This window comes from Dielma fastidiosa, assembly GCF_003475485.1.
Classification (GTDB): domain Bacteria; phylum Bacillota_I; class Bacilli_A; order Erysipelotrichales; family Erysipelotrichaceae; genus Dielma; species Dielma fastidiosa.
This window is the reverse complement of record NZ_QRQL01000001.1, coordinates 745213-831343: the sequence shown is the minus strand read 5'-3', so window position 1 is coordinate 831343 and position 86131 is coordinate 745213. Positions and strand designations below refer to the sequence as shown.

General features: G+C 39.5%; 74 protein-coding genes, 3 tRNA genes, 3 pseudogenes and 1 riboswitch (1 of these 81 cut by a window edge). Of the genes and pseudogenes, 60 read left to right on the top strand and 20 right to left on the bottom strand.

From position 1 onward, the window contains the following. Nucleotides 1-66: 66 nt before the first annotated feature. From DWZ33_RS04245 to DWZ33_RS04235, 3 genes are all read right to left on the bottom strand, one after another. Nucleotides 67-140 (bottom strand) — tRNA-Gly (locus DWZ33_RS04245). A gap of 6 nt (nt 141-146) precedes the next feature. Beyond that, nucleotides 147-222, bottom strand: a tRNA-Asp gene (locus DWZ33_RS04240). A 19-nt stretch (nt 223-241) separates the two neighbouring features. Next, nucleotides 242-332 (bottom strand) — tRNA-Ser (locus DWZ33_RS04235). 465 nt (nt 333-797) lie between these two features. Here DWZ33_RS04235 and DWZ33_RS04230 point away from each other — a divergent pair. From DWZ33_RS04230 to DWZ33_RS04205, 6 genes are all read left to right on the top strand, one after another. Then, nucleotides 798-2702 carry a beta-glucoside-specific PTS transporter subunit IIABC gene (locus tag DWZ33_RS04230; RefSeq protein ID WP_118453914.1) on the top strand — a complete coding sequence of 635 codons (1905 nt, stop codon included), beginning with the start codon at nt 798-800 and terminating at the stop codon, nt 2700-2702. A gap of 10 nt (nt 2703-2712) precedes the next feature. After that, a complete protein-coding gene (locus DWZ33_RS04225; protein ID WP_118453913.1) occupies nt 2713-4125 on the top strand; it encodes a glycoside hydrolase family 1 protein in 1413 nt (470 codons plus the stop codon). Between the two features lie 29 nt (nt 4126-4154). Next, the gene (locus DWZ33_RS04220) at nt 4155-5021 is read left to right on the top strand and encodes a PRD domain-containing protein (protein WP_118453912.1); all 867 of its coding nucleotides are present in this window, start codon (nt 4155-4157) and stop codon (nt 5019-5021) included. Further along, nucleotides 5002-6450: an FGGY-family carbohydrate kinase gene (locus DWZ33_RS04215; protein WP_118453911.1), complete on the top strand. Its 1449-nt coding sequence runs from the start codon at nt 5002-5004 to the stop codon at nt 6448-6450. Before DWZ33_RS04220 ends, DWZ33_RS04215 begins: the two co-directional genes overlap by 20 nt. A 232-nt stretch (nt 6451-6682) precedes the next feature. Then, nucleotides 6683-8605: an FAD-binding protein gene (locus tag DWZ33_RS04210; RefSeq protein ID WP_182425510.1), complete on the top strand. Its 1923-nt coding sequence runs from the start codon at nt 6683-6685 to the stop codon at nt 8603-8605. 105 nt (nt 8606-8710) lie between these two features. Continuing rightward, nucleotides 8711-9196, top strand: coding sequence for a MarR family winged helix-turn-helix transcriptional regulator (locus tag DWZ33_RS04205; RefSeq protein WP_022936664.1), 486 nt, complete (start codon nt 8711-8713; stop codon nt 9194-9196). A gap of 59 nt (nt 9197-9255) precedes the next feature. Here DWZ33_RS04205 and DWZ33_RS04200 read toward each other — a convergent pair whose 3' ends face one another. Further along, entirely contained in the window at nt 9256-10575 is a 1320-nt protein-coding gene (locus tag DWZ33_RS04200; protein WP_118453909.1) for a class II D-tagatose-bisphosphate aldolase, non-catalytic subunit, read from the bottom strand. A gap of 244 nt (nt 10576-10819) precedes the next feature. On the opposite strand from DWZ33_RS04200, the gene DWZ33_RS04195 reads away from it, so the two are divergent. The 3 genes from DWZ33_RS04195 (at nt 10820) to DWZ33_RS04185 (ending at nt 13543) form a co-directional block, all read left to right on the top strand. After that, complete coding sequence (locus DWZ33_RS04195; protein WP_022936666.1) at nt 10820-11299, top strand: methylated-DNA--[protein]-cysteine S-methyltransferase; 480 nt, start codon at nt 10820-10822, stop codon at nt 11297-11299. 68 nt (nt 11300-11367) lie between these two features. Then, nucleotides 11368-12162 (top strand): MerR family transcriptional regulator, encoded by a 795-nt coding sequence (locus DWZ33_RS04190; protein WP_118453908.1) that lies wholly within the window; start codon nt 11368-11370, stop codon nt 12160-12162. Nucleotides 12163-12223: 61 nt separating this feature from the next. Then, nucleotides 12224-13543: an MATE family efflux transporter gene (locus DWZ33_RS04185; RefSeq protein WP_118453907.1), complete on the top strand. Its 1320-nt coding sequence runs from the start codon at nt 12224-12226 to the stop codon at nt 13541-13543. Between the two features lie 25 nt (nt 13544-13568). Here the strand turns inward: DWZ33_RS04185 and DWZ33_RS04180 are convergent, their stop codons facing one another. Both DWZ33_RS04180 and DWZ33_RS04175 read right to left on the bottom strand, forming a co-directional pair. Next, nucleotides 13569-14813: a 2-hydroxyacyl-CoA dehydratase gene (locus tag DWZ33_RS04180; RefSeq protein WP_118453906.1), complete on the bottom strand. Its 1245-nt coding sequence runs from the start codon at nt 14811-14813 to the stop codon at nt 13569-13571. Beyond that, complete coding sequence (locus DWZ33_RS04175) at nt 14810-17746, bottom strand: acyl-CoA dehydratase activase (protein ID WP_118453905.1); 2937 nt, start codon at nt 17744-17746, stop codon at nt 14810-14812. The genes DWZ33_RS04180 and DWZ33_RS04175 overlap by 4 nt, the downstream gene beginning before the upstream one ends. Before the next feature lie 368 nt (nt 17747-18114). Between DWZ33_RS04175 and DWZ33_RS04170 the strand changes: the two genes are divergently transcribed. From DWZ33_RS04170 to DWZ33_RS04130, 10 genes and pseudogenes are all read left to right on the top strand, one after another. Further along, nucleotides 18115-19743 (top strand): ATP-binding cassette domain-containing protein, encoded by a 1629-nt coding sequence (locus tag DWZ33_RS04170; RefSeq protein ID WP_182425508.1) that lies wholly within the window; start codon nt 18115-18117, stop codon nt 19741-19743. Beyond that, nucleotides 19733-21391, top strand: a complete 1659-nt coding sequence (locus DWZ33_RS04165) for an ABC transporter ATP-binding protein (protein WP_118453903.1) — start codon at nt 19733-19735, stop codon at nt 21389-21391. The genes DWZ33_RS04170 and DWZ33_RS04165 overlap by 11 nt, the downstream gene beginning before the upstream one ends. Before the next feature lie 102 nt (nt 21392-21493). Then, nucleotides 21494-22123, top strand: a complete 630-nt coding sequence (locus DWZ33_RS04160; RefSeq protein ID WP_118453902.1) for a CatB-related O-acetyltransferase — start codon at nt 21494-21496, stop codon at nt 22121-22123. 14 nt (nt 22124-22137) lie between these two features. Beyond that, nucleotides 22138-22506 (top strand): annotated as a pseudogene (locus DWZ33_RS18505) (lacto-N-biose phosphorylase central domain-containing protein). Further along, nucleotides 22476-22631, top strand: a pseudogene (locus DWZ33_RS18110) (1,3-beta-galactosyl-N-acetylhexosamine phosphorylase C-terminal domain-containing protein); the annotation flags it as partial. The pseudogenes DWZ33_RS18505 and DWZ33_RS18110, both read left to right, overlap by 31 nt. A 176-nt stretch (nt 22632-22807) precedes the next feature. Next, entirely contained in the window at nt 22808-24724 is a 1917-nt protein-coding gene (locus DWZ33_RS04150) for a helix-turn-helix domain-containing protein (RefSeq protein WP_118453901.1), read from the top strand. Nucleotides 24725-24874: 150 nt separating this feature from the next. Next, the gene (locus tag DWZ33_RS04145; protein ID WP_022936677.1) at nt 24875-25363 is read left to right on the top strand and encodes a PTS sugar transporter subunit IIB; all 489 of its coding nucleotides are present in this window, start codon (nt 24875-24877) and stop codon (nt 25361-25363) included. A gap of 13 nt (nt 25364-25376) precedes the next feature. Next, on the top strand, nt 25377-26159 hold the full coding sequence (locus DWZ33_RS04140) for a PTS mannose/fructose/sorbose/N-acetylgalactosamine transporter subunit IIC (protein WP_022936678.1): 783 nt from the start codon (nt 25377-25379) through the stop codon (nt 26157-26159). Beyond that, a complete protein-coding gene (locus DWZ33_RS04135) occupies nt 26152-26973 on the top strand; it encodes a PTS system mannose/fructose/sorbose family transporter subunit IID (protein ID WP_182425506.1) in 822 nt (273 codons plus the stop codon). The genes DWZ33_RS04140 and DWZ33_RS04135 overlap by 8 nt, the downstream gene beginning before the upstream one ends. Nucleotides 26974-26983: 10 nt before the next feature. After that, nucleotides 26984-27763, top strand: coding sequence for a ChbG/HpnK family deacetylase (locus tag DWZ33_RS04130; RefSeq protein WP_022936680.1), 780 nt, complete (start codon nt 26984-26986; stop codon nt 27761-27763). Nucleotides 27764-28034: 271 nt separating this feature from the next. Here DWZ33_RS04130 and DWZ33_RS04125 read toward each other — a convergent pair whose 3' ends face one another. Continuing rightward, entirely contained in the window at nt 28035-29483 is a 1449-nt protein-coding gene (locus DWZ33_RS04125; protein ID WP_118453899.1) for a glycoside hydrolase family 1 protein, read from the bottom strand. A 175-nt stretch (nt 29484-29658) separates the two neighbouring features. Here DWZ33_RS04125 and DWZ33_RS04120 point away from each other — a divergent pair, with 175 nt between their 5' ends. From DWZ33_RS04120 to DWZ33_RS04090, 7 genes are all read left to right on the top strand, one after another. Further along, on the top strand, nt 29659-30036 hold the full coding sequence (locus DWZ33_RS04120) for a RidA family protein (protein WP_118453898.1): 378 nt from the start codon (nt 29659-29661) through the stop codon (nt 30034-30036). 11 nt (nt 30037-30047) lie between these two features. After that, nucleotides 30048-31421 (top strand): PTS transporter subunit EIIC, encoded by a 1374-nt coding sequence (locus DWZ33_RS04115; protein ID WP_022936683.1) that lies wholly within the window; start codon nt 30048-30050, stop codon nt 31419-31421. 54 nt (nt 31422-31475) lie between these two features. Then, nucleotides 31476-32678, top strand: a complete 1203-nt coding sequence (locus DWZ33_RS04110) for a pyridoxal phosphate-dependent aminotransferase (RefSeq protein WP_118453897.1) — start codon at nt 31476-31478, stop codon at nt 32676-32678. Between the two features lie 122 nt (nt 32679-32800). Then, complete coding sequence (locus tag DWZ33_RS04105; RefSeq protein ID WP_022936685.1) at nt 32801-33463, top strand: helix-turn-helix transcriptional regulator; 663 nt, start codon at nt 32801-32803, stop codon at nt 33461-33463. Nucleotides 33464-33674: 211 nt separating this feature from the next. Beyond that, a complete protein-coding gene (locus tag DWZ33_RS04100; protein WP_022936686.1) occupies nt 33675-33986 on the top strand; it encodes a PadR family transcriptional regulator in 312 nt (103 codons plus the stop codon). 16 nt (nt 33987-34002) lie between these two features. Next, nucleotides 34003-35277, top strand: coding sequence for a DUF2812 domain-containing protein (locus DWZ33_RS04095; RefSeq protein ID WP_118453896.1), 1275 nt, complete (start codon nt 34003-34005; stop codon nt 35275-35277). Between the two features lie 13 nt (nt 35278-35290). Then, nucleotides 35291-36565, top strand: a complete 1275-nt coding sequence (locus DWZ33_RS04090) for a DUF2812 domain-containing protein (protein WP_118453895.1) — start codon at nt 35291-35293, stop codon at nt 36563-36565. 74 nt (nt 36566-36639) lie between these two features. Here DWZ33_RS04090 and DWZ33_RS04085 read toward each other — a convergent pair whose 3' ends face one another. Together DWZ33_RS04085 and DWZ33_RS04080 are read right to left on the bottom strand one after the other, a co-directional pair. Continuing rightward, nucleotides 36640-37122, bottom strand: a complete 483-nt coding sequence (locus DWZ33_RS04085) for a hypothetical protein (protein WP_118453894.1) — start codon at nt 37120-37122, stop codon at nt 36640-36642. Between the two features lie 794 nt (nt 37123-37916). Then, entirely contained in the window at nt 37917-38405 is a 489-nt protein-coding gene (locus DWZ33_RS04080) for a hypothetical protein (RefSeq protein ID WP_118453893.1), read from the bottom strand. Between the two features lie 852 nt (nt 38406-39257). Between DWZ33_RS04080 and DWZ33_RS04075 the strand changes: the two genes are divergently transcribed. From DWZ33_RS04075 to DWZ33_RS04020, 11 genes and pseudogenes are all read left to right on the top strand, one after another. Further along, nucleotides 39258-40199 (top strand): hypothetical protein, encoded by a 942-nt coding sequence (locus DWZ33_RS04075; protein ID WP_118453892.1) that lies wholly within the window; start codon nt 39258-39260, stop codon nt 40197-40199. Between the two features lie 79 nt (nt 40200-40278). Continuing rightward, nucleotides 40279-40357, top strand: a riboswitch (ZMP/ZTP riboswitch). 100 nt (nt 40358-40457) lie between these two features. Further along, on the top strand, nt 40458-41192 hold the full coding sequence (gene pflA / locus DWZ33_RS04070; RefSeq protein ID WP_118453891.1) for a pyruvate formate-lyase-activating protein: 735 nt from the start codon (nt 40458-40460) through the stop codon (nt 41190-41192). Beyond that, nucleotides 41179-41478, top strand: coding sequence for a YbbN family protein (locus DWZ33_RS04065; RefSeq protein WP_118453890.1), 300 nt, complete (start codon nt 41179-41181; stop codon nt 41476-41478). Before pflA ends, DWZ33_RS04065 begins: the two co-directional genes overlap by 14 nt. Continuing rightward, a pseudogene (gene pflB / locus DWZ33_RS04060) lies at nt 41478-43722 on the top strand (formate C-acetyltransferase). Before DWZ33_RS04065 ends, pflB begins: the two are co-directional and overlap by 1 nt. Before the next feature lie 84 nt (nt 43723-43806). Then, nucleotides 43807-44979: a metal-dependent hydrolase family protein gene (locus DWZ33_RS04050; protein ID WP_022936697.1), complete on the top strand. Its 1173-nt coding sequence runs from the start codon at nt 43807-43809 to the stop codon at nt 44977-44979. Nucleotides 44980-45195: 216 nt separating this feature from the next. Then, a complete protein-coding gene (locus DWZ33_RS04045) occupies nt 45196-46137 on the top strand; it encodes a helix-turn-helix domain-containing protein (RefSeq protein WP_118453888.1) in 942 nt (313 codons plus the stop codon). A gap of 113 nt (nt 46138-46250) precedes the next feature. Beyond that, nucleotides 46251-46976, top strand: coding sequence for a DUF2238 domain-containing protein (locus DWZ33_RS04040; protein ID WP_022936700.1), 726 nt, complete (start codon nt 46251-46253; stop codon nt 46974-46976). Between the two features lie 5 nt (nt 46977-46981). Further along, nucleotides 46982-47542 carry a TetR/AcrR family transcriptional regulator gene (locus DWZ33_RS04035; protein ID WP_118453887.1) on the top strand — a complete coding sequence of 187 codons (561 nt, stop codon included), beginning with the start codon at nt 46982-46984 and terminating at the stop codon, nt 47540-47542. Nucleotides 47543-47625: 83 nt separating this feature from the next. Further along, complete coding sequence (locus tag DWZ33_RS04030; protein ID WP_244925843.1) at nt 47626-49491, top strand: oleate hydratase; 1866 nt, start codon at nt 47626-47628, stop codon at nt 49489-49491. Nucleotides 49492-49807: 316 nt separating this feature from the next. After that, entirely contained in the window at nt 49808-50158 is a 351-nt protein-coding gene (locus tag DWZ33_RS04025; protein WP_220452385.1) for a GNAT family N-acetyltransferase, read from the top strand. Nucleotides 50159-50271: 113 nt separating this feature from the next. Further along, nucleotides 50272-50568, top strand: coding sequence for an MGMT family protein (locus tag DWZ33_RS04020; RefSeq protein ID WP_118453885.1), 297 nt, complete (start codon nt 50272-50274; stop codon nt 50566-50568). A gap of 130 nt (nt 50569-50698) precedes the next feature. Here the strand turns inward: DWZ33_RS04020 and DWZ33_RS04015 are convergent, their stop codons facing one another. After that, complete coding sequence (locus DWZ33_RS04015) at nt 50699-51289, bottom strand: cytidylate kinase-like family protein (RefSeq protein ID WP_022936705.1); 591 nt, start codon at nt 51287-51289, stop codon at nt 50699-50701. Further along, nucleotides 51286-52701 (bottom strand): MATE family efflux transporter, encoded by a 1416-nt coding sequence (locus tag DWZ33_RS04010; RefSeq protein ID WP_022936706.1) that lies wholly within the window; start codon nt 52699-52701, stop codon nt 51286-51288. The genes DWZ33_RS04015 and DWZ33_RS04010 overlap by 4 nt, the downstream gene beginning before the upstream one ends. Before the next feature lie 382 nt (nt 52702-53083). Here DWZ33_RS04010 and DWZ33_RS04005 point away from each other — a divergent pair, with 382 nt between their 5' ends. From DWZ33_RS04005 to DWZ33_RS03985, 5 genes are all read left to right on the top strand, one after another. Continuing rightward, nucleotides 53084-54124: an ABC transporter permease gene (locus tag DWZ33_RS04005; RefSeq protein WP_220452397.1), complete on the top strand. Its 1041-nt coding sequence runs from the start codon at nt 53084-53086 to the stop codon at nt 54122-54124. Next, nucleotides 54121-55089: an iron chelate uptake ABC transporter family permease subunit gene (locus tag DWZ33_RS04000; RefSeq protein WP_022936708.1), complete on the top strand. Its 969-nt coding sequence runs from the start codon at nt 54121-54123 to the stop codon at nt 55087-55089. Before DWZ33_RS04005 ends, DWZ33_RS04000 begins: the two co-directional genes overlap by 4 nt. Beyond that, nucleotides 55086-55838, top strand: a complete 753-nt coding sequence (locus tag DWZ33_RS03995; protein WP_118453883.1) for an iron ABC transporter ATP-binding protein — start codon at nt 55086-55088, stop codon at nt 55836-55838. The genes DWZ33_RS04000 and DWZ33_RS03995 overlap by 4 nt, the downstream gene beginning before the upstream one ends. A gap of 15 nt (nt 55839-55853) precedes the next feature. Further along, nucleotides 55854-56816 carry a siderophore ABC transporter substrate-binding protein gene (locus tag DWZ33_RS03990; protein ID WP_118453882.1) on the top strand — a complete coding sequence of 321 codons (963 nt, stop codon included), beginning with the start codon at nt 55854-55856 and terminating at the stop codon, nt 56814-56816. Nucleotides 56817-56962: 146 nt separating this feature from the next. After that, nucleotides 56963-58600: a Na/Pi cotransporter family protein gene (locus DWZ33_RS03985; RefSeq protein ID WP_118453881.1), complete on the top strand. Its 1638-nt coding sequence runs from the start codon at nt 56963-56965 to the stop codon at nt 58598-58600. Nucleotides 58601-58623: 23 nt separating this feature from the next. Here the strand turns inward: DWZ33_RS03985 and DWZ33_RS03980 are convergent, their stop codons facing one another. Then, nucleotides 58624-59418 carry a putative ABC transporter permease gene (locus DWZ33_RS03980; protein WP_118453880.1) on the bottom strand — a complete coding sequence of 265 codons (795 nt, stop codon included), beginning with the start codon at nt 59416-59418 and terminating at the stop codon, nt 58624-58626. 150 nt (nt 59419-59568) lie between these two features. Between DWZ33_RS03980 and DWZ33_RS03975 the strand changes: the two genes are divergently transcribed. Both DWZ33_RS03975 and DWZ33_RS03970 read left to right on the top strand, forming a co-directional pair. Next, nucleotides 59569-60927: an aldehyde dehydrogenase gene (locus DWZ33_RS03975; protein ID WP_118453879.1), complete on the top strand. Its 1359-nt coding sequence runs from the start codon at nt 59569-59571 to the stop codon at nt 60925-60927. 168 nt (nt 60928-61095) lie between these two features. Next, a complete protein-coding gene (locus DWZ33_RS03970) occupies nt 61096-62073 on the top strand; it encodes an ArsR/SmtB family transcription factor (RefSeq protein WP_118453878.1) in 978 nt (325 codons plus the stop codon). Here the strand turns inward: DWZ33_RS03970 and DWZ33_RS03965 are convergent. Then, nucleotides 62065-62919 carry an SPL family radical SAM protein gene (locus DWZ33_RS03965; protein ID WP_118453877.1) on the bottom strand — a complete coding sequence of 285 codons (855 nt, stop codon included), beginning with the start codon at nt 62917-62919 and terminating at the stop codon, nt 62065-62067. The two genes, DWZ33_RS03970 and DWZ33_RS03965, sit on opposite strands and share 9 nt — an antisense overlap. 559 nt (nt 62920-63478) lie before the next feature. Here DWZ33_RS03965 and DWZ33_RS03960 point away from each other — a divergent pair. From DWZ33_RS03960 to DWZ33_RS03940, 5 genes are all read left to right on the top strand, one after another. Next, a complete protein-coding gene (locus DWZ33_RS03960; protein ID WP_118453876.1) occupies nt 63479-63919 on the top strand; it encodes a hypothetical protein in 441 nt (146 codons plus the stop codon). A gap of 272 nt (nt 63920-64191) precedes the next feature. After that, nucleotides 64192-64536, top strand: coding sequence for a hypothetical protein (locus tag DWZ33_RS03955; RefSeq protein ID WP_022936717.1), 345 nt, complete (start codon nt 64192-64194; stop codon nt 64534-64536). Nucleotides 64537-64553: 17 nt separating this feature from the next. Next, nucleotides 64554-65501 (top strand): helix-turn-helix transcriptional regulator, encoded by a 948-nt coding sequence (locus tag DWZ33_RS03950; RefSeq protein ID WP_022936718.1) that lies wholly within the window; start codon nt 64554-64556, stop codon nt 65499-65501. 951 nt (nt 65502-66452) lie between these two features. Next, entirely contained in the window at nt 66453-67919 is a 1467-nt protein-coding gene (locus DWZ33_RS03945; protein ID WP_118453875.1) for a DUF2779 domain-containing protein, read from the top strand. Between the two features lie 109 nt (nt 67920-68028). Further along, complete coding sequence (locus DWZ33_RS03940) at nt 68029-70020, top strand: FtsX-like permease family protein (RefSeq protein WP_118453874.1); 1992 nt, start codon at nt 68029-68031, stop codon at nt 70018-70020. A 34-nt stretch (nt 70021-70054) separates the two neighbouring features. Here the strand turns inward: DWZ33_RS03940 and DWZ33_RS03935 are convergent, their stop codons facing one another. Next, the gene (locus DWZ33_RS03935) at nt 70055-72163 is read right to left on the bottom strand and encodes a peptidoglycan-binding domain-containing protein (protein ID WP_118453873.1); all 2109 of its coding nucleotides are present in this window, start codon (nt 72161-72163) and stop codon (nt 70055-70057) included. A gap of 119 nt (nt 72164-72282) precedes the next feature. On the opposite strand from DWZ33_RS03935, the gene DWZ33_RS03930 reads away from it, so the two are divergent. After that, complete coding sequence (locus tag DWZ33_RS03930; RefSeq protein ID WP_026880768.1) at nt 72283-73242, top strand: zinc dependent phospholipase C family protein; 960 nt, start codon at nt 72283-72285, stop codon at nt 73240-73242. Beyond that, the gene (locus DWZ33_RS03925; RefSeq protein ID WP_118453872.1) at nt 73239-74171 is read left to right on the top strand and encodes a dipeptidase; all 933 of its coding nucleotides are present in this window, start codon (nt 73239-73241) and stop codon (nt 74169-74171) included. The genes DWZ33_RS03930 and DWZ33_RS03925 overlap by 4 nt, the downstream gene beginning before the upstream one ends. Nucleotides 74172-74200: 29 nt before the next feature. Here the strand turns inward: DWZ33_RS03925 and DWZ33_RS03920 are convergent, their stop codons facing one another. Next, nucleotides 74201-74821, bottom strand: coding sequence for a GNAT family N-acetyltransferase (locus DWZ33_RS03920; protein WP_118453871.1), 621 nt, complete (start codon nt 74819-74821; stop codon nt 74201-74203). Nucleotides 74822-74903: 82 nt separating this feature from the next. On the opposite strand from DWZ33_RS03920, the gene DWZ33_RS03915 reads away from it, so the two are divergent. Next, a complete protein-coding gene (locus tag DWZ33_RS03915; protein WP_118453870.1) occupies nt 74904-75719 on the top strand; it encodes a MerR family transcriptional regulator in 816 nt (271 codons plus the stop codon). Nucleotides 75720-75796: 77 nt separating this feature from the next. Here DWZ33_RS03915 and add read toward each other — a convergent pair whose 3' ends face one another. Then, the gene (gene add / locus DWZ33_RS03910) at nt 75797-76729 is read right to left on the bottom strand and encodes an adenosine deaminase (RefSeq protein ID WP_118453869.1); all 933 of its coding nucleotides are present in this window, start codon (nt 76727-76729) and stop codon (nt 75797-75799) included. 367 nt (nt 76730-77096) lie between these two features. On the opposite strand from add, the gene hpf reads away from it, so the two are divergent. The 7 genes from hpf to DWZ33_RS03875 all read left to right on the top strand — a co-directional run bounded on the left by hpf (nt 77097) and on the right by DWZ33_RS03875 (nt 82527). Beyond that, entirely contained in the window at nt 77097-77621 is a 525-nt protein-coding gene (hpf, locus tag DWZ33_RS03905; RefSeq protein ID WP_022936727.1) for a ribosome hibernation-promoting factor, HPF/YfiA family, read from the top strand. Between the two features lie 276 nt (nt 77622-77897). Next, nucleotides 77898-78590: a ribose-5-phosphate isomerase RpiA gene (gene rpiA, locus DWZ33_RS03900; RefSeq protein WP_118453868.1), complete on the top strand. Its 693-nt coding sequence runs from the start codon at nt 77898-77900 to the stop codon at nt 78588-78590. 104 nt (nt 78591-78694) lie between these two features. Beyond that, complete coding sequence (locus DWZ33_RS03895) at nt 78695-79354, top strand: response regulator transcription factor (protein ID WP_118453867.1); 660 nt, start codon at nt 78695-78697, stop codon at nt 79352-79354. Nucleotides 79355-79441: 87 nt separating this feature from the next. Further along, on the top strand, nt 79442-80362 hold the full coding sequence (locus DWZ33_RS03890; protein WP_118453866.1) for an ABC transporter ATP-binding protein: 921 nt from the start codon (nt 79442-79444) through the stop codon (nt 80360-80362). Continuing rightward, nucleotides 80352-81050 carry a hypothetical protein gene (locus DWZ33_RS03885; RefSeq protein WP_118453865.1) on the top strand — a complete coding sequence of 233 codons (699 nt, stop codon included), beginning with the start codon at nt 80352-80354 and terminating at the stop codon, nt 81048-81050. The genes DWZ33_RS03890 and DWZ33_RS03885 overlap by 11 nt, the downstream gene beginning before the upstream one ends. A gap of 20 nt (nt 81051-81070) precedes the next feature. Then, nucleotides 81071-81973, top strand: a complete 903-nt coding sequence (locus tag DWZ33_RS03880; RefSeq protein WP_118453864.1) for a sensor histidine kinase — start codon at nt 81071-81073, stop codon at nt 81971-81973. Nucleotides 81974-81999: 26 nt separating this feature from the next. Further along, nucleotides 82000-82527, top strand: coding sequence for a hypothetical protein (locus DWZ33_RS03875; protein WP_118453863.1), 528 nt, complete (start codon nt 82000-82002; stop codon nt 82525-82527). A 158-nt stretch (nt 82528-82685) separates the two neighbouring features. On the opposite strand, the gene DWZ33_RS03870 is transcribed toward DWZ33_RS03875, so the two are convergent. Further along, a complete protein-coding gene (locus DWZ33_RS03870) occupies nt 82686-82907 on the bottom strand; it encodes a hypothetical protein (protein WP_118453862.1) in 222 nt (73 codons plus the stop codon). Nucleotides 82908-82982: 75 nt separating this feature from the next. Between DWZ33_RS03870 and DWZ33_RS03865 the strand changes: the two genes are divergently transcribed. Further along, nucleotides 82983-83513 (top strand): GNAT family N-acetyltransferase, encoded by a 531-nt coding sequence (locus DWZ33_RS03865; protein WP_182425504.1) that lies wholly within the window; start codon nt 82983-82985, stop codon nt 83511-83513. 3 nt (nt 83514-83516) lie between these two features. Here the strand turns inward: DWZ33_RS03865 and DWZ33_RS03860 are convergent, their stop codons facing one another. From DWZ33_RS03860 to DWZ33_RS03850, 3 genes are all read right to left on the bottom strand, one after another. Continuing rightward, a complete protein-coding gene (locus tag DWZ33_RS03860) occupies nt 83517-83945 on the bottom strand; it encodes a hypothetical protein (protein ID WP_118453860.1) in 429 nt (142 codons plus the stop codon). An 85-nt stretch (nt 83946-84030) separates the two neighbouring features. Further along, nucleotides 84031-85536: a sensor histidine kinase gene (locus DWZ33_RS03855; protein ID WP_118453859.1), complete on the bottom strand. Its 1506-nt coding sequence runs from the start codon at nt 85534-85536 to the stop codon at nt 84031-84033. After that, a protein-coding gene (locus DWZ33_RS03850; protein WP_022936738.1) for a response regulator transcription factor crosses the window boundary here: on the bottom strand, nt 85520-86131 show its 3' portion. 57 nt of this gene lie beyond the right edge of the window; only the last 612 of its 669 coding nucleotides appear in the window; the start codon falls outside the window, past its right edge; the stop codon is at nt 85520-85522. Before DWZ33_RS03850 ends, DWZ33_RS03855 begins: the two co-directional genes overlap by 17 nt.

Here is an 86131-nt window from a genome sequence, read left to right as displayed (position 1 = left end):
AAAGCTTTTGCTTCTTGTGCCGGTGTTTTTATATAAAAAAAACACCCGAAGGTGTTTATTAATCAATGGAGCAGATGAGGAGAATCGAACTCCCGTATCAACCTTGGCAAGGTTGTGTTCTACCATTAAACTACATCTGCAATAAATGGCGGTCCAGATGGGACTCGAACCCACGATCTCCTCCGTGACAGGGAGGCATGTTAACCACTACACCACTGGACCAAATTTACCATTTTATAAATGGCGGAGAAGGAGGGATTTGAACCCTCGCGCCAGTATCCCGACCTATACCCTTAGCAGGGGCACCTCTTCAGCCTCTTGAGTACTTCTCCATGCTGAACTATTTAACGCTTGTATATAATATCATGAGATTTTGAGTTTGACAAGACCCTTTTTTAGAATTTATGCAAAAAATACGGGAAGTAAATGGAAGCAGTTGCAATTCCTGCAAAGAAATTAAACGAATGACATTCATTGTCAGTTTGAATGAAAATAATTCTATATGCTTTATTCCTTATAAATATAATTCAGACTAAGAATTGCCCGTTTAAAATGCAAACGCTTGCAAAAAAATCATAAATTCTCTTGAAATCAAAAAAACTTTGTGTTAACATACTACTAGATTGATAGATTAATCAGCGACGTGTTACTGGTAAGCAGGCAAGATCGCATCAGATTATAATTCTTGACTTCTCTTTAGGAGGAGCAGAGTGTTATGGGCTGATGGGATCTTTTTTTGCGTCTGTCAACTGTCATATGGCCAATGACTTATAAAAAAATGAAAAGGAGAAATGAAAATGGATTATAAGAAAATCGCGGGAGACATTCTTGAAAATGTCGGCGGCAAGTCAAATATCAAAAGCGTTACACATTGTTTTACTCGTTTGCGTTTTGTTTTAAAAGATGAAAAGAAAGCAAATAAGGAAGTTGTTGAGCATCTTGAGGGCGTTATTTCAGTTGTAGTGGCAGGCGGTCAATTTCAGGTAGTCTGCGGTGCCAAGGTCACTAAAATCTATGATGCGGTCATTGAAATCATCGGTGATGCTTATGCCGGCGGGGATGTTGATGTGCCGGAAGAAAAGCAGAGCATCGGTAATTTGATCCTTCAAAAGGTTACGGAAATATTTACACCCTTAGTTCCAGCTATTGCAGCCGCTGGTTTAATCAAGGGTCTGCTGACGGCAGCTAAGCTTTTGCTGAGCAACTATGGTTATGATTTAGCAGCTACGGATACTTATAATATTCTCTATAATGCAAGTCAGGTTATTTTCTACTTTATGCCTATCTTCCTTGCATATACAACAGCAAAAGCATTAAAATGTAATCAGGTAATTGCGATGGCGATCGGCGGTACATTAGTTTATCCAGCCATCGATGCAATGATTCAAAATACGGAGGTTGCTTCAACGATCTTTGGTTTGCCAATCATGAAGGGTGCATGGCAGATTGGTGAATCCGTTAAGATTTTCTCTTACACTGAATCAGTAATTCCAATCATTTTGGCGGTAATCGTAATGGCGGTGCTGGAAAAATATCTGAAAAAGTTCATTCCTGAGATTCTTCAAATTATCTTAGTTCCGGGTCTTGAGCTGTTAATTATGCTGCCGCTGGTATTTGTTGTATTAGGCCCAATCGGTATTTATGTTGGTAACGGCGTACAATTTATCTATGATTCAATTATGAATGTCAGTGCTGTGCTTGGCGGCGCGCTGATCGGCGGTCTGTGGGGCGTATGTGTTATTTTTGGTGCTCACCGTGCCTTGCTGCCAATTGGTTTAAATGATGTTGCGGTTAATGGTCATCAGAATTTATTAGCTTTTGCCGGTTCTGCAAACTTTGCACAGGGCGGCGCGGCTTTAGGTGTTATGCTTAAAACAAAGAGCAAGGATCTGAAACAAGTTGCGGCTTCTTCAGCCATTGCGGCAACCTTAGTGGGTATCACTGAACCTGCCATCTACGGCTGTAACCTGCGTCTGAAAAAACCAATGGTTTATGCGGTAATCTGCGGTGCAATCGGCGGTGCTGTCATGGGTCTGGGGAACGTATATGGTGATGCTTTTGCTAATAATGGTATCTTGACTATCTTCACCTATGCGGCTTATGGCATGACACGATTTGCTTTCTACTTAATTGGTATTGGGGTTGCCTTCTTTGGTGCGGCAGCAATGACTTATTTTATTGGTTTTGATGATGTTGACAGTAAAGAAACAGTTAAAAAGAATGTAGTCGTTGAACTTCCTGATCATGTTGATGTGGAAATTGCGTCACCGATTGAGGGCGAAGCGATTGAGCTTACAGATGTAAATGATGAAGTATTTGCTTCCTGTGCTTTAGGTAAAGGGATTGCGATTATTCCAAGTAAGGGTGAAGTTGTAGCGCCGGCTGATTGTACGGTCAGTCTGATTTATCCGACTTTGCATGCGATTGGTTTGACTTTGCAGGATGGTACGGAAATTTTAATTCATGTAGGTATGGATACCGTAAAATTAAATGGCAAGCATTTTACGAAGAATGTCGAAGAGGGCAGTTTTGTTAAAAAGGGTACAAAGATCATTTCTTTTGATCTTGAAGCATTGAAAAAAGAAGGCTTTGATATGAGTGTACCGGTAGTTATCAGCAATACGAATGAATTCTCAGTGGTAACTGGTCTGCCAAAGGCTAAGGCTGATATTAATACAACTGTCATTGTGGCAGCACGTTAGGAGGTATAAAATGAAAGAACGTTTTCCTGAACATTTTCTATGGGGTGCTTCTTCTTCCGCTTTTCAGATTGAAGGCGGCTGGGATGAAGACGGCAAGGGGATGAGTGTTGCGGATTATAATTCATTTAAGCATTCTGATAAACAGGCTGACAGTAAGGTAGCCAGCGATTTCTATCATCATTGGCGTGAAGATATCGCATTAATGAAAGAATTGGGAATGAAGGCTTATCGTTTTTCTCTGGCATGGACAAGAATCATTCCAGACGGCGACGGTGAAGTGAATCAGCATGGTATTGATTTCTATAATCAGGTTATCGATGAATTAATCAGCAATGGCATTCAGCCGCTGGTAACGCTGTATCATTTTGATTTGCCGTATGCTTTAGTTGAGAAATACAATGGCTGGGAAAGCCGCGAATGCGCCTTTGCATTTGAACGTTATGCCCGTATCTGCTTTCAGGCTTTTGGTGATCGGGTAAAAATCTGGCAGGTGCATAATGAACAAAATTTGATGATTCGAGTAAATAACCGCATGAATATATATGTGGAAGATGATTATCAGGCGGATAAGATGCGTGCTCAAATGGATTATCATATGTTCCTTGCGCATGCCTTAGCGGTAAATGCCTGTCATGAATTAGTGAAGGATGGTAAAGTAGGGCCGGCGGTGTCTTCTACCTGCACCTATCCGCTGACCAATCAGCCGATGGATGTCTGGGCCGCCAGAATGAATGATAATTTTAAGACGAACTATTGTCTTGAGATGCATATGAATGGTGAATATCCAGGCTATTACATGCGTTATCTGAAGGAAAGAAATATTGTGCCGCAGATGCCGAAGGAAGATCAAGAGATTTTAAAAAAGGCTAAGATTGATTACATCGCACTGAATTATTATCGTACCTTATGTGCCAGCTATCTGCCGGCGGATGAAAAGCATCCGATTGGATCAAGAGTATTCCGCGGCAATGAGGTTGATTTTGATCAATATGGCTACTGCCGTGATGAGAAGAATGAGAATCTGAAGGCCAGTGAGTATGGCGCGCAGATCGATCCGATGGGACTGCGTCTTGTGCTGAATGATTATTATCGGCGTTATCATCTGCCGATGATTGTCACTGAGAATGGCTTAGGCACCGCTGATGTGTTAACTGAAGACGGTCATGTTCATGATGATTATCGAATAGCTTATATAGATGCTCATATTGATGCAATCAGCGATGCGATTGAAGATGGTGTGGAAATGATGGGCTACTGTCCATGGTCATTCATGGATTTGCTGAGTTCACATCAGGGGTTCAAAAAGCGTTATGGTTTTGTTTATGTCAATCGTGAGGATCATGATTTGAAGGATTTAAGAAGAATTAAAAAAGACAGCTTTATGTGGTATCAGAAGGTTATCAAAGATAACGGCGCTAAATAAAGCGTTGGAAGTAAGAGGGATGAGAAGCTATGCGAGTTGTAAAGGTGTTGAATAATTCATTGATTCTGGCATTAAATGATGAGGGTCAGGAAATTATTTTGATGGGTAAGGGGATCGGTTATAATAAAGCGATTGGTGCTCATCTTGATAAGAAAGATATTGAAAAGGTATTTATCCTGAAGGATCGTGAAATTTCCAAGAACATGATGCGGCTGGTGGTGGATACTGACAGTATCTATTTTGAGATTGCCAAAATGGTGATTGATTATGCCTTAGATACGTATCAGATGGGGCTAGTTGACCATATTTATCTCGCATTGACAGACCATCTGGCTTTTGCGGCCCAGCGAATGAAAAATGGTATTCAGTTTCAGAATTTCTATACCTTGGATATGAAGCGCTTTAATCCTAATGAGTTTGATGTGGGGGAATACGCGTTAAAACTGATGAAGGAAAAAGCCGGTGTTGAATTGCCTCAGGATGAAGTGGGAAATATTGCTTTTCATTTTATTACCGCTCAGCAGCGTAATCCATACAGCGGTAAGATGACGCTGATTAATGAGGTAGTTGCCGATATTTTAGATATTGTGAAGTATAATTTCAGATTGATTTATGATGAGGACAGCATTGCTTATTCGCGTTTTGTCACGCATCTGAGACTGTTTGTTCAGCGGTTGATTTCAGATCAGCTGCTGCCGTCAGAAAAACAAGAAATGCTGTATGAACAGATCATCAGCAGTTTAGCGGTTGAATATGAGTGCGTGAAAAAGATTGAGATATATCTGCATGGCCGGTTTAAAACTGCGCTGACGAATCAGGAAATTATGTATCTGACGATTCATATTCACCGTATTCTTGAGGAAAGAGGTGAAAGCAGTGAAAATCTTAGTCATTGATGTCGGTACCTCAAGTATGCGCGGCATCGTCTATGCGGCAGATGGTTCACAGCTTGCCAGCTGTCAAAAAAAGTATCAGGTAAAACTGCTTGATAATGGGTATATTGAACAAGATCCGCAAGATTTCCGCGGCGCGCTGATCGATATTGTGTCGAATCTTTCAGGGCATGATATTGACGCGGTAGCCTTGACTTCACAGCGCTCAAGTGTAATCGCGGTTGATGAAAAAGGTAAGCCGCTCTCTGATGCGATTATGTGGCAGGATCGCCGCTGTGTTGAGTGCTGCAATGATTTAATGAGTTATAATGAATTGATTTTCTCACGCTGCGGATCACGTGTGAATCCGGTGTTTTCCGGCTCTAAAATGAAATGGCTGAAGGAAAATCGCCGTGATCTTTATGATCAGGCTTATAAACTGTTAGTTATTCCTGATTATTTGATTCATGTTATGAGCAATCAGTTCGCCAGTGATAAGACCTATGGCAGCCGTTCATTGCTGATGAATCTTAGGCAGGGGCATTGGGATGAGGAGCAGCTGAAATTATTCGGCATTGATCAAGAAAAGCTGTGTGAGCTGCATGAAGCCGGCAGTATCATTGCATCGGTAAGTGATGACTTCGCGGCGCTTACCGGTATTCGCACCGGCCTGCCAATCATCAGTGCCGGCGGTGATCAGCAATGCGGCATGATTGGTCAGGGTGCGGTCAGTGAGGGAATCTGTTCCTTAACCTTGGGTACCGGTGCCTTCCTTTTGACACCCTGTGAGCATTATCCAAACCATTTAGCAATGGATGTGGTCTGCAACGCGGCGTCTGTCGCTTCACAGTATATCCTTGAAGCTAGTGTTCTTACGTGCAGCTCAGCGCTTGAATGGTTCCATTCTGCCTTCTGCAGCGATCATGAGGATTTTTACGGGTGGATGAATGAAACCGCATTGCATGCGGATTCTGATGGCTGTATTGTCTTGCCATACTTTCAGGGCCGCTCAACGCCGGATTGGAACAGCGGCGCTACGGCGATGTTTTATAATTTAACCCTTAAGACAAGCAAAGAAGCGATGCTGAAAGCTCTGCTTGAAGGTATCTGCATGGAAATTGCTGAAAATATTGAACATTTCAAAAAGTATGCGGCAGTTGATTCAATCTGTATCAGTGGCGGTATGTCAGCGAGTGAAGGCTTTTCTCAGCTGTTAGCCGATGTTTGCGGATGCAGAATAACCCGCAGTGATAACAGTGAGAGCACAGCTGCCGGAGCATTTTTGGTTGCTGCGTGCGCGTTAGGCTTATACTCGAATGTGGCAGAGGGGTATCGCGCCGTGAATAAGGAATTGCATACAGTAAGCTACGATCCAAATCTGGATAAGCATAAGAAATATAATGAAATGAGAAAGCAGATGAAGCATCTTTATCAGCAAATCATGGAAATTTAGAGAGCGCAGGCTCTCTTTTATTTTGAATTGTGAAAATATAAAGGATATATTTATAAATTGAGTCCTCCTTCACAAGTAAATTGGCAAATTGATAATTTAATAACAAATTATAAGTGAAATTATTGACAAAAAGGCTTAAGATGTTACAATGAAATAGTAACCAGTTGTTTACTATAAATAATCATGAATGAAAAGGGAAATGATTTCATGACAATGTTCGAGGAGGATGAAAATGAACATAGGAAGACGATTAACAGGTTTAGTAGTATCGATGTTCATGCTTCTGACAGCTTTTGGATGCAGTACGGCAGCGGAACCAAAAACTGAAGAGAAGTGGGACAGGGAAGTTGATTTTCTGATCGTAGGCTATGGTTTAGCCGGTGAAGCGGCAGCTTTGGAAGCCAGTGATATTGCGCCGGATGCCAGTATTCTAGTGCTTGAAAAAATGCCGGAAACATTAGCGGGCGGTAATTCAATTGCTTCCGGGCAGACATTTATCGTACCTTCTGAGTCAGGGGTAGAGGGTTTTAAAGAATATATCAGAAATTGTAATGAGCCGAATCCAATTCCTGAAGAATATCTTGATTTCTTAGCGACGGAATTCGCTGATCAGATTAAATGGGTTCAGGGCACTGTCAACGCGGCCGGTTATGAGGTTGGTTATGTTGGCGGCGGTCCGCTTCGCTGGGGCAGTTTGGTTGTCGAATTTGCTGAATTCCCGGGCGCAGGTTTTGAAGGCACTTCGGCCCACATCCGCAAGGAAGGCTCAGGTGCTTTTGAAAACGGCGGCGTTTGGAAGGGGTTCAACGCGGCCGTTGAAATGCGAGATAACATTGAGGTGGCTTATTCCACACCGGCCATTGATTTGATTCAAGACCCGCAGACGAAGGCTATTCTTGGTGTCATCGCACAGGATCCAGAAGGCAATCTAATTCGGATCAAAGCCAATAAAGGTGTGCTGCTGGCCTGCGGCGGTTTCGAAAATAATCTTGAAATGCAGCGCAACTATCATGGTATGGATACGGTTTATACAGCTGGTACACCTGGCAATACAGGGGATGGTATCCGCATGCTGATGAAGGTTGGCGCGAAAATGTGGCACATGAATAATCAGACACAGTCCGGCGGTTTCTGGTTAGGCATCAAGGTGCCTGAGTATGAATCAACATTTATGCGAAATATGACCTTTAAATCAGGTGCTTGGATTGAAATTGATTCTGATACTCAGCGTTTCTATAATGAATCAAAGGATTATCATCGTCAGCATATGAAGTATGTTGAATATGGACGTTATGTGGATTTACCTCATGAAAGAGCGCTGCCTGTCCATTTGATTTTTGATGACAAGCTGGCTTCAAGTGAATCAGTAGCAAGTCAGTGGCTGTCTTGGCCAATTACGACTGAAGGCTATGTTTGGTCAAAGAATAATGAAGATGAAATTGCTAAGGGATGGATCATCAAAGCGGATACGATTGAAGAATTAGCTGAAAAGATCGGCCGTGATCCTGTTGAATTAAAAGCGGCGATCGATCGTTATAACGCAATGGTTGATGCGGGTGCTGACAGTGATTTCAACCGTGATCCGGCAACGATGGAAAAAATTGATCAGGCGCCTTATTATGCAGTTGAATTAACGCCAACCTTAGTTGCGACTACCGGCGGTGCTCAGCGCAATACGCATTCACAGGTACTTGATTGGGACGGCAATCCGATTCCTAACTTATATGAAGCTGGTGAATTAGGAAGCTATGTATCTAATCTTTATCAAAATGGTGTTTTCCTTTCAGAAGCCATTGCTTCAGGACGCGCGGCGGCTCAGCATGCCTTTGACGGCAAGAGCACAGTAACCAGTGTTGTTGAGGCAGGCAGCAATGAAGAAAAACCTGCTGATCCTAAATTAGAAGATGGTAAATATGACGCAATATATAAAGGTCAGCATGGTGATATCAAGATTGAAGTAACAATTGCTGATGGTAAAATCACCAATGTAGAAGCTGTTGAAGGCAAAGAATTCTTATTTATGGATGATACACAATTAAGTGATTATATTCAGGCAATTATCGACGCTGACAGCTCAGAGGTTGATACAATTTCCGGCGCTACGCTGGACTGCCAGGGAATTAGTGCGGCAGTTAAGGAAGCAGTTAAAAAATAGTAAAAAAAGACAGAGCCCTCTGTCTTTTTTCTTGACAATACTTTAAATATAAAGTCAAAGAGTAATGATTGTGCTATAATGGTAACATATGGCAGGTGGATTAGAATGAATACAAAGGGATATGATAAACTAAATGAACAGCAGATGCGCGACGTCCTGATGCGTTATGTCAGCAGCAGCTTAGAGGGCATTAACAAAACATTTGCGGCTTACTATAAATTCGATTATGATCTCACAACCAATCAGATGAGTACGATTTGGTATCTGAAATACTGCGGCATGATGACGATGAGTGAATATGCGGATAAGATGCAGATGAGCCGTCAGCAGGCAACGCAGCTGATCAATCATTTGGTTGAAATGGACTATGTGAAGCGGCAGTATTGCAAGGAAAACCGCCGCATCATTTATATTCTGGTCTCTGAAAAGGGTGAGCGGGTCATTGAAGAAATTGAAAGCAAATACTCAAAGCATGCTTTTGAGGAAATCCAAAAATTTACCCCTGAACAACAGCTCAGATTTGTGGAGGCCATGGAAGTAATCAGTGAATTGCTGCCGCAGGTTGATTTTGGGCCTAAGCATGATCGATAAAGACGCGGACAAACCGCGCCTTTTTATGTCAAAAAAAGCTCGCTGAGCGAGCTTAATAATTATAGAACTTCTTGATGTGACGCGTATAAGTATTCGTCAATAGTATTTTTAATACGATCCTTAATTAAAGCTTCCGGATCATTTTCTAATTCATTGCAGCGTACTTTAGTATACTGAATCGGCATAAACTGAGACAATACGGCCAATGAGATACCATATTTTCTCAAATTAGCAATCAGCTTATCTTTCGCAGCCTTTACACTTTCAACCGGCATATAGTAACGGGAACGATCAGAGAATGAGAATTTACGTTTGAACCATAATTCATCAGCATTGCCATGATAGTGCTTTTGCCAATTCTTTGGATCATCCATCATAGCTTTTTCGAGAACATTGATGAAATCAGATTTTTCATCGTCCTTGCCATGAAGAATCATATCTTCCATATAAGCCAGCGCGAATAATGCTTCACGCATCGCATAAGTCAGGCCTGGCCCTACTTTTAAGATGCCGACGCCGTCTTCAACTAACTCTCTTAATTTATATTTTGTCTGATAATCGGTAGAGTGACCTTCAAATACCAGATTTGGGTAATCTTTAATGGCTGCCATCAGTTCAGCGGCTTTCGCACGGTCATATTCCGTACAGCCAGCATCCTTTTCTTCAACACCCGGCTGAACGACAACCCCGATAACATCCTGCCAGATATCGCTTAAACCCTTAGCCGCGAAAGCATCTTCAAATGCTTTGACAGTTGCTTTGAAATCTTCAACGCGGGTTACCTGCATGCCGGCGTTAGGATCTTGAGCACCGCCTGGAATTGGTACTTCACTGCCGACGATGTAAACCGGTCTTACCGCATCAGGTTCAGTTTTTAATAATTCCTGATAAGTATCTTCACAGACTCTGGCTAATTCAGCACCGCGCTGAGCGATAATCTCATCACTTAAACGGACATTAGGATCATCACTGGCTACTTTCATACTTGTATCAATATGAATTTTAGTAAAGCCAGCAGCTACATAGCATCTGACAAGCTCTTTCGCGTCAGCCATTGCTTCAGCTTCATTTTTACTTGCGAAGGTTAATGGGCCAAGATGATCCCCGCCTAAGAAAATACGGTCTTTATCAACCCCAACCTTATCGGCGATATTCATGACGAAGGCTTTGAAATCTACCGGTTTCATGCCAGTATAACCGCCGTTTTGGTCAACCTGATTGGCAGTGGCTTCAATCAGCACACAAGCATTGTCGCGCTTTGCGCATTCCAGTGCAGCTTCAATGACATATTCATTGGCACTGCAGGCAGAGTAGATACCTACCGGTTCACCCTTTTTTTGTTTAGCTACGATTTGTTTTAATGGATTAGGTTTGCTCATACAAAATCCTCCTTGATAGTCAAATTATAACACTCGATTTTTTAAAAGTAAAACAAGAAGCGAAAGCTTGTTAGTATGTGCAAAACATTTGCACAAAACTACAAATATTTCACTCATAGATAACTAAAATGTGCAAATAAATAAGGGGCTTATAAGGCATTGGATAATTTAGTAAAATTATCCATATTCAAAAGATAAAAAAAGTAGTATAATTATTTCCACTAAGCAGGCAGGAGTATCAGGGATGAATAAAGAAAAGGAAATGCAGATAGACTATTTTAAATCAGCAATTGGATTGCTGCGTATAGGTGTTATTGAGGGCGAATTAGTTTCGCTTGTTTTTGTGAATGAAAAATGTGAAAGTGCCGAAGAAACACCATGCTCCAAGCTGGTAAAAAAACAGCTGAAGGAATATTTTAAAGGCAAGCGGCTGCAGTTTGATGTGCCGATGTCTGTCCATGGCACCCCTTTTCAGGAGCGGGTCTGGGCTGAATTACAGCGGATACCTTTTGGTGAAACACGCTCTTATCAGCAGATTGCAGAGGCTGTGGGTTCGCCGAAAGCAGTACGGGCAGTCGGCAATGCCAATAACCGCAATCCCATTTGTATTATCATACCGTGTCATCGTGTTATCGGTAAAAATCAACAATTGGTTGGATATGCCGGCGGTATTGTCCGCAAGCAGGCATTGCTTGAATATGAGCGGGATGTTATTGAAAGCTAGAGGATCAATGCCTCTTTTTTTATGCAGTAAAATAATTTCTGATATAATAATAGAAAGGGAGGCTGTCTATGAGTGAAAATTTTAAGATCAGTGAAATTGCCCGTCTATTTGGTATCAGCAGTGATACGCTTCGCTTTTATGAAAAAAAGGGTTTAGTAAAGCCGTCAGTAAATGAATTGAATCATTACCGCAGCTATGAATTAACTGATATTAACTTGCTGATCGATATCTTATTTTACCGGCGTTTGGATTTAAGCTTACAGGATATTCATACGATTCTTTATCAAGGGGATCTGGATCAGCTCCAGCAGACATTAACGATCAAGGAAGCAGAGATTAAGGCACAGATAGAGGAACAGAAGTTGATCTTAAAAAAACTCGCTTTGACCGCTCAGAATGTAGATGAAATTAAAGCCGCGATGGGGGATGTGAAAATTCAGCCGATGCCAGCTTATTACGTGCTGCTTAGAGGTAAAAATGAGATGGCGGCTTATCGCAAGAGCAAGCGGATATTTGCTTCAGATATTTTTGATGTCTGTCAGCTGGTCGGTGTTTATCATCAGCAAAATGATTTGATTGTACAGTCAGCGTTTATGATTTTATTGGAAAAACAGATGGAAGACGAGTTCCATTTATTAAAGGATAAGACTTGTCCGTTATTAGAGGAAACTGAGCTGTGCGCGCGGATATTGATGAAATTTAATGACCATAAAGATATCAAAGCACAGATCGAGCCGCTCTTTCAAAAAGTGAAGCAAAAGGGGTATCAGCCGACTGGAACGATTTATATTAATTACATGCTGGCTGTCAGTGAAACCGATGCCAGTGAGTATTATTCTGAAATTTTGATACCTGTGAAATAAAAAGAACCTCTTGACCTTGGAGTTACTCCATAGTTTATACTGAGAGTCGGGAGGTTTTATTATGACACACGAAAAGATTGAAAAGCAGTTTTGGCGTTATGTGCTGCCATCAATGCTGACAATGCTGCTGAGTGGGTTTTATGCGATTGTTGATGGATATTTCGTCGGGAACGCGTTAAAAGATGCGGGTTTGGCGGCAATTAATATCGGCTGGCCGATTGCTTCATTTATATTAGCTGTATCAACCGGTATCGGCGTCGGCGGTTCTGTGCTCATTTCGACGTATCGGGGGGCTGAGGATGAGAATGCGTCACGGCAGGCGAAAGGGAATACGCTAATGCTGCTGTGCCTATTTGCAATCTTGTCAATAACGTTGATTTTTATTTCTACACCATGGCTTTTAAGACTGTTTGGAGCGAAGGGCGAGGTTTATGATCTGGCCTATGAATATCTGTTTGTGATCGTGCTTGGGTCGTCGCTTCAAATCTTTGGGACAGGCTGTACACCCATTTTAAGAAACAGCAACCGTTCAATTCAGGCAATGCTGATCATGTTGTTTTCTTTATTTACCAACATTGTTTTGGATGCGGTATTGGTGCCTTCGATGGGGATGAGCGGTGCGGCTTTAGCGACTGTAGCTGCTCAGGGCTTCTCGGCATTATTCTGCCTGCTGCTGATATTTACCGATAAAAAGAATCCGCTGAAGCGCAGCGACTTTGTATTAAATAAACGCATGTGCAAAAATATTATAAGAATCGGTGTCTCACCGTTTGGGTTAACCTTTTCACCATCCATCGTTATTATTTTCGCCAATTGGCAATGCTTGAATTATGGCGGTGAAATCGCTGTTGCGGCTTATTCAGCACTGTCTTATGTTTTACAGGCGACGATGGAGCTGCTGCATGGGATCGGTGAGGGCGTACAGCCGCTGATCAGCTATTGCAACGGTGCCGGACGTCATGATTTGGTACGATCACTGCTGCGCCGCGCGCGCCGATTGGTAATGCTGCTTGGTATCTTATTTGGGGTGCTGATCGTTGCCTTTGATTCGCTGATTCCAGTCATCTTCGGTGCGTCCAGCGAGGCAGGAGTCATGATTGAGAGCGCCTGTCTGATTTCCAGCGTGGCTTTCTTCTTTGCGGGATTGGTGAAATGTTATTCTTCTTATTTCTATGCTATCCGGGAAACCCGTGCCTCAACGTTGCTGATTTATGGCGATCCATTGCTGCTGACACCGCTGTTGATGCTGATTCTGCCAGTATTCTTTGATATTAATGGTATTTGGGCAGTCTTACCGCTGACGCAGATCATTCTGTGTGCCGCGGCATTGTTGATTGATATTAAGAAAGAAAAGGAATTAAAGCTTGAAGGTAAAGCATAAAAAAACACACAATCGTGTGCTTTTTTTATGTTTTATCACGCTGGGCGTTCACTCTCGCATTGCTCAACATTAGTTTCAGTCGGTTTTCCTGATTAATTTCTGTTGCGCCGGGATCGTAGTCAATGGCAACAATATTGGAATCAGGGTATTGATCCTTAATCTTTCGGGTCATGCCCTTCGCAACAATATGATTCGGCAGACAGCCAAAAGGCTGACAGCATACAATATTTTTTACGCCATGATCGATCAGATCAAGCATTTCGCAGGTCAGCAGCCAGCCTTCACCCATTTTAACACCGGTGGAGATATAGCCATCGGCATAGGCAGGCAGCTTGGCAAAGGGTGTCGGCGCTTCAAAGCGGGATTGATTAATCATTTTAATCATCAGATTCTGATAACGCTGAAGCAGTGCCAAAACAGTTTTATTCACCAATAAGGTTTTGGTAGAGAAACCATAGAAGCCGACATCGAGAATGTTGTTTTTTAAGCAGTACATGGCAAAATCCATGACTCCGGAAAGGACAGGCTCCATGCCTTCACGAATCAAAAAGTCTTCTAAATAGTTATTGCCGATCGGTGCGTATTTCATATAAATCTCGCCGACGATACCAACCTTGATTTTCTTTTCACCGCTGACTGGAATCGCTTCAAAATCTTGAATCATCCTTTTGATATTCTTTTTAAAATGTAAAAAGCGAGTAGAATCAAACTGTTTGACCATTTCCTCACACCATTGATCAAGCAGCTTTTGAGTATCTTGACTATTGATCTCATAAGGCTTTACCTGATTGGCAAGACACATCAAAGCATCACCGTACATGGCAGCATAGAGCACATGCATAATCAGGTTGGGGGTCAGTTTAAAACCCGGGTTGGATTCAAGATTGCTGGTGTTGACGGAAATTACTGGCACCTGTGGAAAACCACTTTGTTTCAATGCTTTGCGCAGCAGGAAAATATAATTACTGGCACGGCAGCCGCCGCCTGTCTGAGTGATCATCAAGGCTGTTTTATCAGGGTCATACTGGCCGCTTTTAAGCGCGTCAAGCATCTGGCCGATAACTAACAGGGCAGGATAACATGTATCATTATGGACGCTGCGAAGTCCCTCATCAACAATTCTGCGCCCGCTGGTTTTTAGTAATTCTACTTTATAGCCCTCTTTGCGCAGACATTGGGCAATCATTTCAAAATGAATCGGCAGCATATAAGGAATCAGAATTGTATGCGTTGCCTTCATTTCTTCAGTAAACTTTACAACCTCACTCATGAATCACGCTTCCTTTCTTCCATTGCCGCCAGCAGTGATCGAACACGGATGCACACGGCGCCGAGATTGTCGATTTCATCGATTTTGATTCCGGTATATAATTTATGGCGTTTCCGCAGCTGATCGCGCAGCTCATCACCGGTAATGGCATCAATACCGCAGCCAAAGCTGATCAGCTGAATGCATTCTGTTTCATCAAGCTCACCGGCAATGATGGCAGCATTATACATCCGGGCGTGATATGTCCATTGATTCAGCACATTCACTTCCATCCTTTCCCTTGGCCGCAGGCTGTCTTCAGAAACAACAACCAGATCTAAACTGCTTAAAAGCTGAGGGATACCATGATTTATTTCCGGATCAATGTGATAAGGACGGCCGCAGAGAATAATAGTTTTTAGGTGATTCTCCTTGGCATAAGCCAATGCCTTTTCACCTTGCTGATAGATATCTTCCTTATATGCATAATAAGACGCATAAGCTGCCGCGCTGGCTTCTTTGATTTCTTTTTTTGTGCAGTCAAAACCAGCTGCCTTTAAATATTTATAAATCTTTTTTTCAAATACTTTTGGGTCCTGCATGCCGATAAAGAACGACAGCAGCGGGATATTGGCAAGCTCCATATTATTCTGAATAACTTCTGGATAATAAGCAACCACCGGACAGTTATAATTATTATCAGAAATCTTTTCATCGAAGTTATAAGACATACAAGGATAGAATATCTTATCTACCTTATGATTAATAATGGTTTGAATATGACCGTGAACAAGCTTTGCCGGGTAACAGATCGTATCCGAAGGTATTGTATTTTGACCGCGGATATATAAGGCCCGGCTGCTGCGTCCTGACAACACGACTGAATAACCAAGGTGTTTAAAGAATGGCTGCCAGAAAGGAATATTTTCATACATATTTAAAACCATCGGGATGCCGATCGTACCCTTTGTGCCATCGGTATTCTGATACGTCAGCAGCTTATTAAACTTATAGGTATATAAATCAGGCAGCGGTTTCTTAGCCATCTTGCCCTTGTTTAAAGGCCGTTCACACTTATTGCCGGCAATCTGCTGGCTGCCGTCATTAAATGTATTGATCGTCAGGTTGCAGTGATTGGCGCAGAAGCGGCAGTGTTCAGCCTTTGTGGAATGGGAGAAGTTTATTAACTGTTCACCCGTATAGAGCGCTGATTCCTTGGGCGCGTGAGCTTTCGCATATAATGCGGCGCCATAAGCTCCCATCAAACCAGCAATCGTCGGTCTGATGACATGATGGCCGCATTCCTTTTCAAAAGCGGCAAGCACAGCGTCATTGGCAAAGGTTCCGCCCTGAACAACGATATTTTCACCCAGATCTTCAGAGCTTCGTGCCCGAATTACCTTGTATAAGGCATTCTTAACGACACTAATGGCTAAACCGGCAGAGATATCCTCAATCGTAGCACCATTTTTTTGCGCCTGCTTCACTGATGAATTCATGAAAACCGTACAGCGTGTACCAAGGTTGACTGGATTTTTTGATTTCAATCCGAGCTTTGAAAATTCATCAATTTTATAACCAAGTGATGAAGCAAAGGATTCAAGGAATGAACCGCAGCCTGATGAACATGCTTCATTCAGCAAGATATCATCAATGCTGTTGTCTTTAATTCGGAAGCATTTCATATCCTGTCCGCCAATATCCAAAATGAAATCAACATTTGGATTAAAATAACGGGCGGCATTGAAGTGGGCAATAGTTTCCACAATGCCGTGATCTACATGAAAAGCACTCTTGATTAAATCTTCGCCATAACCGGTCACACAGCTGCTTTGAATCTTCATGTCTTTATTGGCAGCCGCATAAATCACTTTCAGCTGATCTAATACAACATCAACGGGATTACCGAGATTGCTTGTATAATGTGAATAGAGAATGCGGTTTGCTTCATCAATTAAAACCAGCTTTGTTGTCGTCGATCCAGCGTCAATACCGAGATAGGCATTACCCTTATAGGTGTTTAAATCATTGGCAGCAACGGCTTGCTGATTATGCCGGGCAACAAATTGCTGATAGTCATCTTCATCCTTAAACAAAGGTTCACAGCCCTGATGTTCAGAAACCGTGTTCTTAATCTTTTCAAACAGTTCCAGCAATTCATCATAGGTATAGGTTTCAGTTTCCGCCTTGGCATAGGTAGCAGCCCCTAAGGCTACAAAATAAGGCCCGATTTCCGGGAATACCGCCTGATCACGGCTGAGCTTTAAGGTTTCCACAAAGCGCTGCTGCAGTCCCTTTAAGAAGGACAGTGGGCCGCCGAGGAATAAAACGTTGCCTTCAATTTTACGGCCTTGGGCAAGTCCGGTAATAGTCTGATCAACAACGGATTGAAAAATACTCGCTGCCAGATTGCCTTTATCGGCTCCTTGATTAATCAGCGGCTGTAAGTCAGTCTTCGCAAACACCCCGCAGCGTGAGGCAATCGGATAAATCATCGTATGCTCTAACGATAAGCGGTCAAACGTCTCCAAATCAAGATTTAATAAAGCAGCCATTTGGTCGATGAAAGCCCCGGTACCGCCGGCACAGGTAGAATTCATGCGTTCTTCAATAGCACCCTTTAAAAACAGAATTTTGGCATCCTCGCCACCCAGTTCAATGACGACATCACATTGCGGCTCATATTTTTTTACGGCCTCACCGCAGGCAAAAACTTCCTGCACAAAAGGCAAATTGCCAAGATGCGCAAAACCGAGTCCGGCTGAACCGGTAATTGCCAACGCGATTTCTTCATTGGCTAATAAAGACTTTAAGCTTTTGAATTTATCATAGACCATCTCTTTTGCTTTTGATTTATGACGGTCATAACTCTTATAGAGAATTTCATTATGCTCGTTGAGGATCACAAACTTGACAGTTGTCGATCCCATGTCGATTCCTACAGTAATAGACATCGTGTACCCCCTCCTTAAGCATATGTACAATTGTAGCGCACGGTTCATTAATTTTCAACTTTAAACCCTTAACAAATAGATGAATGCGGGCTATATGTATCATTAGTTCGCCGACTTACTATTGTTAGTTTAATGGTTCTTTTTTCAAATGTCAATCAAACCGTTTATGAATTATTTTGATTGCGTTTTCATTTTCATTATGCTTTAATAGAAATAGAAAATAACCAGTTATCAAGAGTTGGGTTAGAGAGTTAGCTCGTTTGATCCCACACCAACCTGCATGCGTAAGGTGGTCCAGCTAACATCGATACTTATGATGTTTAATAAACACAGCGTATCGGCTGTGTTTTCTTTTAGGGGGTATGAAAATGTATTTTACGAGTCCGCAGCAGAAGCAAGAATTAAAAAGCTATATCAAGCAGATTCGCATGCCGCTGCTGTTAAGCGGTCTTGGCGGTCTGCCTTATAACTGCTTGTCAGCATTGGTGCCCATCATTCAGGGCTGGTGTATTGATCAGGTACTGGGCGGCAGCTATGACGATGTTGTTTATGCGGTCATTATTTTAGCCGCGGTAACCATCGCTTATCAGTTTTTTCGTTTCTTTAAGCGTTATTCAGTAAGAGTGATGGCAAATCGGTTGAGTGCTAATCTGCGTTATTCATTAATGGAAGCTCTGTTTCATACTAAAAATGATGAGCTTGAATTAAAAGGCAGCGGTGATGTGCTAAATACATGTGTCAAGGATGTCGATCTGCTTGTTGAAGCAATTCGTAAAACGGTGACTGAAATCTGGGATACATGGGTGCTGATGCTTGCTTATCTGGCAGCTTTGGCAATGCTTGACTGGAAGCTGACACTGCTTGGCTGTATTCCGCTGCCGTTTGCTATTTTATGTGCCAACGCGATGAAGAAAAAAGTGGTGGCTAAAAATGAACTGGCAGTAAAGGCAAACAGTGAGGCAAGTGTTAAATTGAAGAAGACATTGGATGAGCTGACATTCGCGCGTATGAGCGGCTGTGAAGAATTAAATCTGGAGGCTTTGCGTGAAGCTTTTCAAAAGCAGGGTGATACTAATGGCTTGGCTTCCTTCATGAAAAACGGCTTGGCACCCATTTATCTGGGCATCGCGTCTTTATCCGTGGTTGTTGTTGTCGGATTGGGCAGCTTAAAGGTTGTCAATCGAGGTATGAGCGTTGGCGCATTGCTTTCAATGATTTCGCTGATGGGAACCTTAGCTCAGCGTTCAACGGTAGCCAGCAAGGTATTCAATGTTCAGCAAGGAGCTATTGCCAGCTGGCATAATATATCTGCCTTGCTTGAGCGGGAACAGGATGGCAGCGGCGAATCATTGAGCGCACCTGTAAATACTTTAGAATTAGCTCATGTATCTTATATGTATCCGCAGGCAAGGCATACGGCCTTCTGTGATTTTAATCTAAAGGTGACCAAGCCTTCACTAATCGGTATCCGCGGGGCGGTAGGCAGCGGCAAAAGCGCGCTGGCGAGAACCTTGTGTGGTTTTTATGATTATGAAGGCAGTTATAAAATTAATGATTGTGAAGTGAAGGCACTCTCTGAAGCAAGCAAAGCGGCTCTTCTTAAATATATGCCGCATCAATTATCTTGTGTAAATGGTACGCTGTGTGAGGTGATAACCTGGGGCAGTCAGCGGGATAACGATTATAAGGAAAGCAAGCGTCAGGCATGTCTTGATGAATTGAATGATGATAAAGAAATCGGTGAAAACGGCAGTCAGTGTTCAAGCGGTCAGCAGCAGCGTATCAGCTTGGCCCGTGTTTTATATTCAGACGCAGAAATATTGATCCTCGATGATCCGTTTGCTAATGTGGATCATAAAACTGAAATTCAGCTGATTGAAATGATTCGTGAATTAGCAAATAGAAAAATTATTTTTGTATTCTCTCACCGGCCATTGATTTTTGATGTCTGCGACCAGGTGATTCAATTAGAAGGCGGTGAATGTGATGAAGCATAAAATATTAGTACCCTCAATATTATCAGGATTCAAAGCAAAGAAGCTGATATCTTTTTTCTGCTTCTTATCCATTGCTGCCGGTATTTATCTGCAGCTGCTGCCTTCTTTGCTCTTGAAACAGATTACCGATGAGCATATTGTGCCTGGTATCGCGCAAGGTGTACTGTCTTTAGCTTTTGTTTATTTAGGTGCTGTATTGCTGAGCGGTGCAGCTGATTTAATTAAACAATATACGCTGAGCAGACTGACCCAGTCAGTCATTGTGGAAATTAAGATCCGCATGAGTGAAAAGCTGCGGCATCTGTCTATTTTTACGATTCAGTCGAAGACCAGCGGTGAATGGATGTCTTATTTCAGTAATGATGTAGATACGATTGCTACTTTATTTACCGATGATATCTTAACATTAATTGCTAATCTTGGCAGTATGGCGGCTATCAGCTTTACAATCTATACGCTGAATCCTGCCGTGGCTTTCTTTGTAGCAGCGGCGCTGCCGATTCTGGTGCTGATTTCATATCGGTTTAATATTTTAACCTTCCGCAATCAGCTCAAGGCCAGAGTTTCGCTCTCACGGCTGAATGGCTGGCTGAATTCACGGATACAAAATACGCCCACTTTACGCTTTTTTCATCAAGAGGCAGATCAGTTAGAGAAGATGCAGGCACCGCTTGATGAGAATTATCGAATATTAAACAAGACTAATTTTTATGATTCACTTTTCCCATGTATTATGAATATATTCCGAGGCTTAGTTTTGATCTGCTTCTTACTTTATGCGAAACAGGATATCGATTCAGGCGGTTTATTAAGCAGCGGCAGCGTTGTTGCCTGTGTGAACTTGCTGCTTCAGCTGTTAGCGCCGGTTGAGGCAATCGCAATGCAGCTGCAGACTATTCAGGAAGCGGCCAGCGGTGTTAAACGCATTAAAGATTTTGAAAACCTCGAAGAGGAAGAACGAGCTGAAAGAGAAATTAATGGCGGCGGTGTAGTGATTCGCTGTGATGATTTAACTTTTGCTTATCCGAATCAGAAACCAATATTTGATGGGTTATCATTAACTATCCGTCAAGGTGAACGAATTGTGATTCAAGGAAAGACCGGCGAGGGAAAGTCAACGCTGATGAATCTTTTAACGGGGCTGTACGCGCCGGATAAAGGAACCGTTTCCTTATTAAATAAAGATCCCTTTGGTATGAGTGAAGAAGAACGCCGTCAGTCCGTGGGTGTGATTTCTCAGCTGTTTCTGACAAGACAGGGAACCATTAGGGAATTAATTACCTTAAATGATCCTGCGATCACTGATGAACAGCTGAAAAAATGCTGCCAGCTGGTAAAAATGGATGAGGTCATAGAAAAGCTGCCGAATGGCTATGACAGTCTGCTGGCGCCGGGCAGCAACGCGCTTTCAAATGGACAAATGCAGCTGCTGGCTTTGGCTTGCGCCCTAATTCATGAACCGCCCGTCCTCTTTTTAGATGAGATGACCTCAGGACTGGATGCCGAGAGTGAAAATGAAGTTTTTGAGGTAATCCGCCAGCTAAGCCAAGACCGCACGATTTTTACTATTTCACACCGTTATTCTGACGCATTGAATCCTACCCGTATTCTAAAGCTGCAAAATGGCAGGCTGGTAACCGCTGAATGATAGATTTTTAGTTATGAAAGAAAGGAGGGGCAGCCATGAGGCTCTGCATTGCATTGACTGGAATAGTTAATCATTATAAATTAAAGAAAGAAGGGTACTATTATGACTATTCCAGAAAAATTAATTTATCCCCGCACCGGCGATAAACAAACCGTATATTTAAAGTATTGCATTACTGATCCTGCGATTCAGGTAGGTGATTACACGATGTATAACGATTTTGTGAATGATCCTTGTGAGTTTGAAAAAAACAATGTGCTGTATCATTATCCAATCAATCATGATCGACTGATCATCGGCAAATTCTGTTCGATTGCCTGCGGCGCTCGTTTCCTATTCAACAGTGCTAATCACTCCATGCAGTCTTTATCAACCTATCCCTTTCCATTATTTTATGAAGCATGGCAGCGTTCAATCAAGGATGTGGCTTCATCATGGGACAACAAAGGTGATATTCGTATCGGCAATGATGTATGGATCGGGTATGAAGCGATCATAATGGCCGGCGTTACGATTGGCGATGGAGCTATCATCGCTGCAAGAGCGGTTGTCACAAAAGATGTTGAGCCGTATACGATTGTCGGCGGTGTACCTGCGAAAATGATAAAGCGGCGTTTTTCTGACTCAACGATTTCGGCTTTGCTGGAAATCAAATGGTGGGATTGGCAGCAAGATAGAATCATGCGAAATATTGACGCGATTCAATCAGGTCAGCTTGAAAAATTAAAATAATATTAGGGCGGTTAATGCAGTTGCATTGGCTCGGTGTCGGTGAACCAAGTGCATATCAGTGGGAAGGGAGATACTTCCAGTCAGCGAATGTCTTGAGGGTTGAAAAAGAAAATGGTTTCAACTTGAATACAGATAAATACAGCTGAGAAGAACATGACCACTATATCAAAGAAGACTGCACCAAGGATATTGATTTTGGTGAAGGCAAGAAAAATATCTTTGCATTGAAAGGTACAACCATTTTACGCCAGATTGATAAAAAAGTTCAATTAGCGGTCAATGATTTTGGCAAAGGGCGCAGTGTTTATATCAGGCTCACGTTGAGGAGAGTTTACATAAATGGTTCAGCTCTAACTTTAATGTCGAAGTGCATGCCTATGTGAAAAATGGCAACTATTGTGTCGTTAATTACACCTATGAGCCACAGTTTACTACTGTTTATAAGGGTGATGGCACGAGCTTTGATTTGGATTTGGAAGCAAACGAAATCATCTGGTATGAAATTTAGTGATGACGGAGGGGAAACCTTCCGTTTTTCTTTTCACAAAATATCCATGAAAAAATCGAATATTCATATTAAATCATTTGAAAATTTCAAAAAAAAATACTGCATGGAAATGTATGAGTTATTGAAGAGTAATGATGTATAATAAGAGTAATTAGAAAAGACTTGAGGAACTTAAAATGGACAATATTTATTTGAGAAATTATATTGAAGTATGTTACATCATAATCAATGAAAATGTCCAAGTGCAGAAATTCATTTCTTACTTTTATTTAAGTAATTACGAATATAATTTGGATGTTGAAAGAATTCATGAAATTGATTCATCTTTTGGTATTAGAATCCATTTTCAAACAGATACTATTCATTACGACATTTTAGATGAAGAATTATTTCGTGTTAAATATTGTCATTACAGAGCTTTTTATTATCGTCATAGGTACACATTTCATACACAAAGCGGAGCTTTGTTAGAGGCATATATTGGCAGAAGGTGTTTATGGTCTAGTGATTTCATAAAGGTGAACGATATTGCAAATGATTTGTGTTACTCTCGTTCAAATATAAGGAATTCTATGAAGACCGCACGAGAATTTCTTCAAGCTTTTGACATACGCGTAGATAATGTTCCATACTATGGACTTGCTACTTCTGGAAATGAGTTTAATATTCGCAGGTGTTTGCTTTCTTTATATAGTATTTTCGATATTAATGTTATGCCTATTGAAGATAATTATCATATGATGAGAGGGTATAAAGCAGAGGTATATGATGAAATAGTTATGATAGTATCAAGAAAAATATCTTCTTACTGTTTCCCAATAGTGAATGTTGAAAAGAGGCGAATAGTTAACTATTTAATTGTTCAAAATGCTAGAATAAAATCAGGTTATAACATTGATGTAATTCCACAAATATATACAATGGATTTAAAAAGCAATCAGATTTTAAATTTAGCAGATTCAATTACGAAGGAGTTACAGGAAAATTTAGAATATGGACCCTACTCAGAAGCGGAAATACAGACAGTTGCGATATTATTGCTTATTGCTTATACAAATGTAAAAGATGTCCTCAAAATAACTGAAAAAAATTACGATAAAGAAATAACAATCATCAGAAATGAATTTTTACGGTATACAAAAAAAAGTTTGCATCTTGATTTCAAAAAAGATATAGATTTTATGACATATTTAGACTATACGATTTGTATATTGCTTTTAAAACATAATTATCATATCTTAAAAAATGAAGCAACCGATTTAGGCGGAGGATTTTCTCTTACCAATGAATATCCTTTACTCGGAAAAATACGGCAGGATATATCAGGAATGTTAGAAAATTATTTTAAATATGCGATTCCATTAGCCCAATTAGATGATTTAACTCTACTAGTTTCATATTTTATTTCTACTTTAGATTTTACATATAAGAAACTTAAAATAGCTATTATTTCGAGAAGTAGTTTATTTGAACCCGTTTTCCTAAAAAAAGTAATAGAAAAAAATGTAAATCCTAATTATTATCAAAAATTAGATTGTTTACTCTACAATGAGGCATTAGAAGAAATGAATATTGAGTATGATCTTGTAATTAGTGATACAGTTCCACAAAAATTTGAAGCTAGAGTTTATCCATATAATGGGCTTAAATATCAACTGAATAGTTTGAATGACTACATTCGAACCAACAGAGATCTTTGCAGCTGTACTTTAAACCAAGTTATCTCTAAATCAATCAATGATATATCGGAAATTTTAGATATAGTAAACACTATTTTTTCAGTAAGTAAACAATTTCTCAATGAGGTATTTGAATCTGCAAATCAATATAATCGAAACATTGTATTGATTATGAACGACAAAAGTGTAAATAAAAATACGCTGATTATTGGGGACTTAAAGAAAAAGATAGTGCGTGATGGTATGAAGTGTTCTTCGTATATTTTATTGATAGCAAATTTGGATTCAACTAATTTATCTTTCTTTAATATCTTACTGCATGAGCTAGCATATGATTATGCTTTTCTAGAGCGTCTTATTCGGTATCCGGAATTATGTCTTATTAACGATCAAATGAATGCAGTTATTGTCTAATGCACAAATTATTGTGCATTTTTTTTAATCTAAAATAAAAAAAATAATGAATTTATATATACAATAATATTGTTAAAATAAAATCATAAAGCGCTTACAATTATGACTGGCCAGAATAATTGAAGTGTTTTAAAGGGAGGAAAAAATCAAATGATTGTACAATTAAGACTGGATGAAAGACTAATTCATGGTCAAGTGGTTACTGCTTGGGCACGGGCTTTAGACATTAATACCATTTTAGTGGCAAACGATGAAGCGGCAAATGATCCAATTAAGAAAAGTGTTTTGTTAATGACAGTTCCAACTGGGAAAAAGGTGCATGTAAAAGGAGTAGAAGAAACGATTCGTTTACTAAGTGATCCTAGGGCAGATAAGATGAATATTCTGTTAATTGTAGATAATCCGGATGATGCATTGAATTTGATTGAACATTTGCCAATTACAGATATTAATATTGCCAATTATCAAAAGAAAAAATCTGAAGATAAAATTATTATTCATACATACTGTACGGCGGATCAAAATGATTTAAAAACATTTGAGAAAATTGCACAAAAGGGGAAACATGTATATTCACAAATGTTGCCATCTATGAATGCAGAAGATTTTTCTGAATTGTTAAAAAAAGCAAAAAAGTAAAGGAGATAAAATTATGTTAAATGCTTTAATCATTGCATTGACATACTATGTGTGTCAAATAATTGATGCAATACTTGGATTCCAAGCAATGACACGACCAATTGTTATGGGAAGTGTAGTTGGCTTAGTTTGTGGTGATTTGGAAACTGGAGTTATATTAGGGGCAGCAATTGAAGCCTTATATATGGGTATTTCAGGAATTGGTGGAATACAACCTGCTGATTATCGAAGTGCTGTTGTTGTGGCTGTTGGGTTAACTATTTTATCAGGTATTTCTGTTGAACAAGGATTAACAATTGCTGTTACAATTGGAGTTCTTGGAAATACTGTTGATCCAATTACCGCATTAGTTGTAAATTCAATTCAACCAATTTCGATTCGTTATGCCGAAGAAGGAAATTATAAGAAATTTAGATTTATGATGATTTTTGAAATGTTATTTATTAAGAATACATTATCACCGATTCTAGTCTTCTTATGCTGCGCTTTTGGCACAGAGGCTGTAAGCACTCTATTTAGTGTGATTCCAGCTTGGGTATTGGCCGGATTAAGCGCAGCAGGAGGAATGTTAATTGTTATTGGTCTTTGTTTAACGACGCAAGCAATTTATTCAAAATCAACACCGATTTATGTTTTACTAGGATTTGTATTAGTTAAATATTTAGGACTTACAACACTGCCCATTGCTATTATAGGTATAATTATTGCTTTCATTGGATTTAACAGAGATTATAAATTGAAAGAATTAGAAAACAAATTAGCATTAAGTGGAGAAGGAGATGATTTTTATGAGTAGACCAGAAATTAGCCAAGAAGATAAAAAAATACTGAATAAATGTTACTATTATTCATTGAATACATATATGTGTTTTAACAATGTAGTCATGCAAGGAAAAGCATTTGGAATGTCAGTTTTGCCGGCTATTCAGGCCTATTACAAAACAGAGGAAGAAAAGAAAAAGGCTTTTGCAAGAAATGCTAATGAAGTATTCAATAGTCATGGAGTAATGCATGGCTTAATTGCTGGAATTGTCGCCGCGATGGAAAAAGAGCGTGCTGAAAAAGGCAATATTGATGAAAAGGCAATATCTAGCTTAAAGGCTTCTTTGATGGGTCCTCTTGCAGGTATTGGAGATTCATTTTTCTTCAATTGTTATCGTGTTATAATTGCGGGTATTTGTATAGGGTTAGCATCAGATGGAAATGCCTTAGCACCAATTTTATTTCTTTTGTTATATGGAGGAGGCCTATTGGCTATAAAGTATGTTTTCTTGATAGAGGGTTTCCGTTATGGAGCGAAACTTGTTAGTGAAGCATTTGAAAGAGGAATTATACCAATGATTATGGATGCTTGTGGTATTGTAGGAGCTATCATGGTTGGAACATTAGTTGCTTCTAATGTCAAAATTAAGATTGCACTGGAGCCAATAATTAATGGTGCAACAATATCCGTTCAAGGTATTTTAGATAGTGTTATGCCAGGAATTCTCTCATTAATTTTATGGTGGATAGTGTTTAAATGGATTCGAAAAGGAATTACTCCAACTAAAATAATTTTTATTATTATTGGCTCATGTTTGGTTCTTGCATTCTTTGGCGTATTTGCGTAGGAGAACTAGTATGAAACTTTTGGTTCAATCTGATGATTTTGGTTTTACAAAAGGAATCACTGACGGAATATGTGATGCTCTTCAAAATGGTATTGTTACTTGTACAGGACTTTTTGTTAATATGCCTGCCAGTGCATATGCTGCATCAAAAATAAAAGATTTTTCAAATGTTTGTTTTGGTATTGATTTTAATATCGTATCAGGACATCCTGTTGCTGATATAAACATGATTCCTCATCTAGTTGATGAGAATGGATTATTTATTCGTTCTACAGAAAAGTATAAAGATCCAAATTTTGGAATCAAGGAATTGTGGCCTTATGATGAGGTAATGATTGAATTAAGGGCTCAATTAAATAAATTTAAAGAATTAACAGGAAGAATGCCAGAATATTTACATCCTCATTCTATAACAGATGCTAGTAAAGCTTATATTCAGGCAATTCGTGATCTTGCCGAGGAGTTTCACATTCCATATTCAGCAGATATTAGAAAAGAATTTAATTTTGGGTCTCTAAAAAAGGGATGGGCACAAAAACCTTTTACAATTGAAAATCAATTAAAAGCAGATGCACTTTGTTATATGAAAGAACATGCAAATGAACTTTTAGAATTTGAGTATGCTTATTTAAGTGGACATGCTGGATTTGTAGATAATGATATTTTTCGGTGGAGTAGCTGCAACATTTTAAGATGTAAGGATCATGAAATGATGACTTCAGTTTTTATGAAAAAATGGATAGAGGAGAATCAAATTCAGCTTATTTCATATCGAGATTTAAATAAATAGAAAATAAGGTGGAAAATCAGTGTTGCACTGTACCACCTTTTTGTTATTCAAATAATGGAATATTCTTATAAAAAAGGGGCTGTAACGAAATAAAAAGTCCCTAAAATAAAAAAGACAATGAAATCTGACATTTGATAAAGTAGAAGGGGCATTTGGAGTAATCAAGGAGAATATGAAATTCACGTTTCACCAAAACGGCAAAGAAAAAAGAGCTATAACGCTCATGACTTTATAAATAAGTCATTTCGTTACAGCCCCTTCACTAAGCATGTTAATCTAAATCTTCACCATTGCTTTCAATACATTTTTTATACCAATAGAAACTATCCTTTTTATAGCGTTTAAGCGTACCGTTTCCCTGGTTATCCTTATCTACATAAATAAATCCATAACGTTTTTCCATTTCACCCGTAGATACACTGACTAAGTCAATGCTTGCCCATGGCGTATAACCAATTAAATCAACACCGTCATTAATTGCTTCTTTCATTTGAATGATGTGTTCTTTAATATATTGAATGCGATAATCATCATGTATCTTGCCATCTTCAAATGTATCTCTGGCACCTAAGCCATTTTCAGTAACCATAATTGGCACACCATACCGATCATAAACATGATTTAAAGTATAACGTAAGCCTTTTGGATCAATTTGCCAATCCCACTCAGTAGCTTTTAGATATGGGTTCTTAGCACCGCCCATAACATTACCGGAAACCTTGGCGCTGCTTGCGTCAGAACTGATGCAATTAGACATGTAATAACTAAATGAATAGAAATCGACGGTACCTTGTTTGATGATGGATAAATCTTCATCTGTGATTTCAAAATGGATATCGTTCTTTTCAAAATAACGTTTAATGTAATAAGGATAAATTCCTTTAACCTGTACGTCACCAGAGAAACAATTGCGCATCAGATCTTCCTGCTGAGTGAGAATTACATCATCTGGATTGCATGTCAGCGGATAAACCGTTATATGGCAAATCATCGTACCGAATTGAAACTCAGGGTTGATTGATTTTCCCAACATTACAGCTTTTGCGCTGGCAACAAATTGATGATGAAGCGATAAGAAACGGGTGTTTGGATCATCAACCTGAGCGGTGAAGAATTCCGTTCCTTCATTGAGAATACCCGCATGATTCCAGTTCCCTAATTTTGTAGTTAAACAGTTAATTTCATTAAATGGAATCCAATACTTAACAACATCCTTATAACGTTTAAATAATACTTCACAGAAATTTAAATAATAATCGATGCATTCACGGCTTGCCCAGCCATTGCATTTACCGGTTAATGCGAAAGGATTCTCATTATGATAAATAGTTACTAATGGTTCAATATTGTATTTCTTTAATTCCGCAAATACATGATCATAGAATTCAAGACCTTTTTCATTAGGCTGAGATTCATCGCCATTAGGGAAAATACGCGTCCAGTTAATTGACATTCTAAAGATATTAAAACCCATTTCAGCACATAATGCGATATCTTCTTTATAATGATGATAGAAATCGATGGCTTCATGAGAAGGATAATAATATTTATCTTCATCAATTACCGGTGTAATTCTTCTAGGATCTTTATGTGTTCCTGAAGTCATCACATCAGAAATACTGACTCCTTTGCCATCTACATTCCATGCGCCTTCACATTGGTTGGCAGCCGTTGCCCCTCCCCAGAAGAATCCCTGAGGGAATTTTTTGTTTTCTTTCATATTTACCTCGCTTTCATAACTAGAACAATGAAATAAATTTTATTCATTTGCTCTTATAAGGCCATTATAGCATGAAAAAAATAAAATACAATGAAAAATATGCTATTGACTAAAATAAATTTAAGTGATATATTGTCTTTAGTGAAAAATATTTTATCAAGAAAGGGTGATTGAAATGGATCGAATTATTTCCACTGAGAAAGCACCAGCAGCAATTGGTCCTTATTCTCAAGCAATGAAGGTAGGTAATATGTTGTTTGCCTCTGGACAGATTCCAGTAGATCCAGCTACCAATGAAATAGCTGGTACAACGATTGAGGAACAGGCACAGCAAGTAATGAAAAATGTTTGTGCGATTCTTGAAGCATCAGCGATGAGCGTAGAGGATGTCGTTAAAACAACTTGTTTCTTAGCCGATATGAAAGATTTCGCGGCATTTAATAAGATTTATGGGGATACGTTTACGAGTTGTCCGGCACGTTCCTGCGTTGCTGTAAGAGAAATTCCAAAAGGTGTTTTATGTGAGGTAGAAATCATCGCAGTTAAGCGATAGAAAGGATAGTTATGAAATACGAAAAGATGATTAAGGATATTTTAGGGGCGATTGGCGGCAAAGAAAATATTGAAAGTGCAGCCCATTGTATGACACGTTTACGTCTTACTCTAAAAGATGACAGTAAGGTTGAAGAAGAAACGATTAAGAATATTGATGGGGTTATGGGATTAGTTAATAATGGTCAGCAAACACAGATTGTTATTGGTCCTAATGTTGCTAATGTGTATAAAGAATTCATTGAAATGACGGGTTTGGCCGAAGAAGCATCGATTGATGAAAATATCGATGATTTAAAGAAAGACTTAAAAAACAAAAAGGGTAATTTAATGACTTCTTTCTTTGAAACCATCGCTGGCATCTTTAATCCGATTGTTCCAGCTTTGGCGGGTGCTGGTTTAGTCCGTGCCGTATTAACCATCGCTGTTGTTTGCGGATTAGATAATTCAAGTAATACTTATTATGTAATTAATACTATTGCGAACGGCGTATTTACTTTCTTACCGTTCTTGCTTGCTGCATCTGCTGCCAAACAATTTAAAATGAATCAATATGTTGCTTTAACGATCTGCGCGGCGATGATGTCCAGTAATTGGGCAGCGCTGCTTGCTGAAGGAACTACAACATTCTCTTTCCTTGCTATTCCATTTACTGTAGTGAATTATGCATCCAGTGTATTGCCGATGGTATTTGCTATTTGGTTTGCATCAATTATTGAAAAATATGTTGACAAGATTATCCCTGGTGCGTTAAAAATTATCTTAGTACCATGCTTAGTAATGTTAATTGCTACGCCGATTGCTTTAATTACCATTGGACCGATCGCGACTTGGGTAGGTAATCAATTAGCGGTTGTTGTAACACTCTTGTTTGAAAAAGGCGGTGTTTTTGCCGGTATAATTTATGGTGGTATCTATTCTTCAATGGTTGTACTTGGTATTCATCATGGTATGGTTCCAGTATTGGTACAGGGTATTACGACACAAGGCTTTAACTATATTTCACCAACGTCAGGGGCTGCTAACATGGGACAAGCAGGCGCAGCCTTCGGTGTATGGTTAAAAGCAAAGAATCCTAAAATGAAAGCAATTGCTGGTTCAGCTGCCATTTCAGCGATTACGGGTGTAACTGAGCCTGCTATTTATGGTGTAAACTTCAAATATAAGAAGCCTTTCTTAGCTGCCTCAATCGGCGGTGCTGTGGGCGGCGGATTTGCATCATTCTTCGCATTAAAAGCCTATGCTATGGGCGGCCCTTCATTCTTAAACTTTGCAATGTTTATGGGTGATGATCCAATGAATATGTGGTTAGTCATGATTGGCTTTGCCATTGCCTTTATCATTGCGGCGGTATTAACTGTAGTGATGGGGTTTGAAGAAAACTAACACGAATCCTAGAGGGTACAGCCGTATCCTCTTTTATCAGAGAGGAAGAGGAAAATGAAAGAAAAAATGATTAAAGCATTCCGCGATGCCAATGGCGGATTATTCTCAAGTGTTGAAAAGGCGGATGTCGGCGGTTCATATCAAGAACTTGAAAAACAAGGAGTCGCATTAATGGGCTGGGCAGATCCATTTATGCCTGACTTTTCACTTCCTGAACATGTGAAAAAGGCAACCATTCAAGCCATCGAGGAAGCATCAGCCCCCCACTATACAGCACCGATCGGCAATCAAATATTGAAAAATAAAATTGCTGAAAAATTAAAGAAGCAAAATGGTTTGACGGTAGACCCTCAGCGGAATATATTAATTACACCAGGCTCTGATTCCGGCTTGTATTTTGCTATGCTGCCTTTTATAGAAGCAGGGGATGAGGTGCTTATTCCAGCGCCTAGCTATCCTAACAATTTCTTAAATGTTGAAATCATGGGCGGCCGCACGGTACCTGTACCCTTAAAGGAAAGCAATCAGTTTCAAATCGAAATCGATGAATTTGAAAAACGAGTGAGTGAGCATACGAAAATGGTTGTATTAACGCATCCAAATAATCCTACAACAACGGTATTTAATCGTTCTTCATTGGAAGCTTTAGCCGATTTTGTCATTCGTCATGATTTGATTTTAGTTTGTGATCAGGCTTTTGAAGATTTCTGTTACGAGAATGAAATGATTACGCCAGCCTCTTTACCGGGGATGTTTGAGAGAACCATTACCGTATTCTCATTCTCAAAAGGGATGGGGCTCAGCGGATATCGGGTTGCCTATTTAGTATGCAGTGATGTGATCATGGATACGATGTTTGCCAATGCTGTTTCTGTGCTTGGCGCGACAAATACGGTCAGTCAGTTAGCAATTCTCGCGGCTCTTGAAGATCCTTCCTTTATGAAAGAATTTGAGACAGCCTTTGATTATCGAAGGAAAAAAGCATATGAAATTATCAACTCCATTCCTCATGTCAGCATGCTGATGCCTGAATCGGGCTTCTTATGTTGGGTCAATGTATCAGAATTAGGCAAATCCAGTGATATTGTTAGTTATTTAGTCAAAGAAGCAAAAGTATCGGTGAACGATGGCATTAACTATGGTATTGGCGGCGAGGGTCATTTACGCATTGTATTAGGCGTATATCGTGATAATCAAAGAGTTGTTGACGCGTTATTAAGAATAAAAGAAGCACTGGAGAAATATCAGCAACAATAAAAATTATTTTAGTGAAATACAGAAATTCATCATTGATTGAACGAAATTTCAGCGATATACTATATATAGCATGGAAAGGGAACACCGCACAGTTTAACAAGCGTTGTTGAAAAGGGAAGAATATGGCACATCAACCAATAAAATTAACTAAAGTCGATCGAGAAATCTTAAATTCCTATATTACGATGATTCAAGGCTTGGCCTTTTATCTGGGTAATGGTTATGAAATGGTTTTACATAGTCTCGAGAGCTTTGAACATTCAGTTATTTGTATTATCAATGGTGAACATACAGGCCGTAAAGTAGGCGCGCCAATCACGGACTTAGCATTAAATATGCTTGATGAGATATCAAAAGGGCAAGAGGATTATATTACATATTTTAGTAAAAATCGTAAAGGTGAACCTCTAAAATCAACCACAATTGCTATTCGGGGGGATAAAGGCAGAATTGTCGGCCTATTCTGTATCAATTTTTATATGAATACGCCTATTCATGATATTCTTCAAACGATGCTGCCGGTGTCAGCGCCGCCGGTGAATACCCCTAAGGAAAACTTTGCGGAGAATTCTGATGAATTGATTGAAACTGCGTTAGAAGCCGTAAAGAATGAAATCTATGCGGATCAGTCAATCAGTGCGAGCAATAAAAATAAACATATTGTTTATCAGCTAGATGAACGGGGGATTTTCAATATCAAGGATGCTGTTGTGAAAGTAGCGAATTTACTGGGAATTTCTAAAAATACTGTTTATATGCATATCCGCAATAAAGCAAAGAAATAAGTACGAATGTTAATCAGCAAACTGTATGGATAATATTTGATTCACTGTTCTGCTGCAGCGAATGGAATTATTTACATGTAGGATAACAAACAAAGCCAGCCATCGGGTCAAGCGTCCAATGAGCTGGCTTTTTCTTACTTGCTCTTGCTGAAATGTTAAATCTATGCTATATTGATAGTAGATATAGCGAGTATCGATAGTAGGTGATAAAGTGGCAAGAAATCAGTTTCAGACATTAAGTGAACCCATGTATTATATTTTGCTGGCCTTGCTTACGCCTTGTTATGGTTATGAAATCATGCAGAAGATAACTGAGATTTCTAAAGGCAGGGTGCAGGTTGGCGCTGGTACATTATATGCACTCTTGGCACGTTTTGAAAATGAAGGAATAATTAATCAAATAGCGGATGACGGCAGACGGAAAACCTATGTAGCTACCGATCTGGGGAAGGAGTTGCTCAGACAGGAAATAAAACGTCTAAAAAGCATGAGTGAGGAAGGAGAGGCATTATTGGATCAGTAAAGGGGAGGTGAATCCAGTGAAAAAATTGTGGATTCCATTAAGCTATGGTGTCAATGATACGCAGGCCATGAGTGAATTATTTGAACGTTTTGCTAAAAAAGGCTGGCATTTCGATAAGCTCTATGGCACCGGGGTTTTGTTTATTAAAGGGGAGAAGCAGGCATGCGCTTATGCAGTAGACTTGTTTTCACTTAAACGTAAGAATAATGATGATGAACAGCTTCAGGAATATTATGATTTTTGTGCGCAAAGCGGCTGGGAATTTGCAGACGGGTATGACCAGTATCAGGTATTTAAGGCGGCTGAAGGTGCAGAACCAATTCCTTTGCAGAGTGATGATGAGGTAGCTTTCGATATTCTCTATCAGCAGCGAATAAGGGAAATAGGCCATAGTGTTTATGAAGCACTCTCTACGATACTGCTTTTGTTTCTTGCCTATTGCTTATTTCCGCTGGACTTTTATACCGATGATTTATTTTTAATGATTGGCATTTTGACACCGGTATTGGGTTGTCTGATACTCTTGCGGCAAGCTTTCCGCTATGTGAAAATGCGTCAAGTGAAGAAAGCTGTGGCGCAGGGAGAGCCGTATATATTTACTAATTATTTATTAAGCCGTTCAATCCGTGACTTCACGGTCTTACTTTTATGCATTGGATTTTTGGCTGGTTATATGCTGTTTAAGTATCTTCGTCATGAACAGCTGCCGGGGACTATCTATTATGTGATTGCTTTGGTAAATCTGCTGTTAATCGGCAGATATGTAAAGCGCAATGGAGGGCGGACCCTGAAACCTAAAACGTATGTGAAAATCTTTTGCATTAGTTTTATAGGCTGTTCATTGTTGTTTGGCATCCTTGATCATGAATTTGCGGCTTCATCTCATGTTGAACCATCACGGGTGATTCGCATGACCAATGTGGATGAGCAGGGAAAGTTTACTAAAAACAGCAGTTATTTTGTTCCTTATCAGTGTCAATATGAAGCGTTGGAGAATGATTATCAGTATCGTCTATATGTTGCCAGAGATTTAAAGAGCAGCGAAAACCTTTTTGATGAACTTCTAAAAGAGACAACTAAAGGGTTTAAAGATGCGCAAAGTATAAAAGCAGCTTTGAGTAGATTGAATGATGAGTTTACAGTATCAGGCTATTATCTCAATGATGAGCATACTGATATAATTGTTCATGATAATACAAGCATAATCATAATTGAAAGTAATTTAAGCTTTGATGATCCATATGTTATTCGACAATTCAACGAACAGTTGAGTGAACTTGATTTATCATGAAAGGAGGGTCCTTATGAAAAAATGTTGGCTGCCATTAAAGTTTAATTATGAGGATTGTCAAAGCATGGCCTTGCTGTTTAATCAAATGGCGGCAAAGGGCTGGTATGTGCAAAAGCTGAATGCTGAGAGTGTGTGGTTTGTGAAGGGGGAGAAAGCTGACGTTTCTTATATCGTTGACTTATTCCCCAATGAACGAAATCAGCACGATGATCGTGAAATTAAGGAATATCATGAGTTGTTTGCCAATACAGGCTGGGAATTTGTCGATGGGTATAATCAGTTTCAGGTATTTAAGGCAATGGGTGAGTGTCTGCCAGTCCATACGGATGCGGAACTTCAACTGGCGGTTTTTAATCGGTTTAAGACGGAAGGAATTAGCACTTATCTGCTTCTGGCATTGTTTGTGATGATTGTTGTAGGATTTATACTACTTTATCCGCAAAGTATTTTAGGGGATGATTTGTACCTGTTTACCAGTGTACTGTTTGTGTTGGTGATTGTGAAACAAATCCTAGCGTCTATTCATGCTCAGCGTATGATTAAACAGTACCAGGAATCGTTATTGACAAAGGGAGAAATGAACTGGCAGGGGAATGCGAAGCAGTTGATGATTAAATCAATAATCAATTTGCTTTATAAGTTTGGCTTAAATATGCTTCTGATTATTTTAGTGCTGAGGGCGTTGTGGAATAACGGGGGCAATAGTGAAAATATGTCGATGATAACCTTACTTGTCAGTGCTGTCTTTATTTCAGCATTGACTAAGCAAAATCAAGGCCGCAGATTATCAATAGGTAAATCGGTGGGTGTTTATTTCGCATGCTTCTTGTTGCTGCAAATGGTGTTAACACCATTCAAGGGTGAAAGCATGATTGATGAAGGGGCGGTTATCACTATTAATCAAGTTTCCGATTATAAATACAGCCATACGCATAGTTTGTTTATCCCAGAGCAGTACACCTTTGAAGCAGAGGGTTATCGATATGAGTTGTACACTGCACGGAACGAAAAGATAGCAGGGCTGCTGTTTGATGCTTACCTTAGACAATATGCAGGTCTTTTCACCCATCCGACAGAATTAAAAACCATGCTTATACCAATCAGCGATTCAGCATTTGATGAAGGTTATTATGTTGATGAGAATAAAACGGGTTTGATTGGCAGATTGAATCAATCGGTAATTATCATTGAATATAATGGAAGTTTAGATACACCACAGATTATTGATACCATCAATACACAATTAGCAATTATAAATGAGCATAATGGTGGCGCAAATCATTCTTAATATAAAAATGTAGCTGCTTAATTAATTAAAGTTTATGGAAAATTGTAAAAAAGCTATGATTTTTAGAGAAATCTCTATTTTCTCTTACTAATCATAGCTTTTACATTTGTATAAAACTTTTTAATTGATTCATAAATAATATCAAACAATGAGGGTTCATTGGTTTTGAAAACATATATCTGCAATAAGATACCGATAATCGTGAAACCGAAAAGAGTAAACACCCAAATAATAAAACCATTATGCTGATTCACCAAGCCGGGATGAAAATTAATTAATTCTTCGTATGTATACTGAAGCCGAATATTCGCTCTTTGAAGATCACCAATATATTGTCCTAAAAATAATCCTGCCAAGTGACCAATCGCTAAAGTGAGAGCAAGCGCATATTTATCAAAAGCAACCCAAATTATAGGTATGATCCATACAAGAAAATATTGTCTAAAGACGCGGGAAGTCCACCCAAATATGTATACTTCTTCCAGATATAGAGTGGAAATCAAATATATAAATACATATATGCATAAGATTGATAATACTTTAAATAATCTTTTCATTTCATTCTATTGCCTCCTTTTAAAAATAGCTGTTTTTGATTTTATGTGTGATGACTATTCTATAAAGCAAGAAGAGTTTTCATAGATATGTACTTTAATAAACATATGTAAGTTGTTTTTCACTTTCAGGATAACTGCCTGTGATTTTTATGTCAAGGCAAATTTTGCTTAATAAGACTAATATTAATTTTAAGGATATATCAGAATGAGATATAATTTTATATTTCAAAAATAGTGTTGATATGATAAAATTATAGAGAAGAAAACATCTAACAGAGTGACTGCCGATAAGCTCCTCTCTCTTTTTTCCTTTTGGGATTGGAAGGGGGGATAAACGGTATGGACTTATCACTTATAATTGCTGTTATAGCATCGGTTTTGTCTGGTGTAGCGATAGTGATTGATTTGATCCGCCTTTGTTTTTACATCCTCTTTGAAAGTTCAAAGAAGGAAAAATAAAACAAAACACTCTGTTTTCTAAATTTGACCGTTTAGACAGAGTGCTTGTTTTTAAAGTGATTTAAGGCAGACACCTGAAAGATGTCTTTCTTCACTATTATTATAAGTAAATCTAAGAAATAAATCAAGCAATCTGTGAAATACAAGACAGCTTTTATATAGAAATTTTTTTAAGAAATCGCTTTTTTTACTTACTCATCAAACTATTTAATCATAGACTAATACATTAACGGTCGGAAATCATAACATATATAGCATATAAAACTTATGTGGTATGGAATTTAAACTAAGCAGAAATTGCTTTCCATTGTAATTGCTTAACTTATAAAGCTAATTTATTCAATAATACCCATTTCGTGTTTAATCCATTCCTTGAATGAATTAAACAGTGTTTTTATTATTGATGGCTCATTCGTTTTAAAAACATATTTCTGTAAAATAATACCGATAATCATGAAAATTAAAATGGTATAAAACCATGTATAAGCTGCTTTAGACTGCAGCAATTCATATTTAGCACCAGTTAATTCAGATATATCATAATGAAGAAGAACGTCTGCAATTCTGCGTTCATCTAAGTAAAGACCAAGAAATAGACCTACAATGTGACCTACTGCCATAGAAAGAGCTACTGTATATTTGTTGAAAATCACCCAAATCAATGCTATCAGCCATGGGAAAATAAAATCATACCTTGAGGTCCATTCAAAGATATAAACATCTTGCAAATACATTTTGGAAATTAAATGAATAGATAAGAATATGAGATGGATGGAAATCAATTTAATTAAAAACTTAATTATTTGACTGAATATTCTATTCATTATATTTCCTCCTTTTAAAAATAGCTGTTTTTGATTTTATGTGTGATAACTATTCTATAAAGCAAGTAGAGTTATCATAGATATGTACTTTAATAAACATATGTAAGTTGTTTTTCACTTTCAGGATAACTGCCTGTGATTTTTATGTCAAGGCAAATTTTGCTTAATAAGACTAATATTAATTTCAGGGATATATCAGAATGAGATATAATTTTATATTTTAAAAATAGCGTTGATATGTTAAAATTATAGAGAAGAAAACATCTAACAGAGTGACTGCCGATAAGCTCCTCTCTCTTTTTTCCTTTTGGGATTGGAAGGGAGGATAAACGGTATGGATTTATCACTTATAATTGCTGTTATAGCATCGGTTTTGTCTGGTGCAGCGATAGTGATTGACTTGATCCATCTTTGTTTTTACATCCTCTTTGAAAGTTCAAAGAAGGAAAAATAAAAACAAAACACTCTGTTTTCTAAATTTGACCGTTTAGACAGAGTGCTTGTTTTAAGATTAATTAAGGCAGACACCTGAAAGATGTCTTTCTTCACTATTATTATAAGTAAATCTAAGTAATAAATCAAGCAATCTGTGAAATACAAGGCAGCTTTTATATATAAAATTTTAAAAAAATTACCATTTTCATACTCTTCAAACTATTTATCCTTAAATTCTTTGAAGATTAATAGACTGTTTATCATAATTGTGCGTTTAGTTTTTTAATATGATAAAATATAAATATATAGCATATTCATTTATTTGATTTTCTTGCTTATTGTTTTCAATTTTCATCACCTATGATTTTTCTGTTTTGACAATGATTAAATTACAAATCGGTTGAAGGAGGGGTGAAAATGCAAAAGAAGATTAATTTAATATTATGTTTAAGTTTAATGCTGACCATTCTGAGTGGCTGTTCAATCATTGATATACTAGTCCAATCAGTCAGTACAAAAACGAGTATCTTACTAGAAGTTGCGAAGGTGTATAGCGATTATGTGATTGCTTATCCAGTAGGCAGAGTGATGCGCAGTATAGAACCCTCAGAGCCAATTATCATCCCGCATAAGCAAGAAGCTGCTTATCCTATGGAATTTGGCTTTGTTCCTGATGTGTTGGTCTATCCAGAGAATCCGGCTGAACCTTTATCAGGGTATATATACAGTATAGAAAGTAATTATCTTGATGTATCCGCAATCAGGAATTTTGATGATACAGCTCTGCAAGTAGGGGATCAATTAACAGTTACTTTTGATGAAGGTGATATGAATTTAGCGAATAATACGATTATTGCGAAAAGTATCAATGTTAAATCCGTGAATGATATGGATTTCAATGAGTTGGAAAGTGATGACCTTATATTAGGTGATCCATACAAATATAATGTGGATTGTAATGATATGTCTGTTTATAGCTTAATATCCATATTAATGGAATATGGAACTGTACATTGCACAGAAGGGAATAATGAACTTTGGTTATTCAAAGGATATGAAACAAGTATAACTGTATTTTTTGAGAATAGAACTCATGCAGGCATATCCATATATCAATATCCATCAAATGCTGAGATGATGATTGATGCTTATAATATGAATAAGGATGGTGAATATAATGGTAAAGCGTATCCTCTACAAGAATACTATTTTAAGATAGGGAAAATCATATTAGAGGTGAGAGATTCAAATGAAGCAAGTGATTATGATGCGGGAAAATTATTAGAGATTCTAAAAACACATATAGGAGATCCATATGCACGAACCTTTCCAAAAGATAATTTTATTGAGAATGAATGATGTAACCGCTTAACTATGTAAACTTTATTTATTCGTTCATATCCATGCTTGACAAAGCCTTTGGTCAATGCTATTTTATTAATAGTTATACGACTGACGGAAGTGGAATTAACCACATGAAGTATGACAGTGCAGCGCCGACCGTCTGGGCAATTCAGTCCGGATGAGTCGGCTTTTTTGTATCAATTTTTAAGTGGTTTTACTTTACAGATCGGCTGACTTTCGATAGACTAAATGTACGTTACGGAGGGATGATCATTGACTCAGGGAAGAATTCATTCAATTGAAACATTTGGAACCGTTGATGGTCCGGGAATCCGTTTCGTATTGTTTATGCAGGGCTGTCCAATGCGCTGTCTTTATTGTCACAATCCAGATACATGGAATCTTGAGAGTGGTGTTTTGAAAACACCTGATGAGATTCTTCATGAAATATTAAAGTATCGTCCTTATTATAAGGATACTGGCGGCTTGACAATCAGCGGCGGCGAGGCGTGTCTGCAGTTAGATTTTGTACTTGAATTATTTGCTTTATGTAAAAAAGAGGGGATTCACACTTGTTTAGATACGTCGGGAATCACTTTTAATCAAAAGGATGATCGGTATCTCAAGCTTTGTGAGTTGTGTGATTTAGTTCTTCTTGATATGAAGCAAATGAGCAGTGCCAGACATAAAGAACTGTGCGGTTTTGAGAATGATCGGGTATTCGCTTTCGCATCTTTCTTAGCTCAGCACCATGTACCCGTTTGGATTCGTCATGTGCTGGTGCCGGGACTGACGGATGATGCAGAGCATTTAATGGCCATGCGGAAATGGATCGATACCTTATCAAATGTAGAGAAGGTTGAGGTTCTCCCTTATCACACGATGGGGATTGTGAAGTATCAAAGTCTTGGTCTTGATTATCCGCTGGCTGGGGTAAACGCGCCAAGTGCTGAAAAGGTTATAATGGCCAGAGAAATATTATGTGGAGATCAGCATGAAAAAATTTAAACTTATACAGCTGAATGGCGATGTCTGTGCCGGCTGTGCGCAGAATCTGCCGGTGGTTCGCCAGGTGCTTGCAAATCGCGATGACTGTGATTTTGTAGAAATTGGTGAACTGGAGGAAATCGCAAAGATTGTCCGACGTTATGGTTTGACACATCTGCCGGCACTTGTTTTGCTTGGCAATGATGAATTTATTGGCGAGGTTCACGGCTATCAGCCTGAAGAAATCCTCGCTGTGTGGCTGGATGCCAAAATCGAACAATTTAATCGACAAGGAGAAAGAGCATGATGAGAGAAGAATGGACAGGGTTTAAAGAAGGAAAGTGGATCAAGGAAATTAATGTCCGTGATTTCATACAGAAGAATTATACGCCTTATACAGGTGATGAAGCTTTTCTTGCCGGGCCTAGTGATGCGACAACGGCTTTATGGCAGCAGGTACTGTCATTGAATGAGCAGGAAAGAGCGGCAGGCGGTGTATTAGATGCTGATACCAGTGTAGTATCAACGTTAACTTCCCATGCGGCAGGATATTTAAACAAAGAATTAGAAAAGATTGTTGGTTTTCAGACCGATAAGCCATTTAAACGTGCGCTGCAGCCTTTTGGCGGTATTCGTATGAGTGAAAGTGCTTTAGAGGCTTATGGTTATGAGCTTGATCCGGAAATTAAGAAAATCTTTACGCAATATCGCAAAACCCATAATCAGGGAGTATTTGATGCTTATACGCCTGAAATGAGGGCTGCCCGTACTTGTGGTATCATTACCGGTCTGCCTGATGCTTATGGCCGCGGCCGCATTGTTGGCGATTATCGCCGCATTGCCCTGTATGGTGTTGACGCGTTAATTGAAGATAAAAAAGAAGTGATGCGGATTCGCTTGAATGGCAGTATGTATGAAGATAAGATTCGTGATCGTGAAGAGGTTGCGGAACAGATCCGTGCATTAGGTGAGTTAAAGAAAATGGCGGCAATTTATGGCTGTGATATTGCTAAGCCTGCCAAGAGCGCGCAGGAAGCGATTCAGGCGGTTTATTTTGGTTATCTGGCTGCGGTTAAGGATCAAAATGGTGCGGCCATGTCATTAGGACGTACTTCCACTTTCTTAGATATTTATATTCAGCGTGATCTAGAAAATGGTACCTTAACAGAAGCTGAGGCACAGGAATTGATGGATCATTTCATCATGAAGCTGCGTCTGGTTAAATTCATGAGAACGCCGGAATACAATGATTTATTTTCAGGAGATCCAACTTGGGTTACTGAATCGGTCGGCGGTGTTGGCATTGACGGACGTCCTTTAGTAACAAAAAATTCCTTCCGTGTACTGCATACACTGGAAAACTTAGGATCAGCGCCAGAACCAAATCTGACCGTTTTATGGTCCAAGCAGCTGCCTGATGGCTTTAAGAAATACTGTGCGAAGCTTTCCATTGAAACGTCTTCATTACAGTATGAGAATGATGATCTGATGCGTGTGGAAATGGGTGATGATTATTGCATCGCCTGCTGTGTAAGCTGCATGCGTGTGGGTAAGGATATGCAGTTCTTCGGGGCCCGTGCTAATCTTGCGAAAGCATTGCTTTATGCGATTAACGGCGGTATTGATGAAAAGAAAAAAATTCAGGTATCACCGCGTTTTGAACCAATCACCTCGGAATATCTTGACTTTGATGAGGTAATGGCTAAATATGATCAAACCTTGGATTGGCTGGCTGGTCTATATATCAATACATTAAATGTAATTCATTATATGCATGATAAATATTGTTATGAAGCGATTGAAATGGCTCTGCATGACTATGATGTGCGCCGGTTGTTTGCGACGGGTGTAGCTGGTTTATCCGTGGTTGCCGATTCATTATCCGCTATTAAATATGCTCATGTTAAAACCGTGCGTGATGAAAATGGCATTGTCGTAGATTATGAGATTGAAGGCGATTTCCCTAAATATGGCAACAATGATGATCGGGTTGACCAATTAGCGGCTGATTTAGTTAAGAATTTCATGGATAAGCTCAGACAGCATCATACATACCGCGGCGGGATTCATTCCATGAGTATCTTAACTATTACAAGTAATGTTGTTTATGGTAAGAAGACAGGCAATACACCGGATGGCCGTAAAGCCGGTGAACCTTTTGCACCGGGTGCTAATCCGATGCATGGCCGTGATACAAGCGGCGCATTGGCGTCTTTAGCATCAGTGGCAAAATTAAATTATGATGACGCTCGTGACGGTATATCAAATACCTTCTCAATCGTGCCGGAATCATTAGGAAAGGACTAAGGAGGAACTTATGAGTCAGCGTGTAGATAATCTAGTAAATTTGATTGACGGCTATGTGGAAAGCGGCGGTCATCATCTGAATGTAAATGTATTTAACCGAGAAACATTGTTAGATGCTCAAAAGCATCCTGAATTATATCCGCAGTTAACCATTCGGGTATCCGGTTATGCTGTTAATTTTAATAAATTGACAAAGGAACAGCAGGACGAGGTAATATCTCGTACAATGCACGAAAAAATGTAAGCGAGGTCTGGTGAAAACCAGACTTTTCATTTACTTCTCATGCATCAAAAGGTAAAATAGAATGAAAGACAGGAGGCTTAATTTATGGAATATATAAAAGCTGGAAGATTAATTGATGGCTGCGGGAATGTCAGTGAGAACATGATCCTGTGCATTGATGAGGGAAAGATTAAGGGAATATTAAAAGCAGAACAAATGGCTAAGGAAGTAGAATTTATTGATTATTCTGATTTTACGATACTGCCGGGACTGATTAACGCGCATATTCATGCTTTTTCACCTTGTGATATGAGGGCCGAAGAAGAGCAGGCACGCACGCCTTTGCAGAAGGCTTATGATGGGGAACGTTTCATGCATGATTTGCTTTACAGCGGTGTTACCGCCGCCCGTTCTCTGGGTTCTGAGGGAACCAGTGAGCAGCAGCTTCGTGATTGTATCAATAATGGTACGGTAATTGGACCGGATCTTGTCGTATGCGGCCGTGTGATCACGATGAGCGGCGGTCACGGATGGAGTGACGGCATGCAGTCGGATGGTGTTGATGAATGCCGTAAGAATACGCGTATTCTGCTTCGTGAGGGAGCGGATGTAATCAAAATAATGGCTACCGGCGGGGTTATGACGAAAGGTGTAGAACCGGGCAGCGCGCAGCTTACGATGGAAGAAATGAAGGTCTGCGTGGAAGAGGCTCATAAGGCAGGCAAGAAAACAGCGACCCATGCCCAGGGGAATCAGGGTATCCGCAACGCGCTGAATGCCGGTATTGATTCCATTGAACATGGCATCTACCTTGATGATGAAGTAATCGCCCAAATGCTGCGTCAGGGGACTTATCTGGTACCTACACTTGCAGCGCCAAAATGTATCGTCGATCATGGCGAAGGAATACTGCCTGATTATGTGATGCGTAAATCAAAGCTGGTAATTGATGCTCATGTGGAAAGCTTTAAACGGGCTTATGCCGCTGGGGTGAAGATTGCAGTCGGCACAGATGCCGGTACACCTTATAACTTCCATGATAAAACAGCCTATGAATTAGAATTAATGGTTAAGTATGGTGTTGCGCCGATGGAGGCTATTACCTTTGCGACACATAACAGTGCTGAATGTCTAGGCATCGAAGCTGACCACGGTACAATTGAAGTCGGTAAGTTTGCTGACTTAATTGTTCTTGAAAAAAATCCTTTAGACGATATCACTGCTTTACAAAATGTCAACAAAGTCTATAAACATGGTGTTTTAGTACTCAACCGATAGTTGAAAACAGCAATTCAACGAACGGGTTATTGTTAGAATCAAGTTTCTTCTCTATGATGAAGGTGTCAAGGGAAGGTGATAACATGAGACAATCAAAACAGAAATTCTATTATCCGCAGGAGCAAAAAGCATTTGCTAAAAAAGCCTTAAGCGCAAAAGCTTGGTTTTGGATACACAGTCTTATGAACCCTAACCGATAACCTAAAGGAGAACCATATGAACATTGGAAAAACGATCGCTGATTATCGTAAAGCAGCAAATATGACGCAGTCAGAAGTCGCAGACCAGCTGGGTGTTACTTATCAGGCAGTATCTAAATGGGAACGTGATGAAAGTCTTCCGGATATAACGATGCTGCCAAAGATTGCTGATCTCTTTAATATCAGTATTGATACTTTATTAAGAGGCAGTTTTGAAATGAAGGAAGAAAAAGAAGTTGCGACAGCCCGTCAGATCATTGAAGAAGTCACTGAGGCGGAACAGGATGAAACGGCTGAAACGATTGAGCCTATGGAAAAACAGGATCAGGATGAAACATTGAAAGCCGCGGACAAACCTGTTGATGATGAAAAAACAGAATCAGATGAAAACGATGATGATGCCTTTATCAACATCAACTTAGGCGGCCTGCTGGAACAGCTTGCACCGCTGATGAAGCCTAACCAGTTGGATCGGGTAGTCGGCAAGCTTGGCCGGATGAATAAAAAATTAAGCAGCATCTATCCGTTCCTAAAGCGTGAACGAATGAGTGAACTGATTGCCAAGACCCCCTTGGATGAGCTGGAAATTGATGAACTGCTGCCGTTCTTAAACAGTGCGCAGCGTGATCTGCTGATTGAAAAAATCGTGCAATATGAAAATGTACCTGACTTTTTAGATCTTGATGATCTTTATCCTTTCCTTAACTCAGCCCAGAAAACAGTTTTACTTTCATGGCTTCTGGCATATGATCGTTTTGATCTGCTTGATGACTTTATGCCATTTTCCAACTCAGAACATCGTGAAAAAATCATTGATGAAATGCTTGAAACTGGCAATTTAGAGTATGTCAGTGAAACCTATCCTTTCATTAATAATGAGTTAAAAAATCGGCTGCTTACTTATTTTATAGAAAATCGAATGACTGAAGAGCTTTCTGAACTGATGGATTTTATGTAATCCATCAGTTTTCTTTTCGGTGACAGTTTATATAGTTTGTGTAAATTTGACTGTCTTTTTGAAAGAAAGTGATATAATAATGATGATTATTTTAAATTTGGAAAGGAAAATCTATGAAAAAATTCAACTGGCGTAAATTTATTAACCGTTTTGTCTTTTTTTCTTTACTTATATCGGCAATCTTTTTGATTATTCGATTATTTCTGGCACCGGCGGGCAACGATGTTCCTTATGGACGTGTTAAAAGTGATTATGTTTTAATGCTTGTGCAATGTATTCTTGGCTTATTTGCCATGACTTTACCAGGCTTGCTTTCGCATCGTTTTCAAATCGAGATTCCTTCCGGCATGCTGGTACTTTATGCGATCTTCCTATACGGGGCGATCTTTCTTGGCGAGGTGCGTTCATTTTATTACACGGTACCGCATTGGGATACGATTCTGCATACCTTTTCCGGCGGTATGCTGGGGGCATTAGGCTTCTCCTTTGTGACATTGCTGAATAAAACCGATAAGATACCATTAAATCTATCACCGCTTTTCATTGCGATTTTTGCGTTCTGCTTTGCGGTAACACTAGGTGTATTCTGGGAAATTTATGAATTTACCTTTGATGGTGTTCTGGGCTTAAATATGCAGAAGTTTGCCCTTGAATCCGGTGAGCAGCTGATGGGCAGGGCGGCGCTTCAGGATACGATGAAGGATTTGATCGTTGACTGCTTAGGTGCCTTCATCATGGCATTAGTAGGTTATATTTCATTGAAATATAAGACTGGTTTTATTGAAAAGCTGACGCTGCGCAAGAAAAAGAATCATCATGATAAGCGCTTATCCGCTTAGTTATTATGTCACAGACAACTAAAAAGGCATTAGCGGCCTCTTTGAAACAGCTGCTGAAGGAGAAACCGCTTGATAAAATAACGGTGACAGACTTGGTTGAGGATTGTGAGGTAAACCGTCAAACGTTCTATTATCATTTTCAGGATATCTATGATCTGATTGAATGGATCTATGTCAGTGAAGCGGCACGTATTCTTGGCGATAAAAAAACGGCAGCAACTTGGCAGCAGGGCTTTCAGAATATTTTTGACTATCTGATAGAAAACAGCTCTTTTGTATTAAATACCTTTCATTCATTAAACCGTGAGCACCTTGAACGATTCCTTTATGAACAAACCTATCATCTGCTTTATGATGTTGTTGATGAGGAGGCGGCAGCCTATACAGTATCAGAAGCGGATAAAGCTTTTATTGCTGATTTTTATAAATATGGTTTTGTCGGCATTGTGCTTGACTGGATCAGCAAGGGAATGAGGGAAGAACCGCAGACAATTATTCAGCGTCTTTATGTAATGATTCACGGCAATATCACAAAAGCGCTTCATGATTTTGAAAAGGAACACTGATTTATACAAGTCAGTGTTTTTGTATGAAATTTTGTCAAGGTTAAGGCAGTGTTGAAAGATTGGACAGGCAGGATGTAATGTCTATGGCAGTTCTTTTAAATATTGAGTATTCTATGGGTGTAAAACAAATGGAGGTACTTAATATGTATTATAGCAGTGGTAATTATGAAGCATTTGCACGTCCAAAGAAACCGGCTGACGTTGACCGTAAATCAGCTTATGTGATTGGTTCAGGTCTTGCCGCTCTGACAGCAGCATTCTATCTTGTTCGTGATGGACAGATGAAAGGTGAACAAATTCATATTTTAGAAAAATTAGATTTGGCCGGCGGCAGCTGTGATGGCCGTAAAGATATTACAAAAGGCTATTATATGCGCGGCGGCCGTGAAATGGATAATCATTTTGAGGTTATGTGGGATGTATACCGTGATGTTCCATCTATTGAAACGCCGGGAGTAACTGTACTTGATGAATATTATTGGTTAAATAAAGAAGATCCGAATTACTCTTTATGCCGTGCATCAACTAATTGCGGTGAGGATGCGCATACAGATAAGAAGTTTACGTTAGATAAAGAGTCTGCATTAGCAATGTCCAAGTTATTTATCACTCCTGAAAAGGATTTAGAAGATAAAAAAATATCAGATGTGCTGCCGGAATCATTCTGGTCAACAAATTTCTGGCTCTATTGGCAGACAATGTTTGCTTTCCAGCGCTGGTCAAGTGCTTTGGAAATGAAGCGTTATCTTTGCCGTTATGTTCATCATATTGATGGCTTGCCTGATTTTAGTGCTTTGCGTTTCACTAAGTACAATCAATATGAAAGTATGATTCTGCCGCTGGTGAAATATCTGGAAGCTCATGGTGTAACATTAGAATTTGGCATGAATGTAAAAAATGTTGTTATTGAAAATAAAAATGGTGAACGTGTAGCTAAGCAAATTGTTTATATTAAAGATGGTGTTGAACAGACCATTGATTTAACAGCTGATGATTTAGTATTTATTACAAATGGCTGCTGCACGGATACCTCTTGCTACGGCGATCAGAATACTGTTCCAGATTTATCATGTGTAAAGAATGGTACCGGTGAAAGCTGGGATCTGTGGAAGAATATTGCCGCGCAGGCGGAGCATGGCGAATATGGCAACCCGGATCATTATTGTGATGATTTTGAAGCTACAAACTGGATGAGTGCTACGGTTGCGACTGCGAATGAGGATATCATTCAGCATATTATGAAAATCTGTAAACGTGATCCTCGTGAAGGAAAGGTTACAACCGGCGGTATTGTTACGGTTAAAGACAGTACAGAAAATTGGTACATGTCTTGGACCATTAATCGTCAGCCGCAGTTTAAGGCTCAGGATAAAGATACTGTATTGATTTGGGTTTATGGTTTAACGACCAATAAAGAGGGTAATTTTGTTAAAAAGGCAATGCGTGATTGCACCGGTGAGGAAATTTGTCAGGAATGGCTCTATCATATCGGCGTACCTGTAGATCAAATTGAAGATTTAGCGAAGAATGCCTGCAACACAACCACTTGCTTCATGCCGTTCATTAATTCATTCTTCCAGCCAAGAAAAGAAAGTGACCGTCCAAAGGTTGTACCTGAAGGTGCTGTAAACTTTGCCTTCATCGGTCAGTTTGCGGAAACACCGAGAGACACTATTTTCACTACGGAATATTCAATGCGTACAGGTATGGAATCAGTTTATACATTATTAAATGTTGACCGCGGTGTGCCGGAAGTATGGGGCAGTAAATATGATGTACGTGAATTGCTGAGAGCTTGCTATTATGCAATTGATAAGCAGCCGATTACAAATATTAAGCTGTCATTTAAGGAAAGAGAAATGATTAAGATAGCGATGCGGTTTGTGAAGGGAACTGATGTGGAAATTTTATTGAAGGAATCAGGATTGATTCCGGATACAGAGGAATAGTTTGTTTAAGGGTACTGCTAAAAGCGGTACCTTTTCATGTGTCATTGCAAATGATATAATACGGATATAAAGGCTTATAAAAGATAAAGCAGGCAGATTATGAAGAAATTACTTTGGCCGGTCTTATTTGATGAATTTAATTGACTAATTATCTTTTTAGTGGTTACTGTCTGCTTTGTATTTTTGCCGGCTAAAATTCGGATAAAAGGATTATCTCTGTACAATATTCTAATGGTTGTAATTACGTCATCACTGGCGTAAATGGCATATAAAGCAATACGATGGTTAGGGTTTGATAAATAAGGGGTGATAGAGCATGCAAAAGGTTGAAATTAGATATTTAAAGGCTGCTGATAAACAGTTTTGGTTTTGTCTTGATAAACACTTGCCAGAGAAAGAATTTGAAAATAAATTGCATACAAAAAGAGCTTATGTTTTATTGCTCTCTGATAAACCGATAGGGCTTTTAAGATATAATTTATTTTGGGATAATACCCCATTCTGTACGATGCTAATCATTGATGAAGAGTATCGAGGAAAAGGGTATGGCAAACAGTTAATGACTTATTGGGAAAAAGATATGAAAGAACAAGGATATGGTATGCTGCTGACATCTACTCAGGTAGATGAAAGAAGCTCAGCATTTTTATCGAAAGCTGGGCTATAAAGACTGCGGCAGCTTCATAATTGACATTCCTAAATATGCTCAGCCAATGGAACTGCTGCTTATCAAGGAAATTAAGCAGGAATCAGTCAAAGTATAAAAAAGGAGGTTCTTCTATGTATGAAGATTTTGCCTATATGGTCTTAGAAATCGTGCGTGAAATACCTAAAGGCAAGGTTGCCAGCTACTCCCAGATTGCTGCCTTATCCGGCTATCCAAAACGGGCGCGGATGGTTGGCAAGATTCTCTCACAGGCTGAATATTTTGGCCGTTATCCATGTCATCGGGTACTGCACAGCGATGGCCGCTTAGTCACGGGCTGGGAGGAACAGCGCGAATTATTGGCAAATGAAGGTGTTTTCTGCACAGCCTCAGGGAAAATTGACATGGCCAGTTATCAATGGAAAAATTAAAAAAATGAATAATTTCATCTTCTTTTTATCATTTTAGATAACTTTTATTATTGGTACTTTGATACTTAAAATAAAATTTCTACATAATAAAAAATGTACTTATCCAATTACGGTATAAGTACATTTTACATTATTCAGCATTATAAAGATGGGTAATCAATTCAACACATTGATCAATGCCCAGTTCACCGCTGTCTAAAGAAATGTGATAATTATGCACATCTCCCCAGTTCATGTCTGTATAGAACTGATAATAAGCGGCACGGCGTTTATCCTTGTCTTTTAAGCGCTTCATTGGTGAATCATCTCTTTCACCATATTGTTCGACAATCCGTTGTGCGCGTTTTTCCATACTGGCATGAATAAATACCTTTAAACAATCGTGTTCTTTTAATATATAATCAGCACAGCGGCCAACGATCACACACGGGCCTTTCTCTGCCAGTTCAAGTATGATTTTTCTTTGAATGAACCAAATATAATCCTGATTGGAGTAGCCGTCCACTGAACGATCCGCAAAAGCATTGGCTAACCAGCCGCCATGACTGGCATATTCACTTTTCTCGGCAATATATTCCTTTGTGAAGCCGCTTTTCGCAGATAATTCCTCAATCAATGATTGATCATAACACGCGATACCCAATTTTTCTGCCGTAAGCTTTCCGACAGTTCGGCCGCCGCTGCCAAATTCACGGCTGATAGTAATAATTTTTTTGTTCATGATAGGATCTCCTTTTTCTGTTCTGAATCTAAATACTTATAAGTGCTGAAGATAACGGCTGCGGATATTAAGAAGGTTAAAATATCAGATACCGGCATGGAATAAAGGACGCCGTCTAAACCAAAGAACAGCGGCAGGATTAAGGCAAAGCCGACACCAAATACTACTTCACGCAGCATCGAAAGCAGCGTAGATACGAGTGCCTTTCCTAACGCTTGAAGGTAGATGAAGGTTGCCTTATTGACACAGGCAAAAATCATCATACATAAATAGATGCGGAAGGAACGCACAGCAAATTCTGTATAATAAATACTTTCATTCGCAGCACCAAAAACCGTGATTAACTGATGTGGGAAGCATTCTGCGATGAGTAGTGCAACCGCACCGACAATGGCCTCCCATATTAAAAGATGGGTAAACAGACTGCGCGCTCGATCTTGACGTCCGGCACCGATATTGTAACCAATAATAGGAATGCAGCCAGCTGCCATACCGACGGCAATTGATATTACGATCTGAAAGAATTTCATGACAATACCAACGACGGCCATAGGTATCTGTGCATATTGAGCCTGTGAAAAAATAGGATCAAGCGCACCGTACTTGGTAATCATATTGTTGATTGCCGCCATCGCTGCTACCAATGAAATCTGCGAAAGGAAGCTGCAGATGCCTAAAGACAAAAAGCGCAGAGTCAGTTTTGGCTGAATCGTAAAACTATTTTTATTCAGTGTGACAGCTTTCATATGACAAAGGTACCAGATTGCAAGAACGGCAGTTAGAACTTGTCCGATTACGGTCGCTGCTGCTGCCCCCATCATACCCCATTTGAAGATAAAAATAAAGATGGGATCTAAAATAATATTGACTGCGGCGCCAGCCAGCGTAGAAATCATTGCAAATTTTGGACTCCCGTCAGAGCGGATAATGGGATTCATTGCCTGTCCAAACATATAGAAGGGAATACCAAGGGTAATAGTGAAAAAATATGATTTACTCAAGGCAAATGTTTCCGCATTTACCTGACCGCCAAACATCGTCAGGATTGCATCTTGAAAAAGTAAATAAATCGCCGTAAGCAGCAGGGAAGCAGTCAGGCATAACAGAATGGCATTGCCGATGCTTTGATGAGCCTTCGTTTTATCATTGGCTCCTAGTGATAAGCTCACAAAGGCACAGCAGCCATCGCCAATCATAACGGCAGCGGCGAGTGCGACCACGGTCAATGGAAATACAACGGTATTAGCGGCATTGCCATAAGAGCCCAGATAACTGGCATTGGCGATGAATATTTGATCTACGATATTGTATAATGCCGCTACCAGCAAGGATATAATGCAGGGCAGGGCATACTTGCGCATCAGTGTTTGAATGGCCTCTGTTTCTAAAAAATGATTCGATTTTTGTTCCATAAATTTCCTCCTTGTTAAACAAAAAAGCGAGCGGCAAAAGGAGCTGGATTTATGCCCTTGGCCACACGCTAAAAACTTAAATATACAATTTTGGTTTTGATTATATATTGAAAACCACATAAAAAGCAACCCGTAGTGCCAACTGGTTTTACGCCGAAAGCTACGCGTTGCATGGTTTAATTATAATCGGAATCAAAAATAATTTCAAAGTGAAATTTCAAAAAATAAAATTATATTTATAAAGTTTGTTCCAGTATAAAAATTTATAATAAAATCATTTGACAAAAGAAAGCGCAGTTGATAGAATGAACAGGCAGTTAGTTAAAGCTAACTGCATTCTTTAAAAGACAAAGTTAGAAATATCTAACTTGTTAGGAGGGGTATCATTAAAAAGGTAAAAATAACCTTTCTGCTGGCAGCGGCATTATTTGTTTTATCAATGATGTCTTTATTTATCGGTGTTTCAGATGTAACGCTGAGCGGTGTTCTAAGCGGTAATCATGAACAGCTGCAGCTGCTTTTGATTTCACGGATACCAAGACTGCTGGCGATTCTTTGTACAGGCATCGGCATGAGTGTGGCGGGTCTGATCATGCAGAAATTATGTATGAATAAATTTGTATCCCCAACAACTGGGGCAACGCTTTCTTCGGCTCAGCTGGGAATCCTGATTGCATTGTTATTTATGCCTGGATCAACGCTTTGGAGCCGGGCAATCTTTGCGTTTATTACAGCTATCTTAGGAACGTGGCTTTTTGTCTATTTTATTCAAAAAATACAGTTTAAGGATGTTGTGATGGTTCCCTTAGTTGGCATTATGTTTGGTAATGTAATTGGCGGCATAACAAGTTTTCTCGCTTATAAATATGAGGCGACGCAAGCCCTTTCTTCATGGCTGGTTGGTCATTTCTCCTTAGTGCTGCGCGGCCGATATGAGATTGTTTACCTGGTTGTGCCCTTAGTTTTCATCGCCTTTCTCTATGCTAATCATTTTAATATCGTCGGCATGGGAAAAGATTTTTCTAAAAATCTGGGTGTGAATTATAACCTAGTGTTATTTCTGGGGTTATCGATTGCGGCAATGATTAGTGCGAGTATTGTTGTTGTCGTTGGCAGCATCTCCTATATCGGTTTAATCGTACCTAATTTGGTAGCGATGTTTAAGGGGGATAAGATCCGCGGAACAATGGCTGACACCGCTTTATTCGGCGCCTTGTTTGTGCTGGTTTGCGACATGATCGGCAGAATAGTGATTTATCCCTATGAGCTGCCGATTGAATTGATTGTCGGTATTATCGGCAGTCTGCTGTTTATCGGCTTGTTATTTTATCGTTTAAATCATGGCACCCGCAGCATTCAGCTTTCCATTTTTGGCAGCGGCTGTGCGAGTCAGCCGGCAATTGAAGAGGAGGCAAAGCCGTGAAGGAGCGTTCAACCAATAAAAGAAAGATGTGCTGGCTGATTCTGCTGTCTATTGCAGCGGCGCTGATTTATCTGTTCCTGTTTATGAATATGAAGTATTTTGATTATTTCATGAGTCTGCGTGTTCCTAAACTTGTTGTCATGATCATTGTAGCATTCGCAATCGGCGGTGCCTCCATCGTCTTTCAGTCAATTATCAACAATACGATTGTAACCCCCTGTCTTTTGGGCATGAACTCACTTTATACGCTGATCCATACGGCGGTTGTCTTTTTTCTTGGTTCAGGCAGTATCTTTGTGGTTCAGGCAAATCTGTCTTTTGGTTTAGATCTGATCCTGATGGGCGTTATTGCGACGCTGATCTACAGTTATCTGTTTAAGAAAACCAAGCATAATGTGCTGTATGTACTTTTGAGCGGTACGATTATGACAACCTTTTTTTCAAGTATTCAGACGACACTGACACGTATTATGGATCCCAATGAGTATGATACATTGTTATCCTCATTAGTTGCCAGCTTCAGCAATATTAATACAAGTATTATCGTTTTTTCAGTATTGCTGATGGCAGCCATTATCTTTGGTTTAAGAAAAGAACTGGCCCTGCTTGATGTGATTACGTTGGGTAAGGATCAGGCCATTAATTTAGGTGTTGACTATGACCGTACGATCCGCAGGCTGCTGCTTGGTGTAACACTGTTTATTGCCATTGCTACTGCGATGGTTGGCCCCATTTCATTTCTGGGTTTGATTATTGCCAATTTGTCCCGGGAGTTTTTCAAGACATACCGGCACACTACTTTAATCATCGGGTCATTTTTAATCGGTATCATCATTCTGGTTGGCGGCCAGATCGTTGTGGAACGTGTCTATAACTACGGCATACCAATTTCAGTCTTTATTACTGTGGGCGGCGGCATTTATTTCTTATACTTGCTGCTTAGACAAAGGAGGGTCAATGGATGAAGGCAAAGCAATTAACAAAAGCCTATGACGGCAAAAAAGCGGTGGATGAGGTAAGCTTCTCAATACCTAAGGGGAAGGTTACTTCACTTATCGGACCCAACGGCGCCGGCAAGTCTACCGTTATGGGGATGATCTCACGATTAATTGCGAGTGACAGCGGCTGTATCGACTTTGAAGAGAAGGATATTAAGCAATGGAAAAGCCGTGAATTAGCAAAAAAGCTGGCAATCCTGACGCAGTCCAATGCAATTCAGATGAAATTGACAGTGAAGGAGCTGGTCAGCTTTGGCCGCTTTCCATACAGCGGTTCACATATCAATGAAACGGATAAAAAAATTATTGACCGGGCAATCAGTTATATGGAATTATCCGAGCTTGAAAATCGATTTATTGACGAGCTGTCAGGCGGTCAACGCCAGCGGGCATATATTGCTATGGTTATTGCTCAAGATACTGATTATATCCTGCTCGATGAGCCGACGAATAATCTGGATATTTATCATGCGACCAATATGATGAAAATTGTCCGCCGGTTATGTGATGAATTAGGTAAAACGGTCGTCATGGTGCTGCATGAAATTAATTACGCGGCTTTTTACTCTGATTATATCTGCGCGTTTAAGGATGGCAGAATAGCAAAATTCGGCACTGTCAGAGAAGTGATGACCAAAGAGGTGCTGAGTGATATTTATCGGGTAGATTTTGAGATTCAGGAGATTGAGGGCAAACCTCTTTCGATTTATTATTGATAAAGGAGAAGCAAGATGCTAAAGAAAATGTTAAGTATTTTATGCTGTTCAGCTTTGCTGCTGAGCGGCTGCGCGCAAGCAAGCAAGCAGGAAGATGGAAAAAATGAGCGGGCCACAATAAGCGTGACCACGCTGAATGGCAATCAGGAAAGTGTTGAACTTGAGGTTCCCTATGACCCGCAGCGAATCGCGATCCTCGATATCACAGTTTTAGATATGCTTGATAATTGGGGATTGGGAAATCGGGTAGTCGGTATGCCAAAATCCAGCAAAATCGATTATTTACTTGCTTATAATGATAACGCCGATATTGCCGATTTAGGGACTCTAAAAGAAGTTGATATGGAAGCGTTAATGGCTAGTGAGCCGGATATTATTTTCATCGGCGGCCGTTTGAGCGCGCAATACGATGCCCTATCTAAGATTGCCCCGGTAGTTTATACGGCAGTTGATAACAGTAAAGGTCTGATACAAAGTGTTAAGGATAATGCACAGATGATTGCTTCTATTTTTGGTAAAGAAGCCTTGGCTTTAGAACAGACGGAAGCGTTTGACGCGCGAATTGATGTTTTAAAGAAAGCAGCTGCGGGAAAATCAGCGATTATCGGTATGGTTACCAGCTCCAACTTTAATACTTTAGGAAATGGCAGCCGCTGTTCATTGATTGGCAATGAAATCGGTTTTACCAATCTTGCTGATGATGTTGATACAACCCATGGCAATGAGTCATCTTTTGAGTTACTGGCAGATAAAAATCCTGATTATATCTTTGTTTTAGACCGTGATTCAGCAATTAATGCTGAGGGTGCTAAGCTGGCACAGGAGGTCATGAATAATGAACTTGTCCAACAGACAGCAGCTTATCAAAACGATCATATTGTCTATTTGACACCCACCGTTTGGTATCTGGCAGAAGGCGGCATAAGCGCTCTCGATACGATGCTGAAAGACTTAGAAGCTGGTTTATTAGCACAATAATCATACGCACACAGGGTAAACTGTGTGCTTTTTGAATGTGATTATTCAAGTTAACTAAAAATTAACAAAAATTTAACAAAGCCTTTCTTGACGTCTGCGCAAACTCTCCCTATAATCATTATGAATAGCTAAATGAGAGGGACAATATGGATATCAAGGGGTTTTTGACTTTATTTGGAGGTTTGGCATTGTTTTTGTATGGTATGAAGATGATGTCTGATGGATTGGAGGCAGCCGCGGGTGATCGTCTTCATCTGATTCTTGAGAAGCTGACATCAAACCGCATTGTCGGTGTTTTGGTAGGCGCTGGCATTACGGCTGTAATTCAAAGCTCTTCCGCGACGACGGTAATGGTTGTCGGCTTTGTGAATGCCGGTATGATGACATTGAAACAGGCGGTTTGGATTATCATGGGTGCCAATATTGGCACAACGGTAACCGGTCTGCTGATTGCGCTGGATATTGGCGCGATAGCACCGCTGTTTGCTTTTATCGGTGTCGTTTTAATAACCTTTATTAAAAAAGAAAAGGTACAGGATATCGGTGAGATCATCGCCGGTCTTGGTATCTTATTTATTGGTATGGATATGATGGGAGCAGCCATGCTGCCGCTTCGAGAATCACCATCTTTTATCGCGTTGATGACTACCGTAGAAAATCCATTGCTGGGAATTTTGATCGGCCTTGTATTTACCGCTGTAATTCAAAGCTCATCAGCATCGATTGGCATCCTGCAGGCATTGGCAGCCAGCGGTTTAATTCCTTTGCATAGCGCGGCCTTTATTCTGTTCGGTCAGAATATCGGTACTTGTATTACTGCCTTTCTCGCATCCTTAAGCGCGAATCGCAATGCGAAACGCACAACGATCGTTCACTTATTGTTTAATGTGATTGGTACGGTGATCTTTGTGCTGCTTTGTCTGGCAACGCCGCTGATATCAATTATTGGCCGCTTGACGCCGGATAATCCAATGGCCCAGATCGCCAATCTGCATATTTTATTTAATGTCACAACGACGCTGATCCTGCTGCCATTTGGTGTGAAACTGGCAGAGTTGGCAATGGTGATCCTGCCGGTACACAATGACGAAAAAGAGGATCTGCTGAAGCCGCTTTATCTGGATGATCAGCATCTTGGCTCGGTAGCGATTGCCACAGCTCAGCTGAAGAAAGAAATAGTACATATGTTTGAAATCGTGCGCCGCAATGTGGATTATATTTTTGAGGCACTGGATCCGAAGGTTCGTTTCCAAAAGGAAAAAATTGAACGCAACGAAGCTAAAATCAATGCGCTGAATATTGAAATTACTGATTTTGTAGCAAAGGCATGTACACTAGAGATGTCAGCGGCTGATTCAATTAAAATCAACAGTTATTTTAAAATCAGCAATGATCTTGAACGCATTGATGATCATGTGATGAATTTAAAAGAATACATGGAATTTTATCTGAATAAAGAGGTTGATTTTGATGAGGAAATACAGGCTCAGCTGAAGGAATTATATTTACTGCTTAAGGAATGTTTAATGAAGCTTGGTGAAGAATCTTTCTTTGACTATGAAGATAAGTATGAACTGATTGAACGTGATGAACAGAAGATGGATGATCTGACGTTCTATTACCGGGAGAAGCAGGTCAATGATTTACGCAACAAGCAGTGCAGTGCTAAAACGGTTGTTACTTATTCAGAGATGCTGACGGATATTGAAAGAATGTCTGATCATTTATTGAATATTGCCCAGGAATGCAATGGTTCACGGATATCATTAAAAATAGATGATTAAAAAAATGCGGTTTCTACGCATTTTTATTTTTGCCGTTCTTTTAGATAAGAACTAATTGTGTTCAGTTTTTGAGAAGAGATTTTCATTTGTGGAAATGCATTCTTTAAACGGCTGTGAAAGCCTTCCTGATTAGCTAATTTTTCATAGCGGGCATTTAGGTGCTGTTTTACCTCATTGATTCGCTCATCCTTTAATTCCATGAAGCCATTAAACTGCTCCCTTAATTCAAGCTGACTGAAAGCCGGTGCATATTCATTCAATTTTATTTTAAGCTCTTGGACCGCATTTTCAAATTTGCGGATATCCTGATCATAAGCCTTCAGTTCATCTAATGAAGAAAGTAAATCGATAAGGAATGCCATAAACAGTGCAGCAGCCATCAAGCATTGCGCAGAGTAGGGAATGAGCATTAATATTCCTTGAATCTGAGGATTGAGCACATAGAGAACAAAAATTGACATGATACCAAACATCATGCTGAAAAGCAGACAGATGCGGCCATTCAGATTGAGAAAGAATTGTGAGTAATCCCACCAGCGGGTGTGAAATAATACTTCCATGATCCATGAGGTAAAATATTCAAGGGCACTGGTCAGCACGACACCTAAGATAAAAACTAGGATGGGATGTGATTGAACGGGCTGCAGCAATAGAATCACAAACATCGCGCCAAAGCCATAGATTGGGCAGATTGGCCCATTTAGAAAACCGGAATTCACTGCCTTGCGCTGCATCGCGGTGACTAAAAGTGATTCACACAGCCAGCCTAAAAAGCTGTAAATCATCAGCAGGATATAATTAGTTACAAAACTTGCCATAAAGACCTCCCAATATAAGTGTACCTATTCTATCGTACAGGCAAGGATGTGTCATTAGACAATCTTTGCTATTTGTAGTATGGATAAATGGCTTATGAATATCCGCTGATCAAGTTTTGTTGTATAATAAATATAAATTGGAGGTATTCTATGCGTGAAACAGTGGAAGCTTTAAGGAATGGATTTAAAAAAGGCAAAATGCAGTCAGTAGAAGCGAGACAGAAAAATTTATTGAAATTAAAACATGCTTTGTTAAGCTATGAGCATGAATTATATAATGCTTTATATGAGGATTTAGGTAAATCTGAATTTGAAAGCTTTGAAACTGAGTTTGGTATTTTAATGATGGAAATTAATGAGGCGGTGAAGCATTGCAAAGCGTGGAGCCGCTGTAAACGGGTAGGTACGCCGTTAATGCTCATGCCATCAAGCAGCATGATTCAGCCGGAGCCTTTGGGTGTTGTTTTAGTAATGTCACCATGGAATTATCCGCTTCAGCTCTCTATTGCACCGTTAGTTGCATCGATGAGTGCCGGCAACTGTACGCTGATTAAGCCAAGCAGTTACTCGCCTTCAGTATCGGCAGTGCTGAAAAAAATGATTAATGAAAACTTTGATTTTGAGATTGTCAAAGTCATCGAAGGCGGCCGCGAGGTGAATGAGGCAGTCCTGAAGGAACGCTTTGACCATATCTTTTTTACTGGCAGTGTTCATGTGGGAAAAGTTGTTATGCGCGCGGCAGCGGAAACATTAACGCCGCTGACCCTTGAATTGGGCGGGAAGAGTCCGTGTATCGTAGCGGCTGATGCCGATTTGAAAATGGCTGCCAAGCGCATCATCTGGGGTAAGGCAATGAACTGCGGACAGACCTGTGTGGCGCCGGATACCTTGTTTGTTCATGAATCAGTGAAGGATCAATTGATGGAAGCAATGAAACAAATCATTCACGAATTCTATCCGCAGGGCTGTCTTGCTTCACCTATCTATGGCAAAATTGTTAATCAGAAGCATTTTGACCGTTTATGCGGTTATTTAAAAGAAGGACGTATTCTAACCGGCGGTCATATTGACCGTGAGGCACATAAGATTGAACTGACCTTAATCGATGGCTTAAGTGAAAATGATGAGCTTTTAAAAGAGGAAATCTTTGGCCCAATACTGCCTGTTCTGACGTATCAGGATATTGAGGAAGTATTCGATTATGTAAGAGCGCATGAAAAACCGCTGGCAGCATATCTGTTTACTAATGACCGTGATCTTCAAAAGCATTTCCGCAAAGATCTGAGCTTTGGCGGCGGCTGTATCAATACGACCTTATTGCACCTTTCCAACTCGAAGCTGGGCTTTGGCGGGGTAGGCAGCAGCGGCATGGGACAATATCATGGTTATCGAGGCTTCTGTGAGCTCTCTCATTTTAAGAGTATCCTGAAAAAAAGCCGGTTAGAAGCACCGGTACAATATCCGCCTTACGGCAATAAGCTTAAACTGATGAAATTCTTTATGAAATAGAAAAGCGTCTTGCGACGCTTAAGCCTTTTATATAAAAGGAGAGAGAATTGAATTACTTAATAGTAATGGGGCAGCTTCTATCTCTGCCTTGCACTTATCATATCAAAAAGTTGTCGGTAACTCACAGTATAAAATTGGAAAATTATGTGAATTAGAAAAGAGGCATTTATGAATATAAACTACTTGGCATACGATCCCTTTCTGGACAGTATTGAATATCTGCATATGCTTCAGGAGCAGCAGGATTATCAAAAAGTCGCTCAATCAATTAAAAATAAATATGGGGTGCATGATGAAGCGGTTGATATGGTTTTTAATCAGCTGCATAAGCTCAGTGCCCAGATTCAATTGGAGCTGAATGTTGATGAGCATCTGCTGCAGACTTATTTTGAGGGGGATATGCCGCTGGCTTCAATGATGGTGCTCAATGCTGATCAGATTGAGGCGGAGAATGCAGATGCATACCGAGCGCAAATGGATGCCAATCTGAAATTATTCTCACAGGAAAAAGCCGATCGGCTTGAGCTTTTGGAAATGGCGGCACAGAGTAACGCAGTGCGCTGGCAATGGCTGAAAGTCTATCATGATCCGCTGCCTTATTATCATGAATTAAAAGGATTGCTGAATGAAACAGCAGCCCTTATTATTAAACACATGGCAGATATAGAACCCCTGCTTGAACTGTATCGAGCTCACATTAACCCGCAGCGTTTCTATCAGATTGGCATCAAATATGAAGAAAATTCAACACTTAATATCAGACCCTCGGTTTTTTCATGCAATCGAATCACCATATTCAATGACAGTGAGCGTAATGTCTATGATGTCCGTGATGGGATTGCGATGATTTGGATCAAGCTGAATCAGCAGTGTTTTAATAAGGAAGAAGTTTTATTGGCCGCGAAGGCTATGGCTGATCCTTCTAAATTAGAAATATTAAGTGTATTAAAACAGGGCCGCAGTTATGGACAGAAACTGGCTGGCAGATTAAATCTGACCACGGCTACGGTATCTTATCATATGAGCGCTTTGATTAATGCTAATTTAATCACGATGGAGAAAGAAGGAACCCGCATCTATTACAGCATCAATGAGGAATCTGTGCGGGCTTATCTGAATGGTATTGAAGAACTGCTTCTAAAATAGTGAAAGCTGTTCATTCATGATCAAAAACTGCTGATAATCGGTATTGATATCTTTCATCCGCGGACGCAGCCAAGAATATAACTGCTTTTTATACTCCTTATCAAGAGAACCTTTGGCGTAGAGCTGCATAAAGGTTCTTTTTAAATGCGGATATTGACGTTCGATAAATGCCATAAACGCTTTTCTTGTTTCACCTCTCAGATACATCGTACCGCAGGTAAAATAGTCAGCCTCATGAGCTAGCTGTAAGAGCGCTTCAAGATTTTCATGGCTGTCTGTCAGCATTGGAATAATCGGTATTGTGTGCAGTCCGGTTTTAACTTTTGAATCCCTGAAGGCACGCAGGGCCATGATTCGTCCCTGGATAGGTGTCGCGTTAGGTTCCATGATTTTGCGAAGCTCTTCATCAACGGTGTTGATAGAAAAAGCAACAATGACTGGTACTTTTTCAGCAAGCTCATCAAGCAGTGCCTTGTCTCGTAAAATCAAGGCTGATTTAGTGGAAATGACACAGGGTGTAGCAGTTTCAATTAAAAGCTTCAATATTTCCGGCATCAGCTTCATTTCTGCCTCGATTGGCTGATAAGCATCACAGACGGTTCCAATACCAATGATTTTATGCTTCCAGCTAGGGGCGGTTAACTGTGAACGCAGCGCTTCAACAATATTGCTTTTCACATGCACATGATCAAAAAAATGTCCGTCATCCTCTAAATAGCGGTGTGTGTACATGGCATAACAATACTGGCAGTGATGCGCACAGCCTCGATATGGATTCAATTCATAATCATAGGGAAATCTACCCTTTGATTTAGTTAATGCATTGCGGCAGTGTATTTCATTCATAAGCAATCTCCTGATACCTTTAGTATAACAGAAAAAAGCATCGCAGGGGAACGATGCTTTTTCAAATACTATTTATAAAAGGGATAGAATATGATTGAACATTATGGATAGGGATTGTCCATGTTCATCAGCAAGCTATTATCCTTGCCTGAATATAGTATAGCCGAATTGTGTCAAAAGAAAACGTATGTATTTCGTGAAATTATGTGATGATGAATATAATTGGAAAAGCCTTTTGGGATAGGCTTTTCCTCCAATAAAGAAACATGAAAGGGATAGAAATATGAATGAAACAGCAGTACAGCGAGGAATTACTGACTGCCTATTACCAGTATGAACAATAAAATTTGTTTTATACTATAAATATACAAAAAACAACGGTTCATCACGCCGTTGTTCTTTGTTAAAATGAAAGGGATTAGAAAATGTTTTGAACATTCATATTTGGGGTTGACTGTTCAAGCAGGTATTTCCTGCTACTATTAGTATAAAAGATTTATTTCGTTGCAATATGCCAGAATTATGGTTTATTATGGGAATTAGATAAAGGAGAGTAATCATGGAATGGAAAATACCAAAAGCTGCTAAAGTATATGAAGCCTATTCAGCAATTGCTGATGAGCGGATCACAATGCATGAGAATTGGGCCGAAGCTGTCTCTAGTGATGGTTCAAAAAAGTATGAGATTGTATGGGATCAAAACACCTATGCCAGTTCAGACAATGCCTCTTACTGGCAGAAAACGCTGGGATATCCTCTGCTTGCGGTTTTGATGCTGCAGGGAAGACTCATTTATGATCCAGCGATTGCTGAACAATTCAAGGGTATCCCCTGGAAAAAGATTAATAAGGAATATAAGAATGATTATGATCTGGCAGCCGCTTCAGTTTTGCAAACGATGCAAGATCCGCAGCGTCTTCAAGAAAGCGCCGAACAGATTATCAAGCAGTGTGAGCAGTTAGATTTAAACTATAAAAGAAAGCTGAATAAAGCAAAGTGAGCGTCAGGGGAAACGCTCACTTTGTTGTTTTAGGATTATTTATAAGGGGATAGAATTTGAATTTCAATTAGGGATGATTGAAATTCATGCAAGATTTAAATTATATTGTACCTCTTGCATGGTTAAAGTATAGGATAAAGATACCGCAGCACTATCATAAAAATATGTGAAGTTATGTGAGCTCTAAAAAATAAATTCATTTACCTATGATTGTTACATAAATAGTGTTACAATCAATGATATAGTAAGTTCACAAAGGAAAGGTGAACACTATGACAGAAAATAAATTAGCAAAAAAATTATTAAACGCAGTTTGGGAGGAAGACCTAAACGCAGCTGAACTGGCCATTTATGAGGGAGCCGATCCAAGCTGGATCTTTAACGGCTATCCGCTGTTGATTCATGCCGTATTTACAAGAAATGAGGCGATGGTTACGCTGCTGATCGATCATGGCGCAAATCAATGTGCAGAGGCTCTGGGCTTTGCACTGGAACAGGGCATCGGCTGTGTTGTCGGCGCACTTGCATATCGCGGTATCATTCCTAAAACATATGAGACACCGGAAGCATTTGGACCGCTGCCGCATCGATATGCGCCATTAGATCTTTTTTGCTGAAGAAAGGAAGCATTTCTATGAATCGTACCGCTTTATGTATCCGTATGCTGACGTATCTTAACTCACGGGGACTGCTCTCTAAAGCTGAACTGGCAGAATTGCTGGAAACCAATGTCCGCAATATTTCGGAGTTTAAGCATGAGCTTGAAATTGCCGGCTATACGATAGAAAGTATACCAGGTAGATATGGCGGTTATCAGCTGATGCAGGAATCAGTGCTGCCCTTGCTGCCGCTTAGTGATGAAGAAAAGGACGCGATCAGTGAGAGTGTCAGCTATTTAAGCTCGCACAGCGATTTTCTGCCCCTTGATGATTATCTGCATGCAGTGGATAAAATCAGAGGCGCGGCACATTCCACTGTTAATACATCATCAATTCTCTTTAAAAGCAATACCGCAGCCTTATCTTCTCAGATGCGGGAAATGATTACGCTGAGTGAAACATGCCGTGACACGCTGCACACAATGGCGGTTGTATATAAATCAATGCGCAGTGATAATTATAAAAAAATACGGCTTCAGCCATATGAGTTATTGAATATTAAGGGTTCGTATTATGTATTAGGTTATAATGCTGATATTCATGAATTCAGAGTCTATAAATTCTCAGAAGCCCGTATGCAGTCATGTACGATGTTAGAGGAACGATTTACCAGGGATCTTGATTTTGATATTAAGGAGCATATCGGTCAGACAGGATTGATGAAGGATGATCTGCATGAAATTGACTGTGTGATCAGCGGTGATCTGGCATTGCTGATATATGAAAGTGAAGTGGGCATTAATTCACAGAAGGAATGGCTTGATGAAAAGGTACTGCATTTAAAAACCATTATTGAAGGGAAGATGGAGGCTGTCCGTTTTCTGCTCTCATTAGGTGCCGCCTGTCAGGTGCTGGAACCAGTTGAATTAAAGAAAGAGATTAATGATCAGCTTGTCACGATGTGCGAACACTATCAGTTATAATTGAAAATAAATAAAGCTGTGATCTATTGAAAATTTTCTTTACTGATCACAGCATTTTAGTAAACTTTTTAATTGATTCAGGCATGTTAATTATGAGATCATTAATAAGAGAACCAAGTGAGCAGCTCATAAACATAAATTAAAGTCGCCAGTTATCGTATCAATTTCCAATAACTGGCGACTTATGAATGAGTTGGTTCCATCAATATCTCCTTACATCTCCTTTACTAGTATTCTTTCTTTTACTTTTGGGTTGACTTAATCGAAAGGATTACTAATATTACTAACCTTGAACAACTTACTTTTTTTACTATTTACTGACTATTCTTTTGTAGTCTATCTGCTTAAGAGCAATTCCTTAAAGTATTTTTATTCTCAGTTAATCTTTTGCAACTATACCATTTGCAAATCTGATTCCGTCTTTTACTTCTTATTCACGTTTGCTTACCTTTAAAAATAAAATTCGGATAATTCAATTATCATAAATCGTAATCATGTTTCAAAAGCTTTTTCATCTTTTATACTTCACCAATACAATTTATTTTCACGACTTGTTAATTTTTTTGATTTTATCCTAAAGATATCATACTTTCTGTATCTTTCAATAAAATCTTAAGTTCATACGATCTGTCGATCAATTATCAGCGTGAATTTATAATTGATTAATCAGACCGTGGATTGAGTTGTCCATTGGTCTCACCCTTCCTCTTTTGTCACCTTTATTATAACAATTACTAAATGAATGAATAGTCTTTTTTTTAATTTTTTTCTATGCTATAATTAATATGTTGAGAGCGCTTACAGAACGGCGCTTTTTTTTGGCTGATTTAAAGTTTGAATAGGACAATACTAATTGAAGCCTTGATGCGGCTGGTTATATTTTCTGATTTTCAGATAAACTTCACTTTTATATATAACTTTGCTATAATAAACAAGTTAGAGGTGATGGGTATGTTTCATATTTCAGATATAAAAAAATACAATCGGTGTGACCGCTATTTTTATTTGAATCAGCTGGCGCCCAAACCGTATTTTCCTTTTGCTACATGTAATGAAAGTACCCTGGAATTAGCCAAGCAATTTTTAAACTGTACAGAGTATTATGAAGGGAAAAGCGGCGATGCGGGTGAATTGGTCCTGGCTCAGCTGGATCATTATGATACATTTGTTGCCGCGCGTTTTACTTATCAGGATTTACGGGTTACGATTCCTTTCCTGCGTAAACAGCAGGATGGCTATCAGGTGATTTTCACAAATAATCAATGTTTTCCTAAGGAAAGTGAAGCTGCCTATCTGGCAATTGCATGCTGGGTATTAAAACAAAACGGCATTCAGGTAAATGATGTGAAAATGATTCATTTGGCGGCAGATTATGTGCGTGAAGAAACGCTGGATGTCTTTAAGGTGCTGATGCTTGATGATTATTTGTATCATGACAAGAAACAGACGCATAAAACGATATTTGAAATTATATCTGAACAAAAGCTTGATGTAGATAATCTGCTTGTCGGTATGCGCAGCGCGCTGGCTGAGTATCCTGAGGGTAAGCAGCGCAGTTCAGTCTGTACCCATCGCGGTAAGTGTGATTATTTCGACCGTTGTTTTAATCAGGAAGAAAAACCTGATTCTGTCTATAATTTAGTTCAGTCAGGGATGAAATATGATTTAGTCGATGCAGGCAAGACCGAATTGGGAATGCTTGACGGTGATGATATAGAGGGCACTCGTCATCAATATGCGCAGATTATGGCTGCCCGCAGTGAATCCGGTCTTTATTTTGATGTGTTTGCGATGCGTGATTGGGTAAAACGGCGGATTCAGTATCCGATTACCTATCTCGATTTTGAATGGGAAACGTATGTCTATCCGCCCTATCAGGGAATGAAGCCGTATGATGTGCTGGTTTTCCAATATTCAATGCATGTTGAAAATACACCGGGAGCACCTTTGCTGCATGAACAATTTATCGGCACTGGTGATTGCCGTGTTGCCTTTATTGAAGATCTCTTGGCAAAGATACCCGCTGAAGGTTCGGTTATGGTTTATAATGCCGTAGGTGCCGAAATGCTGCGCTTGAAGCAATTAGCTGTCCAGTTTCCTCAATACAGTGAACGCTTAAAAGCTATCTGGGAACGCATGGTTGATTTGTCACTGCCATTTTCAACCGGCAATATCTATGATGTGCGAATGGCGGGTGCGTACAGCTTAAAGAAGCTTGTGGAAATCTTTACTGACTATGATTATCATGATCTTTCAATCAGTCACGGTATGGAGGCGGTTGCTAACTGGCGAAGTCTGCAGACCGATGAGATCAATGATGAGATTCGTGAACAGCTTTATGAATACTGTGGTATGGATACATATTCAATGGTACTGGTTTATCACATGATTCTTGATGTATTAAAAAAATATGAATGAGCGCAGGCTCATTTTCTTTTCCTTACAAAAATGAAAGATAACTGTTAGCTAAATCCATGGCGTCAGGCATGACAAAATCTTAAAATAGAATTGTCAAGGAGGCATCGTTATGAAACCTGTTTATCTGAAGATAGCGGTGGGAAATGTAAAGAAAAGCTATCGGGATTTTATGATTTATTTTATGACATTGACATTTTCAGTCTGTCTGTTTTATGTGTTTAACTCTTTTGATGCCCAGCAGAAGATTATGATGCTGAGTACCGATCAAGAGTATTATATAAATCTGGTTGCGACCTTTATGCTGATCCTGTCATTTTTTGTAGTATTTGTTTTTGGCTTTTTGATCCTTTATGCAAATAATTTTTTAATTAAGCGGCGTAAAAAGGAATTTGGTTTGTACATGCTGATGGGGATGCCGAAAAAGAAAATCTCCCGAATCTTAATCTATGAAACCTTGTTTATCGGTTTAATTTCATTAATTTCTGGCTTGCTGCTCGGTTTGGCTGTCTCACAGCTGACAGCGATTCTGGTTGCTGCTTTGTTTAAGGTTGAGGTTAATTTTCATTTTGTTTATTCATCCTTGGCAATGCTGATGACAGTTCTTTGCTTTGCGTTGATTTTTGTGGTGATCATGCTGTTTAATACCCGGATCTTAAATCATTATAAGCTGATTCAGCTGCTGAACGCAGAAAAGGCGAATGAGAAACAGCGCTTGATGTCACTGCCGGTTTCTATTGTGCTTTTTATAGTCAGCCTGCTGTTTTTAGGCGCTGCCTATTTTCTGGCATCTTATTCGACGGTTACGTTTGTTGAATTCTTTGGTCAGATATTAGTCTTGGGAATCATTGGAACAATGCTGTTCTTTTTCTCACTTTCGGGTTTCCTGCTGTTTTTTATTAAACGCAGCCGCAAGTTCTATTTTCATAATTTAAATATGTTTGTGCTGAAACAGATCAATGCGAAAATCAATACTAATTTTATATCAATGGGCATTATATGCCTCATGCTGCTTTTAAGCATTGGTGCCTTGGCTACCGGATTAAACCTGAATGAAGCGTTCAGTAATGATTTGACGCTGCGGACACCTTATGATACTTCAATTGTTATGTATGAGCATGATCTGAAGCAGGAAGATATGTATCGGCTGAGCAGCGGCTTAGATATTGAATCATCAGACTGGGTTGAGCTGATCCGTTCCGATGTTGATGAGTCTGTGATTTTTCCAATGCTGCCGGAAAAGTCTAAGAATGTATTTGCCAATGCGACAGCTTCGATTGTTTTAATCAGCGTCAGTGATTACAATAAGCTGATGCACAATCTTGGTCAGCGTGAAATTCATTTGGCGGCTGATGAGGCGCTGATTACATGTGATATGGAATTAATTCAGACCTCGCTGCAGGGTGGGAAGTATGCCGGTGAAACGGTAACTGTCTTCGGCAGAGATTTACATTTAATCAATGATCAAATAGATGTTTTATATCCTTATACGATGAGTCAGGGCGGCAATTATGGCATATTCTTCATCGTCAATGATGAATTGACCGCTAATGAAGTAGCGATGACTTCAATATGGAACATTAATTTCAGCGGTAATGCTGATGAACAGAGTGATGAATTAAGTCAGCGGCTGAGTGCGCTGCGTCAGGAAAACAATGAGATTTTAGGCAGTTATCAGCTTTATACACGAACCGTTATTATGATGAGTGATACTAGCTTCGGCATGATATTCACATTTATCGGCTTATATCTGGGCATTGTATTTGCGATGGCAAGTACCGTCATTTTAGCTCTTCAGCAATTATCGGATGCAAGTGACAACCGTCAGCGTTATCAGGTTTTAAGCAAGCTGGGCGCCGATCGTTCACAAATTAATCACGCGGTGTATCTGCAGATCGGCTTGTATTTTATTTTACCGCTGGGACTGGCGGTGCTGCATTCTTATATCGGCATTAATGCGGTCTGCAATGCATTTTCCTTTTTAGGTATCGGCAATGTTACTAAATCAGCATTGATCACAGCGGCTTTGTTTATGCTTGTCTATGGCTTGTATTATTGGATTACAGTTCAAGGTGTCAAGTCAATTTTAAGAAAAGCAAATTAGAGAAAAGGTCATACCGGTTGGTATGGCCTAATTTTTAGTTGGCTAATTCATTATACATCTGCATGATTTTATCCCATGTCTGTAAGCCGACAATGCCATCGACACTGAGTCCCAGCATGGTTTGGAAGGCTCTTACTGAATTCGTGGTGAGCGGTCCATAGATGCCGTCGGCAACAATGGTAGGAATATTTTTATAATACATTGCAATGAAATTCAAACGCTCCTGTATCAGTCTGACATCCGTACCGCGGGAACCGCTTTGCAGCAGCGTGCCCGGGAAGGTAGGGAAGGTTGGTGAAGGCCGTGAACCCTGCTGGATAGCCTTGCTGACTTCAAACAGCTTATTCCATGTGTTGACACCGACAATGCCGTCTACATCGAGATTAAACAGTTCCTGGAAGCGGCGTACCGCTCTTTCTGTTTCAGCGCCAAAGACACCATCTTCAACTAATACCGGAATGCCCGTATATTCCTGCCCGACAATGTTGAGCGCCTGCTGAATCTGCTGGACACTGGTGCCGCTGGCTCCGTTTTTAATGGCGATGCCCGGATATTGCGGAGCTAAATCGTCTGGAGTTACCGTTGTGTTGAATCTTGAATACGCGGCATAAATCGCATTCCATGTCGCCTGTCCAACGATCCCGTCAACAATCAGTCCATAGGCGCGCTGGAAGGACATAACAGCGCGTTCAGTTTGCAGTCCAAAGCGTGAATCAATCGTCGATATTGTAGAAACCTGCGGCTGGAAGGTCGCTATTACACTCAAATAATATTGAAGCTGCTGAACATCGACACCCTTGCTGCCCTCTCGAAGCACCGTGCCTGGCCATTCACCGCTCTTAGTGTTTTCAATTCGGCCGATTGAAGTCAGTTCAGCGAGCTTGCGCACTGCTAAATAAATATAATTGATCTTATACCAGGTTGTTTTGCCGATAATGCCGTCTGCCGTCAGATTGAACTGCCGCTGGAAGACCTTTACCGCCGCTTCTGTATCGGCACCGAAAATACCGTCAACCGGATAAATCGGTTTAATATTTGGATAATTAACCGCGATCGCATTTAGCTGTTCCTGAATCAGAGTGACATTGTCACCGGTACTGCCGACTCTTAGGACACCATCATAGGAGCCCTTGACATCCTCAACCCGCTCGGTGGTTACTAAACGCACATCAGTTGTGTAATAACGCTGAAGAATCTGAATCGCGCTTAACCCCTGATTGGCTAAGGTAAGCGTACCCCATTGCTTCATGCCTGGACATTGAGCAATCTTGCCGTCACAATATTCTGAATAGAACGGCTCCGCAAAATTACGTTTGCGCAGATATTGATTAAATACCTCATCTACGAGTACACTCATGCTTTCATAGATATTGCGGTTTTTTACGAAAGCCTGATCAAAGGCTGTCGAGTTGGTAATATCATAATTGTAGCCTTTGCTTGGATACCATTCGGTATATACACGATTCAAAGCCAAAGAAACCTGAGCATGGATATTGGCCAGCAGCGCTTCCCGCGGCCAAGTTGGATATACCTCTGAGGAGCAGACATTTTTAATATAATAGATAAAATCAACGGTCACATTTTCAGCACTGGCGGTCGGCCGTCCTAGATGCACTCTGATTTTACGGGGAATGACAACTCCCTTTAAAACAAATACATCACGGTGCGGCGGATTGATTTCACCTTCCTCAACCATGCGGTAATCATTAACACAGCGGCGGTTTGCCGGCGATTGATTGATGTTGTCACCACCGTAATTTGTCAGCAAATGATGGTCAGGAATTAAATCCACCTCGTCGCTGGCAGGCGCTGTGCCGTCGGTTGGAACCATTGAAACCGGCAGTACGCTGAGTTCATCGGCAAAAATCTGAACGCCCTGAATAATCTGGGTTTGATAACCAGCCAGCATAATTTCTACACTGTAAATTTCATAGGGACGGGTGCGGTTGTTTTCATTAAGCGACAGCGAGCGCGCCGGCGCTTCCAGCTGCAGAACTTCTGTTTTACCCTCATCATCTGTAATCAAATAATCTTCAAAAACTATTTCATTGTTTAGGTCTTTATAAACACGCACAATAGCATTGCCGACAGCAATTGCCTGATCCGCCATTGTCGTGATCACCTGTAAAGTACCTTTTGCCATACTTCACCTCCTGTATTAAGCTATGTATCATTCAACATTTGATAAAGGTAAATGCCTAAACGATGAAAATTGTATACAAAAGGTACGCAAATGGAGTAGAATGGATGCGAGGTGAAACTATGCCTAATATCATAACGCATTATTTATTTGCGGAAAGTGTGAAACAGGAAATAAATGATTCCGCAACGCTTTCTGCAATCAAAGAATACCCAAATGAATATATTATCGGCAGCAATGGGCCGGATTTCTTTTTCTTTTACCATTTTTTCAGCCAGAAGCATGAAGATGTGCGCTTTCGCAGTTACGGCAATGTACTGCATAGTTCGCATGTCAATGATTTTTATCAAATGGCAATTGATGCGATGAAAGCGGAAAGCGATCCTGATGTAAAGGAAGCGATGCGCTCATACATAGCCGGTCATCTGTGTCATTGGGCCCTTGACAGTACCACGCATCCGTATATTTTTTATCGAACCGGTAATTATACGGGAAACAGTGCCAGCATGCATCATCGGTTTGAATCAATGATGGATACGATGATGCTGAAAAAATTACTTGATACGGATATCAGAAAATTTCATTTTCCATCACTTACCCGGCCGGGATTAATCAGTGACCGGGTTATTGCTAATGTGTACCGGCCAATTATTAAAGCGGTTTTTAATGATGACATTACACAGCAGGATATTAAGGACGCATTGGCTGACTGGGAGAAGCTGCAGCGCTGGCTGTATGATCCAAAGGGCTGGAAAACAAGGGTTGTCAAACAGTATGAAAAGCTGAAACATCAGCCATGGCTTTACAGCGGCAATATTGTTCCCGCCAAGCTTGACAGCCGTTACGATGTATTGAATGAACAGCATCGATTATGGAAATATCCGGCTGAGCCAAGCCGTGAGAGTACGGAATCCTTCATGGATTTGTTTGAAAAGGCAAAGAAGCTGGCTGGTAAAGTGATACAGGCAATGGACAATGTAAATGAGTGCCTATTGATTCTTGATGATAGGACATATGATAGCGGTGTTAAACCAGGAATCGCAATGACTGCGTTCGATTTGATTTATGAGGAGGAAGCATGAAATTATTTGACCTGCATGCCGATATCGGCGATGATGTAGTAAAGAAGCATTTGAATCACGAAACCCATGTATTAAAGCGATACCATTTAGATAAGCTGAGACAGGGTGGTTTTGAGGGAGTCTGCATGGCCAGTTTTTTTGATGGTCATGAAACATGGCAGGATATGCAGCTGGAAATCCTTGCCTTGGAAGCAGAGCTGAATGAATCAAATGATTTTGTGAGAGTTTTGAATGCAGAGGACCTGCATTCAAATAAAATAAAAGCTTTGATGTCGGTAGAAGGCATGTGCGGAATTCTTGATGATGAAGTTAATAAAATACAATGGCTCTATGATCATGGTATCCGCTTGGCAACGCTGACATGGAATGAAGGCAATGCATTGGCAAACGGAGTTAAGGGACAAGCTGATGAAGGCTTGAGCGCTAAGGGTAAAAATGTTATCCATAAAATGAATCAGCTGCATATGATCGCAGATGTATCACATGCCAATGAAAAAACTTTTTGGGATATCATGAATCTGAGTGACGGCTTAGTGATTGCATCGCACTCCAATTGCCGCACCCTCTGCAACCATCCGCGAAATCTTGATGATGAGCAATGTCTGGCCATTAAAGCTAAGGGCGGTCTGATCGGGATGAATTCAGCCCGTTATTTTGTGGATCAAAATGAAGCGGATCAAACGGTGGCTAAACTTGCAGAACATGCGGCTTATTTAAAGACATTGGTGGGTGTTGAAACTATCGCCTGCGGTTTTGACTTTATGGACTTCTTTGAAGATGGCATTGGTACAGCAGCCAAGGGAATTGAAACGGCTCTTGACGCCCCGCGTTTTGCGCAGGCTTTAGCGGATGCCGGCTTTAGTGAGCTTGAAATTGAAAAGATTTGTTATACGAATGTTATTGATAAATTCAGCAGCTATCTGAAATGACAGCTGCTTTCTGTTTAGAATTTACATTCCTATAATTGATAGTCATAAATAAAGAAATTCATTTTTGCTTGTTGATTCTTAATATTAAAAAGATGCTCACGCTCACAGCGGCGAACCAATCCCTGATGCTCATAAAATCCATAATTACAGCTTGTATCTGTAAACAAGTAAAATTCATTAAGTTTTTGTTCTTTTAAATATTCAAGGGCAGCGTTAAAGAGTTGTTTGCCGATACCTTTGCCGCGGCATGAACAATCAACCGCAAACAGGGAAAGCTCGGCTGGATATGATTTATTCACATCAGCTAAAAGCTGCTTATCGATACCGTTTACGCTGCCAAATATTTTAGATACTTTTCGCCCCTCTTTTGAAAGATACAATGATAGAATAGACTTTATTTGTTTTAATCTATATTTTACGGGACATTTATGAATTGCTCTATTTTTGACTAAGATGATACCAACCGGTTTGTTGTTTAATAAGGCAATACGGGAAAAAGTATGATTTGTTAAGCAGCTGCTTAAAAATACATTAGCTAATTTTGCGGCGGTTTTAGGACTGCAGAATTCATCATAATGCCATGTTTTGCGAACAATGGTTTGTAATTCTTTAAAATCTTCTTTTTGATAATCTCTTAATGTGATTTGCATTTTAATTCTCCTTGTCATATCTATTTACAATTTGTATAATAATCTTTACAGTAACTGTAAAGTCAATGAGGAAAGTTAAATTATGAAAAAAAGCAATATTCAATTAACCACCGCGCAATTTGCGAAACTGCATGAAGTAAATAAACGCACCTTGCATTATTATGATGATATCGGCCTTTTTTCTCCTAATACTAAAGGGGAGAATGGGTACAGATATTATGATTTATCACAAAGTGTTGATTTTGAGTATATTCGGATGCTGAAAGAATTGAATATGAGTATTGAGGAAATTGAAGCCTATTATAAAAATCCCAACGCTGATAGTTTTCTTAAAATCGCAGATTCAAAAATAAAGGAAATCGATGCAAAGATTCAAAAAATGAAAGCAATTAAAAGGATTTTGAATGCCAAGATAGAGAATTTAATCTTTTGTGAAAACTTGGGGGAACAAATGATAAAGGTTGAAGAGCACCCTTCTGAGACTCTATTGATCACGGCTTATGATTTTTCAGAGGACGATGTTTCAGAAGTGTTTGGCTATCTGAAGGACACATGGAGCATTGAACAAATTCGTATGGGAATTGGCGGATTTATTTCCCTTGATAAAGTTATTGATGAAAATTTTGAAAAATATGACGGTCTTTATACACCGGCTCTAAGCAGTAATTCATCAGCTAAGAAGACAATTAAACCGAAAGGTAAATATTTATGCGGTTACCAAAAAGGAGCATGGGATCAGCTGCCTGGTATGTATAAGAAAATGCTTGCTTATGCCAAACAGAATAAGCTGACGCTTACAGGTTATGCTTATGAGATCGGCTTGAATGAGTTTGCCATCTCTGATCCGATGGAATATGTTACAAAGATCATGATTATGATTGAAGATACTATTTATTAACTGCAGATATTAAAGCAACTAATTATAAAAAGGACGCTGGTTAGGCGTCCGTAAGTTTTTATATCTGTCTTAATAGCTTATTTGATGAAGGAAGCGCGGTAAGCTGTTTCATTCATCTGTTTGATTTCCTCATCGGTGAAATGATAATGCTTTTTGATAAATTCGTATTCCTTTTTCAGATTTGTGTTTGACATTGTCATGTTGTCAGTGTTGATTGTAACGAGGATGCCATAATCAAATAATTTTCTTAATGGATAGTCCTTCATGTCATCCACCACTTTTGTATGCAGATTGCTGATCGGACATACTTCAAGGACGATTTTCTCATCGCGAACCCGTTTCATCAATTCAGGATCTTCATATACACGGATACCATGACCCAATCGTTTGGCACCGAAATCCAAAGCAGCTTTAATGCTTTCAGGGCCGTCGCCTTCACCGGCATGAATTGTATATGGAACACCTAAAGCACGTGCTTTGGCAAATAAATCAGCATATAGATGTGTTTTAAACACAATTTCAGCACCGGCAATATCAAAGGCAATTACACCTTTGCCAAGATATTCCTTCACTAGCAGCAGGGTTTCCATATTGTCTTCAAATGAATTGCCGCGCATCGCGCAAAGAATCAAGCCCGCCTTCATACCAGTTTCCTGAATACCGCGGTTTAAACCACAGATCGCGGCTTCCACAATTTCCTTTTGATCGGCAGTTCCGGCACATGATTTAGGGGCAAAACGCAATTCAGCCTGATCCAATCCCTGGGCTGCCAGATCAATCAATAATTCATAAGTAACCCGTTCAACAGCGGCCGGTGTGCGGATTACCTGCAGCGGCAGTGTGAAGCGTTCAAGATATTCTTCCAGACTGCGGCAGTCTTCAGGAACTTGAATAAAAGGCAGCAGCCCTTCTACACTATCAGCCGGCAGCGAAATATTCATTTCTTTAGCTAATTCATAAATAGTCTGCGGTCTAAATGACCCATCGATATGTAAGTGTAAATCTATCATAGTATCTCCTTGCAATTGACAGTTTTCGTCAGTGATTTAATTCATTATACATGAAAACAATTAAAATAGGTAGTCATTCATCAAATTAATTAAACGGAATAAGCCCTTCGATAAAAAGCTTACAAAATAGACTCTTTGCGGTTATATTTGAGAGTGGTAAAGGCATGGATTTAAATTTAAAAAAAAACCAGTTTCTTTGACTGGTTCAGCTTATTGGTGATGGCTTCAATTACCTTTATTTGGTAATCGGGAAACAGTGGTTTTTCCCCTTACGCTTCCATTATACACGATTTGAAAATAAAAGAACAGACTGTTAGTTAGAAAAAGATAACGTATAATATTAAGTATAGATAAGGAGGGATTTTAGATGAAAGTCCAAATCTACGGTAAGAATGTTACAATTACTCCTGGTATGCAGGAAAAGGTTGAGACAAAGCTGAAATTCTTAGAGAAATATTTTATTATTGATGATAGTGTCACAGCTAATGTGTTGGTGAAAATCCACAAAAAGGATATTAAAATTGAAATTACAATCCCAACAAAGATGGCTGTTTTAAGAGCTGAGGTCGCCCACCCTGATTATTATGCGGCGGTGGATCTGGCAATAGATAAATTAGAGGATCAGATCAGAAGACAAAAGACACGCCTTGAAAGAAAGCATAAGGATAAATTGGCGATGGCCTTTATCGGTGAAGCATTAGAAGATGAAGAAGAGGATGTATTAGTTAAGACGAAGACGATTGCGCCTTCTGTAATGGATCTTGAAGAAGCTATCATGCGTATGGAAATGCTGGGTCATTCATTCTTTATTTATCGTGATGAAGAAAGTGAAACCGTATCCGTAGTTTATAAACGCAATGACGGCGGTTATGGCTTAATTGAAACTGAATAAACTAATAGTGGGAACAGAGTGATCTGTTCCTTTTATTTTGGGCATCTGAAGGTTGCATTTAATGTAGGAATTGAGCGGGATCAAAGCGATAGGATTGATGATTGAATAGGTTGACTCATACGCTTCCTATTATCATTTACTATGTGGTTGTAACCCTTGATAAATGCTGGCTGCTAAACATATCAATGAATCACTTATCTAAAATGTGGGCAAATAAATGATTGCTTCAAAATTCATATGATATGATAAGAATAAAGTTAGATAGAGGTGAAGCTGATGTGTGAAAATAAGTGGGAAGCATTAAAGCAAAAGGCTGCTCAGCAAGGCTGTATGTATATTCATGATGGTATGAAGGTTGGGTTAGGCAGCGGTTCAACCATGGTTTATGCGTTAAAATATTTGGGTGAGCGGGTCAATGCAGGATTGCGGATACAAGCCGTTTGTTCATCTGATAAAACAGAAGCGCTGGCCCGTGAATTGAAGCTGCCGATGATTGAAGATCCATCTAAGATTTCCCTTGATATTAATCTTGATGGTGTGGATCAAATCGATTTTCAAGGTAATGTTATCAAGGGCGGCGGGGCTGCGTTAACCAGAGAAAAAATGCTTGCCCAATGGGCAGCAAAAACGATTTGGATCATGGATGAGCGGAAACTAGTTGACAAGCTTGATCAATATTTGCTGCCGGTGGAGGTTCTGCCGTTTAATCATGAGCATATGCGCACCGTTTTGATTACGATGGGTTATCAGGTGACTCTAAGAAAGCATCAAGGACAGCCGCTGATTACGGATAACGGCGGTTTAATATTTGATGTTCGTATACCGATCGGTAAAACAATGAGTCAGGCACATCAGGAGCTGATCCAGCTGGCAGGCGTCGTTGAAACCGGTTATTTTGAAAAACGGCTGTCAACAGCTGTCATTGCCGGCAGCGAGGGTATCAAAATCATTGATTTTAAGGATCAATGAACCTTTTAATTATGATGATGAATGTCAGAAGCGGCAATGAATCTTAGTCTTGCATTTATTGGTCGCTTCTAGCTATAATAAGTAAACAAAGACCGGGTGAGAGTATGAAGATTTTGATCGTAGAAGATGATGCGGCAATTAATCAAATGATTTGTGATTATTTAAGGAAGCGTTCCTACCTTTGTAAATCTGCCTATTCAGGCAGTGAGGCTGAACTGATTCTTAATAGTGAAAGCTTTTCTTGTATCATTCTGGATTTAATGCTGCCTGGCATCAGCGGCGAAGAATTGATGCGGAAGATTCAGGATAAAAAGATACCAACAATTGTTTTATCAGCCAAGGATTCTGTGGAAAGTAAAGTTAACTTACTTCAAAACGGTGCAGACGATTATATGTGCAAACCCTTCGATTTACAAGAATTAGAGGTGCGAATTCAGGTTCAGATCAGAAAGCATATAAATACTGGTATGGATAAGTGTATGGGCAGTCTTGTGTTAAAGCCGGATTATCGCAGTGTACAAGTTGAAGGGCATACCCAAACACTGACTAAGCATGAATATAAAATATTAGATTTGCTGGTCAGCAATCCACAGCGTGCGTTTACTAAAAAAGAAATTTATGAATATGCATGGGAAGATGATTATTATGGTGATGATAAAACAATTAATGTACATATCAGTAATTTGCGCAGCAAGCTGTCAAAATTCAGTAAGCATGAATATATTCAAACTATTTGGGGAATCGGATTCAAATTAAAAATCTGATTCTTTTTCTTTATACTTTCTTAACCTTTGCTTAGCTTTTATTAAATATTTGAATGATAAACTATTCATATAAAGGAGATGAACATGATGGCTGAGAATATTCTTGAGGTGTATGAGCTTACCAAAATGTACAATCATTTTACGGCTTTAGATCATATAAGCATAACCATTGAAAAGGGTGCAGTTTATGGTTTAATTGGGCAGAATGGCGCCGGTAAATCAACGTTGATGAAGTTAATCAGTGATTTGGCGCATCCAAGCAGCGGCAGTTTTAAGCTTTTTGGACATGTTCCTAATGATGATCCGTATGTCTATCGAAGAGTGGGTGTTTTAATTGAGAATTCAGGTCTTTATCCTTCATTAAATGCATTTGATAATATGAAAATGAAAAGCTTGGCTATGGGCTGTTTTAATCGAGCTAAAATTCTGGATCTATTAGCTTTATGCGGTTTGAAGGATTGTGGTTCAAAACTGACTAAAAATTTCTCTATGGGCATGAAGCAGCGATTGGGAATAGCCATGGCGCTGCTGAATGATCCGGAGTTTCTGATTCTTGATGAGCCGACCAATGGTCTTGATCCGCAGGGCATTCTGGAAATAAGAAATTTATTAATTAAATTAAACCGTGAACAGGGGTTAACGCTTTTAATAAGCTCTCATATTTTGGAAGAGTTGAGTAAAATTGCGACGCATTATGCGATTATCAAAAATGGCAGACTGGTAGAATGCTTAACCAGTGATGAACTTTTTGAAAAATGCAAGGATTGCTTGGAAATACATGTCGATGATTCATCAAAAGCGGTTTTATGCTTGGAGCAGCAATGTGGTGTGATCAATTATAATGTCTTGGCAAAGAATGTAATTCATATCTATGATCATTATGATAAGCCGGAAATTATTGTGAAGGAATTGGTAATGCGGGATGTGCTTGTTTACAATATAACAATGAATAAATTAAGTCTTGAAGATTATTATTTAAAGAAATGTGGTGATGAAGATGTTGATTAATTATTTAAAAATGGATATGTATCGGATGGTTCGGCAGAAATCGTTTTATGTATGTACAGCTATGTTGCTGATTTTATTTAATACATCAAATCATGCCATGAATAATTTCCTGTATTATTTCCCTAAGGCACTGCTGCTTCCATTTTCTGTATTGTTATTCATGGCTTTATTTATTAATGAAGAAATTACCAGCGGTTTTATTAAACATATCTATCCGCTCTATCAAAAAAAATGGCAGATGCTTGCGGAACGTTTCTTATTTACATGTGTTGTATATTTAAGTATGTGGCTGTTTGTTGTTATTATAGCTCTGATTTTAGGAGTGCTGAATATCTTTACAATGAGTGCGTTTTCTGTCTTTCATTATTTTGCTTATATTGTTATGCAAATGTTGGTGATTGCTGCGGTAAGCAGCTTTGTTACAATGCTGTATATGCTTACGCGAAGCCATGTGATTACTGTACTTTATGTAATCGGATATTCATTTTCTATCTTTTATGCACTGCATATGTATCTATCTGACGCGTTTATTTCATATTATGAATATACGTTATATCATATAGGGATTACACTGCCAGAGACATTTGATATGCTGACATATGGCAAATCATTGTTAATTATTATAACCAGCGCATTCTTATATAACGGTATCACCCTGTTGATTCTTAAAAAACGGGATATAGCTTAAATAGCTTGAGAGGTAAATATATGGTCTTAATGCTGGCGGTGAGTTTGCTTATTAATATGGTATTGATATTTCTTTATACTTCATTAAAGCGTGATTTAAAGGCGCTTAGAAGTCAAATACAATATGCGAATGAAAATAATAGCCGTTTTCCTTTCTTTACCGGCAGTGTGAATCATGATTTGAAAAAGATTATCTGTTTATTAAATATCAAAAAGGAAGAAAGTATAAAAATAATGAATCAGATATGCCGGATGGATCAAAACTTAAAGGATATGATTGCTGATATCGCGCATGATATTCGCACACCGTTAACAAGTGTCTGCGGATATGTGCAATTGTTAGAAGAATGTGATGATCAAGCAGATAAGGCCCGCTATTTTGAAATTATTAAACAGCGGCTGGCTTATCTTAAAACCTTGCTTGAGGAGCTGTTCTTCTATACTAAGCTGGTAAATGGCAGCATAGACTTTACTTTGAGCAAAGTATGTCCGGCCGAGGTGCTGCGTAAGACGCTGATGCATTTTTATAATCAATTTGAAGCAAGGCAGCTTGCTTTAACCTTAGATATTGAAAATGAAAATTGTATGATTGAAAGTGATGAATTGTATCTGCAGCGGATTTTAGATAATTTATGCGGCAATGTGTTAATGCATGGTGCTCATTATCTAAAAGTAACTCAGCATGTCTATGATGATTTTATCTGTATTCAATTTAAAAATGATTATGCAGGGGACGCTTTGCAGGCGGATCAGCTTTTTCAAAGATATTATACGAGTTCTGTTCATCAGCAAGGCAGCGGTCTAGGTTTAGCAATCGTGAAGGAGCTTGCTGAGGGATTGGCGGGAAGTGCAGATGCACAGATAGAAGCAGGTGAGCTTTGTATCAGTTTGTACTTTCAAAAACGTTTAACTCAATATGAATAAAAACATTGTGTTTTCAGGGAGGTTTTATGATAAAACGTAAGATCTTTATATTATTGCTTCATTTTTCAGATATCGGTTCTTTAGCAATGCAGTATTGTACTGACTTTTATTATACTCATGCTTCAATTGGACTGGAAGAGGATATGAATACATTTTATAGCTTTGTATATAAGGGTTTTTTAGTAGAAAAACTAACATATTATGCGATGAAGGAGGCAAAAAAGGCATGCTTATTATATGAGATTGAGGTTAAGCCTGATGTTTATCAGCAGGTCAGAGAGCAGCTGCTGGCATTTAAAAAGCAGGCATCTGTTTTCAGCTATACGCGTATCGGTTTATTGCTTGCCTTGCTGCATCTGCCTTTTAAATGGCCGGGACACTATTTCTGTTCACAATTTGTTGCAGAGATTTTAAAAAAGAGCGGAGCCGTGCGGTTAAATAAGCGATGCTGTCTCTGCCTGCCTTATGATTTTACTTTATTAGCTGAAGCGAAATGCTGTTTTGAAGGCAGCATAACCGGTTTACTTCATCGCTTCAATCTGAATTATAGTTAAAAAAGTCTATATAGGACAGTGCCGATCCCCATCATTAGATTTGGGTCTGACTTTCGGATGTTACCTCTGTTCTATATAGACTTTTTAGTTTGTTATAAAAAATGTGAATACGCGCGGGATTGTAATACAATCAGGCTTTCAGTATAATGAAACTGAATTTATTTCTTTTGCTTTTGGTCAGCTGCCTCTGACTGTGCGTTATCCAATTTACGGATTCGGGATTGAAAAATACTGGCTGCGACAAGAAAAAACACAGTCAGCATACCAAATAAATAAGTGAAAAAGGCATTGCCTGCCCAGCGGAAATAAATTGTCAGGGCAAAGGTTATACACCAGCAGATTAAAGCGGTGCGGCGGTGGGATTGGTTTTCTTTTTTCATAAGTCACCTCTAAACACGGTTAGTATAACATATTTCTTTATCATTGTGCGAATGAATCAGGAAAGGATGATGCCTATGGAAACAAAACGATTAATACTGCGTAAATTCGCTCAGCGTGATTTGTTTGATTTTTTTGAGTATGCGAGTCAATCTGATGTGGGAATCAATGCGGGTTGGAAACCTCATGTCAAAATCTCTGAAAGCTTTGAAATATTGAAAAATTTTATTGCTTCTGATGAAATTTTAGGCATCGAAGAAAAAGCAAGTCATAAGCTGATTGGATCAGTGGGGCTGCATCTTGATGAACGTTTTCGTCGCGGGATTGCCAGCCGTGAATTAGGTTATGTTTTAAATCATGATTATTGGGGGCATGGTTATATGAGTGAAGCGGTCAGCGCGGTGCTGTATGTTGGGTTTGTTAATATGCATCTGGAAATCATCACTTGCGGACATTATCCAAAAAATGATCAAAGCCGCAAAGTCATCGAAAAAAATGGTTTTAAATATGAGGGCCTGATCCGTCATCATTCACGTTTATATACCGGGGAGATCATGGATCTCTGTCAATATTCAATCACCCGCGAAGAATACATACAGAAAAAATAACCGTCAGTGAGACGGTTTTGCTTTATGATATGTATAGCCGATGCCAATTATTGCAAGGATTAATAGAAAAGGCAGTACAATTCTCATATCATCAGGTTTATTTAATTCATCAATATCTGCCGCGCATGGATTCTTTGTGATTTCAATCAGTAATTCAATCTGGGTATCAGTAAAGCCAATCTGATGCAGCTGGGTAAGCTGACTATCATCTAATTCACTGCTGCCGTTGATGATCCTGCGGGCTTCCTCAAGCATCCCAGCATCAAATTCAAAACGATTGTTTGGATTTTTATGGCTTGTATCAGTGTCTGTTGCAATCGGTGTTTCTGATGCATGAACAAGTGCTGACTGGGTAAAGGAAAGGGTAAAAATCATAGTAAGCAGCAGGCCCATTACTAGTATGAATTTATAGAAATATTTATTTTTGACCATGCCATCACCTCGATTTTTAATCATTATAAGTGGTAATTGTGAAAATTAGCTGAACAATTGCGGAAAATATGATGAAAAAGACATATCATTTCGATATGTCTTTAAGCGGTAATTCAAACCAGAAGGTCGTTCCTTTATTTAATTCAGAGCTGACACCAAATTGAGCATGATGCTGTTCAAGAATACGCTTGACAATACTCAAGCCGATGCCGCTGCCGACTTTGGCACGCGTGTGATCGCTGTTGGTTCGATAGTAGCGTTCCCAAATTTTATCAATTTCTTCTTCGCGGATGCCTTCACCGGTATCGATGATTGCTATTTTTATCGTCTGATCATGGATGCTTTGTACGATGCGCACCGTTTTATCTTCACCGGTATAATTGATCGCATTGGTACAGAGGTTATAAAGTACCTGTGAAATCTGCAGTTCATCAGCTTCGGTATAAACTTTATCATGATAATCAAAGTATATATGATAACCTTCTTGACTGGTTAATGCCTGAAGCCGCTCAATGACAGCGAGAATGGAATCAGTGATACAATAGGTTTTTAACGTACATTCACTGGCGCCGGAGCGCAGTTTAGAAAGATCAAGGACATCATTGACCAAGCGGCTTAAATGATTAGTTTCATCAAGGATCACCTGGATATTCTCCGGCGTGTTTTCACCTGGCAGATCCCGCATCATTTCCGCATAGCCGCTGATCATTGTCAAAGGGGTACGCAGATCATGGGAAATATTGGCAATTAATTCATTGCGCAGCTTTTCAACCTGCTGGAGATCCTCGGCGGCCTGATTCAGTGTTACTGACAGCTTCTGTACTTCACGGTAGCCATTTACGATTTGATGCACATCATAATCACCGCTTGCCAGCTGCTGCGCCTGTTCCGTAATTGTTAATAGCGGTTTAGTAATCTGTTTGGAAAGCAGCCAGCCAAGCCATAAAGCAAAGAGGGACAGGATGACAGTAACCATCACTAAAAGGATTCGAATCAGATCGACAGTTGAATCCAGCGGTGTCAGACGGGCATCAAGCATAACGATATAAGTACGATTTTCGGTATGCACAATACCGGTATAACTGATCTGTTTAATAATCCGCATTGTCTGCTTGAATTTAATTGAACCGGGATCAGAAGCATTGATATCAAATACGGGTTCTTCTTTGAAAAATGTATTTACATAGATTCCGTTATGAATCTGCGCATCATGAATCCGCAGCATAAAATCATCCAGCGAGATCTTGGCGTTGCAGTCACGGTTATTGATGCCTGAATAGATTGAATTGCCAAATTCATCAGTAACTGCCACACAGACATCATCCTCACGGGAGATTTTTTCTATCAGCTTGTCCGCGTGTTTTTTATCAACCTCTTCGACAATGCGGTTGCCGGCGCGGGTTAATGAATCCTGCTTGACAAAGGTATAGATGTTTTCAAAAAACACAACCTCTACCAGCCATAAGAGAATTAAGGTCGTTAAGACAAAAACCAACAGGTAGAAGGGCAGCTTAACTTTAATCGAGCTGTTTTTAAGGTCGAGCTGTTTCAGCTTTTCTAATAAGCTTTTGATTTTATTCTTCAGTTTCAAATCGATAACCTACCCCTCGGCATGTGACGATGCAGCTGCCATAAGCACCAAGATTCTTTCTCAGTGTTTTGATATGGGTATCCAATGTGCGGTCATCACCATAGAAATCATATCCCCAAACCGTAGACAGACATTGTTCACGGGAAAGAGCAATTCCTTTATTTTTTACTAAATAGAAAAGTAAATCATATTCTTTTGGAGACAGATGCAGCTTCTCACCATCGACACTGACCGTCCGCGCAGAAAAACTGATTTTTAATCCTTTATAAGTAAATTCATTCAGATCGCTGCCCTGTGTTCTTTTGATGATTGCGGCAATCCGCATCATCAGTTCACGAACCGAAAACGGTTTGACTACATAATCATCAACGCCAATTTCAAATCCATGAATACGGTCATATTCTTCACCCTTAGCGGAGAGCATGATCACCGGTGTCTGAGCTGTTTTGCGGATCTCTTTGACCGCGGAATAACCATCAAGCTCAGGCATCATGATATCCATCAGAATCAGATCAAAGCGCATACTCGCGCATTTCGCGATGGCCTCAAAGCCATTCGCCGCTTCCACAACTTCATAGCCTTCAAAGACAGCATA

Bases quoted from the DNA above. Each gene is read 5' to 3' on its own strand.
- DWZ33_RS03880 (WP_118453864.1), top strand. From the start codon at position 81,071: ATGGTCTTAATGCTGGCGGTGAGTTTGCTTATTAATATGGTATTGATA.
- DWZ33_RS04110 (WP_118453897.1), top strand. From the start codon at position 31,476: ATGAAAGAAAAAATGATTAAAGCATTCCGCGATGCCAATGGCGGATTA.
- DWZ33_RS03930 (WP_026880768.1), top strand. From the start codon at position 72,283: ATGCCTAATATCATAACGCATTATTTATTTGCGGAAAGTGTGAAACAG.
- rpiA (WP_118453868.1), top strand. From the start codon at position 77,898: ATGTGTGAAAATAAGTGGGAAGCATTAAAGCAAAAGGCTGCTCAGCAA.
- DWZ33_RS04010 (WP_022936706.1), bottom strand. From the start codon at position 52,701: ATGGAACAAAAATCGAATCATTTTTTAGAAACAGAGGCCATTCAAACA.
- DWZ33_RS04165 (WP_118453903.1), top strand. From the start codon at position 19,733: ATGAAGCATAAAATATTAGTACCCTCAATATTATCAGGATTCAAAGCA.
- DWZ33_RS03935 (WP_118453873.1), bottom strand. From the start codon at position 72,163: ATGGCAAAAGGTACTTTACAGGTGATCACGACAATGGCGGATCAGGCA.
- DWZ33_RS04180 (WP_118453906.1), bottom strand. From the start codon at position 14,813: ATGAGTGAGGTTGTAAAGTTTACTGAAGAAATGAAGGCAACGCATACA.
- DWZ33_RS03865 (WP_182425504.1), top strand. From the start codon at position 82,983: ATGGAAACAAAACGATTAATACTGCGTAAATTCGCTCAGCGTGATTTG.
- DWZ33_RS04185 (WP_118453907.1), top strand. From the start codon at position 12,224: ATGACACACGAAAAGATTGAAAAGCAGTTTTGGCGTTATGTGCTGCCA.
- DWZ33_RS04080 (WP_118453893.1), bottom strand. From the start codon at position 38,405: ATGAATAGAATATTCAGTCAAATAATTAAGTTTTTAATTAAATTGATT.
- DWZ33_RS04160 (WP_118453902.1), top strand. From the start codon at position 21,494: ATGACTATTCCAGAAAAATTAATTTATCCCCGCACCGGCGATAAACAA.
- DWZ33_RS04105 (WP_022936685.1), top strand. From the start codon at position 32,801: ATGGCACATCAACCAATAAAATTAACTAAAGTCGATCGAGAAATCTTA.
- DWZ33_RS04190 (WP_118453908.1), top strand. From the start codon at position 11,368: ATGAGTGAAAATTTTAAGATCAGTGAAATTGCCCGTCTATTTGGTATC.
- DWZ33_RS04035 (WP_118453887.1), top strand. From the start codon at position 46,982: ATGTCACAGACAACTAAAAAGGCATTAGCGGCCTCTTTGAAACAGCTG.
- DWZ33_RS04225 (WP_118453913.1), top strand. From the start codon at position 2,713: ATGAAAGAACGTTTTCCTGAACATTTTCTATGGGGTGCTTCTTCTTCC.
- DWZ33_RS04040 (WP_022936700.1), top strand. From the start codon at position 46,251: ATGAAAAAATTCAACTGGCGTAAATTTATTAACCGTTTTGTCTTTTTT.
- DWZ33_RS04145 (WP_022936677.1), top strand. From the start codon at position 24,875: ATGATTGTACAATTAAGACTGGATGAAAGACTAATTCATGGTCAAGTG.
- DWZ33_RS03995 (WP_118453883.1), top strand. From the start codon at position 55,086: ATGAAGGCAAAGCAATTAACAAAAGCCTATGACGGCAAAAAAGCGGTG.
- DWZ33_RS04200 (WP_118453909.1), bottom strand. From the start codon at position 10,575: ATGAGCAAACCTAATCCATTAAAACAAATCGTAGCTAAACAAAAAAAG.
- DWZ33_RS04170 (WP_182425508.1), top strand. From the start codon at position 18,115: ATGTATTTTACGAGTCCGCAGCAGAAGCAAGAATTAAAAAGCTATATC.
- DWZ33_RS04045 (WP_118453888.1), top strand. From the start codon at position 45,196: ATGAACATTGGAAAAACGATCGCTGATTATCGTAAAGCAGCAAATATG.
- DWZ33_RS04195 (WP_022936666.1), top strand. From the start codon at position 10,820: ATGAATAAAGAAAAGGAAATGCAGATAGACTATTTTAAATCAGCAATT.
- DWZ33_RS04075 (WP_118453892.1), top strand. From the start codon at position 39,258: ATGCAAAAGAAGATTAATTTAATATTATGTTTAAGTTTAATGCTGACC.
- DWZ33_RS03970 (WP_118453878.1), top strand. From the start codon at position 61,096: ATGAATATAAACTACTTGGCATACGATCCCTTTCTGGACAGTATTGAA.
- DWZ33_RS03975 (WP_118453879.1), top strand. From the start codon at position 59,569: ATGCGTGAAACAGTGGAAGCTTTAAGGAATGGATTTAAAAAAGGCAAA.
- DWZ33_RS04230 (WP_118453914.1), top strand. From the start codon at position 798: ATGGATTATAAGAAAATCGCGGGAGACATTCTTGAAAATGTCGGCGGC.
- DWZ33_RS04210 (WP_182425510.1), top strand. From the start codon at position 6,683: ATGAACATAGGAAGACGATTAACAGGTTTAGTAGTATCGATGTTCATG.
- DWZ33_RS03895 (WP_118453867.1), top strand. From the start codon at position 78,695: ATGAAGATTTTGATCGTAGAAGATGATGCGGCAATTAATCAAATGATT.
- DWZ33_RS03985 (WP_118453881.1), top strand. From the start codon at position 56,963: ATGGATATCAAGGGGTTTTTGACTTTATTTGGAGGTTTGGCATTGTTT.
- DWZ33_RS03955 (WP_022936717.1), top strand. From the start codon at position 64,192: ATGACAGAAAATAAATTAGCAAAAAAATTATTAAACGCAGTTTGGGAG.
- DWZ33_RS03990 (WP_118453882.1), top strand. From the start codon at position 55,854: ATGCTAAAGAAAATGTTAAGTATTTTATGCTGTTCAGCTTTGCTGCTG.
- DWZ33_RS04015 (WP_022936705.1), bottom strand. From the start codon at position 51,289: ATGAACAAAAAAATTATTACTATCAGCCGTGAATTTGGCAGCGGCGGC.
- DWZ33_RS03940 (WP_118453874.1), top strand. From the start codon at position 68,029: ATGAAACCTGTTTATCTGAAGATAGCGGTGGGAAATGTAAAGAAAAGC.
- DWZ33_RS04085 (WP_118453894.1), bottom strand. From the start codon at position 37,122: ATGAAAAGATTATTTAAAGTATTATCAATCTTATGCATATATGTATTT.
- DWZ33_RS04150 (WP_118453901.1), top strand. From the start codon at position 22,808: ATGGACAATATTTATTTGAGAAATTATATTGAAGTATGTTACATCATA.
- DWZ33_RS04050 (WP_022936697.1), top strand. From the start codon at position 43,807: ATGGAATATATAAAAGCTGGAAGATTAATTGATGGCTGCGGGAATGTC.
- DWZ33_RS03925 (WP_118453872.1), top strand. From the start codon at position 73,239: ATGAAATTATTTGACCTGCATGCCGATATCGGCGATGATGTAGTAAAG.
- DWZ33_RS04135 (WP_182425506.1), top strand. From the start codon at position 26,152: ATGAGTAGACCAGAAATTAGCCAAGAAGATAAAAAAATACTGAATAAA.
- DWZ33_RS04140 (WP_022936678.1), top strand. From the start codon at position 25,377: ATGTTAAATGCTTTAATCATTGCATTGACATACTATGTGTGTCAAATA.
- DWZ33_RS04175 (WP_118453905.1), bottom strand. From the start codon at position 17,746: ATGTCTATTACTGTAGGAATCGACATGGGATCGACAACTGTCAAGTTT.
- DWZ33_RS03915 (WP_118453870.1), top strand. From the start codon at position 74,904: ATGAAAAAAAGCAATATTCAATTAACCACCGCGCAATTTGCGAAACTG.
- DWZ33_RS04020 (WP_118453885.1), top strand. From the start codon at position 50,272: ATGTATGAAGATTTTGCCTATATGGTCTTAGAAATCGTGCGTGAAATA.
- add (WP_118453869.1), bottom strand. From the start codon at position 76,729: ATGATAGATTTACACTTACATATCGATGGGTCATTTAGACCGCAGACT.
- DWZ33_RS03890 (WP_118453866.1), top strand. From the start codon at position 79,442: ATGGCTGAGAATATTCTTGAGGTGTATGAGCTTACCAAAATGTACAAT.
- DWZ33_RS04065 (WP_118453890.1), top strand. From the start codon at position 41,179: ATGAAAAAATTTAAACTTATACAGCTGAATGGCGATGTCTGTGCCGGC.
- hpf (WP_022936727.1), top strand. From the start codon at position 77,097: ATGAAAGTCCAAATCTACGGTAAGAATGTTACAATTACTCCTGGTATG.
- DWZ33_RS04205 (WP_022936664.1), top strand. From the start codon at position 8,711: ATGAATACAAAGGGATATGATAAACTAAATGAACAGCAGATGCGCGAC.
- DWZ33_RS03960 (WP_118453876.1), top strand. From the start codon at position 63,479: ATGGAATGGAAAATACCAAAAGCTGCTAAAGTATATGAAGCCTATTCA.
- DWZ33_RS03920 (WP_118453871.1), bottom strand. From the start codon at position 74,821: ATGCAAATCACATTAAGAGATTATCAAAAAGAAGATTTTAAAGAATTA.
- DWZ33_RS03860 (WP_118453860.1), bottom strand. From the start codon at position 83,945: ATGGTCAAAAATAAATATTTCTATAAATTCATACTAGTAATGGGCCTG.
- DWZ33_RS03950 (WP_022936718.1), top strand. From the start codon at position 64,554: ATGAATCGTACCGCTTTATGTATCCGTATGCTGACGTATCTTAACTCA.
- DWZ33_RS03875 (WP_118453863.1), top strand. From the start codon at position 82,000: ATGATAAAACGTAAGATCTTTATATTATTGCTTCATTTTTCAGATATC.
- DWZ33_RS03870 (WP_118453862.1), bottom strand. From the start codon at position 82,907: ATGAAAAAAGAAAACCAATCCCACCGCCGCACCGCTTTAATCTGCTGG.
- DWZ33_RS03945 (WP_118453875.1), top strand. From the start codon at position 66,453: ATGTTTCATATTTCAGATATAAAAAAATACAATCGGTGTGACCGCTAT.
- DWZ33_RS04125 (WP_118453899.1), bottom strand. From the start codon at position 29,483: ATGAAAGAAAACAAAAAATTCCCTCAGGGATTCTTCTGGGGAGGGGCA.
- DWZ33_RS04090 (WP_118453895.1), top strand. From the start codon at position 35,291: ATGAAAAAATGTTGGCTGCCATTAAAGTTTAATTATGAGGATTGTCAA.
- DWZ33_RS04025 (WP_220452385.1), top strand. From the start codon at position 49,808: ATGCAAAAGGTTGAAATTAGATATTTAAAGGCTGCTGATAAACAGTTT.
- DWZ33_RS03980 (WP_118453880.1), bottom strand. From the start codon at position 59,418: ATGGCAAGTTTTGTAACTAATTATATCCTGCTGATGATTTACAGCTTT.
- DWZ33_RS04130 (WP_022936680.1), top strand. From the start codon at position 26,984: ATGAAACTTTTGGTTCAATCTGATGATTTTGGTTTTACAAAAGGAATC.
- DWZ33_RS04220 (WP_118453912.1), top strand. From the start codon at position 4,155: ATGCGAGTTGTAAAGGTGTTGAATAATTCATTGATTCTGGCATTAAAT.
- DWZ33_RS04120 (WP_118453898.1), top strand. From the start codon at position 29,659: ATGGATCGAATTATTTCCACTGAGAAAGCACCAGCAGCAATTGGTCCT.
- DWZ33_RS03965 (WP_118453877.1), bottom strand. From the start codon at position 62,919: ATGAATGAAATACACTGCCGCAATGCATTAACTAAATCAAAGGGTAGA.
- DWZ33_RS04030 (WP_244925843.1), top strand. From the start codon at position 47,626: ATGGCAGTTCTTTTAAATATTGAGTATTCTATGGGTGTAAAACAAATG.
- DWZ33_RS04115 (WP_022936683.1), top strand. From the start codon at position 30,048: ATGAAATACGAAAAGATGATTAAGGATATTTTAGGGGCGATTGGCGGC.
- DWZ33_RS03885 (WP_118453865.1), top strand. From the start codon at position 80,352: ATGTTGATTAATTATTTAAAAATGGATATGTATCGGATGGTTCGGCAG.